A 114,925-nucleotide genomic window follows, 5' to 3' on the forward strand; every position below is an offset into this window, starting at 1 on the left:
CGCGGCGTGTCTGCTTGCGCTTGCCGGCGTATTCGAAATCGGAAAAGCTCATCTGGCTCATAGGCGGCTCGGATCAGGTGGTCAGGCGTATTTCAGCACATTTGAAAACTTGTTCGGAGATTCCCTAAGGCTTATGTGCTGAGCGCCGAGCAAAATGCCCAGTACTTTCAACCCTTAAGAACAACGGAATGAATAATAAAGTGGCACGAAAAAGTAAGGTGGGACCACTTCTAAAGGAAGACTATCTCTCACCATTACCGCTGCCTACAGGTGAGTTGCCTGCGGACTCCTTAAATATTATTTGGCGGAAGAATAATGTATTTATGGATGTTGGGTATTACTGCATTGCCTCCGGCGTAATGGTGATGTGGCCTTCGATGATGCTCTGTCTGTGGATTGCCTATGCCACTAATGATCCAGATGTTCTTCTGTTAGGGGGCGCCATTTTTTCTGTTCCTATCGCGTTAATGCTACGGAGCTTATTCGTCCCGGTACCCTTACCTATTCGGTTTAATCGTCAGCGCAGAGAGGTCTGTGTATCCGTTGCGAAGGGTGAATATTGGGTAGTGCCTTGGGAAACTGTCACAGCAATGGGCACTGAAAGTTCGACGATTAATCAAGCGGGTAAGCAGACTCAGGGTATATTGCTGATAGGGTTTACGAATCCCGACCCGCATGGCAATGCAATGAATAAAAACTTCACGATAGGTTTCAATTGTGGGGGCGGTATTTCTGCGATGAAACTATGGGAATGCATGCGTAGCTACATGGAAATAGGCCCCGACGCAGTCGAAGATCCTCCTGATAATGCGCATCATCCCAAAGGTATATTGGCGACTTACTGGCGCAACCTTGTCAAAGCTGCAGGTCAGAAAGGATGGCCGCTGGCAATCGTGTGGGATGGTTTTTTTGGAATCTTTATTTTTAATGTCTTGTTGGTTATTGCGTTGGAGCGGCTAAAACTTAACCCCCCTCCAGAATTAACCTGGCCGGAGATTGTTGAGTGGTCTAAACCGATACCACCCGAGCAGTGGGCCAAGCGCTCGCCCGAGCTGGAGGCGGCCATTGCGCAGCGCGAAGCGGAGCTGGCATTGCGCGATTAGTCAGTGCCAGAAGTGCCAGTCCGGCTCGCGAAGCAGTCGTACCGCTATCGCGAGCAAGGGGCTGGCCGGATCGATCAGGCCGTTTCGGTCGGGTCGTGGGGTTTGCGCACGGCACGTACCACAGGGCGCAGCAGTTCGGTTGGCGGGGTTTCGCAGCTGATTTTGCGGCCCAGTTTGGTTTCGATGGCGGGCAGCTGATACGAGTCGTCTTCACCGGCAAAGCTGATGGATACGCCGTCCGCACCCGCTCGGCCTGTACGGCCAATGCGGTGTACGTAGTCGTCCGGCACTTCCGGCAGGGTGAAGTTGATCACGTGGCTGATGCCGTCGATGTGAATCCCGCGGCCCGCCACGTCGGTGGCGACCAACACGCGGATTTTGCCTTCGCGGAAGCCTTCCAGGGTTTTGATGCGTTTGTGCTGGGGCACGTCGCCCGACAGTTGCGCGGCGTTGATGCCGTCACGTACCAGGCGTTCTTCGATGCGACGCACTTCGTCCTTGCGGTTGGCAAAGACGATGACGCGTTCCCAGCCGTTGTCATTCACCAGGTTGAACAACAACTTGTACTTGTCGGCCCCGGCGACGGCGTAGACGTGTTGTTCTACGCGGTCGCTGGCCACGTTTTCGGATTCAATCTCCACGATGGCCGGGTCGGTGGTCCATTGCTTGGCGAGGTTCATCACGTCTTCGGTGAAGGTCGCAGAGAACAGCAAGGTCTGGCGTTCGGCTTTGGGCGGGGTCTGGCGGATGATCTGGCGCACCTGCGGGATAAAGCCCATGTCCAGCATGCGGTCGGCTTCATCGAGGACCATCACTTCAACCATGTCCAAATGCACTTCGCCGCGCTGGTTGAAGTCCAGCAGGCGACCCGGAGTGGCCACCAGAATGTCGCAGTGACGGGCTTCCAGTTGCTTGAGTTGCTTGTCGAAGTCCATGCCGCCCACGAACGTCATGACGTTGAGGTCGGTGTATTTGGTCAGGTCGGCCGCGTCTTTGGCAATTTGCACCACCAGCTCGCGGGTCGGCGCGATGATCAAGGCGCGTGGCTCGCCCATGTAGCGTTCTTTGGGCGGTGGCGTTTGGGTCAGCTGGCTGATGATCGAAATCAGGAACGCCGCCGTTTTGCCGGTGCCGGTCTGTGCGCGGCCAATCGCATCGCGGCCTGAGAGGGTGTAACCCAAAACGCCCGCCTGAATCGGCGTGCAATAAGGAAAGCCCAGGTCCTGGATGGCGTGCATCAGCTCGGGCGCAAGCTTGAAGTCGTGAAAGCGGGTTTTGCCTGCTTGCGGCTCGACCACGAAGTCTTCGAGTTTCCAGGGGATAACCGGCGGTTTGGGTGCCGCTTCCCGGCGCGGTTTGGCCGGTTTCGGTTTTTCGTTGCGTGCAGAAGGGGCAACAGGCTGTGCGTCGGGCGTGGTCACCGAGGCAGAAGCGGGAGCAGGCTGGGCGCTTTGTGGCGCGTCGGTTCGCGGGCCGGGGCTGCTGGAAGGTGCTGTGCAAGCTGGCGCGAGCGGCTCAGCCTCGCTTTTACCGAATATTTTTTTGAGTGCTTTGAGCACGGTCATCTCATCAGTTGGTTAAGGAGTGTACGCCGGGCAGTGTAATGCAAGTCGCGTGCTCGGCGTAGTGAACGACAGGATGTTTCGGTTTTAACCCAGGCGTGCCTTGAGCCAGACGCCTATGTCCCGGATTTCCTCAGGTAACACTTCATGGCTAATTGGGTATTCCTGCCAGGTAACGCTCACGCCGCGGCTTTTTAAATGTTCATACGCCGTACGTCCCATGGAGTTTTGGACTACATCGTCGTACTGACCGTGTAGGCACAAGGCTGGAATCCGTTGCTGGCTGGCGGACAGTTCCATCTCATCGCTGAAGGTTGGCGCGTAGGTGGAGAGGGCGATTACGCCACCCAATGCGCCCTGCCATTTCAGGTACGCGGTGTGAAACACCACCGCGCCGCCCTGGGAAAACCCGGCCAGAAAAATACGGCTGGCGTCTACCCCTTGTTCTTTCTGCTTTTCGATCAACGCAATGACGGTACAGGCGGACTCATTGAGCTCGTCTTCACAGATCGACCGGGCCGGGCTCATGGCCTTGATGTCGTACCAACTGGGCATGGCATAGCCGCCATTGATGGTGACTGGCCGGGTCGGTGCCTGCGGCAAAACAAAACGTGTAGTCAGGAGGCTTTCTTGCAGCGCTTCGGCTACCGGCAAGAAGTCATTGCGGTCCGCGCCCAAGCCATGAAGCCAGATAACACAGGCGTCTGCGGGCTTTTTAGGGTCGAGGATAAGAGGCTCGGTCATGGTTGCTCCATCGGTGTGCAGGCGCGCCATCAGGGTGCGCGGCTGAAGTGCGAGTTCGTGTAACGTTTGGCGAAAATGTCTATTGCTTGAACGATTTTTCTGAAAATAAGCGCGTATTTGTTCAGAGCGTATGAGTGGTACGCGCTTTGCTATGAGCTGTGGGCGCCACTGCGTATTTCCGGCGGTAACACTAACAGGCAACGGCCGTCGGGGGGATAGCAAAAAGCCTGAAGGTGAAGCGAGACAGGGAGTTCAGCAGCTCACGTGAGCGCTTCAGTTTGAAGGTTCGTGCGATGCACCCATCGCTCAAGACTTATGCCGCTTGACCTCATTTAAAGCCAACACGGGTCAACAGTGCCTCACAAGGGGGCGGCGGGTCTTGTTCAAACACAATAAAAGCAACACTTGGAGGTTTGAATGAAGCAGTTGAAATCCACTTTGGCCCTGGCCACAGCAGTCGTTGTCCTCGGCATGAGCGGTTTTGCCCAGGCGGGCGCAACGCTGGACAGCGTGAAGAAAAAAGGCTTTGTGCAATGCGGTGTGAGTGATGGGCTGCCCGGTTTTTCGGTGCCGGATGCGTCCGGGAAAATTCTCGGGATTGACGCGGACATTTGCCGCGCCGTGGCCGCTGCTGTGTTTGGCGACGCGACCAAGGTCAAGTTTAGCCAGTTGAATGCCAAAGAGCGGTTTACGGCGCTGCAATCGGGCGAGGTGGATGTACTGTCGCGCAACACCACCTGGACCAGCTCCCGAGACGCGGGCATGGGCATGGTGTTCGCCGGCGTGACGTACTACGACGGCGTGGGTTTTTTGGTGAATAAAAAACTGGGCGTCAACAGTGCCAAGGAACTGGACGGCGCCACCCTTTGCATTCAGGCGGGCACCACCACGGAGCTCAATGTCTCGGATTACTTCCGCGCCAATAACCTCAAGTACACCCCCATCACGTTTGACACTTCTGACGAAAGCGCCAAGTCGCTGGAGAGCGGGCGCTGTGATGTGTTGACCTCCGACAAATCGCAGCTGTACGCACAGCGCAGCAAACTGGCGACGCCGAACGATTACGTAGTGCTGCCGGAAACCATATCCAAGGAGCCCTTGGGGCCAGTGGTGCGCAAAGGCGATGAGGACTGGTTCAGCATCGTCAAATGGACCCTTTACGCCATGCTCAATGCTGAAGAAGCGGGCATCACCTCCCAGAACGTGGTCGCCGAAGCCAAATCGACGAAAAACCCGGATGTCGCGCGGCTGTTGGGTGCCGACGGTGAATACGGCAAAGACTTGAAGCTGCCCAAAGATTGGGTCGTGCAAATTGTCAGTCAGGTCGGCAACTACGGCGAAGTGTTTGAGCGCAACCTCGGCAAAAGCACCCCTCTGGCCATCGACCGCGGGCTCAATGCCTTGTGGAACAACGGTGGCATCCAATACGCACCCCCTGTGCGCTGATAGCGCTGTCACCCGGCCGCCACCTGGCCGGGTGATGTTCTGTCCATTTTTTTCAGGGGTTCAACATGCAGACTAAAGTCGGCGCACTCAAGCCCAGGCTCAGCCTGAGCGATCCACGTGTGCGTGGGTGGGTATTTCAGATCGTCACCGTGGTGCTGGTGGTCTGGCTGGGCGGGTATCTGTTCGACAATACCCAGACCAATTTGCAGCACCGGGGCATTACATCGGGGTTTGATTTTCTGGAGCGCAGTGCAGGGTTCGGCATCGCGCAACATTTGATCGATTACACCGAGTCCGACAGTTATGCCCGTGTATTTGTCATCGGCCTGCTCAATACCTTGCTGGTTTCGGCCATTGGCGTGGTCTTGGCGACGATACTGGGTTTCATCATTGGCATCGCGCGGCTGTCACCCAACTGGATGATCAACAAGCTGGCCACGGTCTATGTCGAGGTGTTTCGCAACATTCCGCCACTGCTGCAAATCCTGTTCTGGTATTTCGCGGTGTTCCTGACCATGCCGCTGCCGCGCAACAGTCACACCATCGCAGACACCTTCTACATGAGCAGCCGCGGGCTGAATATGCCAGCAGCGATTGGCACCGAGGCGTTCTGGCCGTTTGTCATCAGTGTCGTGCTGGCAATCGCGGCGGTGGTGCTGATGGTGCGTTGGGCCAACAAGCGCTTCGAAGACACCGGGGTGCCGTTTCATAAATTCTGGGCGGCCGTGGCGCTGTTGGTGGTGATTCCGGGCATCTGCGTGTGGCTGACCGGCAGTCCGGTGCACTGGGAAATGCCGCAGCTCAAGGGCTTCAATTTCGTCGGTGGCTGGGTGCTGATCCCGGAGTTGCTGGCCCTGACCCTCGCGCTCACGGTGTACACCGCTGCGTTTATCGCTGAAATCGTGCGCTCGGGCATCCAGTCAGTCAGCCACGGCCAGACCGAGGCGGCGCATTCGCTGGGCCTGAAGTCGGGGCCGACGCTGCGCAAGGTGATCATCCCCCAAGCATTGCGGGTGATTATTCCGCCCCTGACCAGCCAATACCTGAACCTGGTGAAAAACTCGTCACTGGCGGCGGGTATCGGTTATCCGGAGATGGTGTCGCTGTTCGCAGGGACGGTGCTCAATCAGACCGGTCAGGCGATCGAGGTCATTGCCATCACCATGAGCGTGTACCTGGCCATCAGCCTCAGCATTTCGCTGCTGATGAACCTGTACAACACGCGCATTGCGCTAATCGAACGGTGAGGGCGCGACCATGACGACGCATGTTTTCAAACCGGACTTGCCTCCACCGGGCACACGCATCGGCCTGCTGGCATGGGCACGGGCCAATCTGTTTTCCAGTGCGTTCAACACCGTGCTGACACTGCTTGCGTGTTATCTGGTGTGGCTGATCGTACCGCCATTGCTGAGCTGGGCGATTGTCGATGCCAACTGGGTGGGCACCACCCGCGAGGACTGCACCAAAGACGGCGCATGTTGGGTGTTTATCCAGCAACGCTTCGGTCAATTCATGTACGGCTACTACCCGCAGGCCTTGCGCTGGCGCGTGGACCTCAGCGTCTGGCTGGCGGTGCTGGGGGCTGCGCCGCTGTTCGTTTCGCGCTTCCGGCACAAGGCTGTCTACGGCGTGGTCTTTTTGGTGGTGTACCCGCTGCTGGCCTACGCCTTGCTGCACGGTGGTTATTGGGGTTTGAGCCCGGTGGCCACCAGCCAGTGGGGCGGCCTGATGCTGACCCTGGTGATTGCCACGGTGGGCATTGCGGGCGCGCTGCCGCTGGGGATTTTGCTGGCGCTGGGGCGCCGCTCCGACATGCCCGCCATCCGCGTGCTGTGCGTGACCTTCATCGAGTTCTGGCGCGGGGTGCCGCTGATCACCGTGTTGTTCATGTCGTCAGTGATGCTGCCGCTGTTTCTGCCCGAAGGCATGAACTTCGACAAGCTGCTGCGGGCGTTGATCGGGGTGATTCTGTTCCAGTCGGCTTACGTGGCTGAAGTGGTGCGCGGCGGGTTGCAAGCGATCCCCAAGGGTCAGTACGAGGCCGCGGCGGCCATGGGCCTGGGTTACTGGCGCAGTACCGGGCTGGTGATTCTGCCGCAAGCCTTGAAGCTGGTGATCCCCGGCATCGTCAACACCTTTATTGCCCTGTTCAAGGACACCAGCCTGGTCATCATCATTGGCCTGTTTGACCTGCTCAACAGCGTCAAGCAAGCGGCTGCGGACCCCAAATGGCTAGGCATGGCGACCGAAGGGTATGTGTTCGCCGCCCTGGTGTTCTGGATTTTCTGTTTCGGCATGTCCCGCTACTCCATGCACCTGGAGCGCAAGCTGGACACCGGCCACAAGCATTAGGAGACGCGCATCATGAGTGAAGCCATCAAACAGACTGCCGAGCCGCAAGGCATCATCCAGATGCTCGGGGTGAACAAATGGTACGGCCAGTTCCATGTGCTTAAAGACATCAACCTCACGGTTCAGCCGGGGGAGCGGATCGTGCTGTGCGGCCCGTCGGGCTCCGGCAAATCCACCACCATCCGTTGCCTTAATCGCCTTGAAGAACACCAACAGGGGCGCATCGTGGTGGATGGCGTCGAGCTGACCAATGACCTCAAACAGATCGAAAGTGTGCGCCGCGAGGTGGGCATGGTGTTTCAGCACTTCAACCTGTTCCCGCACCTGAGCATCCTGCAAAACTGCACGCTGGCCCCGATGTGGGTGCGCAAGATGCCCAAGCGTGAAGCCGAAGAAATAGCCATGCATTATCTGGAGCGGGTGCGCATCCCCGAGCAGGCAAACAAGTACCCAGGGCAATTGTCCGGTGGTCAGCAGCAGCGCGTGGCGATTGCCCGGGCCTTGTGCATGAAGCCCAAGATCATGTTGTTTGACGAGCCGACGTCAGCGCTGGACCCGGAAATGGTCAAGGAGGTGCTCGACACCATGATCGGCCTGGCGCAAGACGGCATGACGATGCTCTGCGTGACCCATGAAATGGGCTTTGCCCGGACCGTGGCGAATCGGGTGATCTTCATGGATAAAGGCGAAATCGTTGAGCAAGCCGCCCCCAATGATTTCTTCGACAACCCGCAAAATGACCGGACCAAGCTGTTCCTGAACCAGATCCTGCACTAAGCCTGTAGCACTACCCGCAGGCTGCGCGCTTTTACCTCTTCAAAAGCGTGCAGCCTCATGCCCCGCACTCCCGGTTTGCCCCCGGCGTCTTCGTCTGGCTAAGATGTCCCGAATCTGTTGAGGTCCGCGCCACGTACCCTTGTGGCGATCTCAATACCGACATCGGCTGCGACCTGTGATTGCCCCTGCGCCTGATGAATGCCGCGCACACGCCTGCGCCCAGCAAGCGGTGTGCCTGCATCGTCAGTGGCCTCAGCAGCCCGTTGCGTCACACAGTGAATATTCACCCGCGCCGCCCGTCGGTGTTCGATCGGCACATCGAACGGCTGGCCGCTGTCAAACAACAAGACCCTCAACGGGCGATGGCACTTAGCCGGACGTTGATCAAAGAACCTTGAACCGGAGCAGGCCATGACGAGCAATCCGCCACACCCTAACGACCGCCTCGAACCCGTACGCCATCTGGAAGATCTGGATCAACTGCTGATTGATGCCGAGGCGGACGACGAGGGGGTCCAGCAAGCACCACCCGTGGTGCTGCGCCCCTGGCTGTTGTTGCTGGGGTTGGTGTTGGTGGCGTTGAACCTGCGCCCGGCGTTGTCGAGCATGGCGCCGCTGTTGGGGGAGGTGTCTGATCAGTTGGGGTTGTCGGCCGCGCAAGCAGGCTTGCTGACCACGTTGCCGGTGTTGTGCCTCGGCATTTTTGCGCCCCTGGCGCCGATCCTGGCGCGGCGATTCGGCACCGAGCGGGTGGTGCTGGGCATCTTGCTGACCCTGAGCGGCGGTATTGTGTTGCGCAGTTGCGTGGGTGAGGTCGGGCTGTTCGCCGGAAGCATTCTGGCCGGTGCCAGCATCGGGGTGATCGGTGTGCTGTTACCGGGCATCATCAAGCGGGACTTCGCCGGGCATGCGGGCACCATGACGGGGGTCTACACCATGGCACTCTGTCTCGGCGCCGCGCTGGCGGCCGGGGCGACGGTCCCCCTGAGTCATTACTTCGGCAACAGCTGGGCGTTGGGACTGGGTTTTTGGGCGCTGCCGGCGGTGCTTGCCGCCGTCTTCTGGCTGCCGCAAGTCGGCAAGCGACAGGGCGCGCACAACGTGGCGTACCGGGTGCGCGGGTTGTTGCGCGACCCGCTGGCGTGGCAGGTCACGCTTTATATGGGCTTGCAATCGTCTTTGTCCTACATCGTGTTTGGCTGGCTGCCGTCGATCCTGATCGGCCGCGGGCTGACGCCGACACAGGCGGGGCTGGTGATGTCCGGTTCGGTGATCGTGCAACTGGCCACCGCCTTGACGGCGCCCTGGCTGGCCACCCGGGGTAAGGATCAACGCCTCGCCATTGTGCTGGTGATGGGCATGACCCTGGCCGGGCTGTTTGGCTGCCTGTACGCCCCCCTGGACGGATTGTGGGGCTGGGCCATCGTGCTGGGCCTGGGGCAGGGCGGCACCTTCAGCCTGGCGCTGACCCTGATCGTGTTGCGTTCGCGAGACGCTCACGTGGCGGCCAACCTGTCGGGCATGGCGCAAGGTATCGGCTATACCGTGGCGTCGATGGGCCCGTTTGCCGTGGGGCTGGTTCACGAATTGACCGGTGGCTGGGAGGCCCTGGGCTGGATTTTCGGCGTTGTGGGCATCGGTGCAATCATTGCCGGGCTGGGGGCAGGGCGTGCGAAATTCGTCAATGTCGTCAGCGAGAAGGTCTGAAGCCATAGTGTTTCTGCTCATGTCGGATTATCGTGCACGAATTCCACCTGCACGGACCCCGACATGAGCCAAACCCACCACGCGTTGATCACGCGCTTTTATCAAGCATTCCAGCAATTGGATGCTGAAACCATGGCGCAGTGTTACACCGAAGACGTGCTGTTCAGCGATCCGGTGTTCGGTGAACTGAGGGGGCAGGATGCGCGCGACATGTGGCGCATGCTCACGTCTCGGGCCAAGGACTTCACCCTCAGCTTCAACACCGTGCAGGCTGACGATCAGCAGGGCAGTGCGCACTGGGTGGCCACCTATGTGTTCAGCCAGACCGGGGCGATTGTGATCAATGACATCCAGGCACGCTTTGTGTTTCGCGACGGCAAAATCTGCGAGCACCATGACCATTTCGACTTGTGGCGGTGGTCGCGTCAGGCGCTGGGCATCAAAGGCACGCTGTTGGGATGGACGCCGCTGGTGAAAAATGCGATCCGTGCCCAGGCGAGAAAGGGCCTCAAGGCTTTTCAGGCACGCGCTCAAGGGCTGTAACCGTGATGGCAATAACGCAATCTTGCGAAGCGACAGCGACGAGCAAGCCCTGGTTTGTGTACTTGGTGCGGGCCGCCAACGGGGCGTTGTATTGCGGTATTAGCGATGACCCGCATAAGCGGTTTGCCAAGCATCAAAGCGGCAAGGGCGCGCGCTTCTTTGCATCCAGCCCGGCGGTGGCACTGGTGTATGTCGAATCCTGGCCCGACAAGGGCGAGGCGCTGCGTCAGGAGCGGCTGATCAAAAAGCTCAGAAAGAGCGCCAAAGAGTGCCTGGTGTCGAGCCAGTGCCGGCCCTGACCACCATGACGCCGATCACGGTTTCAATGCGTCGAGGATCGCCTCGGGCTTGAAGTCACGGATCAGCGTGCCATTCACGTCGAGGATCGGAATCCCGCGTCCGCCCAATGCTTCATAGGCTTTGCGGGCGACGGGGTCCTTGTCGATATCGAATTCGGTGTAGGGGATGCCTTTTTCGTCGAGAAAGCGGCGGGTGGCTTTGCAGTACCCGCACCACTCGGTGGCGTAGAGCACGACCCGGGCGTTGGCCCGGGTCTGCTCGGCCACAACGCCCGAGGGATTGAGCACGCGCTCAATCTTGCCCCAGTTCTGAAAGATCACCACGACCACCAGCACGAACAGGACTTTTTTCAGGATCCCGTTGAACATTATTTGTTGCGCTTGAGCTGGTCGAGCAGTTGGGTCGGCAAGCCCTTGAGGATCAGCGTGCCAGCCTCTTCGTCGAACTCCACCTTGGAGCCCAGCAAGTGCGCTTCAAAACTGATCGACAGGCCCTCGGCGCGGCCAGTGAAGCGGCGGAACTGGTTAAGGGTGCGTTTGTCGGCCGGGATTTCCGGCGAGAGGCCGTAGTCCTTGTTCCGGATGTGGTCGTAAAACGCTTTTGGGCGTTCTTCGTCGATCAGTTCGGAGAGTTCTTCCAGGCCCATCGGTTCACCGATTTTGGCCTGGCTGCTGGCGTAATCGACCAGGGTTTTGGTTTTTTCGCGTGCCGACTCTTCGGGCAGGTCTTCGCTTTCCACGAAATCGCTGAAGGCTTTAAGCAGGGTGCGGGTTTCGCCCGGCCCGTCGACGCCTTCCTGGCAGCCGATGAAGTCGCGGAAATACTCGGACACCTTTTTGCCGTTCTTGCCTTTGATGAACGAGATGTACTGCTTGGACTGTTTGTTGTTCTGCCACTCGGACAGGTTGATCCGCGCCGCCAGGTGCAACTGGCCCAGGTCCAGATGGCGCGACGGGGTCACGTCCAGTTCCGCGTTCACCGCCACACCTTCGCTGTGGTGCAGCAGGGCGATGGCCAGATAGTCGGTCATGCCCTGTTGGTAGTGGGCGAACAACACATGCCCGCCCACCGACAGGTTGGACTCTTCCATCAGTTTTTGCAGGTGCTCGACCGCCACGCGGCTGAAGGCCGTGAAGTCGGTGCCGCCGTCCAGATACTCCTTGAGCCAGCCGCTGAACGGATGCGCGCCGGATTCGGCATGGAAAAAGCCCCAGGCCTTGCCTTGTTTGGCGTTATAGCTTTCGTTGAGGTCCGCCAGCATGTTCTCGATGGCCTGCGACTCGGCCAGTTCGCTGTCGCGGGCGTGGAGAACAGCGGGCGTACCGTCGGGTTTTTTCTCAATCAGATGGACGATGCAATGACGGATCGGCATGGGCTTCTCGGCGAGTTATCAGAAGGCAGGGGGCAGGCCCCGCAAAAGCGGCAAGTGTAACGCACCTGAGGCTTTGGACGGCCTTCGCACCGGGGTTTAGGGGGCTTCTGTCGGCCGGGAGGCGTTTTTTTACGGTTTTAACGCGATAAAGCTGACCAAATGGGCAGGTAGAGGCGGATATTTGGCCGTCTCTGTGCTAGTTTTGCCCCGTCTTGCGCCGGGTAACGGCGCAAAGCGCGGATTCAGCATGTGTCAGGTCGAACCAAACCCCGTTTCAGCACTCTACATCCGCGATTCGTCGTGAAAGCAAACGGGCGTGCCAGACCCTAACTATCTGGCTCGATAGCTGACTTTGCACTCTGCAAACCAAATGAATTTGATAGGGAAGGAACATCTCAATGGCTATTACTAAAGACCAACTGATCGCCGATATCGCTGAAGCTATCGACGCGCCGAAAACTACCGCGCGTAACGCTCTGGACCAACTGGCTCAGATCGTTGCTGATCAATTGGAAAATGGCGGCGAAATCACTCTGCCAGGTATTGGCAAACTGAAAGTGACCGAGCGTCCTGCCCGTACTGGCCGTAACCCTTCGACTGGCGCAGCCATCGAAATCGCTGCCAAGAAAGTGATCAAGCTCGTTGTGGCCAAAGGCCTGACTGACGCTGTAAACAAGTAAGACACTTGTTAAAAAGCCGCGCCCCGGAGTGATCCGGAGCGCGGCTTTTTTGTGCGCGCGGGTTGGGGGGGTTATTTCCAGTTCTTTTCGCGCCACAGTTGCTGCTGTTCTTTGTCGTGGAAGGTCCAGGCCACAAAGCGGCTTTGCTTGTTGCCCTGAGACATGTCCACCACCTGGCTCTCGCGCACACCGGCTTTTTTCAGGGCGGTCTGGATGGCGGGCAGGTTGGACGCCTTGGACACCAGTGTGCTGAACCACAGCACCTGACGGCCCACTTGCACGCTTTCGCGGATCAGCTGCGTGACAAAGCGCTGCTCGCCGCCTTCACACCACAACTCGGCGGCCTGGCCGCCAAAGTTCAGGACCGGCAACTTGCGTTTCGGGTCTGCCTTGCCCAGTGCGCGCCATTTACGTTCGCTGCCGCGCTGTGCTTCGTCCAGTGAGGCGTGGAACGGCGGGTTGCACATGCTCAGGTCAAAGCGTTCGCTGCTTTCCAGCACATCCAGCAGGATCTTCTGCGGGTTGGGCTGCTGGCGCAGGCTGATGGCTTTGTTCAGGCCATTGGATTGCACGATGGCCTTGGCCGCTTTCAGGGCGATGGTGTCAACTTCCGTGCCGAGGAACTGCCAGCGGTAATCGCTATGGCCGATCAACGGGTACACGCAGTTGGCGCCCATGCCGATGTCCAGCACGCGCACGCTCGGGCCACGCGGAATCACGCCGTCATTGAGGGTGGCCAGCAGGTCCGCCAGAAAGTGCACGTAATCGGCGCGCCCCGGGACTGGCGGGCACAGGTAGTCGGCCGGGATGTCCCAGTGGGCAATGCCGTAGAAGGCCTTGAGCAGGGCGCGGTTGAACACGCGCACGGCGTCCGGGTTGGCGAAGTCGATGCTCTCTTTGCCGTACGGGTTGATGATCACGAACTGGCCCAGTTCGGGGCACACCGAGATCAGCTGCGGGAAGTCGTAACGGCCCTGATGGCGATTGCGCGGGTGCAGGCTCGGTTTGACCCGCGGTGCGGCCGGCTTGGCTTCGCCGGGCGCCTTGGGTTTGTGGCGTGTGGCTTTGGAAGTGCGTGGGGTTGTCATGTTCAATTCATTCCACAAAAGCAATCGCGGGCAAGCCCCGAGGCTCCCTCAGGAGCATCAGGCCTTGCCCGCGATCAGGTGCGCAGCGTGTTTACAGGCTGGAAATCCGCGCGTGCTGTTCTGCCAACTTGCTCAAAGCCTGTTCGGCTTCGGCCAATTTGGCGCGTTCCTTGTCGATGACTTCGGCCGGGGCCTTGTCAACGAACGCGGCGTTGGAGAGTTTCCCGCCTACGCGGGCCACTTCGCCGTGCAAACGCTGGATTTCCTTGTCCAGGCGCGCCAGTTCTGCATCTTTGTCGATCAAGCCGGCCATCGGCACCAGCACTTCCATCTCGCCCACCAGAGCGGTGGCTGACAGAGGGGCTTCGGCGCCGTCTTGCAGCACGGTGATCGATTCGAGTTTAGCCAGCTTTTTCAGCAAGGCATCGTTCTCGGCCAGACGGCGCTGGTCTTCGGTGTTGACGTTTTTCACGTACAACTGCAACGGCTTGCCGGGACCGATGTTCATTTCGCCGCGGATGTTACGCACGCCGAGCATCAGGCCTTTGAGCCATTCGATGTCATCTTCGGCCGCCTGATCGATGCGTGCTTCGTTCGCCACCGGCCACGGTTGCAGCATGATGGTCTTGCCTTCAACGCCCGCCAGCGGCGCGATGCGCTGCCAGATTTCTTCGGTGATGAACGGCATGAACGGATGCGCCAGGCGCAACGCGACTTCCAGCACGCGCACCAGTGTGCGACGGGTACCGCGCTGACGTTCTACCGGCGCGTTTTCGTCCCACAGTACCGGCTTGGACAGTTCGAGGTACCAGTCGCAGTACTGGTTCCAGATGAACTCGTACAGGGCTTGTGCCGCGAGGTCGAAACGGAACTGGTCGAGGTGACGGGTCACTTCGGCTTCTGTGCGCTGCAACTGCGAAATGATCCAGCGATCGGCCAGCGACAATTCGTAGGCTTCGCCGTTCTGGCCGCAGTCTTCGCCCTTGTCCAGCACGTAACGGGCGGCGTTCCAGATCTTGTTGCAGAAGTTGCGATAGCCTTCGACGCGACCCATGTCGAACTTGATGTCCCGACCGGTTGAGGCCAGCGAGCAGAAGGTGAAGCGCAGGGCGTCGGTGCCGTAGCTGGCGATGCCGTCCGCGAATTCGTCGCGGGTCTGCTTCTCGATTTTCTTCAGCAGCTTGGGCTGCATCAGGCCCGTGGTGCGTTTGGCCACCAGGTCTTCGAGTTCGATACCGTCGATGATGTCCAGCGGGTCCAGTACGTTGCCTTTGGACTTGGACATCTTCTGGCCCTGGCCGTCACGCACCAGGCCGTGAACGTACACGGTCTTGAACGGCACTTGCGGGGTGCCGTCTTCGTTTTTCACCAAATGCATGGTGAGCATGATCATCCGGGCTACCCAGAAGAAAATGATGTCGAAGCCGGTAACCAGCACGTCGGTCGAGTGGAAGGTTTTCAGCGCGTCGGTTTTTTCTGGCCAGCCAAGGGTGGAGAACGTCCACAGGCCCGAGCTGAACCAAGTGTCGAGCACGTCGTTGTCCTGTTGCAGCGCAACGTCCGGGCCCAGGTTGTTTTTGGCACGGACTTCGGCTTCGTCGCGACCGACATACACCTTGCCCGACTCGTCGTACCAGGCCGGGATCCGGTGGCCCCACCACAGCTGACGGCTGATGCACCAGTCCTGGATGTCACGCATCCACGAGAAGTACATGTTTTCGTATTGCTTGGGCACGAACGCGATGCGACCGTCTTCAACCGCGGCGATGGCCGGTTCGGCCAGCGGTTTGGTGGACACGTACCACTGGTCGGTCAGCCACGGCTCGATGATCGTGCCGGAACGGTCGCCCTTCGGTACTTTCAGGGCGTGGTCGTCAACGCTGACCAGCAGGCCGGCTTCGTCAAAGTCCGCGACGATCTGCTTGCGCGCTTCGAAGCGGTCCAGACCGGCGTATTTGGCCGGCAGGGTGCCGTCAATGGTCTCGTTCAGCGTGCCGTCAAGGTTGAACACTTGAGCGGAAGGCAAGACCTTGGCGTTTTTGTCGAAGATGTTCAGCAGCGGCAGGTTGTGGCGCTTGCCGACTTCGTAGTCGTTGAAATCGTGGGCCGGGGTGATTTTCACGCAGCCGGTGCCGAATTCAGGGTCGCAGTAATCGTCAGCGATGATCGGAATGCGGCGGCCAACCAGCGGCAGTTCGACGAACTTGCCGATCAGGGCCTGGTAGCGCTCATCGTTCGGGTTCACCGCAACGGCGGCGTCACCGAGCATGGTTTCGGGACGCGTGGTCGCCACGATCAGGTAGTCGTTGCCTTCAGCGGTCTTGGCGCCGTCGGCCAGCGGGTACTTGAGGTTCCACAGGAAACCTTTCTCGTCGTGGTTTTCCACTTCAAGGTCGGAAATCGCCGTGTGCAATTTGGTGTCCCAGTTGACCAGGCGCTTGCCACGGTAGATCAGGCCGTCTTCGTGCAGGCGAACGAACGCTTCTTTCACGGCTTCGGACAAGCCGTCGTCCATGGTGAAGCGCTCGCGGCTCCAGTCGACGGACGAGCCCAGGCGACGGATCTGACGGCTGATGTTGCCGCCGGACTGGTCTTTCCATTCCCAGATCTTGTCGAGGAATTTCTCGCGACCCAGGTCGTGGCGGTTCAGGCCCTGGGCTTCGATTTGGCGTTCAACCAGCATTTGCGTCGCGATACCGGCGTGGTCGGTGCCCGGCTGCCACAGGGTGTTACGGCCCTGCATGCGGCGGAAACGGATCAAGGCGTCCATGATCGCGTTATTGAAACCGTGCCCCATGTGCAGGCTGCCGGTAACGTTAGGCGGCGGGATCATGATGGTGTACGGGTCGCCCGCGCCTTGCGGGGCAAAATAGTTTTCTTCTTCCCAGGTTTTGTACCAGGAAGTTTCAATGGCGTGCGGCTGGTAGGTCTTATCCATGCGCGGCGGGACCCTATTGGCATTAATTCAGGAAAGCCGGCAAGTATAGCGGGGCGGGACGCATAGGGCGAGTTGTGCGCGGCGATTACAGGCCATCGGGCGCTCAGGGATCGGGCATCAGTTTTGATGCTGGCTGATCAGGCGCTCCATGTGTGCGTCGAGGCGGCGTTTGATTTCGGATTCGATGTGCGGGGCGTAGTCGTTGATGACGTCTTGCATGATCGCTTGCGCGGCCGTGCGCAGCTCTCTGTCCAGATGGACCAGCAAGGCGTCGGGGGCCTTGTCGGCGGCAGGCGCACTGGCGAGCGGTGGTTGCGCGGCTGGCACGGGCGCGGGTGTGGGTTCAAAGACCTCGTCCAGCAAGGGGATCTGCGTGCCTTGTTCGCCGACCATCTCGGTCAGCAGCGGCGGTTGCAGGCCTTCGTCGTCCAGCAGTTGGCGAATGGACTCAAGATCATCGAGCAGGTGTGCAGCTTTTTTCGGCGAATTGGGGGTGTCCATCGTGTGCTCAGAGTCGTTGTAACTTGTGGTCTTGCAGAGGATAGCCCTGTTCACGGTAGAAACGGAAACTCTCCCGTGCCGCCAGTCGAACGGCGGGGTCTTCGACCACGACTTCCGCCACGCGGGCGAAACGCTTGAAGGATTCGGGGACTTTCAGGTCCAGATTGATCAGCAGGTCCTGATGGCTGGCAGGCGCATCGGCCATGCCCATGACGATCACGCCATCGGGTTCGTCTTCGGCGTGGCTATGGGGCACAAAACTCTCGCCCTTGAAGCGCCACAGGCGTTGATCGAGGTCGTCGCGCTGGGCCGCGTCGCTGCAGTGCAGGTACACCCGATGCCCGAGACGCCAGGCTTTTTCGGTGAGTTTGCAGGCGAAATCCAGCCGCGCTGCCGGGTCTGCGCTGGGCAGGATATAAAAGTCGACTTTGGTTTTTTCAGAGGTCATTGCGGTTCCTGAATCGGGGCTGCGCCGCCCTCAAGCGGCGCAGCCTGCGATCAACAGTGTCAAGCGTTGGCGCGATCGAGCAGGTATTGCGTCAGCAATGGCACGGGACGGCCGCTGGCGCCTTTGTCCTTGCCGCCACTGACCCAGGCCGTGCCCGCGATGTCCAGGTGAGCCCAGTGGTAGGCCTTGGCAAACCGCGACAGGAAGCAGCCCGCGGTGATGGCGCCGGCTTTCGGGCCACCGATGTTGGCCATGTCGGCAAACGGGCTGTCCAGTTGCTCCTGGTATTCGTCGAACAGCGGCAATGGCCATGCGCGGTCATCGGCTTGCTTGCCCGCGTCCAGCAGTTGCTCGATCAGTTCGTCGTTGTTGCCCATCAGGCCGGAGGTGTGCGCCCCGAGTGCGACCATGCAGGCGCCAGTCAGGGTGGCGATGTCGATCACCGCTTGTGGCTTGAAACGTTCGGCGTAGGTCAGGGCATCGCACAGCACCAGACGGCCTTCGGCATCGGTGTTGAGGATTTCAACGGTTTGACCGCTCATGGTGGTCACGATGTCGCCCGGACGGGCCGCGCCGCCACTGGGCATGTTTTCGGCGCAGGCCAGAATGCACACCAGATTGATCGGCAGTTTCAGTTCGAGCACGGCGCGCAGGGTGCCGAAAACGCTGGCAGCACCGCCCATGTCGTACTTCATTTCATCCATGCCCGCGCCCGGCTTGAGGCTGATGCCGCCGGTGTCGAAGGTGATGCCTTTGCCCACCAAGACAAACGGTTTTTCGGATTTCTTGCCGCCCGCATAGTTCATCACGATCAGGCGGGGCGGTTGGTCGCTGCCCTGGCCAACGGCGTAGAACGCGCCCATGCCCAGGTCCTTGATTTTCTTTTCGTCGAGAATCTCGACCTTCAGGCCCTTGAACGTCTTGCCCAAGGTTTTGGCCTGTTCGGCCAGGAACGTCGGGTGGCAGATGTTCGGCGGCAGGTTGCCCAGGTCGCGGGTGAAGGACATGCCAGCAGCAATGGCTTGGGCGTGGGTCACGGCCAGTTGCACTTCAGCCTGCGCGGCCTTGATGGTCAGCAGGGTGATTTTTTTCAGGGCGCGGGGTTCGGCTTTCTGGCTTTTGAATCGGTCGAACGTGTAATCGCCGTCTGCCAGGGTTTCGGCCAGCAGGCGCGTTTTGCCGTAGCTGTCGCGGCCCTTGACCACCAGTTCGTCGAGGGCAAAGACCGCCTCGCTGCCACCCAGGCCTTTAAGGACGCTCAGGGCGCCGCTGATGATTTTCCGGAACGGGCGGTCGCCCAATTCTTCGTCTTTACCCGTGCCCACTAGCAACACGCGCTCGGCTTTGATGTTGGGCAGGGTATGCAGCAACAGGCTTTGGCCGGTCTTGCCGGCGAGGTCGCCGCGCTTGAGGACTGCGCTGATCGCGCCGCCGGTGAGTTCGTCGAGGGCCTTGGCGGTCGGGCCGAGCTTGCGGCCTTCGCCGACGGCGACCACGAGAGTGGCCGTTTTCAACGTTTCTGGGCTAACGCTTTTTACAACCAGTTCCATGTCCGGGTCCCTGAATCAAATGGTCAACGTGCGCACAAACGCGTGGGTTTGAGTGCTTATGGATGAAACGCTTCACCTGTCTAAGCGGGGCTGCGTCTAGTCGGGCAGTTTGAACCCCGTCGGTCGCGGCTGACAACCCTTGCGTGGCCTGCAATGGCTGCTTTGTAACCTTGGGTAAGCAAGCGCAGTGACAGGCGAGGTCATTCACAGGATAATGCGCCATCTTTTTAGTCGGCCCGGCTCATCTATGATGAATGCCTGACCCACTGGTAACGCCGCTTGTTTGGCCGCCTTAGCCTGACGACCCTGGAGTGTCTGGTTTGATCGTCTTCCGTTATTTGTCCCGCGAAGTCCTGCTTACATTGAGCGCTGTCAGCGCTGTGCTGCTGGTCATCATCATGAGCGGTCGCTTCATCAAGTACCTGGCACAGGCTGCCTCTGGCGCTCTGGACCCGGGTTCCCTGTTCCTGATCATGGGCTTCCGTCTGCCGGGCTTCATGCAGCTGATTCTGCCGTTGGGGCTGTTTCTCGGTATTTTGCTGGCCTATGGCCGTCTGTACCTCGAAAGCGAAATGACCGTGCTTTCGGCCACGGGCATGAGCCAGCAGCGCCTGCTGGGCCTGACCATGATTCCGGCGGCGTTCGTGGCCCTGATCGTGGCCTGGCTGAGCCTGAGCCTGGCGCCGCAGGGTGCGAACCAGTTTCAGCTGTTGCTGAACAAGCAAGATGCACTGACCGAGTTCGACACGCTGGTGCCTGGCCGCTTCCAGGCGTTGAGCGACGGTTCGCGCGTGACCTACACCGAAGAGCTGACCAACGACCGGACCAACCTCTCGGGCGTGTTCATCTCGCAAAAAAGCCTGGGTCAGGACGCCAAGGACCGCAGCATCTCGGTGCTGGTGGCCGAAACAGGCCATCAGGAAGTCCGTCCCGATGGCAGTCGCTGGCTGATTCTCAATAACGGCTACCGCTATGACGGTAACCCGGGTCTGGCCGATTACCGCGCGATCAAGTACGACACCTATGGTGTGCTGTTGCCCAAGCCCGATGCCAGCGATGAAGTGACCGATCGCGATGCAATCCCGACCCTCGACCTGATTGGCAACCCCGAGCCGCGGGCAATTGCCGAGCTGCAATGGCGTATTTCATTGCCACTGCTGGTGTTTATCGTGACCCTCATCGCCGTGCCGCTGTCACGCGTCAACCCGCGTCAGGGCCGCTTCCTCAAGCTGTTGCCGGCGATTCTTCTTTATATGGGTTACCTGACCATTCTGATTTCGGCCCGTGGCGCCCTGGAAAAAGGCAAGTTGTCGCCCGCCCTGGGGCTGTGGTGGGTGCATGCGCTGTTCCTGGCCATTGGCCTGTTGTTGCTGTACTGGGAGCCGCTGCGCTTGAAGCTGGCTAGTCGCCGTAGCGTGAAGGAGATGACGCGTGGGTAAGCTCGACCGCTACATCGGTAGCAGCGTCTTTTTGGCGATCCTGGCTGTGCTGGGCATTATTTTGGGGCTGGCGTCGCTGTTCGCGTTCATCGACGAGACGGGCAATATCAGCGACAGCTATACCGTGATGGACGTGCTCAGCTACGTGCTGCTGACGGCACCGCGGCGCATGTATGACATGTTGCCAATGGCGGCGCTGATCGGCTGCCTGATCGGGCTGGGCAGTCTGGCCAGCAACAGCGAGCTGACCATCATGCGTGCGGCAGGTGTGTCCATCGGCCGTATCGTGTGGTCGGTCATGAAACCCATGCTGGTGCTGATGGTGGCGGGCGTGCTGGTGGGCGAATACGTGGCACCTGCCACTGAAACCATGGCGCAGGCCAATCGGGCGCTGGCGCTGGGCAGCGGTGATGCGCAAAGCTCCAAGCACGGTTTGTGGCACCGTCAGGGTGAAGAGTTCATCCACATCAACGCCGTCCAGCCGAACGGCACGCTGTTTGGCGTAACGCGCTACCGCTTTGACGAAGAGCGCCACATGCTGTCGTCAAGCTTCGCCAAAAAGGCAGAGTTCGACCAAGATCACTGGCAGCTCACGGATGTGAGTACCACGCTGTTCCACGACCGCAGCACTGAAGTGGTCAGCGCACCGGTCGAGCGTTGGGACGTGGCCCTGAGCCCGCAGTTGCTCAACACCGTGGTGATGGCCCCTGAGTCGCTGTCAATCAGCGGTCTGTGGAATTACATCCATTACCTGAAAGACCAGGGTTTGAATAACGGTCGTTACTGGCTGGCATTTTGGGTCAAGGTGTTGCAGCCGCTGGTCACTGCCGCGCTGGTGTTGATGGCGATTTCCTTCATTTTCGGCCCGTTGCGCTCGGTGACCCTGGGGCAGCGGGTGTTTACCGGCGTGCTGGTGGGCTTCACGTTCAAGATCGCGCAAGACCTGCTGGGGCCGTCCAGTCTGGTGTTTGGCTTCTCTCCGCTGTTTGCGGTGATATTGCCAGCCCTCATTTGCGCCCTGGCGGGCGTCTGGCTGTTGCGACGGGCGGGTTGATCGACCTGTAAAGCTCGAACCAAAAGCCTCTGTCCCGCGACAGGGGCTTTTTTGTGGGGGAGCATTGGCCTGTAAACGTGACGCTCGTCGCGATCACAGGTACAATTCCCGGCTATTTTTCGGCGGGCAGTCTGCCTGCGACTTTTTTTGAGTGTTGACCCGTGAGTGATTTGAGTCATATCCGCAATTTCTCCATCATCGCCCACATTGACCATGGCAAGTCGACGCTGGCCGATCGTTTCATCCAGATGTGCGGCGGCCTGACTGCCCGTGAAATGGAAGCCCAGGTGCTGGACTCCATGGACCTCGAGCGTGAGCGCGGGATCACCATCAAGGCCCACAGCGTTACTCTGTATTACAAGGCGCAAGACGGTAATACCTACCAGTTGAACTTCATTGATACCCCCGGCCACGTTGACTTCACCTATGAAGTCAGCCGTTCGCTGGCGGCCTGTGAAGGTGCCTTGCTGGTGGTCGATGCGGGGCAGGGCGTAGAGGCCCAGTCCGTCGCCAACTGCTACACCGCTATCGAGCAGGGCCTTGAGGTCATGCCGGTTCTGAACAAGATCGACCTGCCGCAAGCCGATCCTGATCGGGTGAAGGAAGAAATCGAGAAGATCATCGGTATCGATGCCACCGACGCCGTAACGTGCAGCGCCAAGACCGGCCTGGGCGTCGATGAAGTGCTCGAGCGTCTGGTGCACACCATTCCTGCGCCGACCGGCAACATCGAAGATCCGCTGCAAGCGTTGATCATCGACTCCTGGTTCGACAACTACCTGGGCGTTGTGTCCCTGGTTCGCGTGCGCCACGGCCGTGTGAAAAAGGGCGACAAGATTCTGGTCAAGTCCACCGGCAAGATCCATCTGGTGGACAGCGTCGGTGTATTCAACCCCAAGCACACGGCGACCGCCGACCTCAAAGCCGGTGAAGTAGGTTTCATCATCGCGGGTATCAAGGACATTCACGGCGCGCCAGTGGGCGACACCCTGACCTTGAGTTCCACCCCGGATGTGGACGTCCTGCCCGGCTTCAAACGCATTCAGCCGCAGGTGTACGCCGGTCTGTTCCCGGTCAGCTCCGACGACTTCGAAGACTTCCGCGATGCACTGCAAAAGCTCACGCTGAACGACTCGTCGCTGCAATACACCCCGGAAAGCTCCGACGCACTGGGCTTCGGCTTCCGTTGCGGCTTCCTCGGCATGCTGCACATGGAGATCATTCAGGAGCGCCTGGAGCGCGAGTACGACCTGGACCTGATCACCACCGCGCCAACCGTTATTTTCGAGTTGCTGCTCAAGACCGGTGAAACGATTTACGTCGACAACCCGTCCAAGCTGCCGGACCTTTCCATGATTGAAGACATGCGCGAGCCTATCGTGCGTGCCAACATTCTTGTGCCTCAAGAGCACCTGGGCAACGTCATTACCCTGTGCATTGAGAAGCGTGGCGTTCAACACGACATGCTGTTCCTGGGCACACAGGTACAAGTGACCTACGATTTGCCGATGAACGAAGTGGTTCTGGACTTCTTCGACCGTCTCAAATCCACCAGTCGCGGCTATGCTTCGCTCGATTACCACTTTGACCGTTACCAGTCTGCCAACCTGGTGAAGCTCGACGTGCTGATCAACGGTGAGAAGGTCGATGCACTGGCCTTGATCGTTCACCGTGACAACGCTCACTACAAAGGGCGTGCACTGACCGAAAAAATGAAAGAACTGATTCCGCGTCAGATGTTCGATGTCGCCATTCAGGCCGCCATTGGCGGGCAGATTGTGGCGCGAACCACTGTCAAGGCACTCAGAAAGAACGTACTGGCCAAATGCTACGGTGGTGACGTTAGCCGTAAGCGCAAGCTGTTGGAAAAGCAAAAGGCCGGTAAAAAACGCATGAAGCAAGTGGGTAACGTGGAAATTCCACAAGAAGCCTTCCTTGCAGTGCTCAGGTTGGATAGTTAGGTCCTATGTCACTAAATTTCCCGCTGTTGCTGGTCATTGCTGTAGCCGTCTGCGGTTTGCTGGCGCTGCTCGATCTGGTCTTCCTGGCGCCTCGCCGGCGCAAGGCTGTTGCCAACTATCAGGCCAGCGTCCAGCCGGCCGATATGCAGGTGGTCGAGAAGCTCAACAAGGAACCGCTGCTGGTTGAATACGGCAAGTCGTTTTTCCCGGTGTTGTTCATCGTGCTGGTGCTGCGTTCGTTTCTGGTTGAGCCGTTCCAGATTCCGTCCGGCTCGATGAAGCCGACGCTGGACGTGGGCGACTTCATTTTGGTGAACAAGTTTTCTTACGGGATCCGCCTGCCGGTGATCGACAAGAAAGTCATCGAAGTGGGTGATCCGCAGCGGGGCGATGTGATGGTGTTCCGCTACCCGAGCGATCCGACCGTCAACTACATCAAGCGTGTAGTGGGCCTGCCGGGCGACAAAATCCGTTACACCAGCGACAAGAAGCTCTACGTCAACGATCAATTGGTTGCCGAGACGCTGGTGGGGGCCGAGCCCGGCACGCTGGGCAGCGCACAACTGTACAAAGAAAAGCTGGGCGAAGTGGAGCACATGATCCGCAAGGAAATGAGCCGCTACCGCACACCGCCTGATCATGAATGGACGGTTCCGGCCGGGCATTACTTCATGATGGGTGACAACCGCGACAATTCGAACGACAGCCGTTATTGGGATGATCCGAACATTCCCAAAGACGAGCTGGGCATGGTCCCCGACAAGAATATCGTCGGCAAGGCCTTCGCTGTTTGGATGAGCTGGCCCGAACCGAAAATGAGCCATTTGCCGAACTTCTCGCGAGTGGGTCTGATCAAGTAGCCAAAACGGCGCTGTTAATAACAGCGCCGAATGCTTTTCAGGTGGCCGTATAAATCGGCGGCCTGACGGTTCTTACAACCGCCGTGCAGCGTCAGGCACGGCGGCAACAGTATTCAGGATGTGGATTTGAACAAAGCGTTAAGTGCGACGGCGGCGAACAGCCTGTTCCCCGTCCATTTGCTATGCGATAAACGAGCATCACTGATCCCTAATATCGGTCCGGTGGTGACATTCGGCCACGAACTCAGCGTGGGTAAATCGTGAGTTTTTCATTAAGTCGTTTAGAGCAGCAGCTCGGTTACACCTTCAAGGACCAGGAACTGATGGTTCTGGCCCTCACGCACCGCAGCTTCGCGGGGCGCAATAATGAGCGTCTTGAGTTTCTCGGTGATGCGATCCTCAATTTTGTAGCCGGTGAAGCGCTGTTTGATCGCTTTCCGCTGGCTCGCGAAGGCCAGCTGTCGCGTTTACGTGCCCGTCTGGTCAAGGGCGAAACCCTCGCCGTACTGGCCCGTGGTTTCGAGTTGGGCGAGTACCTGCGCCTGGGCTCGGGCGAGCTGAAAAGCGGCGGGTTCCGTCGCGAGTCGATTCTGGCCGATGCCCTTGAAGCGCTGATCGGCGCCATCTACCTGGATGCGGGCATGGAAGTGGCCCGCGACCGCGTACTGGCCTGGCTGGCCAGCGAGTTCGAGACGTTGACCCTGGTCGACACCAACAAAGATCCGAAAACCCGACTGCAAGAGTTCCTGCAGTCGCGTGCCTGTGAGCTGCCGCGTTATGAAGTGGTGGATATCCAGGGCGAACCGCATTGCCGCACCTTCTTTGTAGAGTGCGAAATTGCCTTATTGAATGAAAAAAGCCGGGGTCAGGGTGTGAGCCGTCGCATTGCCGAACAGGTAGCGGCCGCTGCAGCACTGATTGCCCTTGGCGTGGAGAATGGCCATGACTGATTCAACTGCAACACGCTGTGGCTATGTCGCCATTGTTGGCCGACCAAACGTGGGTAAGTCCACGCTGCTGAACCATATCCTCGGTCAAAAGCTGGCGATCACTTCGCGCAAGCCGCAAACCACTCGTCACAACATGCTCGGCATTAAAACCGAAGGCAGTGTGCAGGCGGTTTACGTCGACACCCCGGGCATGCACAAGGGTGGCGAGAAAGCCCTGAACCGCTACATGAACAAAACCGCTTCGGCAGCGTTGAAAGACGTCGACGTGGTGATCTTTGTCGTGGACCGCACCAAGTGGACTGACGAAGACCAGATGGTACTGGAGCGCGTGCAGTACGTGACCGGCCCGCTGATCGTGGCGTTGAACAAGACCGATCGCATCGAAGACAAAGCCGAGATGATGCCGCACCTGAGCTGGCTGCAGGCGCAACTGCCGAACGCGCAGATCATCCCGATCTCGGCTCAGCACGGCCATAACCTGGACGCGCTTGAGCGTGTGATTGCCGATCACCTGCCGGAAAACGAGCATTTCTTCCCAGAAGACCAGATCACCGACCGCAGCAGCCGCTTCCTGGCCGCCGAGCTGGTCCGCGAAAAGATCATGCGCCAGATGGGTGCAGAACTGCCGTACCAGATCACCGTCGAGATCGAAGAGTTCAAGCAGCAGGGCAAAACCCTGCATATCCATGCCTTGATTCTGGTGGAGCGTGACGGCCAGAAAAAAATCATCATTGGCGACAAAGGTGAGCGCATCAAGCGTATTGGCACTGAAGCGCGCAAGGACATGGAGCTGCTGTTCGACTCCAAAATCATGCTTAACCTGTGGGTGAAGGTGAAGGGTGGCTGGTCCGACGACGAGCGCGCCCTGCGTTCGTTGGGCTACGGCGACCTGTAACGGCAGCTTTTCATTCCCCCCGTTCCTGCAGGAACGGGGGGAGCAGCAGTGCTGCGCAGATGTGCTTTTACTTCCAGTCCCTCTTCCTCAATAGGCAAGGTGAGGGCGCTTTTCGTTTTCACAGAGGCGTGCCTGCCATGTCCAGTTCCCCCCCCACCGCGCAACTTGCCTACGTCCTGCACAGCCGCCCCTACCGTGAAACCAGTGCGCTGGTGGATTTCATCACGCCGCAGGGGCGTTTGCGGGCAGTGCTGCGCAGTGCGCGGGGCAAGGCCGGTTCGCTGGCGCGGCCTTTTGTCCCTCTGGAAATCGAGTTTCGCGGGCGCGGCGAGCTGAAAAACGTCGGGCGCATGGAGAGCGCCGGGGTGTCCACCTGGCTCAATGGCGAAGCGTTATTCAGCGGTCTTTATCTCAATGAATTGTTAGTGCGCTTGCTACCGGCTGAAGACCCGCACCCTGCGGTCTTTGATCACTACGCAGCCACCCTCCTGGCGTTGGCCGAAGGTCGACCGCTGGAACCTCTGCTACGGGCCTTCGAATGGCGCTTGCTGGATGATTTGGGGTACGGGTTTTCGCTTTCTCGGGACATTCAGGGTGAGCCGATAGCCAGTGACGGCATGTACCGTTTGCAGGTGGATGCCGGGCTGGAGCGCATTTATCTGGTACAGCCGGGGTTGTTTCACGGCGCTGAGCTACAGGCCATGGCCGAGGCTGACTGGACCACAGCGGGTGCGTTGTCGGCGGCCAAGCGTTTGATGCGCCAGGCATTGGCGGTTCACTTGGCGGGCAAGCCCCTGGCCAGTCGTGAGTTGTTTCGCAAGCCCTGAATAGACCGGTATGCTGTGCGCCGAATCTTCAACTCTTCAGGAGAGCCCTCGTGACCCAAAGCAATCGCATCCTTCTCGGCGTGAATATCGACCACGTAGCCACGCTGCGTCAGGCTCGGGGCACGCGTTACCCTGATCCGGTCAAGGCCGCGCTGGACGCTGAAGAGGCGGGCGCCGATGGCATCACCGTGCACTTGCGTGAAGACCGCCGTCACATTCAAGAGCGCGACGTGTTGTTGCTCAAGGATGTGCTGCAAACCCGCATGAATTTCGAGATGGGCGTGACCGAAGAAATGATGGCGTTTGCCGAGCGCATTCGTCCGGCGCACATCTGTCTGGTGCCTGAAACCCGTCAGGAACTGACCACGGAGGGTGGGTTGGACGTGGCGGGGCAGGAAGCCCGGATTAAAGCAGCGGTTGAGCGCTTGAGCCGGATTGGCTGTGAAGTGTCGCTGTTCATCGATGCCGATGAGCGTCAGATCGAGGCATCGAAGCGAGTCGGTGCGCCGGCGATTGAATTGCACACCGGTCGGTATGCCGATGCGCAAACCCCCGCCGAGGTGGCGCAAGAACTGCAACGGGTAGCGCAAGGCGTGGCCTGTGGTCTGGCTCAAGGGCTGATCGTCAATGCCGGGCATGGCCTGCATTACCACAACGTTGAGGCCGTGGCCGCCATCAAAGGCATCAATGAGCTGAACATCGGTCATGCGTTGGTGGCACATGCCCTGTTCGTAGGCTTCAAGTCGGCCGTCTCGGAAATGAAAGCGTTGATTGTGGCAGCCGCCAGGCACTGAGGGCATTTACGCTTTCAAGCAGCGCAAACTGCGCGGTGCGGGTGCGACAGGCACTTGATCGCCGGATAAGCCGCCTCGAACCGCAGCAGCAATGAAGAGCCGCAGCTACAGCTGGGGTTCTTCTTTGGGCTTGGTCTTGTCGATGCCGGGAATGTGCAGCTTGCTGTCAGCCGCCTGGTCGCCTTCAAGCTGCGGCTGCGTGGCCCATGTCAGGATGTCGTAGTAACGACGGATGTTGGCCACAAAATGCACAGGCTCGCCGCCGCGGGCGTAGCCATAACGGGTTTTGCTGTACCACTGCTTCTGCGCAAGGCGGGGCAGCATCTTTTTGACGTCCAGCCACTTGTTCGGGTTCAGGCCTTCTTTCTTGGCCAGTTTGCGTGCGTCTTCCAGATGCCCGCCGCCGACGTTGTAGGCTGCCAGGGCAAACCAGGTACGATCCGGCTCCTGGATGTCGTCGTCCAGCTCGCTTTTGATCAGCGCCAGGTACTTAGCGCCGCCCTGAATGCTTTGCTTGGCATCCAGCCGATTGGCCACACCCATGGCCTGCGCCGTATTCTGCGTCAGCATCATCAGCCCGCGAACACCGGTTTTTGAGGTGACAGTCGGTTGCCACAGCGATTCCTGGTAGCCCATCGCCGCCAGCAGGCGCCAGTCGATGCCTTCTTTCTTGGCGGCATCCTTGAAGAATTTTTCGTACTTGGGCAAGCGCTGCTGCAAGTGCTGGGCGAAGGTGTAGGCGCCCACATAACCCAGTACGTCCACGTGGCCGTAGTAACGGTCCTTGAGGCGCTGCAGCGTGCCGTTCTTTTCGACCTTGTCCAGATAAGCATTGATCTCGTTCAGCAGGCTGTTGTCTTCGCCTGCCATCACCGCCCAGCGCTGGCTGCGGGCGTCACCCAGATCAAACGCGACGCGCACATTGGGAAAATACACCTGGTTCATGGCCACTTCGTTGGAGTCCACCAGGGTCAGGTCGATTTGCCCCTCATCGACCATGCGCAACAGGTCGACCACTTCCACGGCGTCGGATTCGTCGTATTCAATGCCAGGGTATTGTTTCTTCAGTTCGGCAAGCTGTTCTGCGTGGGAACTGCCTTTAAGGACGGTAATACGTTTGCCTACCAGATCAGCGGCAGAGGTAGGGCGCGACTGCCCATTGCGGTAGATGATCTGGGGCGTGACTTCGAGGTAAGGGTGGGAAAACTTGGCTTGTTTGAGTCGATTCTCGCTGCTGACCAATCCGGCAGCAGCCAGCACAGGGCCGTCAGGCTGGCCCAACTGGGTAAACATGTCATCCAGGTTGTCAGCGGTCTCGATTTTGAGTTCGACACCCAAGTCGTCGGCAAAGCGTTTGACCAGCTCGTATTCGAAGCCGGTTTCGCCGTTGCGGTCTTCAAAGTAAGTGGCCGGGCTGTTACGAGTAATGACCCGCAGTACCCCGTCCTCCTTTACACGCTCCAGAGTGCTGGGTTTTTCAACGCAGGCACCGAGCATCAGGAAGAGTCCGGTTGCGAGGAGCCATTTGGCGCAGCGCGGGCGGATTGCTGATAGAGAAAACATGCGCGCAGTATACGCAAAGCAGGGCGGGTGCCATATCTCGACAATATGTAGCCATTCTGATAACAACCCCCAAAACCGCTCAAACCCTTGTGAAATGGGGGGTTGAGGGGGCTTTAAAGAGCTGAATCGACCAGCCGCACGCGCGCTGATAGCCACAAAGAATAAGGCCCTGATCGATTAACGACGTTTGGCGTGCGCTTGGTGTGCCGTTTCGGGTGCCGAGGCCAACGGTTTACGTTAGAATGCCGGGCCTCAAAGCACACCCCTCCCGAGGCTGTCCCGAAGATGTTGATCCTGCGCGGCGCTCCTGCCCTATCTGCCTTTCGCCACAACAAACTTCTCGCACAACTGAGCCAAAAGGTTCCAGCTGTCAGCGGTTTGTACGCTGAATTCGCCCACTTCGCCGATGTTAAAGGCGAATTGACCAGCGACGAGCAACTGGTACTGGCTCGTCTCCTCAAGTACGGGCCAAGTGTGCCGGTTCAAGAGCCGAGTGGCCGACTGTTCCTGGTGTTGCCGCGGTTTGGCACCATCTCGCCCTGGTCGAGCAAGGCCAGCGACATTGCCCGTAACTGTGGCCTGGCCAAGATCCAGCGCCTGGAACGCGGCATTGCTTTCTATGTGGCCGGTCAATTCAGTGACGCCCAGGCGCAACTGATTGCCGACGCCTTGCATGACCGCATGACGCAAATCGTGTTGGGCAACCTGGAGCAGGCTGCCGGTCTGTTCAGCCATGCCGAACCCAAGCCGCTGACGGCGATTGACGTGCTGGGTGGCGGGCGTGCTGCGCTGGAGAAAGCCAACGTCGAGCTGGGCCTGGCGCTGGCAGAAGACGAAATCGACTATCTGGTCAATGCCTTCAACGGTCTGGGCCGCAACCCGCATGACATCGAACTGATGATGTTTGCCCAGGCCAACTCCGAGCATTGCCGCCACAAGATTTTCAACGCCAGTTGGGACATCGACGGCCAAAATCAGGAAAAAAGCCTGTTTGGCATGATCAAAAACACCTACGTGATGCACAGCGAAGGTGTTCTGTCGGCTTATAAAGACAACGCGTCGGTCATTGTCGGCAGCGTGGCCGGCCGCTTCTTCCCGAACCCTGATACCCGCCAGTACGGTGCGGTGCAGGAGCCGGTGCACATCTTGATGAAAGTCGAGACCCACAACCACCCGACCGCCATTGCACCGTTCCCCGGGGCGGCCACCGGCTCGGGCGGCGAAATTCGCGACGAAGGTGCCACCGGTCGTGGCGCCAAGCCAAAGGCCGGGCTCACCGGTTTCACCGTATCCAACCTGCAAATCCCGGGCTTTGAACAGCCGTGGGAAGTGCCGTACGGCAAGCCGGAGCGCATCGTCAACGCGCTGGACATCATGATTGAAGGCCCATTGGGCGGCGCCGCGTTCAACAACGAATTCGGCCGTCCGGCACTGACCGGCTACTTCCGCACGTTCGAGCAATCGATCAGCACGCCCCATGGCGACGAAGTACGCGGTTATCACAAGCCGATCATGCTGGCGGGCGGCATGGGCAACATCCGCGCCGAACACGTTCAAAAAGGCGAAATCACGGTCGGTTCCAAACTGATCGTGCTGGGCGGCCCGGCCATGCTTATCGGTCTGGGCGGCGGTGCTGCGTCTTCCATGGCCACCGGCGCAAGCTCGGCGGATCTGGATTTCGCATCGGTGCAGCGCGAAAACCCGGAAATGGAACGCCGTTGCCAAGAAGTGATCGACCGCTGCTGGCAGCTGGGTGACAAGAACCCGATCAGTTTCATCCATGACGTGGGTGCGGGCGGCCTGTCCAATGCGTTCCCCGAGCTGGTGAACGATGGCGACCGGGGTGGCCGTTTCGAACTGCGCAACATTCCGAACGACGAGCCGGGCATGGCCCCGCACGAAATCTGGAGCAACGAGTCTCAGGAACGTTACGTACTGGCTGTGGGCGTTGAGGACTTCGAGCGTTTCCAGGCCATCTGTGAACGCGAGCGTTGCCCGTTTGCTGTGGTCGGTGAGGCCACGGCCGAGCCGCAACTGACCGTCACCGACAGCCACTTCGGTAACAACCCGGTGGACATGCCGCTGGAAGTACTGCTCGGCAAGGCACCCCGCATGCACCGTTCTGCCGTGCGCGAGCAGGAACTGGGCGATGATTTCGATCCGGCGACCTTGAGCATTGGCGAGTGCGTCGAGCGCGTTCTGCATCACCCGGCGGTGGCCAGCAAAAGTTTCCTGATCACCATTGGCGACCGCACCATTACCGGTCTGGTCGCGCGCGATCAAATGGTTGGCCCTTGGCAAGTGCCGGTGGCTGACGTGGCCGTCACCGCCACCAGTTTTGACGTCTACACCGGCGAAGCCATGGCCATGGGCGAGCGTACACCGCTGGCCCTGCTGGATGCGCCAGCCTCGGGCCGCATGGCCATCGGCGAGACCCTGACCAACATTGCAGCGTCGCGCATTGGCAAGCTGTCCGACATCAAAATGTCGGCCAACTGGATGTCCGCTGCCGGTCATCCGGGTGAAGACGCCCGTCTGTTCGACACCGTGAAAGCGGTCGGCATGGAGTTGTGCCCTGAGCTGGGGATTACCATCCCGGTCGGCAAAGACTCGATGTCGATGCAAACCCGCTGGAACGAAGAGGGGACCGAGAAGAGCGTGACCTCGCCGCTGTCGCTGGTGGTCACCGGTTTCGCCCCGGTGGTGGATATCCGCCAGACCCTGACCCCCGAATTGCGCATGGACAAAGGCCTGACGGACCTGATCCTGATCGACCTGGGCCGTGGCCAGAACCGCATGGGGGCGTCCATTCTGGCGCAAACCTACGGCAAGCTGGGCAAGCAGGCGCCAGACGTCGACGACGCCGAAGACCTCAAAGCCTTCTTCGCTGTGATCCAGGGCCTCAATGCCGACGGCCATTTGCTGGCTTACCACGACCGTTCCGACGGTGGCCTGATGACCAGCGTGCTGGAAATGGCCTTCGCCGGTCATTGCGGCTTGAACCTGACCCTCGATTGCCTGACGCAAAACGCCAGTGAAATCCCGGCCATCCTGTTCAACGAAGAATTGGGCGCGGTGATTCAGGTGCGTCAGGATGCGACGGCCGAAGTGCTGGCTCAGTTCAGCGTTGCAGGCCTGGGTGAGTGCGTGGCCGTGATCGGCCAGCCGCTGAACAACAGTGAAGTCACCATCAGCCTTAAGGGCGAGACGGTGTTCGAAGGTCAGCGCGGTTCCCTGCAGCGTCAGTGGGCACAAACCAGCTACCAGATCCAGCGCCTGCGTGATAACGCCGAGTGCGCCGATCAGGAATTCGACGTGCTGTTGGAAGAAGACAATCCGGGCCTGACGGTCAAGCTCGGCTTTGACGTCAACCACAACATCAGCGCGCCTTACATCAAGAAGGGCATTCGCCCGCAAGTGGCGGTACTGCGTGAGCAGGGCGTCAACGGCCAGGTTGAAATGGCCGCAGCGTTTGACCGTGCCGGTTTCAACGCCATTGACGTGCACATGAGCGACATTCTGGCCGGCCGTGTCGACCTGAACGAATTCAAAGGCATGGTGGCTTGCGGTGGCTTCTCTTACGGTGACGTACTGGGCGCCGGTGAAGGCTGGGCCAAGTCGGCACTGTTCAACACCCGTGCGCGGGATGCGTTCCAGAGCTTCTTCGAGCGTTCCGACAGCTTCTCGCTGGGCGTGTGCAACGGTTGCCAGATGATGTCCAACCTCAGCGAACTGATCCCGGGCAGCGAGTTGTGGCCGCACTTTGTGCGCAACCGCTCCGAGCAGTTCGAAGCCCGTGTCGCCATGGTGCAGGTGCAGGAGTCGAACTCGATCTTCCTGCAAGGCATGGCCGGATCGCGCATGCCAATCGCCATTGCCCACGGCGAAGGTCATGCTGAATTCGCCAGCGAAGAAGCCATGTTGCAAGCGGACCTGTCTGGTGCCGTGGCACTGCGTTTCGTCGATAACCACGGTAAAGTCACTGAAAGCTACCCGGCCAACCCGAACGGTTCGCCGCGCGGGATTACCGGTCTGACCAGCCGTGACGGTCGTGTGACTATCATGATGCCGCACCCGGAGCGTGTATTCCGCGCCGTACAAAACTCGTGGCGCCCTGAAGAGTGGAACGAAGATGCGCCTTGGTTGCGCATGTTCCGTAACGCTCGCGTCTGGGTGGATTAAGCGCGATGTACAAGCTCAGCTTTTTCGTGCCTCCCAGCCATGTGGATGGGGTCAAGGATGCCGTGTTCGCTGCCGGTGGCGGTCGCATCGGCAACTACGACCACTGCGCCTGGCAGACCATGGGCCAGGGCCAGTTTCGTGCGCTGGACGGCAGTCAGCCGTTCATCGGGCAAACCGGCGCGGTCGAGTATGTCGGGGAATGGAAGGTTGAGCTGGTGGTGGCCGATGATCTGATCCAGGCGGTGGTGGCTGCGCTCAAGCTCAGCCACCCGTACGAAACGCCTGCCTATGAAGTGTGGCGCCTGGCGGACATCTAGCTTGGCACTGCAACAAAAAGCCCGCTGAACCGGTAACGGTCAGCGGGCTTTTTGTTGCGTAGAGCCTGGTGCTTAGGGGCGAATTTCGACCATCGTGCCGTCTTTGGTCAGGTTCCACACTTCACGCATTTCATAGTTCTTCATGGCGATGCAGCCATCGGTCCAGTCCAGCGTATGAAACAGGTTCTCCGGGTTTTCTTCGGTGTCGGGCGTGCCGTGAATCATGATCATTGACCCCGGGCTCACCCCTTCGCGGCGGGCCTGTGCGGCATCGCTGATGTTGGGGTAGGAGATGTGCATGGCGAGGTTGAACTTCTCGCTTTTCTTGCGCCAGTCGACCCAATACAGGCCTTCCGGGGTGCGCTTGTCACCTTCACGGGTTTTCGGCCCCTTGGGTTGCTTGCCCAATGAAATGCGGTACGTGCGAATCGGTTTGCCGTTGCTGATCAACTGCAGCTGGCGAGCCGACTTGAGCACCAGAATTTTTTCCACCGGGGCAGACGCGCGGGCGGGCTGCGACGAACGATGGGGCTGGATCACTTCATTTTTATCGACGGGTTTGCCGTTGATGGTGACGACAACGGCGGCTTGGCACGTAACAGCAAATGACAGGCAGAGTGCGGTAAACAACCAACGCATGGAGCGGTATCCCTAGAGGTGCAGTGGGGGTGACGGGCACTGTATTTATTGTTGAGGTTTGATCAGGCCTGCCAAGGGCGGCACGGCTTCGCTGCGCACCGGATAGACCTGCCCCGGCCGGTCAGCGAAAAAGCATTCTAAGGTACGGCTGACCGTGCGAAAAGCCAGCTCTGACCAAGGGATGTCGGCTTCGTCGAACAGGCGCACTTCAAGGCTCTCTTCACCGGCCGCAAAGTCGCGGTTGAGCAGTTCGGCGCGGTAGAAAATATGCACCTGATTGATGTGCGGTACATCGATCAAGGTATAGATGCTCAGGTTCGCGACTTCGGCACAGGCTTCTTCGCGGGTTTCGCGTTGCGCGGCCTGCTCAACGGTTTCTCCGTTTTCCATAAAACCGGCGGGCAGCGTCCAGAACCCTTTGCGCGGTTCGATTGCGCGCCTGCACAGCAAGACTTGAGTGCCCCACGTCGGAACGCACCCGGCAACGATGTTCGGGTTTTGGTAATGAATGGTCTGGCAGTGATCGCACACGTAGCGCAGGCGCGAATCACCCTGCGGGATGTGTTGGCTGACGGAATGGCCGCACTGGCTGCAAAATTTCATGCTGAGCTCTCTGGTGTGGCGCCTATCTTGGCGGTTCTGGCGGGCCTTGGGCAAGTGCCGCATGGCGTGCTGCGACAGTGTGGGGCTTGGGTGCTTTGGGTGATTTGGTGCATGATGCCCGATAAGTGACGGATCGAGATGACCTATGCTGGACGAGCTGCTTGGCCGCGTGAGCCGCTATACCCCGCGAACGCTGGTGACAGAGCGCAATTTCCCCGAGGCTGCGGTGTTGCTGCCCGTGACCCGCAGTGATGAGCCTGAATTGATTTTGACCCTGCGCGCCAGCGGCCTCTCAACCCATGGTGGCGAGGTGGCATTCCCCGGAGGTCGACGTGACCCCGAGGACCCGGACCTTGTGTTCACGGCCCTGCGCGAAGCTGAAGAAGAAATCGGCCTGCCGCCGGGGCTGGTCGAAGTCATTGGCCCGCTGAGTCCGTTGATCTCCCTGCACGGCATTCGAGTGACGCCCTTCGTCGGGGTTGTGCCGGACTATGTGGAATACCTGGCCAACGATGCGGAAATCGCGGCCGTGTTCAGCGTGCCCCTGGATTTCTTTCGCCAGGACCCGCGCGAACACACGCACCGTATCGACTATCAGGGCCGCAGTTGGTATGTGCCGAGTTACCGCTTCGGTATGTACAAAATCTGGGGGCTGACCGCGATCATGATCGTTGAGTTAATGAACCTGCTCTATGACGACGTGAATATCAACCTGCACACCCCGCCAGAGCGCTTTATCACCTTCTAGAACCCTGCTCACAGGGTCATGCCTGCCTTGAGGACTTTGCCATGAAATACCGTTTGGGCGACGCGTGCGTCGACACTCACCCTGACAGCTGGACCGCGCCCACTGCCACGTTGATCGGTCGCGTCCGGCTCGAAGAGGGCGCCAGCGTGTGGTTCAACGCCGTTTTACGCGGCGATAACGAGCTGATTCTCATCGGCAAGGACAGCAACGTGCAGGACGGCGCCGTGATGCACACCGACATGGGCTACCCGCTGACCCTGGGCACGGGCGTGACCATTGGTCATAACGCCATGCTGCATGGCTGCACGGTCGGCGACTACAGCCTGATCGGGATCAACGCCGTGATCCTCAACGGCGCCAAGATTGGTAAGCACTGCATCATCGGAGCCAATTCCCTGATTGGCGAAGGCAAGGTCATACCCGACGGTTCGCTGGTCATGGGGTCGCCCGGCAAAGTGGTCCGCGACCTCACTGACGAGCAGAAAGCGTTGCTGCAAGCCAGTGCGGCCCATTATGTGAAAAATGGCCAGCGGTACGCCCGCGACCTTGAAGAGCAGTCATCGTGAATGATCCGCAGCGCCCGGTGGCGTCTCCCTGCGTGAACATTTGCGCACTGGACGACGATGACGTGTGCACGGGCTGCCAGCGCACCGTGGCTGAAATCACCCGTTGGAGCCGCATGACCAACGCTGAGCGTCGCGACGTGCTGGTGTTGTGCCATGAGCGGGCCACCTCCTGTGGCGTGATGTGGATGCTGAACGGCCCGGTCTGAGCGGCGTAGTCGCTGCGCCAGCGACTACAAATACAGGCATGACTCAAGTACCCTGTGCGCCTTGCCCACAGGTGTCTCCCGTTACCATGTTGTTTCTCGTCGCTTATATCGCCAGCGTTGTGCTCATCAACTACGCGTTTTCCACGGCGCCGCACCTGGACATCATCTGGTCGGCCTGGGGCGGGCTGGTATTTGTCCTGCGCGACATGGTGCAAACCCGCTTTGGTCATGGCGCCATTGCGGCCATGCTGGCGGCACTGGTGCTGTCGTACGTCACTTCAGACCCTTCCATTGCCCTGGCCAGCGCCACCGCGTTTGCCGTGTCCGAGTGCATTGACTGGCTGGTGTTCAGCCTCACCAGGCGCCCGTTGCACGACCGGCTATGGATCAGCTCCGCGCTGAGTATCCCGATCGATACCTTCATTTTCTTCGGCATGATCGATGCGTTTACCCCCGGCGTGATCCTGACCGCCATGGGCTCCAAGTTCGCGGGCGTGACCTGCGTGTGGCTGGCCATGGCTTGGCGAATGCGCAAAGCAGCGGCCCGATAAGGTCACGCGGCCCGGATCATGTAAAATGCCGGCCTTTCTCCCCCAGCAGGCGCTGGCCTGGCGAGCGCCTTCGATGATTTGTTTCCTTGAGGACCTGAAATGACCCGTATCGGAACTCCACTGTCGCCGACCGCGACCCGCGTATTGCTGTGTGGCTGCGGCGAGCTGGGTAAAGAAGTTGTCATCGAATTGCAGCGTTTGGGTGTCGAAGTGATTGCCGTTGATCGCTACGCCCATGCCCCGGCCATGCAGGTGGCGCATCGCAGTCACGTGGTCAACATGCTCGATGGTGCAGCCTTGCGGGCCGTGATCGAAGCAGAGAAGCCGCACTTCATCGTGCCGGAAATCGAAGCCATCGCGACCGCCACGTTGGTCGAGCTGGAAGCGCAAGGCTTTACCGTCATCCCGACTGCCCGCGCCACGGCGTTGACCATGAACCGTGAAGGCATCCGGCGTCTGGCCGCTGAAGAACTGGACCTGCCGACCTCGCCTTATCACTTTGCAGACACATTTGAAGACTACAGCCGTGCCGTGCAAGACCTCGGCTTCCCGTGTGTGGTCAAGCCGGTCATGAGTTCGTCGGGCAAAGGCCAGAGCCTGCTACGCAGTGCGGATGATGTGCAAAAAGCCTGGGATTACGCGCAGGAAGGCGGCCGCGCGGGGAAAGGTCGGGTCATTATCGAAGGCTTTATCGACTTTGATTACGAAATCACCTTGCTCACCGTGCGCCACGTCGGCGGCACCACATTCTGTGCGCCAGTGGGGCATCGTCAGGAGAACGGCGATTATCAGGAGTCGTGGCAGCCGCAGGCCATGAGCCCGATTGCGCTGGCTGAATCCGAGCGTGTGGCCAAAGCGGTCACAGAGGCGCTGGGCGGACGCGGCTTGTTCGGCGTCGAGCTGTTCATCAAGGGCGATCAGGTCTGGTTCAGCGAAGTGTCGCCGCGCCCGCATGACACAGGGCTGGTCACGCTGATTTCTCAGGACCTGTCGCAGTTTGCGCTGCACGCGCGCGCGATCCTCGGTCTGCCGATTCCACTGATTCGTCAGTTCGGGCCGTCAGCGTCGGCTGTGATTCTGGTGGAAGGGCAATCCACCCAGACGGCTTTTGCCAACCTGGGCGCCGCCCTGAGCGAGCCTGATACCGCGTTGCGCCTGTTCGGCAAGCCAGAAGTCAACGGTCAGCGCCGTATGGGCGTAGCCCTGGCCCGTGACGAATCGATCGAGGCCGCACGCACCAAAGCCACACGTGCCGCCAAGGCCGTGGTCGTCGAGCTGTAAATCGTTGGGGTCGCTGCCGCACCGGGCGGCAGCGACCCCAAGCTCCCAAACCGCTTCACGCGACCTTGTTCAGGTCAGCTTCCCTCGTTTCCTTCAGGCACAGCACGGCGATCAGGCTGAGCAGCGCCGCACCTGATACGTACCCGCCAACCCAGCTCAAACCACCCATGCTGACCAGCTTTTGCGCGAAGAACGGTGCGGCAGACGCGCCGACAATCCCGCCCAGGTTGTACGCGGCCGACGCGCCGGTATAGCGCACGCGGGTCGGGAACAGCTCGGGCAGCAGGGCGCCCATCGGCGCAAAGGTCACGCCCATCAAAAACAGTTCAATACACAAAAATAGCGCCACGCCCCACGTGGTGCCGTGGGTGAGCAATGGCTCCATCAAAAAACCTGACAGCAACGCCAGTACGCCACCGACGATGAGCACCGGTTTGCGTCCCCAGCGGTCGCTGGCCCAGGCAGCGAGCGGCGTGGCGGCCGCCATGAACAGCACGGCAAAGCACAGCAGGCCGAGGAAGGTTTCGCGGGTGTAGCCCAGGGTCGACACCCCGTAACTCAGGGAGAACACCGTCGAGATGTAAAACAGCGCGTAACACACCACCATCGACGCTGCGCCCAACAGCATCGGCGCCCAGTACTGGCTCAAAAGCTCGATGATTGGCATCTTCACCCGTTCGTGTTGCGCCACGGCTTTGGCGAATACGGGGGTTTCTTCAAGTTTGAGGCGCACATACAGCCCCACCATCACCAGCGCCGCGCTCAGCAGGAATGGAATTCGCCAGCCCCAGGCGCGGAACTGCTCATCGCTCAGGGTCATGGCCAGCGTCAAAAACAAACCATTGGCCGCCAGAAAGCCAATTGAGGGGCCCAACTGCGGGAACATGCCGAACCAGGCGCGTTTGCCTTTTGGCGCGTTTTCAGTGGCCAACAAGGCGGCGCCACCCCATTCCCCGCCCAGACCCAGGCCTTGGCCAAAACGTAGCACACACAACAGGATGGGCGCCCAGGCACCGATCGTGGCATAGCCCGGCAGCACGCCAATCAACGTGGTGCACACGCCCATCAGCAGCAGCGAGGCCACCAGTGTCGACTTGCGGCCGATGCGGTCACCGTAATGGCCAAACAGAAATGAACCCAGCGGGCGTGCGAGAAAGGCGATGCCGAAGGTCAGAAAAGCCGAGAGCATTTGTGCGGTGCCGGATGTCTGCGGAAAGAACACCGGCCCGATGACGAGCGCGGCGGCCGTCGCGTACACATAAAAGTCGTAAAACTCGATGGCGGTTCCGATAAAGCTGGCGGTGGCCACGCGGGCGGCTGAGTTGGCCGGTTTTTCGGATGAGGCTTCGCTGTAAGTGGTGCTGGAGGTCATGTGCATATCCCTGACAGTTATGTGCTCATGGCTGGCCTGCGCGGGGAGCGAGGCGAGGCTGAGCGATTGTTATGGTCGTTGGCCCCGAGGGATATCAGGGTGCAAGCGCCGTTCGGGATGGGAACGCACGCAGGTACTGCGAACAACAACCCGCCGGGGACGCGGCGCGCGGGTAGCACGCCTGTTGGCGGGGCTTGGGTAAGCGGGAGTGATTATAGGAAGCCCTGCCGGAATCGAACAAGGCCCGTCGCGGCCATCAGGCCGCGGGCTTGACGCTGTTGTGCCAGATCAGCACGCGGCTGACACGGTTATCTTCGGTGTCGAGGATTTCCAGTCGGTAGCGGCCAATTTTCAGGCATACCGTGGTTTCCGGGATGGTTTCCAGGGCCTCGGTGACCAGTCCGTTCAGGGTTTTGGGCCCGTCGCACGGCAGTTGCCAGCCCAGGCTTTTGTTCAATTCGCGAATCGATGCCGCGCCGTCCACCACGTAACGGCCATCGGGCAGCGGCTCGATGTGCGGGTTATCGACGTTTTGCTCGTTTTCGAATTCGCCCACGATCTCTTCGAGGATGTCCTCAAGAGTCACAATGCCGAGCACTTCGCCGTATTCATCCACCACGATGCCGATACGGCGCTGCTGTTTGTGAAAATTCAGCAGCTGCAAATGCAGCGGGGTGCTTTCAGGGATGAAGTAGGGTTCGTGGCAAACGGCCAGAATCGCCTCTTTGGTCAGGCTGGCGTCCGGCAGCATGTGCTGGATGTGGCGCGTGTTGAGGATCGCTTCAACCTGATTGATGTCGTTATGGAACACCGGCAGGCGCGTGCGTTTGGTCTGGCGTAACTGCTCGATCAGGTCTTCAATCGGGTCGTCGAGGTTAAGGCCTTCGACCTCGCTGCGCGGGATCAGGATGTCATTGACGGTGATGTTATCCAGCGCGTGGATGCCGGCCAGCAAGGGCGGGCGATTATTGGGTTCGTCGTCCTCGTGGGGCAGGGCGCTGTGAGGCGAGTGGGGTTCGGCACGCTGGACCACGGATCGCGACCTGCGCGACAGCAGTCCAATACACAAGCCCAGTCCTGCAAACACCAGGGCCAATAAGGCCAGCAGCGGCCCGGGGGGCAAGCTATCCATAATCATCGCCCGTCAAATATGCAGAATGTATTCACGAACCAGCTTGCTGCCAAAGTAGGCCAGCATCAGCAGGCAGAACCCGGCAAACGTCCAGCGGATGGCTTTGTGGCCGCGCCATCCGAGGTGATGGCGACCCCACAGCAGCACGCTGAACACGATCCAGGCCAGGCACGCCAACAGCGTTTTGTGTACCAGGTGTTGAGCAAACAGATTGCCCAGGAACAGCCAGCCCGAGATCAGCGACAGCGAGAGCAATGTCCAGCCCGCCCACAAGAAACCAAACAGCAGGCTTTCCATGGTCTGCAGCGGCGGGAAGTTTTTGATCAGGCCCTTGGGGTGCTTGTGTTTGAGCTGATGGTTTTGCAATGACAGCAGCAGCGCCTGAAACACCGCAATGGTGAACATGCCGTAAGCCAAAATCGACAGCAGGATATGGGCCAGGATGCCGGGCTGTTCATTAATGACTTGCACTGTGCCGGGCGGGGCAAATTCAGACAGCAGCACGGTCAGGGCGCCCAGCGGGTATAGAAGCAGCAGCAGGTTCTCGACCGGGATGCGGGCGCAGGCGACCAGCGTGACGGCAATCACGGCGACCGCAATCAGACTGGCGGCGCTGAAAAAGTCCAGTTCCAGCCCGGCGGGGGTCATCAAATGGGTAAAAAGGCTCGCGGCGTGGGTGATGACGGCAAGGATGCCGAGCGTCACCAACAGGCGTTTGTTTGCCTTTGCGCCGTGGCGCAAGCAATTGCCTTGATAGAAAGTCGCAGCGGCGTATAGACATGCGGCGGCGAGGCTGGGGAGCAAACTCGGTGACAAGGGGAGCATAAATCCTGTTAGGCAAGCCCGAAAGGGCTGAGTTTGGCATACAACCGCCTGAACACGAAAGCCACATAAGCTGACGGTAAGGTGTCCGCCGCGATCAGTCTTCGCTATAATCCGCGACCTGCCCACGCCGCAGGCTCGCCGAGCATCAGTTTTACACGGGCTGGGCCGCAATAACCCCGGTCTACTTTGGGCCTGAAAGGATCGCGCATGTTTGAAAATTTAACCGACCGTCTCTCGCAGACGCTGCGCCATGTCACCGGCAAGGCCAAGCTGACCGAGGACAATATCAAAGACACCCTGCGCGAAGTGCGCATGGCGTTGCTGGAAGCCGACGTGGCTTTGCCAGTGGTCAAAGACTTCGTCAACGCGGTCAAAGAGCGCGCTGTCGGCACTGAAGTGTCGCGCAGCCTGACGCCGGGCCAGGCGTTTGTGAAGATCGTCCAGGCTGAACTCGAAAGCCTGATGGGCGCGGCGAACGAGGATCTGATCCTCAACGTCACGCCGCCTGCCGTGATCCTGATGGCCGGTTTGCAGGGTGCGGGTAAAACCACCACCGCCGGCAAGCTGGCGCGCTTCCTCAAAGAGCGCAAAAAGAAAACCGTCATGGTCGTGTCCGCTGACGTGTATCGTCCGGCCGCGATCAAGCAGCTGGAAACCCTGGCCGGCGAAGTGGGCGTGACCTTCTTCCCGTCCGACATCAGCCAGAAGCCGGTGGCGATTGCGCAAGCGGCTATTAATGAGGCGCGGCTCAAGTTCATTGATGTCGTGATCGTCGATACCGCCGGTCGCCTGCACATCGACGCCGACATGATGGCCGAGATTCAGGAACTGCACGCGGCGGTCAAGCCGGCAGAAACCCTGTTCGTGGTGGACGCCATGACGGGCCAGGACGCCGCCAACACGGCCAAGGCCTTTGGTGATGCCCTGCCGCTGACCGGCGTGATCCTGACCAAGGTCGATGGTGATGCCCGTGGCGGTGCCGCGTTGTCCGTGCGCGCCATCACGGGTAAACCGATCAAGTTCCTCGGCATGGGCGAGAAGAGCGATGCGCTCGACCCGTTCCACCCCGACCGTATTGCGTCACGTATTTTGGGCATGGGCGATGTGCTCAGCCTTATCGAGCAGGCCGAACAGACCCTCGATAAAGAAAAAGCCGACAAGCTGGCTAAAAAGCTCAAGAAAGGTAAAGGCTTCGACCTCGAAGATTTTCGCGATCAACTGCAACAGATGAAAAACATGGGCGGCCTCGGCGGCCTCATGGACAAGCTGCCGAACATGGGTGGCGTGAATCTGGCGCAAATGGGCAATGCCCAGGGCGCAGCAGAAAAGCAATTCAAGCAAATGGAAGCCATCATCAACTCCATGACCCCGGCCGAGCGTCGTGACCCTGAGCTGATCAGCGGTTCGCGCAAACGTCGTATTGCCATGGGTTCCGGCACGCAAGTGCAGGACATCGGTCGCTTGATCAAGCAACACAAGCAGATGCAAAAGATGATGAAGAAATTCTCTTCCAAAGGCGGCATGGCCAAAATGATGCGCGGCATGGGCTCGATGATGCCCGGCGGCGGCATGCCGAAAATGTAATTTACCTGCGCAAGCGCTCGCGTTTGCGCAGCTCGCAGCCCTGCGAGACCTCCAGCAAACCCGCACTGTGCGGGAGCTGACTTGTCGCCATTCGTGGCGGCCTTATAGCAGATCTGGATGTAACGCCACGTAGGCGCCAGAAAAAGACATTTGCAAAAGTCCGGATATTCCTTAGAATATGCGGCCTTTCGGGCACCTATGCCCGCTGTGCATTTAGATTTGCAGCACCGACTACAGGAAAGATCTACACATGCTAACAATCCGTCTTGCCCTTGGCGGCTCCAAAAAGCGCCCGTTTTACCACTTGACCGTTACCGATAGCCGTAACCCACGTGACGGTTCCCACAAGGAACAAATTGGCTTCTTCAACCCGGTTGCCCGTGGTCAGGAAGTTCGTTTCTCCGTTAAAGAAGACCGCCTCGCTTACTGGTTGAGCGTTGGTGCACAAATGTCTGAGCGCGTTGCTCAGCTTGTGAAAGTCAATGCCAAGGCTGCGGCCTGAGCAATATGAGCGTGACGCCAGAAATTGCTGATGATTTGATCGTTATCGGCAAGATTTTTTCGATTCATGGCGTTCGCGGCGAAGTGAAGGTGTATTCCTTTACGGATCCAATTGACAACCTGCTGGATTACAAGACCGCAACGCTTCGGCGTGGTGGCGATGTACGGCAGGCAGAGCTGGTCAGTGGTCGTTCCCAGAACGGCAAGTTTCTGGTTGTGAAGCTCAAGGGTCTTGATGACCGTGATGAAGCAGGCCTTCTTCGCGAATTCGAAATCTGCGTGCCCCGTAACCTGTTTCCTGAACTGACCGACGGCGAGTACTACTGGTACCAGCTTGAAGGCCTCAAGGTCATCGATACACAAGGGCAACTGCTCGGAAAAATCGATCACCTGCTAGAGACTGGCTCTAACGATGTGATGTACGTCAAACCTTGCCCAGGTAGCCTGGATGACCGTGATCGCTTGTTGCCCTATACAGAGCAATGCGTGTTGAGCGTCGACCTGGCAGCCAGCGAGATGAAGGTGGATTGGGATGCGGACTTCTAAGCGTGGCTAATTTGCGCGTAGAAGTGATCAGTTTGTTTCCCGAAATGTTTTCCGCCATCAGCGACTACGGCATCACGAGTCGCGCGGTGAAACAAGGGCTCTTGCAGCTCACCTGTTGGAATCCGCGAGACTGCACAACGGACCGGCATCACACTGTGGACGATCGCCCATTTGGCGGTGGTCCGGGCATGGTGATGAAGATCAAGCCTCTGGAAGATGCACTGGTTCAGGCCAGAAATGCAGCCGGAGAGGCGGCGAAGGTAATTTACCTGTCGCCCCAAGGCCGCCAGCTGAATCAGTCGGCGGTACGCGAACTGGCGAATGAGGAAGCATTAATCCTCATTGCAGGTCGTTATGAAGGCATTGACGAGCGTTTTATTGACGCTCATGTCGATGAAGAGTGGTCGATTGGCGACTATGTATTGTCTGGCGGCGAGCTGCCGGCAATGGTTCTGATTGATGCGGTTACACGACTGCTGCCTGGAGCTTTAGGGCATGCGGACTCCGCCGAGGAAGATTCCTTTACGGATGGTCTGCTGGATTGCCCGCACTACACCCGACCGGAGGTGTATGCGGATCAGCGTGTTCCCGACGTATTGCTTAGTGGCAATCATGCACACATCCGGCGTTGGCGTTTGCAGCAGTCCCTTGGGCGGACCTACGAACGACGCGCCGATCTTCTGGAAAGCCGCTCGCTTTCTGGAGAAGAGAAGAAGCTGCTCGAGGAATACATCCTCGCGCGGGACGATAGTTAACAACGTATCGATGGTAGATCCGACGATCTACCTTAGGAGCACAGCATGACTAACAAAATCATCCTTGCACTCGAAGCAGAGCAGATGACTAAAGAGATCCCTCCTTTTGCCCCGGGCGACACCATCGTCGTTCAGGTGAAAGTGAAGGAAGGCGATCGTTCGCGTCTGCAAGCTTTCGAAGGTGTAGTGATTGCCAAGCGTAACCGTGGCGTGAACAGTGCTTTCACTGTTCGTAAAATCTCCAACGGTGTTGGCGTAGAGCGTACTTTCCAGACCTACAGCCCGCAAATCGACAGCATGGCTGTGAAGCGTCGCGGTGACGTTCGTAAAGCCAAGCTGTACTACCTGCGTGACCTGTCCGGTAAAGCAGCTCGCATCAAGGAAAAACTGGCTTAAGTCCAGCTTCCCGATGCAGAAAAAAGCAGCCTTCGGGCTGCTTTTTTGTTGCCTGAGATTTATCAGACCTTTGTCCAGTTGTAGGTAGTAAAAAGCATGACACCGCGTGAGCAAGAGATTCAACGCCGTACAGAACTGTCTGTTACCCGCATCACCAAAGCCGTATTCCCTTCGACCACCAATCACCACAACACCCTGTTTGGCGGCACCGCATTGGCCTGGATGGATGAAGTGTCGTTCATCGCCGCGACCCGTTTCTGTCGCCTGCCGCTGGTGACCGTGTCCACTGATCCCATCAACTTCAATCACCCGATAGCGGCGGGCTCAATCGTTGAGCTGGTCGGACGCGTGGTGAAAGTCGGTAACACCAGCCTCAAGGTTGAAGTGCAGGTCTACGTTGAAAGCATGAGCAGCGACGGACGTGAACTCGCGATCCAGGGCTTGTTCAGCTTCGTGGCCATCGACGACGACAAGCGGCCTGTTCCCGTATTGCCAGGGTTTGCCCAGTAACGGCGAGTGCCCCCTCTAAGCGGGCCTGATCAATGCCAGTAACGTCCAGCCTGGCTCGGGGCTCACGTCGCTTTGCGGCGTGATTACGTGTACCCAGCCTGACGTGTCCTTGGCAAACAGCAGGTTCGCTCGCTCCCCGTGGAGCGCCTGATAGTCTTGCCACGTGAACTCATTCGTCAGGTGCGTGCTGTACAACTGCGCGCCCTGATTGAACTCGCCCACCAACTGGCCGTAGGTCAGCGCCGGGTCGCCCAGTGCGCGGCCGCGATGCTCATGGCTGGCCCGGTGTTTATCCGTGCGGCGGCTCTCCTGGCTGTTGGCCAGCGCAAACAGGCGATGCGGCCCGAACTCATGACGAAAACGCATGGCGGCCAGCGCATTGAGTTCGCCTGAGGGGGACAGCCCTAGCAGATGCCCTAAACCAACCAGATCCAGGTGCGATTCGGCATGCTCCGATGCCGGGTTGCCGAAGTAGGTCGGCAGGTTTTCCATGCGGGCCGCGCGAATGTTTTCCCAGCTCGAATCCGTTAGCAGCACCCGGCTGCCCAACTGCTGCAAGGCTGTGCCGATCAGGCGGGCCGGGCCGTTGGCGCCGACAATCAAAAAGCCGCTGGGAGGCGGCTCTGCCACCTTGAGCAAGCGCGCGAGCGGGCGTGCCGTAGCGCTTTGCACCACGACAGTGCCGATGATCACGGCGAAGGTCAGAGGCACCAATAACAGCGCACCCTGGTGACCGGCTTCGTCCAGGCGAATGGCAAAAATGGCCGAAACCGCAGCGGCCACAATGCCACGCGGTGCAATCCAGGCGAGGAGGGTGCGCTCGCGCCAGTTCAGTTTTGAGCCAAATGTCGAGAGCAATACATTCAAGGGGCGTGCAATAAATTGAATGATCAGCAGCAAAACCAGCACCGCCGGGCCCAGCCCGATCATGGCGTCCAGATCAAGGCGCGCGGCGAGCAGAATGAACAGGCCGGAGATCAGGAAAACGCTGAGGTTTTCCTTGAAGTGCAGAATATTGCGCACATCCACGCCTTTCATGTTGGCCATCCACATGCCCATCAGCGTGACAGCCAGCAGGCCGGACTCATGCATGACCTGATTGGAGGCAATGAACACGGCCAGCACTGTCGCCAACGTGCCAAGGCTTTGCAGGTATTCGGGCAGCCATTGCTTGCGCAGCACATGCCCCGAAACCCAGCCGCCCACGATCCCGAACAGGCTGCCGCACACAATCACACCGCCAAAGGTCAGCAAGCTGTGGCTCAAGCCATCGCCCGAAGCACGGGCAATGATGAAGCTGTAGACGACCACGGCGAGCAGGGCGCCAATCGGGTCAATGACGATCCCTTCCCAGCGCAAAATGTTCGCAATCGACGCCTTGGGCCGCACCACGCGCAGCATCGGCACAATGACCGTCGGCCCGGTAACCAGCGTCAAAGTGCCGAACAGCAATGCCAGGAGCCAGTCAAAACCCAGTAGCCAATGCGTGGCCACGGTAATCACGGCCCAGGTCGACAGAGCACCCAGGGTGACGAGGCGGCGCACAACCGTGCCAATTTCTCGCCATTCGGACAGGTGCAGCGTCAGGCTCCCCTCAAACAGGATCAAGGCCACCGCCAACGACACCAGCGGCATCAGCAGCGGGCCAAACAGTGTTTGCGGATTTAGCCAGCCGAGCACCGGGCCGAGCAGGATGCCCGCCAGCAATAAGAACAGGATGGCCGGCAGTTTCAGGCGCCAGGCCAGCCATTGGCAGCCCAGCGCAGCGATTCCGATGCCCCCAAACGCCAGCAGGATCTGTTGTTCATTCATAAGGAGCCCCTTGGGGGTGGGTGATGAGTGCTTTCTATTTATGCGGCGAGCCGGCTATGAAAGACTAGCGGCCACTTTCACGGTTCACTTTTTATTTACGCGCGGCTCAGTGCCTGCGCGTTTCGAGCGCCAATGCCAGCTATCGATGACCCGCTTATTGACCGTTTTCTGGATGCCCTGTGGCTGGAAAAAGGCCTGTCCGACAACACCCGTGATGCCTATCGCAGTGATTTGGCGCTGTTCAATGGCTGGTTACGCGAGCGCGGGATCGAGCTGCCCCATGCGGGCCGAGAGTTGATCCTCGACCATTTGGCCTGGCGTCTCGATCAGCATTACAAGCCGCGATCTACGGCGCGCTTTCTGTCGGGTGCGCGTGGGTTCTATCGTTACTTGCTGCGTGAAAAATTGATTGCCGTTGACCCGACCTTGCAAGTCGACATGCCACAGTTGGGGCGGCCGTTGCCCAAGTCCTTGTCAGAAGCGGACGTTGAGGCGTTGCTGGCTGCCCCTGATTTGAGCGACGCCATCGGCCAGCGCGATCGCGCCATGCTGGAAGTGTTGTATGCATGCGGGTTGCGGGTGACCGAGCTGATCAGCCTGACGCTGGAGCAAGTCAACTTGCGTCAGGGTGTGCTGCGGGTCATGGGCAAGGGCAGCAAGGAGCGCCTGGTGCCGATGGGGGAGGAGGCGATTGTCTGGGTTGAGCGCTACCTGCGCGACGCCCGGCATGAGCTATTGAACGGGCGTCCCAGTGACGTACTGTTCCCCAGCCAGCGCGGGGAGCAAATGACCCGCCAGACTTTTTGGCACCGCATTAAGCATCAGGCCACAGTGGCCGGTATCGACAAGTCGCTGTCGCCGCATACGCTGCGCCACGCTTTCGCCACGCACCTGCTCAACCACGGGGCAGACTTGCGAGTGGTGCAAATGCTGCTGGGACACAGCGACCTTTCGACGACCCAGATCTACACCCATGTGGCGCGTGCGCGTTTGCAAGACCTGCACGCCCGGCACCATCCCCGCGGCTGAGGTGCTTTGTCAGCTGTTGCATCCGCCACAGTCGGCCTTGCGGGCCAACTGTGGTAGGCTTTGCCGGTTCAGAAAACGAGCCACTAAAACCCTTTTTGCCTTGGGGTAGTGAGGTTTGGCCGTTTTGTCCGCCTTCAGGAGTTCTCATGCGCGTGACCCAACTTTTCGCCGCCGCAGCCATTGCGTTGGTCAGTACCTTTTCGTTTGCCGATACCGGCGCCGAGCAAGCCATTCGTAAAAGCCTCGAAACCCTGCAACTGGATGTGCCGGTCGAAAGCATCAGTGCCAGCCCGATGGCAGGCCTGTATGAAGTCAAACTCAAAGGCAGCCGAGTGCTGTATGCCAGTGCCGATGGTCAGTTCATCGTGCAGGGCTATATGTTCCAGCTCAAGGACGGCAAGCCGGTCAACCTGACCGAAAAGGCCGAGCGCGTCAGCGTTGCCAAGCTGATCAACGGGATTCCTGCCGCAGAGACCGTGGTGTACCCGGCCGTTGGCGAAACCAAGTCGCACATCACCGTGTTTACCGACACCACCTGCCCGTACTGCCACAAGCTGCACGAAGAAGTGCCTGAGCTGAACAAAATGGGCATTGAAGTGCGCTATGTAGCGTTCCCGCGTCAGGGCTTGGGCTCGGCCGGTGATCAACAGCTGCAAGCGGTCTGGTGTTCCAAGGACAAGAAAAGCGCCATGGACAAAATGACCAATGGCAAAACGGTCGACGCGCCCAAGTGCGCCAACCCTGTGTCCAAGCAGTTCGCATTGGGCCAATCCATTGGTGTGAACGGCACGCCGGCCATCGTCCTGGCTGACGGTCAAGTGATTCCGGGCTATCAGCCAGCAGCACAGGTTGGCAAGCTGGCACTCAGTGTTAAATAATCCTGCCTCGTCACAGTAAGCCTTTGACGAGCATGCTCGGGCCGTTCAACGGCCCGGGCATTAATAGAGAACCGTGGCAGACCACGGTTGTTTTCCACGGCCGACCTTGCGTCGGCCGTTTTATGGGGAGTTCAGCGTGAATCCGGTCAAAGTAGGCATCTGTGGACTAGGGACCGTCGGTGGCGGCACCTTCAACGTACTTAAGCGTAACGCCGAGGAGATTGCCCGCCGTGCCGGGCGTGGTATCCAGGTTGCGCAAATTGCAATGCGTACGCCAAACCCGCAGTGCGACATTACCGGTACCCCCATTACCAACGATGTATTCGCTGTTGCAACCAACCCTGACATCGACATCGTGATCGAGTTGATCGGCGGTTACACCATCGCCCGGGAACTGGTGCTCAAAGCCATCGAAAACGGCAAGCATGTGGTCACGGCCAACAAGGCCCTGATTGCCGTTCATGGCAACGAAATCTTCGCCAAAGCCCAGGAAAAGGGCGTGATCGTTGCGTTCGAAGCAGCGGTCGCGGGCGGTATTCCGGTCATCAAGGCAATCCGTGAAGGCCTGTCCGCCAACCGCATCAACTGGGTTGCGGGCATCATCAACGGCACGGGCAACTTCATCCTCACCGAGATGCGCGAGAAAGGCCGGACCTTCGAAGACGTTCTGGCAGAAGCGCAAGCGCTGGGGTACGCCGAAGCCGATCCGACCTTCGACGTTGAAGGCATTGACGCCGCCCACAAGCTGACCATTCTGGCGTCTATCGCGTTCGGTATTCCGCTGCAATTCGACAAAGCCTACACCGAGGGCATCACCAAGCTGACCACCGCTGACGTGAACTACGCCGAAGCTTTGGGCTACCGCATCAAGCACCTGGGCGTCGCCCGCAGCACGGCCAGCGGCATTGAGCTGCGGGTTCACCCGACCCTGATCCCGGCCGACCGCCTGATCGCCAACGTCAACGGCGTGATGAACGCCGTGATGGTCAATGGCGACGCCGCCGGTTCGACCTTGTTCTACGGGGCTGGCGCCGGCATGGAGCCCACCGCTTCCTCGGTCGTGGCGGATCTGGTCGACGTGGTCCGCGCCATGACCTCCGACCCCGAAAACCGCGTGCCGCACCTGGCCTTCCAGCCGGACTTGCTGTCTGATCATCCGATCCTGCCGATCGAAGCATGCGAAAGCGCTTACTACTTGCGCATTCAGGCCAAGGACCATCCGGGCGTGCTGGCGCAAGTGGCCAGTATCCTGTCCGAGCGCGGCATCAACATTGAATCGATCATGCAGAAAGAAGTCGAAGAGCATGATGGCCTGGTGCCAATGATTCTGTTGACCCATCGCGTGCTTGAGCAGCACATGAACGACGCCATCACCGCGCTGGAAGCGTTGCAAGGCGTTGTCGGTTCAGTGGTCCGCATCCGCGTGGAACATCTAAATTAATGACCAGCGGTACGCTGTAGGCGTCTGCTCCCCGTTAACGTGCCATCTGGCGTTGACGTGGGGGTCATCGCCACGGCTTGCCGCTCACCTCGAAGGTTCGCCCTAATGCGCTATATCAGTACCCGCGGCCAGGCACCGGCCCTGAATTTTGAAGATGTCCTGTTGGCCGGTCTGGCCAGTGATGGCGGCCTGTATGTGCCGGAAAACCTGCCACGCTTTACCCAGGAAGAAATCGCCTCGTGGGCCGGTCTGCCGTACCACGAGCTGGCATTTCGCGTGATGCGTCCGTTCGTGACGGGCAGCATCCCGGATGCCGACTTCAAAAAGATTCTCGAAGAAACCTACGGCGTGTTCTCCCACGCGGCGGTCGCGCCGCTGCGTCAGCTCAATGGCAATGAATGGGTGTTGGAGCTGTTCCACGGCCCGACCCTGGCCTTCAAGGATTTCGCCCTGCAACTGCTGGGTCGCTTGCTCGACTACGTGCTTGAAAAGCGCGGCGAGCGGGTGGTCATTGTCGGCGCTACCTCGGGAGACACCGGCTCGGCGGCGATTGAAGGCTGCAAGCACTGCGAGAACGTGGACATTTTCATCCTGCACCCCAATAACCGGGTGTCTGAAGTGCAGCGTCGCCAGATGACCACGCTGTTCGGTGACAACATCCACAACCTGGCCATCGAAGGCAACTTCGACGACTGCCAGGAAATGGTCAAGGCCAGCTTCGCGGACCAGGGCTTCCTCAAGGGCACGCGTCTGGTTGCCGTCAACTCGATCAACTGGGCGCGAATCATGGCCCAGATCGTCTACTACTTCCACGCAGCCTTGCAGTTGGGCGGGCCGCACCGTTCCGTGTCGTTCTCGGTGCCCACCGGCAACTTCGGCGACATCTTCGCCGGTTACCTGGCGCGCAACATGGGCCTGCCAATCAATCAATTGATTGTCGCCACCAACCGCAACGACATCCTGCACCGCTTTATGAGCGGCAATCAGTACGCCAAAGAAACCCTGCACGCGACCCTGTCGCCATCGATGGACATCATGGTGTCCTCGAACTTCGAACGCTTGCTGTTCGACCTGCACGGGCGTAACGGGGCGCTGGTTGCCGAGCTGATGGACACGTTCAAGCAAACCGGCCACTTCAGCGTTGAAGACGATCGCTGGACCGAAGCCCGCCGCCTGTTTGACTCGTTGGCCGTCGACGACACCCAGACCTGTGAAACCATTGCCCAGGTGTTCGCAGAAACCGGCGAAGTGCTGGATCCGCATACGGCCATCGGCGTCAAGGCTGCACGTGAGTGCCGTCGTAGCCTGGACACCCCCATGGTGATTCTGGGCACTGCTCACCCGGTCAAGTTCCCCGAGGCGGTTGAGAAGGCAGGCGTAGGAAAGGCATTGCAACTGCCAGCGCATCTTTCTGATTTGTTTGCACGAGAAGAGCGTTACACCGTTCTGGCAAATGACCTGAAAGCGGTTCAAGCCTTTGTGGGCCAGCATGGCAACCGAGGCAAAGCCTTGTAACAGGTCTTGTCCTACAGACATTGAAGCCCGTCGCCTGACGGGCTTTTTTGTTTGTGCGTGGCAAACTTGCGCCGTTCTCGCCCTCCAAGGCTGGCGAGTTGTCAGTCAAGGAAGCTGCAATGTCACGTACTTTTCAGGCATTTGGATCATGGATAAACGCCGTGCTGATTCTCGGTGTGCTGGGCTTTATGCCGTCTGCCGATGCCGCACACGGCTTACCCTTCAAGTTGCCTCCCAGCTTTGCCAGTTTTAAACCCCTGCGTCTGGACAGCGAAGAAAAACGCTGGCTGCAGGAGCGCGGCAAACTACGCGTGGGCATCACCCTCGATGGTTACGAGCCCATCGATATCACCAACGATCGAAACCGTTATCAAGGCATCAGTGCCGATTACCTGAGCATCATTCGTGACACGTTAGGGGTCCAGGTCGAGGTGCTTGGCTTTCGCAAGCGCGATCAGGCCGTAGCCGAGCTGCTGGCGGGCAAGATCGATGTATTGACCAGCGCCAGCGGGTTTGAGCGCGGGATCGAGGGCATCGAGTTCTCGCAGGATTACATGGTGGATCAACCGGTGATTGTCGGACGTGATATTGAGTCTGAATCCATCGATGACTGGTCGGGCAAAAAGATCGGCTTCCTGGACGGTTACATCGACATACCCGCCGCCCATGCGTTTTACCCTGACAGCGAAATCATCATCACCCCCACGATGCACAGCGCCATGGAAGCCCTGATAGAAGGGGACATCGATGCCTTCATCGGCAATGAGGTCATCGTCCAGGCGTTCAATAGCATTCGTCCTTATTCAAGGTTGCGCATCATCGATGACAGCGCCATACCGGTATCGGGCTTCGCCTTTGCGACGCGTCTGGCAGACCGCCAGTTGACGAGCCTGATCAATCAGGTACTCAACAGTGTGGATCAGACGCTCTCAGAACTTATTCTTTCTCGCTGGACCCAAGGCCTTGAGGGCAGCATTGCCCAGCAACACATCGACTTGCTCCCCGCCGAGCGCGAGTGGATCAAGGCTAACCCCGTGGTCACGGTGGTGAGCCAGCAATATCCGCTCTATACCTTTCGCAACGCCAGGGGCGAGTGGGAAGGCTTGAGCATTGACATCCTTGCGCGCATATCACGCATGACCGGGCTGCAATTCGTCCATGAAGAGTCGTTTTCGACCGCCCAAACGTTGGGCCTGCTCAAGAGTGGTCGAGGCCAAATGAACGCCACGCTGTCTATCAGTCCGGAGCGAAAGGAGTTTCTGAACTTCACGTACTCCTACGGCGGTGCGCCCTGGGTTTTCATCGTTCGCACCCACGACTCACGGCTCGGATCATTAGAGCAGTTGTCCGGCAAGGTGTTGGCACTTCCCGCCAGGCATGCTCTTGAAGCCATGATCCGGCGCGACCATCCGGAGATCGAAGTGCACACGGTCGCCAGTTTCGATCAAGCCAGGAGCCTGGTGGAAAAAGGCGAGGCCGACGCGACGATTCAAAGCGAGACACAGGCGTACCTGTATCCGCCGGGTCGTCTCAAGGTGGGCCGCACCGTCGAAGGCCGCTGGTCAGCCGATACGTTTTCGGTGCATGCAAAGCACCCCGAACTCTTGAGCATCCTGAACAAGGCGCTTGAAGCCATGACCATGACCGAAATCCGCACCTTGAGAAGCAAGTGGTTGGGCGGGGTAAGGAAGGCGCCGCTTGTTGAGAGCCCCCTTCATCACTCGCCATGGCTGTATGGACCAATGGCAGCTCTGCTGGTGGTGGGCCTGTTGTTGTTTTTGTGCAATCGGCGCCTGCATAACCAGATTGTGCTGGGGCATGCACGCGAAGCTCAATTACAGGAGGCTATCGAGTTTCAGCGCCGTTACCTGGACGGCATTCCCAGCCCCATTTTTGTAGTCGGTGTCAAAGGTGAAATAGTCACCTGCAACCGCAGTTATGAAGAGCGTTTATCCATCAAGCTGGAGCGCATCCAGGGTTTAAACAGCCTTGAAGCGAATCTTTATCCCCCCACCCTGGCCGAGCAGTTACATCGAGAGTTGCTGGACGTTATCCGCAGCCGAAAGCCGTTTTACATAAAACGTGTCATGGAATTCAAAGCCTGCAGCACAGAGGTGTATCAGTGGACTGTCCCTTTTTATTCATCGACCGGGCAGTTAGAGGGGTTGGTGGGAGGCTGGTTTGACGGGTCGGAAGGGAGGAAGTGGGATATCCCTTGATTGGCCCCTTCGCGTTTCAAAGGTGCTGGCTTTCGTAGGAGTGTTCTTACCGTAATTCAAGATTTGTCTTATGTTCTGTTCAGTTTGAGCCTTCTACAGTGCGCTCCATTCGAGCAATCGTCCCGCAGCTGTAAAGGTTCATGATGCAAAACCTGAAAGTACTGATCCTTGAAGACAACCCTTTTCAGTTGATGACCCTGCATCAAATGTTGAATGCATGCCGCATTTTCGACGTGCTGACCGCTTCAAGCCTGGAGGCGGCACGTCACTCACTTGCGGTACGCGGTGCTATCGATATCGCCATTTGCGACCTTTACCTGGACACCACCTCGGGGCTTGACCTGATCACTGAGCTGGCCCAGCAGCGCCATGCATCGGCGTTGATCATCCAGACCTGCGCCGCGCCGCATGTTGTTGAAAAGGCCGCCAGCCGGGCGCGCCGCGAAGGCCTCAAGGTATTGGGCTCTCTGACCAAACCCGTCAGTGTGAGTCGCTTGAACCAGCTGTTGCAGGCCTACCAGGTGCCATGTTTCAACACGTTGGGCCGCTGAGGCAAATTGATTGCAGGCCTGAGGGAACCTTTTTTCTTACCGGCTTGTCAGATTTTTCATCGACGGGATCAAGCGTTTTGCTCCGATGCCTGACGCCCGTCGAGCGGATCACCTGATCCTGTTAAACCCCGAGTTGACTCCCCACTGCTCGGGGTTTTTTTTGAGCGCAATTTGTCAGCGTGGGCGCTTTGGCGGACTTGCTTGTCCATTCACGTAGTCGTCAGGGTGGCCGGGCTCCTGCCACTGAGCTTCAGCCTCACGCAACGCGTCCGGCTCCAACGTGGCTAATGCCCGGTTAATCCGGCCCAACGCTTCGTGGCCCGCAGGGGTGTCGGAGCACCCGATATAAATCGGCTGATACGTGGGCGCGCCCAAAATCCGGTAGAACAGCAGTGTTTCAAACGGCAAGCCTTGCTGCCGGGCCTTGGACTGAATCTCGGGCCAATACCCCAAAACACCTTCCAGCCGGCCGGCATGCTGCATTTGCAACAGGCTGCCCAAGGCATCATTGCCATGGTGAACAAACAGCTGGCGGTCCTCGCTATGCGCCAGCTGCTCATCGATCCACATGCCATAACTGCGTTTGGCCACCACCCCCAGCCGGACGCCTTGTGCATTGAGCATGCGCTTAAGGTCCACCGACTGATCCGTGACATAAGGCGCGATCTTCGGCTCATCGCTTTGGCGGATCACCAGCCCGTTGCTGTGTAAGCCCATGACCGGCGCCGAGTAGGCAATCGATTGTGCGCGTGAGGGATTCCACACCAGCGCCGGGTCGCACGTCAGCGTCGGGTCCTGCAGCATTTGCATGGCACGGGCCCGATTGACTTTGACCACCACATGTTCGTATTCGGGCAGGCTGGCGATCAGTAAGGGCATGAGCTGATCAATCACCCCCTGACCTTTTTGCGGGCCCTCAAAGACGGTTAGCGGCGGTAAATCGCGCATCAGCCATGTGAGTTTTTCGGCCCCGGAACTCATGCACGCCCAGCCCAGCATCGCCCAAGGAATGAATTGAGCCCAACGGCTTGGCCGCCATGAGCGAATCGTCATGGTGCGGTGTTCCTTCTACAGCGTTTGAAAAGGGGCCGAGCCCCTCTGCTAAATGGCACCGTCGTGTTTCAGTGCCGCAATGGCCGAGGCGTCGTAGCCCAACGCGCCCAGCACTTCATCGTTATGGGCGCCCAGCTCGGGGCCCACCCACTCGGCCGACCCAGGGGTCTCGGAGAGCTTGGGCACAATGCCCGGCATTTTAAAGTCGTTGCCGTCGGGCAATTTGGCACTCAGGAACATCTCCCGCGCCAGAAACTGCGGGTCGCTGAACATGTCTTGCGCCGAGAAAATACGACTGGCCGGCACCTGCGCGGTATTCAGTTGCTCAAGCACCGTGTCCAGCGGCAGCGAGGCCACCCAGCGATCAATCACGCCATACAGTTCATCGCGTCGTGCGTCACGCCCGTCATTGCTGGCCAGCTGCGGGTCGTTTGCCAAGTCGTCACGGCCAATCAGCTGCATGAACCGTTTGAAAATCGCATCGCCGTTGGCGCCAATCTGGACGTGCTTGCCGTCCAGGCTGGTATGGATCGAAGAGGGGGTAATGCCCGGCATGATATTGCCCGTGCGTTCGCGAATAAAACCGAACACATCGAACTCCGGGACCATGCTTTCCATCATCGCGAAAATGGCTTCATACAACGCCACATCCACCACTTGGCCCTGGCCGTCATTCACCTCGCGGTGCCTCAAGGCCATCAATGCACCGATCACGCCCCACAGCGCGGCAATCGAGTCGCCAATGGAAATGCCGGTGCGCACGGGCGGGCGGTCTTCGAAACCGGTGATGTAACGCAGCCCGCCCATCGATTCACCCACGGCCCCGAAGCCCGGCTGATCCTTCATCGGCCCGGTCTGGCCAAAGCCCGACAGGCGGACCATGACCAGTTTGGGGTTCAAGGCATGCAACACGTCCCACCCCAGCCCGAGCTTTTCGAGCACACCGGGGCGAAAGTTCTCGATCAGGATGTCCGCGTCGGCCAACAACGCCTTGAGCACCTGAAGGCCATCGGGGTGCTTGAGGTTCAGCGTCAGGGATTTCTTGTTACGCGCCTGCACGAACCACCACAGCGACGTGCCCTCATACAGCTTGCGCCATTTGCGCAGCGGATCGCCCCCGTCCGGGGATTCAACCTTGATCACCTGAGCCCCGAATTCGGCGCAAATACGCGAAGCAAACGGCCCGGCGATCAGCGTTCCGAGTTCGACGACCTTAAGGCCCGAAAGGGGTTTGGCAGCGAGGGGCATGAGTAATCCTTGTCCGGGAGCGTGCGAGTACAGCCTTTTAACATAGGAGCGGGCGCGCAAGAAGCTGCAGAGTTCGTTGATCCTTGGCGTATCGGGTAGACTTGCCGCCTTTCTCCGTATCAAGAAGCCCGTTCATGGCCCAGCCGTCCACGACTTACAAGTTTGAACTCAACCTCACCGACCTTGATCGCGGTGTGTATGAGAGCGTAAAACAGACCATCGCCCGTCACCCTTCGGAAACCGAAGAGCGCATGACCGTGCGTTTGCTGGCGTATGCCTTCTGGTACAACGAGCAACTGTCCTTTGGACGCGGCCTGTCTGATGTAGACGAACCGGCGCTGTGGGAAAAAAGCCTGGATGACCGTGTTTTGCACTGGATCGAAGTCGGCCAGCCGGACGCAGAGCGCCTGACCTGGTGTTCGCGCCGCACCGAACGCACCAGCTTGCTGGCCTACGGCAGCCTGCGCGTCTGGGAAGGCAAAGTGATTCCGGCGATCAAAAACCTGAAAAACGTCAACGTGGCGGCCGTGCCGCAAGAGGTCCTCGAAACCTTGGCCAAAGACATGCCACGGGTGATCAAGTGGGACGTGATGATCAGCGAAGGCACGATCTTCGTGACCGATGACCGCGGCCAGCACGAAGTGCAATTGCAGTGGTTGACCGGCGAACGCGGTTAATCCTCGGCCTGCTTCAATCTTTCCACCTTCAGACTCAGAGACACATCCCCCGCTTATGCGCATCGAACCTCGTCCATTGCCTGAAATCCTGCCTTTTCTGGGCGAAATGCCGACGTTGCTGACACGGTTGTACGCCGCCCGTGGCGTGCAATCACAGGCTGAACTGGACAAGCGCCTGGCGCGGTTGATCCCGTACCAGCAGCTCAAAGGTATCGAGGCCGCTGTGGATTTGCTGGTGCAGGCGCTGGACCAGCGTCAGCGCATCCTGATCGTCGGTGACTTCGACGCCGATGGCGCGACGGCCAGCACCGTCGGCATGCTGGGCCTGCGGTTACTGGGGGCGGCGCATGTCGATTACCTGGTGCCCAACCGTTTTGAGTACGGCTACGGCCTGACCCCGGAAATCGTCGAAGTCGCCCTGACCCGCGAGCCGCAGTTGCTCATCACGGTCGACAACGGCATCTCCAGCGTCGAAGGGGTCGCCGCGGCGAAAAAGGCCGGGCTCAAGGTGTTGGTCACCGACCACCACTTGCCGGGCACAGAACTGCCCGCCGCCGATGCCATCGTCAACCCCAACCAGCCGGGCTGCGCGTTTCCCAGCAAGGCCTTGGCCGGGGTGGGGGTGATTTTCTATGTGCTGATCGCGCTGCGTGCGCGTTTGAACAGCCTGGGCCGATACGAACACAGCCAGGCGCCCAACATCGCTGAACTGCTGGATCTGGTGGCCTTGGGCAGTGTGGCGGACGTGGTGCCGCTGGACGCCAACAACCGGATTCTGGTGCATCAGGGCCTGGAACGGATTCGCGCCGGTCGCGCCCGGCCGGGGCTCAAGGCCATTCTGGAAGTGGCCAAGCGCGATCATACGCGCATCACCTCGACCGACCTTGGCTTCATCCTCGGCCCGCGGCTCAATGCGGCGGGGCGTCTGGACGACATGAGTCTGGGCATCGAATGCCTGCTCACCGACGACGCCAACGCCGCGCGCGCCATGGCCGCCCAACTGGACGAGATGAACCAGGACCGCAAATCCATCGAGCAAGGCATGCAGCGCGAAGCACTGGCCCAGCTCAAGGAACTCCCGGTCGACTCGATGCCGTTCGGGTTGTGCCTGTTCGACCCGGACTGGCACCAAGGGGTCATCGGGATTTTGGCCTCGCGCCTCAAAGAGCGTTATTTCCGGCCCACCTTTGCGTTTGCCGATGCGGGCGACGGCCTGCTCAAAGGGTCGGGGCGCTCCGTGCCGGGCTTTCACATCCGCGACGCACTGAGCGTGGTCGCAGCGCAACACCCCGACCTGATCGCCAAATACGGCGGCCACGCCATGGCCGCCGGGCTGACCTTGCCGGTGGCGAACTTTGAGCAGTTCAGCCAGGCGTTCGATGCTGAAGTGCGGCGTCAACTGCGTGAAGAAGACCTCACCGGGCGCCTGCTGTCCGATGGCAGCCTGACTGTCGAAGAGTTCCACCTTGAGCTGGCGCGTGCCTTGCGCAACGCCGGCCCCTGGGGGCAACACTTCCCCGAGCCGCTGTTTCATGGGGTATTTGAGCTGGTGGAACAACGGATCGTCGGTGAACGGCACCTCAAAGTGGTGCTCAAAACCCAATGCGGCAGCGTCAAACTCGACGGCATTGCGTTCGGCATCGACCGCGACGTGTGGCCCAACCCGACCATCCGCTGGGTTGAACTGGCCTACAAGCTCGACCTCAACGAGTTCCGGGGCAACGAAACCGTGCAACTGATGATCGCCCACATCGAACCGCGCTGACCCGCCAGCGGATTTGAACCCCACCTCTTTCAGTGTTGTCGACTAATCTCTGGTAAGCGCTTGGTCGGCACACCGACGTCAAGCCGTCTGGCGTTTGCCCACTGACATGAGAGGTGACCCATGAGCCTGCTGCTCGAACCCTATACCCTGCGCCAACTGACCTTCTTGAACCGCATCGCGGTCTCGCCCATGTGCCAGTACTCCAGTGTCGACGGGTTAGCCAACGACTGGCATTTGGTCCACTTGGGCAGCCGCGCCGTGGGCGGCGCCGGGCTGATCTTCACCGAAGCCACCGCCGTCACCGCTGACGGTCGCATCACCGCACAAGACCTTGGGCTGTGGAACGACCAACAGATCGAACCGCTGCAACGCATCACCCGTTTCATACGCGCTCAGGGCGCCGTCGCCGGTATTCAACTGGCCCACGCCGGGCGCAAGGCCAGTACCTGGCGTCCGTGGTTGGGCAAACAAGGCAGCGTCAGAGTAGAAGAGGGCGGCTGGGTGCCGGTCGGGCCATCGCCCATTGCCTTCGACCCGCGCCACACCGTGCCCACGCAACTGGACGAACGCCAGATCCAGGACGTCATCCAGGCCTTTGCCGACGCCGCCAAACGCGCGCTCGAAGCCGGGTTTTCGGTGGTTGAAGTGCATGCGGCACACGGCTACCTGCTGCATCAATTCCTCTCGCCATTGAGCAACCAGCGCCGCGACCAATACGGCGGTTCGTTCGAAAACCGCATTCGGCTGGTGCTGCAAGTGACCGAAGCGGTGCGCGAAGTCTGGCCGCAAGAACTGCCCCTGTTCGTGCGGGTATCGGCCACCGACTGGGTAGAAGACGGCTGGAACCCCGACGAAACCGTCGAATTGGCGCGCCGCCTCAAAGCGTTGGGCGTCGACCTGATCGACGTGTCCTCGGGAGGCACCTCGGCCAATGCTGAAATCCCCGTCGGGCCGGGGTATCAGACGCGTTTTGCAGAAAGCATCCGCAAGGCATCGGGCATCGCCACCGGCACGGTCGGCATGATTACCGAACCGGCCCAGGCCGAGCACATCCTGCGCACCGGCCAGGCCGACCTGATCCTGCTGGCCCGCGAACTGCTGCGCGACCCTTACTGGCCCCTGCATGCCGATGACGACCTGGGCGGCAAACAGGCGACCTGGCCTGCGCAATACCAGCGCGCCACGCATCGCGATCAACCCATCCACGAATCCGACCTGCGCGAATGACCCCGCCCCGGCGTATTCCGCGTGTTTGCGGCGTGCGCCGGGCCACCTTCAGGTTCAATTAAGGTGGGTTTGGCAAGCTCGGTGCAACATCTGGAAGCAAACGAACTGACTGCGTTGCGTGGCCGCGAACTACTCTGTCGGCCTGCTGACTTCCCCCAACCCTGTTGCTAGAGGCTGTGTATGAATACGCGTGGATTGCTCGATCAGTTACTCAAGTCTGGCCAAGAGTTGTTGCAAAACAAAACCGGTGCTGCAAAACCCGGTGCGGGTGCTGACAAAGGCGCACTCGGTGGCTTGCTCAGTGGTTCGGGCGGGTTAGGCAGCCTGCTCTCGGGCGCGGGGGGCGGGGCACTGGCCGCTGGCGCCATGGGCCTGCTGCTGGGCAACAAAAGCGCACGCAAAATTGGCGGCAAAGCCATCACCTACGGCGGTTTGGCGGCGCTGGGCGTTCTGGCCTACAAAGCCTACGGCAACTGGCAGGCCAGCCAGGGCACCGCGCCGCAAACCGAACCGCAAACCATCGACCGCATTGCGCCTGTGCAAGTGGAACAGCACAGCCAGGCCATCCTCAAGGCGCTGGTCGCGGCGGCCAAAGCCGATGGCCACATCGACCACCGTGAGCGGCAATTGATCGAAGGCGAGTTCCACAAAATCAGTGGCGACTCGGGTCTGCAGGACTGGTTAAAAGCCGAGCTGAACAAACCGCTGGACCCGGCCGAAGTGGCACGAGCGGCAAGCACCCCGGAAATGGCGGCCGAAATGTACATCGCCAGCGTGATGCTGGTGGATGAAGAACACTTTATGGAACGTGCCTACCTGGACGAACTGGCCAAACAGCTCAAGCTGGAGCCGGGGCTCAAGGCCGAACTTGAGCGTCAGGTTCACCAGGCGGCCTAGCCGCCGTGTGCTGCACGGGCGTGACGTCGCACTACGATTTGTACGCACGCAATTGCGGGAGGTTTCGTACAGGTTTGCTGAGTGATGAGGCTGTTCGGTCACGCCTATAGTTTGCGCTCGCCCCTCGGGGCGACCGGGTTTGGCGACCTGAACAGGATTTTGGAAGCGTAATGGTTGTTGTATCTGGCGAAGCGTGTATTTTGCATCGCCATCCTTTATGGCTGCTGTGCGCGGGAGATCTTCGGGTCTGCCGGGTTTTCCTAGATTCTGCCGGTTCGCCAACCCGCGTACAGCAGCCACCTTTGATTTCGTTTGGCGACGGGAAGTGGGTGGCCTAATCGCAAGATCTAGGAGTTGTCTCAATGATTAAGTCCCCGTATATCCCGCTAACCGCTAACCGCTAACCGCTAACCGCTAACCGCTAACCGCTAACCGCTAACCGCTAACCGCTAACCGCTAACCGCTATCGACTGCACCATCCCCGCCTTGCTGATTGACCGAAACGCCCCGCTTGATGTGTTGCATGCCAATGCCACGGCCCGTGTGCTGGCGGTTACCCAATTGATGGAAACCTTTTCCAGCCGCGAGGTGCAGGAGGCAGATGCCGTTGACCTCAAGCATCTGGCAGCCACCGCAGCCGTGTTGCTGCGTGATGGATGTGATCTGCTCAATGTGTTGGGGTGGCGATTGCAGCCGAGTGGAGTCTTTGCAGACGGCGTTTTTAAACGCCATCTCCCCGGCCGTTTTGCGGCTACCACTCAAAACCTGAAAACACCCCAAAGGCCCTTTGCTGCTGCCACTCAAATGTGAGAACGCCGCAGAAGCCCCCTTGCTGCTGCCACTCAAACGTGTGAGCACCACAGAAGGTCTGTTACTGCTGCTACTCAACCTTGAGAACACCGCAGAAGGCCTTTTACTGAGGCCACTCAACCCTGAGAACACCCCGCAAAGGCCCCTCACAGAAGGCCGAGCGCAGGGGGTATGACGGGGGTGACGAGGCAGGATGCCGAGACAGCCGTGCTGGGCCATGGATGGCCCGTCACGGCGTGCCCCCGTCATATCGCCGGAGCGAGGGCACCGTCGAGCCTAGGCGAGGCGGCCGTATGGCAGGGCAAGGCCTTTTTGGTTCCTTTTGTGGCTGTTTGACAAAAGGGACTCGCTGTAAGAGCGAAACCTATCGTTCAGTTAGACGCTGATAACGGATATGTACGCTCTGTTCCTGTTGAAACCACGGTGTACATATCCGTTTGATGTGTGAGGGCCTTCTACGGGTTCCGCCCTTACGGCGGCTCACTTTTGGCAAACAGCCCCAAAAGTAAGCAAAAGGTCCTTGCCCTGCCATACGGCCGTCTCGCTCTGGCTCGACGGTGCCTTCACTCCGGCACTGTTGCGGGGGCACGCCGTGACGGGCCATCCATGGCCCAGCACGGCTGGCTCGGCTCCTGCCGACCCACCCCCGCAACAGCACCTGCGTTCAGCCTGCTGTGAGGGGCCTTTGCGGTGTGCCTGCAATCGCGTGGCAGCAGGGAGACTTTTCAAGATCAAGATCAAGATCAAGATCAAGATCAAGTTCACGAGCACGATCAAGATCCCTTAGGTGCTTCGCTCATCCGTTCGGGATGTAACCCTGTGTACGTTTTTTTAACTGATCCATGTGAGATCGGTCTCAAACCCCGTACGAATCCTCCCTTACCCTCGGCTATACTCCCCCTCATTTCAACGGCACCCCGAGGATCGACTGTGAAGAACTGGACGTTACGCCAACGCATCTTGGCGAGCCTTGCCGTAATCATTGCCATCATGCTGTTGATGATCGTCGCGGCGTATTCACGCTTGGTCAAAATCGAAACCAGCGAAGACAAAGTCCGCACCGACTCGATCCCGGGCCTGTACCACAGCTCCATGATCCGCAGCGCGTGGGTCGACAGTTACGTGCAAACCCTGCACCTGATGAATGAAGGCGAGGGCCGTCCCCTGAGCAAGGACGAACAAGCGCTCTACACCTCTTACGAAACCCGCCTGGCCAACGAACTCGCCGGCTATCGCGCCACCATCAGCGGTGACGGGGATGAGACGTTGTATGAAGAGTTTGTCGCGCTGCATAAAAAATACGACCAGTCGCTGAATACGGTTCTCGCGCTGTTTGAAAAGAACGACATGCCCCAGGCCCGCACGGTGTTGAACGCGCAATTGACCCCCGACTGGAGCGCCGGTCGGGTGCAGCTCAATAAGGTGATTCAGGACAACCAGAACGCCGCGATCCGGGCCAGTAACAACATCTCCGATGCGGTGCTGACGGCTAAGGCCAGTATGTTGATTTCGCTGGCCATTGCGGTGCTGGCGGCGGGGCTGTTGGGCTTTTTGTTGCTGCGCTCGATCATGTCGCCAATGCAGCGCATTGTCTCGATCCTTGAGGTCATGCGCTCCGGGGATTTGAGCAAGCGGCTGAACCTTGAGCGTAAAGATGAGTTCGGGGCCGTCGAAACTGGCTTCAACGACATGATGGCCGAGCTGACGGCGCTGGTGTCGCAGGCGCAGCGTTCTTCGGTGCAGGTCACCACCTCGGTGACCGAGATTGCCGCCACGTCCAAGCAGCAACAGGCCACCGCTACCGAAACCGCCGCCACCACCACGGAAATCGGCGCCACGTCCCGCGAAATCGCGGCCACGTCTCGGGATCTGGTGCGCACCATGACGGAGGTCACGTCGGCCGCCGATCAGGCGTCGATTCTGGCCGGTTCCGGCCAACAAGGGCTGGCGCGCATGGAAGACACCATGCACTCGGTCATGGGCGCCGCCGATCTGGTGAACGCCAAGTTGGCGATTCTCAATGAGAAGGCCGGCAATATTAATCAGGTGGTAGTGACCATTGTGAAGGTGGCCGATCAGACCAACCTGCTGTCGCTCAACGCCGCGATTGAGGCCGAGAAGGCCGGTGAATACGGGCGCGGGTTTGCCGTGGTCGCCACCGAGGTTCGTCGTTTGGCGGATCAGACGGCCGTGGCCACGTATGACATCGAGCAGATGGTGCGCGAGATTCAGTCGGCGGTGTCGGCCGGTGTGATGGGCATGGACAAGTTCTCCGAAGAGGTGCGCCGTGGTATGTCCGAGGTGCAGCAGGTGGGCGAGCAGTTGTCGCAGATCATCCATCAGGTGCAGGCGCTGGCGCCGCGGGTGTTGATGGTCAACGAAGGCATGCAGGCCCAGGCCACCGGCGCTGAGCAGATTAACCACGCGTTGGTGCAATTGGGGGATGCCAGTAGCCAGACCGTTGAGTCCCTGCGTCAGGCCAGCTTTGCCATCGATGAATTGAGTCAGGTGGCGGTCGGGCTGCGCAGCGGCGTTTCGCGTTTTAAAGTCTGATGAGCGTGCCTCTCGCGCCGCGCGAAGCCGTCAAGGCGTCGAAGCAATGCCTGTTTCTGGTGTTTTTTATCGGCACCGAACGCTATGCCCTGCAAGCGGTGGACGTGGTGGAAGTGTTGCCGCGTTTGCCGCTCAAGCCCATTGCCCATGCACCGGCGTGGGTGGCCGGGGTGTTTGCTCATCGCGGGCAGATGGTGCCGGTGATTGATGTCAGTGCCATGACCTTCGGCCAGAGCGCCGTGGCCCGCACCAGCACGCGTTTGGTGTTGGTGCGCCATCACGGTCACTTGCTGGGCCTGGTGCTGGAGCAGGCCAGTGAAACCCTGCGTTGTGAGACGGCGGATTTTCAGCCATACGGGCTGGATAACCGCGAGGCGCCGTATTTGGGGCCGGTGCGTAAAGACAAGGATGGCCTGTTGCAGTGGATTCGTGTGGATGACCTGTTGACGCCTGCCGTGCGCGGGTTGTTGTTCCCTGAACAGCACGTTGACCTGACCCGGCAGGCCCGCCCATGAGTGCCGATCAACGGTTTTTCGATTTTCTGAAACGGCGCATCGGGCTGGATGTGGCGTCGGTGGGCCCGGCGATTATTGAGCGGGCGGTGCGTCAGCGCTGCACCGCGCTGAACATGCAGGATCACGATGAGTATTGGCAGCGGCTCAATGCCTCGGCCGACGAGCAGCAGGCGCTGATCGAGTCGGTGATCGTGCCCGAGACCTGGTTTTTCCGTTACCCCGAATCATTTGCCACGCTGGGTCGCCTGGCCCGCGAGCGGCTGGCCGCGCAAACGGCCCCGCGGGTGTTGCGTCTGTTGAGCCTGCCGTGTTCGACCGGCGAAGAGCCGTATTCGATAGCGATGGCGATGTTTGACGCCGGGTTTGCCGCGCACCAGTTCAGGGTCGAGGCGCTGGATATCAGCCCGCTTTCGATTCAGCGCGCCCAGCGTGCGGTGTATGGCAAGAATTCGTTTCGCGGCCAGGACATCGGTTTTCGCGAGCGGCATTTCACCCTCGAAGCCGACGGGTATCACGTGTCGGCGCGGGTGCGTGAGCAGATCGAGTTTAAGGTCGGCAATGTGCTGGACCCGGCCCTGACGGCGAGTCAGCCGCCTTATGATTTTGTGTTTTGCCGCAACTTGTTGATTTATTTCGACCTCAAAACCCAACAGCAGGCGCTCGACGCCCTCAAGCGTATGACGCGCCTTGACGGGGTGCTGTTCATCGGCCCGGCTGAGGGCAGTTTGCTCAACGGGCTGGGCATGCGTTCGATCAACGCCCCGCAATCCTTCGCCTTTTGTCACAGCCATGAACCGCCCGCCGTGTTGCCGAGGCCGGTTGAGCGTACAGCGCCGGTCAAACCCTTGCCGCTGCCGATGGCGCCGGTCAGTCGCCCGTTTGCGGCGCGCCCTCACACACCGCCCCCGCCGCCGGCTCAGGTCGCGCGTGTGCCCGACGAGGCGCCGCGCGGGGTGCTGGAGACCATTGCGCAGTTGGCCAATGAAGGCAAAAGCCGTGAAGCCCGCGCCTTGTGCGAACAGGCGTTGCAGCAGCATGGGCCGCAGGCTCAGGTGTTTTATTGGCTGGGCCTGCTCAGCGATGTCGAAGGCCAGACCGCACAGGCCCAAGGCTTTTATCGCAAGGCGTTGTACCTGCAACCCCAACATGCCGAGGCGCTGGCGCATCTGGCGGCACTGCTGGCCTCGCAGGGCGATGTGGCAGGCGCTCAGCGTTTGCAGGCCCGGGCTGCGCGCAATGAGCGGGCCCTTCACAGTGAGCGCAAATCATGAACGGTCTGTCCGCCCAGAGTTTGATCCACACCGAAGCCCAGACGATTGATGATTGCTGGAACCGCATTGGCGTGTACGGCGATAAATCCTGCCCGCTGCTGCCAGCACACATTCATTGCCGTAATTGTTCGGTGTATGCGGCGGCGGCCACGCGTTTGCTCGATCGCTATGCCTTTGTGCAGGACGAGCAGGACTTTGCTGCGCCGCAGGATCTTGAGCACGCCCACGCGACCCGTTCGCTGGTGGTGTTTCGCATGGGCGGCGAATGGCTGGCCCTGGCGACCCGTTGCCTGGATGAAGTTGCGCCTTTGCAGTCGATTCACTCGCTGCCGCACCAACGCTCCCGGGCCCTGATGGGCGTGGCCAATGTGCGCGGCGCGCTGGTGCCCTGCCTGTCGCTGGTCGAGCTGCTGGGGCTGGACCCGACGGTGAGTGTCACGCCCGCGCAGCGGGTGATGCCGCGCATGCTGATTGTGGCCGCGCCCGGTGGGCCGGTGGTGGTGCCGGTGGACGAGGTCGATGGCATTCACAACATTGAAGAGCGTGTGCTCAATACCGCGTCGTTGTCGGGTGAACACACCAGCGCCGTTTTCACCCGGGGTGTCTTGCACTGGAAAACCCGCAGCCTGCGCTGGCTGGATGAAGAGCAGTTGCTCGGCGCGATTACCCGGAGCCTCACATGACCCCCGAGCAAATGCGCGACGCCTCGTTGCTGGAGTTGTTCAGTCTGGAGGCCGAAGCCCAGACCCAAGTGCTCAATGCCGGTTTGCTGGCGCTGGAGCGTAACCCGACCCAGGCCGATCAGTTGGAAGCCTGCATGCGCGCGGCCCACTCGCTCAAGGGCGCGGCGAGGATTGTCGGGGTCGAGGCCGGGGTCAGCGTTTCCCATGTCATGGAAGATTGCCTGGTCAGCGCGCAGGAAGGGCGCTTGTACCTGCAACCCGAGCACATTGATGCCTTGTTGCAGGGCACTGATTTGCTGATGCGCATTGCGACGCCGGGCAATACGGTCACCTCGGCCGACATCGAGGCCTACGTGGCCTTGATGAACCGGCTGGTCGAGCCTTCTGCCCCGACGGCACGGGTGGCGCCACCGCCGTTTGATGTGTCGCAACTGCTGCTTGCGCCTGAGCCCGTGGTGCCTGAGGCGCCTGCGCCGGTCGAGCTGGCGCCGTTGCCCGAGCCGGCGGCAGAACCGGCGCGTCGCCCGCAACGCCTGACTGAAGGGGGTGAGCGGGTGTTGCGCGTCACCGCCGAGCGCCTTAACAGTCTGCTGGACTTGTCGAGCAAGTCGCTGGTGGAAACCCAGCGGCTCAAGCCTTACCTCGCCACGATGCAGCGCCTCAAACGCATGCAAAACACCAGTTTGCGGGCGTTGGACCATTTGGGCGATCAGCTCAAGATGCTGACGCTCACCCCTGAGGCCGAAGAGGCGCTGGCCGAGGCGCGGCGTTTATTGGCCGAGTCGCAGCACGTGCTCAGTGAGCAGACCGCTCAACTGGACGAGTTTGGCTGGCAGACCAGCCAGCGTGCGCAGTTGCTGTATGACACGGCGCTGGCGTGCCGCATGCGTCCGTTCGCGGATGTGCTGGCCGGGCAAGAGCGCATGGTGCGTGATCTGGGGCGCAGCCTGGGCAAACAGATCCGTCTGGAAATTGAAGGCGAGAAAACCCAGGTGGACCGCGACGTGCTGGAAAAGCTCGAAGCGCCCCTGATGCACCTGTTGCGTAACGCGGTGGACCACGGCATTGAACCCCCTGAGCAGCGTTTGCGCGCTGGCAAGCCGGCCGAAGGGGAGATTCGCTTGCGCGCCTCGCATCAGGCCGGGCTGCTGGTGGTGGAGTTGAGCGATGACGGCGGCGGCGTCGACCTTGAGCGTTTGCGCCGCTCCATCGTGCAGCGCCAACTGTCCACCGAGGCCACGGCCGCGCAGTTGAGTGAAGAAGAACTGCTGACGTTTTTGTTCCTGCCGGGCTTCAGCCTGCGCGACACCGTGACCGAGGTGTCCGGGCGCGGTGTCGGGCTGGATGCGGTGCAGCACATGGTGCGCCTGCTGCGTGGCTCGATTGTGCTGGAGCAGGTCAGCGGGCAGGGCAGTCGTTTCCATCTGGAAGTCCCGCTCACCCTGTCGGTGGTGCGCAGCCTGGTGGTGGAAGTCGGCGGCGAAGCCTATGCCTTTCCGCTGGCGCACATCGAACGCATGCGCGATCTGGCGCCTGACGACATCGTGCAGGTCGAAGGCCGCCAGCACTTCTGGCACGAAGGGCAGCACGTGGGCCTGGTGGCCGCCAGCCAGTTGCTGCAACGTCCGCCCGGCCAGAACGATGACGACACCCTCAAGGTGGTGGTCATTCGTGAGCGCGAGGCGGTCTACGGCGTGGCGGTTGAGCGGTTTATCGGGGAGCGCACTTTAGTGGTATTGCCTCTGGACCCGCGCTTGGGCAAGGTGCAGGACATTTCGGCCGGGGCGCTGCTCGATGATGGCTCGCCGGTGCTGATTGTGGACGTCGAAGACATGCTGCGTTCGGTCGACAAGCTGCTTAACACCGGGCGTCTGGAGCGCATCGACCGGCGTAACCGGCACACCGCCGAGGTGGCGCGTAAACGTATTCTGGTGGTCGACGACTCGCTCACCGTGCGCGAGCTGCAACGCAAGTTGTTGCTCAATCGCGGTTATGAGGTGGCGGTCGCGGTGGACGGCATGGATGGCTGGAACGCGCTGCGCGCCGAGCATTTCGATTTGCTGATTACCGATATCGACATGCCGCGCATGGACGGCATCGAACTGGTCACCCTGTTGCGGCGCGACAACCGGCTGCAATCGATGCCGGTGATGGTGGTGTCCTATAAAGACCGTGAAGAAGACCGTCGGCGCGGCCTGGATGCAGGGGCCGACTATTATTTAGCGAAAGCCAGTTTCCATGACGATGCGCTGCTTGATGCAGTGGTTGAGCTCATTGGAGGAGCCCAGACATGAGAATTGCCATCGTCAACGACATGCCCCTGGCGGTAGAGGCCTTGCGCCGGGCGTTGGCATTCGAGCCCAAGCATCAGTTGGTGTGGGTGGCGGGGAACGGCGAAGAAGCCGTGCGCCTGTGCGCCGAGGACACGCCGGACCTGATCTTGATGGACCTCATCATGCCGGTCATGGATGGCGTGGAGGCCACGCGCCGGATCATGGCGGAAAGCCCGTGTGCGATTGTGATCGTCACGGTCGACCGTCAGCAAAATGTGCACCGCGTGTTCGAAGCCATGGGCTTTGGCGCGCTGGACGTGGTCGATACGCCCGCTTTGGGCGCGGGCGATGCCAAGGAAGCAGCAGCGCCGTTGTTGCGCAAGATCATGAACATTGGCTGGTTGATGGGCCAGCAGCCCCCGAAACGGGTGCATCCCGTCGAGAACCTGCCGCGCAAATCCCTGGAACAGCGCAGGTTAGTGGCCATCGGCTCGTCGGCGGGCGGCCCCGCGGCGCTGGAAACCCTGCTCAAAGGCCTGCCGCGCTCGTTTCAGGCGGCCATTGTGCTGGTGCAGCACGTGGACCAGGTGTTCGCCGCCGGGATGGCCGAATGGCTGAGCAGCTCGTGCGGGGTGAATGTCCGGCTGGCCCGTGATGGCGAAACGCCCCAGGCCGGTACGGTCCTGTTGGCCGGGACCAATCATCACATTCGGTTGTTAAAAAACGGCACGCTGGCTTACACCGCCGAGCCGGTGAACGAAATTTATCGGCCCTCGATTGATGTGTTTTTCGAGAGTGTGGCCCGGTACTGGGACGGTGAGGCCGTGGGCGTATTGTTGACCGGCATGGGTCGCGATGGCGCGCAGGGGCTCAAACTCATGCGCCAGCAGGGGTTTCTGACCATCGCCCAAGACCAGCACAGCAGTTCGGTATACGGCATGCCCAAAGCGGCAGCGGCAATTGATGCGGCTGTTGAAATTCGACCCTTGGACACGATTGCGCCACGCTTGCTGGAGATCTTTCATACATGAATGACACAACCCGGCAGGACTGGCTTGAAGGTGGTAATTCAGGTGAACGCGCATGAATGACTTGCAGATGGACGACGTCAAAACTGACGAAAACGCCGCCATGGTATTGCTGGTGGACGATCAGGCGATGATTGGCGAAGCCGTGCGCCGGGGCTTGGCCCTTGAGCAGAACATCGACTTTCACTTTTGCGCCGACCCGCACGATGCCATTGCCCAGGCCATTCGCATCAAGCCGACGGTGATCTTGCAAGACCTGGTCATGCCGGGGCTCGATGGTTTGACGCTGGTGCGCGAATACCGCAACCACCCGGCCACCAAAGACATCCCGATCATCGTGTTGTCGACCAAAGAAGACCCGTTGATCAAGAGTGCGGCCTTTGCGGCCGGGGCCAACGACTACCTGGTGAAATTGCCGGACAACATTGAGCTGGTGGCCCGCATTCGCTATCACTCGCGCTCCTACATGACCCTGTTGCAGCGCGATGCCGCTTACCGAGCGCTGCGGGTCAGCCAGCAACAACTGTTGGACACCAATCTGGTGTTGCAGCGCCTGATGAACTCTGACGGCCTGACCGGGCTGTCCAACCGCCGCCATTTCGACGAGTACCTGGAGCTGGAATGGCGCCGGGCCCTGCGTGAGCAAACCCAGCTGTCGTTATTGATGATCGACGTGGACTACTTCAAGTCTTACAACGACACCTTTGGTCATCTGGACGGTGACGAAGCCCTGCGCAAAGTGGCGGCCTCGATCCGTGATGCCAGCTGCCGGCCTTCTGACCTGCCAGCGCGTTACGGCGGGGAGGAGTTTGCGATTGTATTGCCCAACACCTCTCAGGGTGGTGCGCGGCTGGTGGCTGAAAAGCTGCGTCAAGCGGTGGCGGCGCTGAAAATCCCGCACATTTCACCGGCCGATGGCAGCAGCCTGACCATCAGCATCGGCCTGTCTACCATGACCCCGCAGCACAGCGGCAACTGCCGCGACTTGATTTCGGCGGCCGACAAAGGCCTGTACCTGGCCAAAAACAACGGGCGTAATCAGGTCGGAATCGAATAAGGCTCCCGCTCTTGCGCGGCGGCTTCACGGGGGTAAGCCCGTTCGCGGTCGCACACGGGCTGTGCAAAGCGTTGATCCGGTCGCGCAGTCGCGTGCCTGTTCAGCGGCTGCACCGTGGGTATGCGTTCAAGGGCTTTTTTTCTTGAGCAGCAGCAGGCCCGTGGAGTACGCCGTTTTGTAGCGGCCCACGCAATAGTGGGCGTAGAGCTTCTGGTAGTAGTCCGTGATGGCCAGTTCGCGGATGGTTTCGTCAAACTGGTTGCGCACCTTCGCGCTCGCGCCCCAGTGCCAGTCCCGGAAGTCATTGAGGTTCTCGAATTCGACGGTTTCTTCAATGCGCTGTGAACGGATGATTTCAAAGTCGCTCAATGTGTCCAGCAGGGCTGGGCGGCTGAGCCGGAAATCATCAAACACCACGGGTTCGCCGATGCACGGGTATTGATGGCGAATCTCCATCAGCGCCCGCTCCTGAATGAAGCGCTCATCGGGTAAGTAATCGAAGTCGAACGCGCAGGATAAAAACACATGACCGCCCGGTTTGACGGCGGCCGACAGTTTGTCGATCGCCGCTTGTTCGTGGGGCATGAAGCCTTGCAGGCAACCGGCACACACCACGGCGTCGAACACCGGCAAGCGGTCAAGGTTGCACGCCAGAAAATCGCTGACGATAAAGCGCACGTTGGGCGCGGCATGCACCAGATTGGCGTAGGCAATCTTGTCTTTGGAGTGATCGATGCCGACGTATTGCTCGATATTGTTGGCGTCCACAAACAACAGGCTGTTGCCTGTGCCGCAGCCGATGTCCAGCACATTGCCCTGCGGCGTGGCGAACGACAGCAGCAGTTCGAGGCTGCGCTTTTTTACATGCCTTGAATTGCGTTGAAAGCCCTGCGGGCTGGGCCTCGGGTTGTTCATGGTCATGCTCCTGGGGGTAGGTCGCAGGATCAGCCCGTGCGGGGGCCAATGGGCAGGCCGTGTGTGTTCGGGGCGGTCATGTTTTAGGTATAGCGAGCCGGGTTTGATGTGCAATGCGCGGGCGTGTAGTCCATTTCCCTTAAATCGGGTAACTATTCCTAAGCAACGTTGCGATGAGGTTTGAACGGGCAGGGGGATTGCAGAGGGCGATAACCCCGGCAGGCTGCGGCAAATGGCCTGCATTCCACCGCTGGGCGGGCTGCTGTAACGGTATATTTTCGGTATACTCTTTGGCTTTGTAAAAATCGCCTACGAGTGCCGCCAGCCATGGAAATCAACCCAATCCTTAACAGCATCAAGGACCTGTCAGAGCGCTCCGAAACCATTCGGGGGTATCTTTGACTACGATCAAAAGCATGAGCGTCTGACCGAAGTCAATCGCGAGCTTGAAGATCCGAGTGTCTGGAACAACCCTTCGTACGCCCAGGAACTGGGGCGCGAGCGCTCCCTGTTGGCGCAAATTGTAGAAACCCTCGACGAGATGCACACGGGCCTGGCCGATGCCAAGGACCTGCTGCTGATGGCCGCCGAGGAAGAAGACCAGGCCGCTGTAGATGACGTGTCGGCTGAAGTCGAACGCCTGCGCGAGTCCCTTGAAAAACTCGAATTCCGCCGCATGTTCAGCGGTGAGATGGACGCCAACAACGCTTACCTGGACATTCAGGCAGGCTCTGGCGGCACCGAAGCGCAAGACTGGGCCAATATCCTGTTGCGGATGTATTTGCGTTGGGCCGACAAGCGCGGCTTCGAGGCCACCATCATGGAATTGTCCGCCGGTGAAGTGGCCGGGATCAAAGGTGCGACCGTGCACATCAAGGGCGAATACGCCTTTGGCTGGCTGCGCACCGAGATCGGCGTCCATCGTCTGGTTCGCAAAAGCCCGTACGACTCGGGCAACCGTCGTCATACCTCGTTCTCGGCCGTGTTCGTTTCGCCGGAAATCGACGACAACATCGAAATCGACATCAACCCCTCGGACCTGCGGATCGACACTTACCGCTCCTCCGGTGCGGGTGGTCAGCACGTAAACACCACTGACTCGGCCGTGCGTATTACCCACGTTCCGACCAACACCGTGGTGAGCTGCCAGAACGAACGTTCCCAGCACGCAAACAAAGACACCGCGATGAAAATGTTGCGGGCGCGTCTTTACGAGCAGGAAATCCAGAAGCGCAACGCCGCTTCCCAGGCGCTGGAAGACACCAAGTCCGACATCGGCTGGGGTCACCAGATCCGCTCGTACGTACTTGACGCGTCGCGCATCAAGGATTTGCGTACCAACATCGAGCGCAGTGACTGCGACAAAGTGCTCGACGGCGACATCGACGAATACCTGGTGGCCAGCCTGAAACAAGGGCTGTAAGTCGCGCAACAAACGTAAAGTGCGCCGCTGACGCGATGCCTTGAGGGCGCGCCGAAGCCCGCTTCCCCCTGCCGCAAGGCGGGGGCAACGAACCTGTGATGGAATTTTTAAAACATGAGCGACCAACAACTCGACCCGCAAGATTTGCAACAGGAAGAAAACGCCCTGATCGCCCTGCGCAAGGAAAAACTTGCTGCCGAGCGCGCCAAAGGCAACGCCTTCCCGAACGATTTCCGTCGTGACAGCTACTGCGCCGACCTGCAGAAGAAGTACGCCGAAGCGACCAAGGAAGAGCTGGCTGAAGCCGCCATCCCGGTCAAGGTTGCGGGTCGCATCATGCTTAACCGTGGTTCGTTCATGGTGATTCAGGACATGACCGGGCGCATCCAGGTCTATGTCAACCGCAAGACCCTGCCGGAAGAAACCCTGGCCGAAGTCAAAACCTGGGACCTGGGCGACATCATCGCCGCCGAAGGCACCCTGGCCCGCTCCGGCAAAGGCGACCTGTACGTTGAAATGACCCACGTGCGCCTGCTGACCAAATCCTTGCGTCCGCTGCCCGACAAGCACCACGGCCTGACCGACACCGAGCAGCGCTATCGCCAGCGTTACGTTGACCTGATCGTCAACGAAGACGTGCGCCACACCTTCCGTGTGCGTTCGCAAGTCATCGCCCACATCCGCAACTTCCTGATGGCGCGCGACTTCCTTGAAGTTGAAACGCCGATGTTGCAGACCATTCCGGGCGGCGCGGCAGCCAAGCCGTTTGAAACCCACCACAACGCGCTGGACATGGAAATGTTCCTGCGTATCGCGCCTGAGCTGTACCTCAAGCGTCTGGTCGTGGGCGGCTTCGAGAAAGTCTTCGAAATCAACCGCAACTTCCGTAACGAAGGGGTTTCGACGCGCCACAACCCTGAATTCACCATGCTTGAGTTCTACCAGGCGTACGCCGACTACGAAGACAACATGGACCTCACCGAAGAGCTGTTCCGCGAGCTGGCGCAGCTGGTTCTGGGCAGCACTGACGTGCCGTACGGCGACAAGGTGTTCCACTTCGGCGAGCCGTTTGTGCGTCTGTCGGTGTTCGACTCGATCCTCAAGTACAACCCTGAGTTGACCGCTGACGACCTGAACGACATCGACAAGGCCCGTGCCATCGCCAAAAAGGCCGGCGCCAAGGTGCTGGGCTTCGAAGGCCTGGGCAAGCTGCAGGTGATGATTTTCGAAGAGCTGGTCGAGCACAAGCTGGAGCAGCCGCACTTCATCACCCAGTACCCGTTCGAAGTGTCGCCGCTGGCCCGTCGCAACGATGAAAACCCGAACGTGACTGACCGTTTCGAGCTGTTCATCGGTGGCCGTGAAATCGCCAACGCCTACTCCGAGTTGAACGACGCGCAAGACCAGGCAGAACGCTTCATGGCACAAGTGGCTGACAAAGACGCCGGTGACGACGAAGCCATGCACTACGACGCCGACTTCGTGCGTGCGCTGGAGTACGGCATGCCGCCAACGGCCGGTGAAGGCATCGGCATCGACCGTCTGGTGATGCTGCTGACCAACTCCCCGTCGATCCGCGACGTGATCCTGTTCCCGCACATGCGCCCGCAAGCGTAACGCTGCTGAATAAAAAGCCGCCGCCAAGGGCGGCTTTTTATTGCCTGTCGAACAGGGGCTTGCCGTAACCACCCGACTTAAGGTCCTCAATATAGGGAAACATGCGTGAACCTGCCCAAGGCTCAAACGGGTGCCGTCGACGTCGCCACGGCGGTGGCCGAGAGTGTTCAATACCAGGGCCGCAAAGCCAGTCGCCATGGCAGTGAACAGCGGCGGCAACTGATTCTGGATGCGGCCATGCGTATCGTGGTGCGCGACGGTGTACGCGGCGTCCGGCATCGGGCAGTCGCCGCCGAAGCCGGGGTGCCGCTTTCGGCCACCACGTATTACTTCAAGGACATCGATGACCTGATCAACGACACCTTTGCGCAGTACGTCGAACGCAGTGCCGCCTTTATGGCCAAGTTATGGCAAAGCACGGAAGGCAAGCTGCGCGAGCTGGTGGCGTACGGAGACGGCAGCCCGCAGTCACGTTCACAACTGGCTGACGAGATTGCCGCCATGACCGCCCACTACGTGGAGCACCAGTTGGTGACCCGTCGCGATCAGTTGCGCGCCGAGCAGGCGTTCCATCAGGCCGCGCTGCTTAACCCGCGGCTGGCGGTGCTGGTGCGCGCCCACGAGCAGATTTTTCTGCAGGGCACGTGTCAGATCTTCCAGGTGCTGGGCTCCAAACAGCCGCAGCACGATGCCAATGTCTTGACGGCGATTATCGGTCGGATGGAATATCAGGCCCTACTTAATGGCGCGCAGCCAGCAGCCGATGCACAACGGCTCGCTCTCCTTACGCGCTACATGCACTTGGTGTTGGCCGCTCTATAGAAGGATGCAGGCATGAAAGGTTGGCGCGTAATGCTGTTGGCGGTGTCGTTTTTACTGTTGAACGGGTGCCTGGTCACGTTCAAGGAAGCGCCGCTGGTGGCTCAAACGGCGCCTCAGGCCTTGCTCGGCAAATGGACCAGCAAGGACGCCTGGGGGCAGGCGCGACGCCTGAGCATCAGCGCCATCGATAAAACCCACTATCAGGCCGAGGTGTACCCCAAGGGCGAACCCAAGGCGCGTCAACGTTATCGGTTCATCGTCGCCAAACACGGCAGCCGCTGGTACGCGTCGGCCGCCATACCGGCTCGGCTGGGCGGTAATTTCACGCTGAACGGGTTTGAATTGACCGACGGCGGCGAGCTGGTGATCTACGAACTGGACCTTGAGCAAATCCGTCAGGCCATCGGTCAGTCGGCGCTGGCCGGCGACACGGTTGAAACCGCCGAAGGCGCAGGCGTTCAGATCGACAGCCCATCGTCTACAGTCTTTGCTTATCTGGATGACCCGGCGAATTCCGACGTCTTTGTCGAAACCGCCCGCTATCAGCGCGCGGCCAAGTAACCGCCTTTTTCAAGGAGCACCGGGTGGACGATTACCAACGCACGATTCGCACATTGTCAGACCGCATCGTGCTGGCCCAGACCCCGATCCGCGTGCTGGATGCGGTGAAGTGGGACGACAGCATCCGTCAGGGCTTTCTCAAGGCCAAGGGTAAACAAATGCCGGCGGTGGATCGGGATTATTACCTGGGGCGGCCGTTGTCCTTCGATTCGGGCGCGGTGAAGCTCGAATTTCAGAACATCGAGCGCGACATCACCCGCCAGTTGGGGCAGTTCAACCCCGTCGGGCAAATCATGCGCCGCATGTGCAAGGAATACCGCATGGTGGTGCGCATGCTCGAAGCGCGCGGCACCGAAGACTTCGGGCTGATCTCGCAAGAGCTGTATGGCGCCGCGTCCGATGCGTTTCATGCGGGCGACCCGACGCTGGCCGACCTGGGGTTGATGATGTCCGATTACCTGGACAACATCGACGACCGTGGCGCGCTCAAGGACGAAGCGAAAACCCTCACCGCCAAAGACGCCGTTCATCTGTTGCAAACGCGGCTGAACAAGGTGTTTGGCGAGGCCGAGGAAACCATCCGGGTGTTTGAGTCCGACGGCATCGTCGCGGACGCGGCGGCGGGTGCCGATTACATCAAGATCCGCACCGATGCGATGTTCAACCACCGCGACGTGCGTGCGCTTGAAGTCCACGAAGGGCTGGTGCATGTGGGCACAACGCTCAACGGCCTGAACCAGCCGATCTGTACGTTTCTGGCCAAAGGCCCGCCATCCTCGACGGTCACCCAGGAAGGGCTGGCCATCCTGATGGAGATCATCACGTTTGCTTCCTACCCCAGCCGCCTGCGCAAACTGACCAATCGCACCCGCGCCATTCATATGGTGGAGGAGGGCGCGGACTTCATGCAGGTGTATGAGTTCTTCCGTGAGCAAGGCTTTGAAATGCCGGAAAGCTATGGCAATGCGAGTCGGGTTTTCCGTGGTTCGGTGCCCAATGGCCTGCCATTTACCAAAGACTTGTCCTACCTCAAGGGCTTCATCATGGTTTACAACTACATTCAGCTGGCCGTACGTAAAGGCAAGCTGGAACAAGTGCCGCTGCTGTTTTGTGGCAAAACCACGCTGGAAGACATGCGCACCTTGCGCCAACTGGTCGATGAAGGCCTGGTGGTCGCGCCCAAGTACCTGCCGGAGCAGTTCCGTGACATGAATGCGCTGGCCGCCTGGATGTGCTTCTCCAACTTCCTCAACCACTTGAGCCTGGACCGGATCGAAGCCGATTACTCCAACATCTTGTAACCCTGTCAGCGGATTCAGGGCCGCTGGGGCCTCGACCGCGACTGCGCCGCGAGGTGCAACCTTTCACACATGGTGGCTTGTTTGATCAAAACCCTGGCTGCATGCTGCCTGCTGCTGGCACTCGGCGGATGCAGCTCCCTGTTGTTTTATCCGGAACCCGGCCAGCCGATCACACCGACGGCGGCGGGTCTGGACTACCGCGATGTGACGCTGACCGCCGCTGACGGTACACGGCTGCACGGCTGGTGGCTGCCCGCCGCGCCGGGCGTACCGCTCAAAGGCACGCTGCTGCACCTGCACGGCAACGGCGGCAACCTCGCTTACCACTTGGGCGCCACGGCCTGGCTGCCCGCGCAGGGCTATCAGGTGCTGATGATCGACTACCGCGGTTACGGATTGTCACAAGGCGCACCCCGGTTGCCTGAGGTGTATCAAGACATCGACGCGGCGTTCGACTGGCTGCAAAAGGAGCCGTCGGTCAAAGGCCTGCCGCTGATTGTGCTGGGGCAGAGCCTGGGCGGCGCGATGGGGGTTCATTACCTGAGTGAGCACCCGCAGCAACGCCAGCGCATCACGGCGATGGTGCTCGACGGGGTGCCCGCCAGCTACCGCGAGGTGGGTCAATTTGCCCTGAGCACGTCCTGGCTGACCTGGCCTTTGCAAGTGCCGCTGTCCTGGCTGGTGCCGGACGCGGACAGCGCCTTGTATGCCATCGCGAACATGGGGCCGGTGCCGCTGTTGATCTTCCACAGCGTGGACGATCCGGTCGTGCCGCTTTCCAATGGCATCCGACTGTATCAAGCTGCGCCGCCGCCCAAGGTGTTGCAATTGACCCGTGGCGGGCATGTGCAGACCTTTGCCGACCCGATCTGGCGCGAGGTCATGCTGCGCTACCTGCAAGACCCGCAACATTTCACGGGCGTGAGGCGCCTGGGGGAAATCCCCAACTACCCCGCCCCCCCGAATTCGAAAAACGTTGAACCAGAGAGCCAACCATGAGTGAAGAACGTAACGCCATCCCGCTGATCATTACCGGTATTTGCACCATCATCGGCACCGTCGGGGCCCTGTGGTACTACGGCTACCTGCATTTCGCCAAGCCGCAAGACGCCTTGCTGCTCAACGACTTCACCATGCTCAAGACCGTCCCCGGCGAAGACTACAAAATTTCCCTGACCCCGGCCAATCAGGTCGCCCAGTGCGTGGACGGTATCATCGTGCTGTTCGACACCGAGCAAAAAGGCCTGACCGGCGTGCTGGTGAACAACAAGAAGCAAGCCGTTCACTGCATGGGCCAGGAAACCCCGAAACTGCAACAGTAACGTCGCAACGCTCCCGAACGCGCAGCAAAAAGCCCCGCCTGATCACTCAGGCGGGGCTTTTGTTTTTACGCGTACAGACTTACTGCATCGACGAACGCGGCGCGACTGGCTGGTTGTCGTTGGAGATGGTCACTTCAACGCGACGGTTCTGGGCGCGGCCAGAGTTGGTGGCGTTGCTGGCCACCGGGTATTCCTTGCCATAACCCTGAGCGACGATGCGCGAAGGATCGACACCGGCACGTACCAGTGCGTTTTTAACCGCATTGGCGCGACGCTCGGACAGGCCCTGGTTGTAAGCCGCCGACCCTTTGCTGTCGGTGTAGCCTTCAACGATCACTTTGCGATCCGGGTTTTTGATCAGGTAGTTGGCCAGCGTGGTGATGCTGTCACGGCTGTTGGCTTTCAGGCTGGCCTGATCGAAATCAAACAGCACGTCGCCGAAGGTGACCAGCGTACCGCGCTCGGTTTGCTTGGCGTTCAGGCCACGCAGTTGCTTGATTTGTGCATCACGGGCATCCAGCAGTGCCTGGGCACGGTCGGAGCCAGCGTTTTTGATCTGGTTTTCAGCGGTGCGCAACGCGATGGTTTGCTTGGCCACTTCAACGCGCTGGTTGGTCAGGTAAGCCAGTTGGTCAACCGTGGACTCGTCTTCTTTGTCCAGGTAAGCCTTCTGGGCTTTGTCCAGCCACTCGCTGGCGTCTTTGGTTTCCAGCGCCGCGACTTTGGTCGCTTCAGGGTTGGTTTGCAGTGCCGAGAAGTTAGTCTTGGCATTTTCCAGGTTTACGTTTGGCTGGTGCGAGCACGCCGCCAGGCCAACGCTTAGAGCCAACAGGGCAGGGATCAGTACGGTATTGCGCATAATATTTAGTCCTTTCAATCGATGAGGAATGCTGTGTCGTCAGCCGCAGTCAAAAGAGGCGACTTACTGCAGCGGGCGCATGCCTTCCTGACGCAGTTGCTGAACGGCTTTCTGAGCATCCTGAGCGGCCTTCTCGGCTTTGGCGGCCTGGGCTTTGCGCTCTGCGACACGAGCGTCCCACTCGGCTTGTTCAGCCAGACGCTTGGCGTCCTTGTAGTTCTTGTCGTGCATGGCCAGTTCGGCTTGCTTGAGCTTGTCTTGCGCGGCCTTCATTTCAACCGGGGCGTATTCAGTGCCGCCAGCGCTCACGGCGTTGTTCACCGCCGATTGAGTCACCGCGTACTGCTCCGTCGGTGGGTTGCCTGCACAACCGGCCAGAACGAAGCTGGTACCGATTGCCAGCGCAGCCAGTTTTAGCCCGCGCAGGCGAGGTGAGGTGGTTTTGACAGTGCGGGTCATCATGGTCTTCAACTCCATTAGGTAACTCCTGAAAAACTTCAAATTCCATCACGTCAGTGGCGTCAAACAGGATTGCCTGTGATGTCACCCGGAGTGTTGATTTCCCTGCCCCGGCAGTGATGGTTACTGGGTGTGACCGAAGCGATTTTTGAATAGTTCAAAAAAAAAGGTGGCAAATTGCCTAAAAACTTGTGACTGCTCAGTCAGTTATTTCTGAGGGGCAGTACCTTGGCCAGAGCCCCGATTTAGAGCGTGCGCGAGCGGGAGCAAGGGTTTGCTCGGCCCAAGGAGCTATTAAAGTGCCATCGCGGCAGTGGTGCTGAAACGCGTCAGCCTACGACTATTTTTATCCGGCTTGCGGCTTGCCACAGATGACGCTTGCGACGCACTCTTGGGGCAGGAGCTGTCCCCGGATACCGCTGGAGAAATTGCTGATGACCGATATTGATGCACGCTTGCGCGATGACGTTCACCTGTTGGGTGAACTGTTGGGGAATACGATCCGTGACCAGTACGGCGAAGCGTTTCTCGCCAAGATCGAACGTATTCGGCAGGGCGCCAAGGACGACCGCCGTGGCACCACGGGCGAAGAGTTGAGCACGATTCTGGGGGACTTGAGCGACGATGAAGTGCTGCCGGTGGCCCGCGCCTTCAACCAGTTCTTGAACCTGGCCAATATTGCTGAACAGTACGAACTCATTCATCGCCGCGAAGAGGGGCAGCCCGAACCCTTTGAAGCCCTGGTCTTGCCCACCTTGCTCGAACGCTTGCTGGCCGAAGGGCACAGCCCTGAATCGCTGGCGCGGCAGGTCAGCACGCTGCACATCGAACTGGTGCTCACGGCGCACCCGACTGAGGTGACGCGCCGCACGCTGATTCAAAAATACGATGCGATCGCTGCGCAACTGGCCGCGCAAGATCATCGCGACCTCACCCGCAGTGAAAAATCCCACATCGAGCAGCGCCTGCAACGGCTGATTGCCGAAGCGTGGCACACCGAAGAAATTCGCCGCACGCGCCCTACGCCGGTTGATGAAGCCAAGTGGGGGTTTGCGGTCATCGAGCATTCGCTGTGGCACGCCGTGCCGAACATGATGCGCAAGGCCGACGAAGCCTTGCACGCGGCCACTGGCCTGCATCTGCCGCTGGAGGCCGCGCCGATCCGTTTTGCCTCGTGGATGGGCGGGGACCGTGATGGCAACCCGAATGTCACGGCCAGTGTGACCCGCGAAGTATTGCTGCTGGCGCGCTGGATGGCCGCTGATTTGTACTTGCGTGACCTCGATAAACTGGCCGCCGACTTGTCGATGCAACAGGCCACCCCCGCCTTGCTGGCCGCAGCGGGGGACAGCGCCGAGCCCTATCGCGCCGTGCTCAAACAACTGCGCGATCGCCTGCGCGTCACCCGTCATTGGGCACACGGGTCGTTGACCGCCAACCAACCGGCGCCTGAGGGCGTGCTCCAAGACAACCACGATCTGCTGGCCCCGTTGCAGCTGTGTTATCAGTCGCTGCACGCGTGCGGCATGGGCGTGATCGCAGACGGCCCGTTACTGGATTTCCTGCGCCGCGCCGTGACGTTCGGGTTGTTTCTGGTGCGCCTTGACGTGCGACAGGATGCGGCCCTGCATGCGTCAGCGATGACTGAAATCACCGATTATCTGGGGCTTGGGCGGTACGAAGACTGGGATGAAGACACGCGCCTGACGTTCCTGATTCGTGAACTGGCCAACCGTCGGCCCTTGTTGCCCAGCTATTTCAAGCCGGGTGCGCAGACCGCCGAAGTGCTGGCCACGTGCAAGGAAGTGGCCGCGGCGCCGGGGGCTTCGCTGGGCTCGTATGTGATCTCGATGGCCGGTGCGGCCTCGGACGTGCTGGCGGTGCAGTTGCTTCTTAAAGAGGCGGGCCTGGAGCGCCCGATGCGGGTGGTGCCGTTGTTCGAAACCCTGGCGGACCTGGACAATGCCGGCCCCGTCATAGAGCGGCTGTTGCTGCTACCCGGCTACCGTTCGCGGCTGCACGGCCCGCAGGAAGTGATGATCGGTTATTCCGACTCGGCCAAGGACGCGGGCACCACGGCAGCGGCCTGGGCGCAGTACCGGGCACAAGAAACACTGGTCAACATTTGCCGCGAGCAACAGGTCGAATTGCTGTTGTTCCATGGCCGTGGCGGCACGGTGGGGCGCGGCGGCGGACCGGCCCACGCGGCGATTCTGTCGCAGCCGCCGGGCTCGGTGGCGGGTCGCTTCCGCACCACGGAGCAGGGCGAGATGATCCGCTTCAAATTTGGCCTGCCCGACATTGCCGAGCAAAACCTCAACCTGTACCTGGCCGCCGTGCTGGAAGCCACTTTGCTGCCGCCACCGTTGCCTGAACCGGGTTGGCGTGTGCTGATGGATGAACTGGCCGCCGACGGGGTGAAGGCTTATCGCGCGGTGGTGCGCGACAACCCGCAGTTCGTTGAATATTTTCGCCAGTCCACCCCGGAACAGGAACTGGGGCGTTTGCCGTTGGGCAGTCGGCCCGCCAAACGGCGTGCGGGCGGCATTGAAAGCCTGCGAGCCATTCCGTGGATTTTCGGCTGGACACAAACGCGCCTGATGCTGCCCGCCTGGCTGGGCTGGGAAACCGCACTCAACCATGCGCTGGCGCGCGGTGAAGGCGAGCAGTTGGCGCAGATGCGCGAGCAGTGGCCGTTCTTCCGCACCCGCATTGACATGCTCGAAATGGTGCTGGCCAAGGCCGACGCCGACATTGCACGGCTATATGACGAGCGTCTGGTGGCGCCTGAGCTGCTGCCGTTGGGTGCGCACTTGCGCGACTTATTGTCGCAGGCGTGTGAGGTGGTATTGGGTTTGACCGGGCAGTCGCAACTCATGGCGCACAGCCCTGAAACCTTGGAATTCATACGCTTGCGTAACACCTACCTCGACCCGCTGCACCTGTTGCAGGCCGAATTGCTGGCGCGTTCGCGACGCCAGGAAGCCACGCAAGATAGCCCTCTGGAACAAGCATTGTTGGTCACTGTGGCCGGAATTGCGGCGGGCTTGCGTAACACCGGCTAGAAAAAAAGCCGGTTCAGTTAGCGTGCCCCGGTGTGTGCGGCAGAGGACCGATCTTCTGCAATGGCCTCCGGGGCGCGACACTTTATTGTGAGGTGGCGACCTGTGACACCCCGTCGCAAGGGCGTATGAGGCTCTGATTATTCCTACTTTTGCTGTCTTGTGTGGGCCGGGCCTGCTGTGTATCTTGGTCAGCCCTTGGCCATTTTGATGGCCATCACCCGATTCTGAGATTGGCCCAAAGAGGCGAGTCTGTTGTCATTTAAATAAAAAATTTGAGGAGCACATCGATGCGCGTCATTCTGCTGGGAGCTCCCGGGGCCGGTAAAGGTACTCAGGCAAAGTTCATCACTGAAAAATTTGGCATCCCGCAAATCTCCACAGGCGACATGTTGCGCGCAGCTGTGAAGGCCGGAACCGAGCTGGGCCTGATCGCCAAGAGCGTCATGGACAGCGGCGGCCTGGTCTCCGACGACCTGATCATCAACCTGGTCAAAGAGCGTATCAGCCAGCAAGACTGCAAAAACGGCTTCCTGTTCGACGGCTTCCCGCGCACCATTCCGCAAGCTGAAGCCCTGGTCAAAGCCGGTGTTGAACTGGACCACGTGCTGGAAATCGCCGTAGAAGACGAAGAAATCGTTCAGCGCATTGCTGGCCGCCGTGTTCACGAAGCGTCGGGCCGTGTGTACCACATCGTCTACAACCCGCCAAAAGTGGAAGGTAAAGACGACGTGACCGGTGAAGACCTGGTTCAGCGTAAAGACGACACCGAAGAAACCGTGCGTCATCGCCTGTCGGTCTACCACTCGCAGACCAAGCCGCTGGTGGAGTTCTATCAGAAGCTGTCCGCTGCCAACGGCAAGCCGAAGTACAGCTACGTTGAAGGTGTGGGTTCGGTTGAAGCCATCACCGCCAAGGTGCTTGCAGCATTGAGCTGATCGTCGATTTGCTCTGATACAACAAGCCCGCTTGCGGGCTGTTGTTGTTTATACTGCGGCACTTTTTTAATTCTGATTCTGACGGGAACACCGATGAGCACCTTGCTGGCCCTGGATACCGCGACTGAAGCTTGCTCTGTTGCCTTGCTGCACGATGGCAAGGTCACGAGCCACTACGAGGTGATCCCGCGCCTGCATGCGCAAAAGCTGTTGCCGATGATCCAGACCTTACTGGCTGATGCGGGGGTTGAACTGTCGGCGGTCGACGCCATTGCGTTCGGTCGCGGGCCGGGTGCGTTCACCGGTGTGCGGATTGCCATTGGTGTGGTCCAGGGGCTGGCCTTCGCACTGGAACGCCCGGTGTTGCCGATTTCCAACCTCGCGGTGCTGGCACAGCGTGCCCACCGTGAGCATGGCGCTACTCAGGTCGCGGCCGCGATCGATGCGCGCATGGACGAGGTGTATTGGGGCTGCTACCGCGAAGACGCGGGTGAGATGCGCCTGGTGGGGGCTGAAGCGGTGCTGGCGCCTGAAGCCGCGCAACTGCCTGAAGACGCCAGCGGTGACTGGTTTGGCGCGGGCACCGGCTGGGGCTATGCCGAGCGCCTGAACCCCACGCCGTACGCCCTGGAGGCGGGCATGTTGCCACACGCGCAAGACCTGCTGACCCTGGCCCGTTTTGCCTGGGCTCGTGGCGAAGCTATCGTTGCCGACGAGGCGCAGCCGGTGTACCTGCGCGACAAAGTCGCGACCCCCAAAGCCCGCCCCTGAACGGTTCGCTCCTTTGCACTGCGAGCGGGTGTACAGCACCCGCCCGGCCCCTCCGATAGGCGCGCAGCCTATGCCCGCCTCGCCAGCATCTACACTGATTGACAGCAGGCTTTAAACCTTTTCAGGGTTTTGCAGTCTAGTGTTCACTTGGGCAATTGCTTAGTTCGGCCGGTGCCGCTAAATTGCCATCATTGCTACCGAGCTTGCAGCCATGCGTATAGACGGCTTTTCCTCACAGTCCTACCCGATCAAGCGCAAGCCGCGTAAAGGCAATGCGCTGGTTGACGAGTCGGTGGAAGACAGTGAAATCGTCTTTGAAAACGCGCCGCAACCTTCCCGTGCCTCGTCCTCGGGCGAACGTGTCAGCCAAGTGCCTGCGCGTCAGCAAGACATGATTTTTCAGCGGGTGATGAACAGAAAAGTCGCCAGCGCCCTGACCAGCTACCTGACCACCGCCGGTTTTGTTGAGTGGGACACCGAAGTGTTGGGGCTGGACCTGTACATTTGAGCCATGACCCACCCTTTACTCCCGTATTACCTCGGTTGCCCGTCCTGGAGTGATCACTCCTGGCGCGAAGGCCTGTACCCGCAGAATGCCCGATCCTCGCAATTTCTCAGCCTGTACGCCCACGTGTTCAATGCGGTCGAAGGCAATACCACGTTCTACGCCAACCCCAAGCCGAGCACTGTCGAGCGCTGGGCGCAGAGCCTGCCCGAACACTTCCGCTTTACCGCCAAGTTGCCACGTGAGATCAGCCACGGCGGTGATTTGCGCACCCAACAACCTGCCGTCGACGCCTTCTTGCAGCTCATGCGGCCCCTGGGGGCGCGTGTCGCCCCTTTGTGGCTCCAATTGCCTGCGAGCTTCGGCCCTGAGCGGCTCGCCGAGCTGGTGGGCTTTATAGATGCGCTGGAGCGGCCACTGGCCGTGGAGGTGCGTCATCCGGCGTTCTTTGACCGGGGCGACGCGGAGCGGGTGCTCAATCGGGTGTTGATGGACCGGGGCGTGGAACGCATCTGTCTTGATTCACGCGCGCTGTTCAGTTGCACCTCCACCGACCCAGCGGTGCTTGACGCGCAATCGAAAAAGCCCCGCGTGCCGCCCCGACCGGCAGCGTTTACCCAATGCCCACAGGTGCGCTTTATTGGTCGGCCTGAGCTGCACGCCAACGATGAGTTTTTAGTGCCGTGGATTGAGAAGGTGGCGGGCTGGATCGAGGAGGGGCGCACGCCCTATGTGTTTCTTCATACGCCGGACAATCACTTGGCGCCTGAACTGGCGCGGCGTTTTCACGCGCAATTAAGCGAACGTTTACCGGGCTTGCCGGCATTGCCCACGCTGTATACCCCGCAAACCACCGAACAGCTGGGGCTGCTTTAAGCCGCCAGGCGCAGGTTGTTAACGATCAGCGGGCGTGCCCACGCCAGATCGAAGTCCATGGCCCGCTGTTGCTCGATCAGCGTCATGGCATCGAACGGTTCGGCGGGCTTGTCCAGCAAGTCCAGTTCGAACTCGGCAATCGGCAGGTGCAACGGACGCGGCGCGGGGGCCGGGCCCGGTTCAGGCAATGGATGACCGGCCGCCATCACGAGTGGGCGCACCCAGTGGCTGTCGAAGTCTTGTTGATGCTGTTGGGCAAACAGCTCATCCGGCGGATAGGGCTTGGCAATGGGCGGCAGCAAATCCAGCTCGAATTCGGCGATCGGCAAGAACAGCGCTTCAGGCGGACGCAATTCGGTGTCTTTCACCTCGCAATGGCGCTGCGTCACGATGTGGCTCAGCAGGTCGCTACCACCGCGCGGCTCGACGTCTTCCTCCACCTCAAGCGGCTCGGTGTCGAGCACCACAAACTCGTCAGTGCCGGACTGCTCGACCAATGCCTGGGCGTAGAAGTCCTTCCACAGGTGATTGACGCTGCCTGTGACTTGCGAATTGTGACGGCCAAAATCGCCAATGGGCGCGATAAAGCCTATCGATGTGGAATGAATGTCTGACATAGCTCTCGGTCGACGCCCGGGTCTGGCAAAATGCCGGATATTTCATTTATCGGCAGCGTTTGCCGATCATTAAATTTTTGAGCGTGTTTTTAAATGAGTGAGCAAACAGCGGGCTGTCGCATCATCGTCGAGGCACTGGACGAGGGGTCTCAAGCCTTGGCCGAGCAGTGGGCCGGGCGCCTTGGCTTGCCGATGGGCCAGGAGCAGGCCGAGTTCGCCCTGCAAGTGTCGGCCCAGGGTTTGCAGTTGCAGCAGTTGGGGCCGGATGCACCCGGCCCGGTGCGGGTTGATTTCGTGGAAGGCGGCGCGGCGCACCGACGCTTGTTTGGCGGCGGCACCGGGCAAATGATCGCCAAGGCGGTGGGCATCCAGCAGGGCGTGCGGCCGCGGGTGCTGGACGCCACGGCAGGGCTGGGCAAGGACGCGTTTGTCCTGGCCAGCCTTGGCTGCGAAATGAGCCTGATCGAGCGCCAGCCCTTGATTGGTGCCTTGCTCGAAGATGGCCTGGCGCGCGGGCTGAATGACCGTGAGGTGGCGCCGATTGTGTCGCGCATGACGCTGCTCAAAGGCAACTCCATTGAGGTGATGCGCAACTGGGAAGGCGAACCGCCGCAGGTGATTTACCTGGATCCCATGTTTCCGCATCGTGAGAAAACGGCATTGGTGAAGAAGGAAATGCGCCTGTTTCGCCCATTGGTGGGTGACGACAACGATGCGCCAGCCCTGCTGGAGGCCGCGTTGGCACTGGCCTCCCACCGTGTCGTGGTCAAGCGCCCGCGTAAGGCGCCCTGCATCGCAGGCCCCAAGCCGAGCCATGCGCTGGACGGCAAGTCGAGCCGTTACGATATTTACCCAAAGAAAGCCCTGAAGCCCTGACGCCGCCAGCGCACTGCTGGCGAGAAGGCGTGCGTGAGGCGCTCAATCCGGGCGGTAAGCTCGCATAAACAGCGCCACCACGTCTTGCACGTGGGCTTCGGCTTCTTCTGGACTCAACGGGTCGCCGCAGCCATAGAGCACGCGAAAGTTCGGCGCGCCCTTGAGCAGGCAAAAAAAGTGCTCGGCCGCCTGATGGGTGTGGTTGAACTGCAACACGCCCAGTTGCTGGATGCGCTCCAACAGGCCTTCCATCTCCCGCACCACGCGGTGCGGTCCGGCCTCAAAGAAAATGTTCGACAGTTTTGGGTCCTGACTGCCCAGCGTCATCATCAAACGGTGCAGGTTCAGTGACGCCTGGCTGTTAATCAGCGTATGAAATCCCCGGCCGATGTTGAGCAGCACCTGCTCGACCGGCACACCCTCAGGCAATGAAAAGAACAGGTCCGGCAGTTGTTCGGAGCAGGTGGCCTTGATCGCGGCCGAGAACAGGTTTTCTTTGTCGGTGAAATGGCTGTAGACCGTCAATTTCGACACGCCGGCGTGGTTGGCGACCGCGTCCATGCTGGTGCTGGCAAATCCTTTGCTCAAAAAAAGACATTTGGCCGCCTCAAGGATCGCATGGCGTTTGGCCATGTCCTTGGGGCGTCCGGCGGCATTGGGCATTAAAGGATGATCAGACATTTCCGTTTATTACTGGACTGGTGAGTTTGGTATTAATAACATGCCGGCCAGTATAAATATTCCAAGCCCCATAAGCGAAAGGTCGTCTCCATGTTGCGTCATGCCTTGCCCCGCGCTGTGCCTGTCTGTCTGGTGTTTTTGTTAGCTGCGTGCGGGCATGAGGAGCCTGTTCAGGTGAGCATCAGCCCCGCCATCGTGGTGCAACCTCAGCCTTCGGCAGTGGCCACCCAGAGTTATCCCGGCGAAGTCCGTGCCCGCTTTGACCCGCAATTGGCCTTTCGTATTGGCGGCAAGGTCACTAAACGGTGGGTGGATGAAGGCGAGCGGGTCAAGGCCAATCAGTCGCTGGCCGAACTGGACCCCCAAGACGTTCGCCTGCAACTGGAAGCCACCCGCGCTCAGGTGGCGGCCGCGCAGGCCAATCTGAGCCTGGTGCGTTCGGAGCGCGACCGCTACAAAACCCTCTTGGAGCGGCAGATGGTCAGCCGCTCGCAGTTCGATAACGCAGAAAACCTCTACCGTGCGGGCGAAGCCAAGCTGCAGCAGCTTAAGGCTGAACAGGATGTGGCCAGCAATCAGGCCAGCTACGCCGTGCTACGCGCCCCGCAAGACGGCGTGATTGCCCAGCGCCAGGTGGAAGTCGGGCAAGTCGTGTCGGCCGGTCAGACCGTTTTTTCGTTGGCTGCCGACGGAGAGCGTGACGTGTTGATCAGCCTGCCTGAGCAGGCGTTCGGCCGTTTCAAGATCGGGCTGCCGGTGTCGGTTGAGCTGTGGTCACAACCCGGTCAGCGTTTCAGCGGGCGGATTCGCGAACTCTCACCCTCGGCTGACCCCAAATCCCGCACCTTTGCCGCGCGCATCGCCTTCACGGCGGGCGAAGTGCCTGCCGAGCTGGGCCAGAGTGCGCGGGTGTTCATTGCGCAGGAGGGGGGGAATGCGTTGTCCGTGCCGCTGTCAGCCTTGAGTGCGGAAAACGGCGCGACGTACGTCTGGCGTGTGGGTCAGGGCAACAAGTTGCAGCAGGTGGCGGTACGGGTCGGCCCGTATGGCCAGAGCAGTGTGCCGGTGCTGGAAGGGCTGACGCCCGCCGATTGGGTGGTGGCGGCTGGCGTGCATGTGCTGCACGACGGGCAAGAGATCCGGCCGATTGATCGCTCCAACCGAACGATCAATACCGCGGCGAAGGAGTAATACCCATGGGCTTTAACCTGTCTGCGTGGGCATTGCGCAATCGCCAGATCGTGCTGTTTTTAATGTTACTGCTGGCCATCGTTGGCGGGCTTTCCTACACCAAATTAGGCCAGAGCGAAGACCCGCCATTCACCTTCAAGGCCATGGTCATTCGTACGCTGTGGCCAGGTGCCACGGCAGAAGAAGTGTCACGTCAGGTCACTGAGCGGATCGAAAAGAAGCTGATGGAAACCGGGGAGTACGAGCGGATCGTGTCGTTCTCGCGCCCCGGTGAGTCGCAAGTGACGTTCATGGCCCGGGACTCCATGCACTCCAACCAAATCCCCGAGCTGTGGTATCAGGTCCGCAAAAAGATCAGCGACATTCATCACAGTTTGCCGCCGGGGATTCAGGGGCCTTTTTTCAACGACGAATTCGGCACCACATTCGGCAATATCTACAGCCTGAGTGGCGAAGGGTACGACTACGCGGTGCTCAAGGACTACGCCGACCGCATCCAGATCCAGCTGCAACGGGTCAACGATGTGGGCAAGGTCGAATTACTTGGCTTGCAGGACGAAAAAATCTGGATCGAACTCTCCAACCTCAAGCTGGCCACCCTGGGGCTGCCGCTGGAGGCGGTACAAAAAGCACTCGAAGAACAAAATGCTGTCTCGACCGCCGGTTTTTTTGAGACACCGACCGAGCGTGTGCAACTGCGGGTCAGCGGTAATTTCAAAACGGTAGAAGAGATCGAGCGTTTCCCCATACGCGTGGGCGAACGCACCTTGCGCATCGAGGACGTGGCGGATGTACGCCGCGGGTTCAATGATCCACCCGCGCCGCGCATGCGCTTCATGGGGCAGGACGCGATTGGTCTGGCCGTGGCGATGAAAGACGGCGGCGACATTCTGGTGCTGGGCAAGGCGCTGGAGACCGAATTTTCCCGCCTCCAGAAAAACCTGCCCGCCGGCCTGCAATTGAGCAAAGTCTCGGATCAGCCGGCAGCGGTGAGCACCAGCGTCGGTGAATTCGTGCAGGTGCTGATCGAGGCGCTGGTGATTGTGTTGCTGGTGAGTTTTTTCTCGCTGGGCGTGCGCACCGGCATGGTGGTGGCGCTGGCCATTCCGCTGGTGCTGGCCATGACGTTTGCCACCATGCATTACTTCGGCATTGGCTTGCACAAGATCTCGCTGGGGGCTCTGGTACTGGCGCTGGGTTTGCTGGTGGACGACGCCATCATCGCAGTGGAAATGATGGCCATCAAAATGGAGCAAGGTTACGACCGGTTCAAGGCGGCGAGCTTTGCCTGGACCAGCACGGCCTTCCCGATGCTCACCGGCACGCTGATTACAGCGGCAGGCTTTCTGCCGATTGCCATGGCGCAGTCCAGCACCGGGGAATACACGCGTTCGATTTTTCAGGTGGTGACCATTGCGTTGCTGGCGTCGTGGATCGCGGCCGTGGTGTTCGTGCCCTACCTGGGCGCGTTGTTGCTCCCGGATCTGGCGAAGCGCCATGCCGCCCGACATGGCACGGGCGAGGGCGCTCCCGACCCGTACGGGACACCGTTTTACCAGCGGATCCGGCGCCTGGTGGAGTGGTGCGTGCGCCGCCGCAAAACCGTGATTGCCCTGACCGTGTTGCTGTTCATCGGCTCGGTGGTGCTGTTCAAGTTTGTGCCGCAGCAGTTCTTCCCGGCCTCCAGCCGTCTGGAGCTGATGGTGGACCTGAAACTGGCCGAAGGCGCGTCGCTGAGCAACACCACCGAACAGGTGCAGCGCCTCGAAGCCTTGCTCAAAGACCATCCCGGCATCGTCAATTACGTGGCTTACGCGGGTACTGGCTCACCGCGCTATTACTTGCCGCTGGATCAGCAATTGCCCGCGGCCAGCTTTGCTCAATTTGTGGTACTGGCAAAGACCATCGAAGACCGCGAGCGCTTGCGCACCTGGCTGATCGATACGCTCAACGAGCAGTTCCCGACCGTGCGCTCGCGGGTCACCCGTCTGGAAAACGGGCCGCCCGTGGGTTACCCGGTGCAGTTTCGCGTGACCGGTGAGCACATTGAAGAGGTGCGGGCGCTGGCGCGTAAAGTGGCGGCCAAGGTGCGTGAAAACCCGCATGTGGTGAACGTGCACCTGGACTGGGAAGAGCCGAGCAAGGTCGTGTACCTGAACGTCGATCAGGACCGCGCACGGGCCTTGGGTGTCAGCACTGCCCACCTGTCGCGGTTTTTGCAAAGCACGCTGTTGGGCTCGACGGTCAGCCAGTACCGCGAAGACAACGAGTTGATTGAAATCCTGTTGCGCGGCACGCCCCATGAGCGCACCGAACTTGCGTTGCTGCCGAGTCTGGCGGTGCCCACCGATAACGGCCAGAGCGTCGCCTTGTCGCAGATTGCAACGCTGGAATATGGCTTCGAGGAAGGCATCATCTGGCACCGCAACCGTCTGCCCAACGTCACCGTGCGCGCCGATATTTATGGCAAGGAACAACCGGCGACCCTGGTGCAGCAGATTCTGCCCACCCTTGAACCGGTGCGGGCTCAATTGCCAGACGGTTACTTGCTGGACGTGGGCGGCACAGTGGAGGACTCCACACGCGGCCAGAACTCGGTGAAGGCCGGGGTGCCCCTGTTTATCGTGGTGGTGCTGACCTTGCTGATGGTGCAGCTGCGCAGTTTTTCGCGCATGGCGATGGTGTTCCTGACCGCGCCGCTGGGCCTGATCGGTGTGACGCTGTTCCTGCTGGTGTTCAATCAGCCGTTCGGGTTCGTGGCGATGCTGGGGACGATTGCGCTCTCGGGGATGATCATGCGCAACTCGGTGATCCTGGTGGACCAGATCGAGCAGGACAAAGCGGCGGGGCTGGATACCTGGCAGGCGATTATCGAGGCGACGGTACGGCGGTTCCGGCCGATTGTGCTGACCGCGCTGGCGGCGGTGCTGGCGATGATTCCGCTGTCACGCAGTGTGTTCTTCGGCCCGATGGCCGTGGCGATCATGGGCGGCCTGATCGTGGCGACTGCGCTGACATTGCTGTTTTTGCCCGCCCTGTATGCGGCGTGGTTCCGGGTGAAGAAAGGCTGACCCGCCTGGCTGTACAAGCCCTGCCGTCAGGTACGGCAGGGCTTGGCGCGGGTTGATCAGTGTGCCACTTGATCGACGCGCAGACGCAGCGGCTGCAGCGTTTTGGCGTTGAGATCCACGCTGTTGCGTTCAGTGTTGATGAACAGCAGTTGGCCGTTGTCTTCAATGCGAGCGCTGATGGCATAAGTATGGCCGGGTTTGACGCTCGCCGGGTCATAGCGCAAGTGAAACGGCAGCGGGACCTGGCCTTTGACCGGGCCGCTTTGTTTGGCCAGCGTGACTGCCGGCGCGTCGGCCAGCGACACGTCCTGCAAGCTCACTTCCAGTGTGGCGGTGGGCGGCAGGGCGATGCGTTGCAGGTAGAACACTTCGCCGTCGAGGGTGGCCTGAGGTGTGGAGTTCATGGAGCTGCAGGCTCCGAGCAGGGCCGTGAGGCTGAGGATCAGGATTTTTTTCATAAAGAGGCTTCCCTTCAGTAAGCATCAAGACGATGCGGTGAATAGGGCAAGCCTGTGTGACGCGCAGGGCATCAGCACAGGCTTAACCGCGTTTTACAGGTGTTTCTCAAGCGAGAGCGGCGGATGCTCCTGCTCATCGGCGTCTTCGGCCCGGTGCAGCGCCACTTGGCGGATCGACAGGCGAATCTCGGCAGGCAGTACGCGTTTGGCGGCGCCTTCGGCCAGCTCCCCGAGCAACGCGTGATAGCTCAACTTGCCATTGGCATCGCGTCGCAACACGTCTTCTTCCAGCAAGGTCTGGATAAAGTGACGGAACAGGCTCTTGTCGAAAAACTCCGGGGCGTTCAGGCCGTGCAGGATCGACAGGCGCTGAGCCATCATCGTGCACAGGTCTTCCAGCTCCTCGGCGCTGAGGGTGTTTTGGCCGCTGTTAAGCAGCAGCGAAATGGCCATGTAAAAACGTTGCAGGGTTTGCGCGATGCTTTTGGACAGCAGCGTCAGCAACACAAAGTGCCGCGAACTGGGCGCCGGGCGCAGGTACACGTCATTCTCGAAGCGCAACAGACCTTGCTCGACAAAGGCCTCAAGCCATTGATCGACCACGCCGTCCAGCTCGTCCAGCGACCAGCGGATAAACAGCTCCGATTGCAGGTACGGGTACAGGGCGCGGGTGTAGCGCAGGATCTGTTCGCGGGTCATACGCGACGCGCTCTGGAAGAAACTGGCCAGCAACGACGGCAAGGCAAAGATGTGCAAGACGTTGTTGCGGTAGTAGGTCATCAGGACGGCATTTTGCTCATCCAGGTACAGGATCTTGCCCAAGGCATCACTTTGTTCGGACAGCAGGTCCATGTCCTTCACGTGTTCAATCAGCGCCCGTCCGTCGCCTTCGGGCAAGGTGGTGTGCGGCGAATACGGCACGCGACGCAGCAACGCGAGGTACAGGTCCAGCACCCGCGCCATGGCGCGATCGTCCAGCGCCAGCTTGCTGGTGGAGAGCAACGCCAGTGCCACCAGATTGACCGGGTTGATCGCGGCCGCTTCATTCAGGTGCTGCGCCACTTTCTCACCCAGACGATGGGTCGTGGCGTTCAACCATTCAGGACGATACGTCGGCCCCAATGCTTGCTGGCGCCAGTCCGGCTGCTCGTGGTCGAGAAACTCGGCCAGTTTGATCGGCTCGCCAAAGTTGACGGCCACTTGGCCAAAACGCTGCTTGAGGGCACCGATGACTTTGAAAATGTCGAAGATTGACTCTTTCTTCTTGCTCGCCCCGCGCAGTTCGCCCAGGTAAGTACGGCCTTCAAGCACACGCTCGTAACCGATGTACACCGGCACGAATACGATGGGCATGCGCGACGAGCGCAGGAAGCTGCGCAGGGTGATGGCCAGCATGCCGGTCTTGGGTTGCAGCATGCGTCCGGTGCGCGAGCGCCCGCCTTCGACGAAGTACTCCACCGGGAAGCCCTTGGTGAACAAGGTGTGCAGGTATTCGTTGAACACCGAGGTGTACAGCGGGTTGCCCTTGAACGTGCGACGCATGAAGAACGCGCCGCCCCGGCGCAACAGGCTGCCGATGACCGGCATGTTGAGGTTGATCCCGGCCGCGATGTGCGGCGGGGTCAGGCCGTTGCGAAACAGCAGGTAGGACAGCAGCAAATAGTCGATATGGCTGCGGTGACAGGGTACGTAGATGATCTCGTGACCTTGCGCGACGTCTTGCACGCCTTCGATGTGGTTGACCTTGATCCCGTCGTAAATCTTGTTCCAGAACCAGCTCAGCACCACTTCCAGAAAGCGGATCGCGGTGTAGGTGTAGTCGGAGGCAATTTCGTTGGCGTAACGCAGCGCCTGGGCCTTGGCTTTGTCGGCCGAAATGTTTTCGCGCTGGGCTTCTTCGAGGATCGCCTGACGCACGGCCGGTTCGTTGATCAGGCCTTTGACCAGGTTGCGTCGGTGCGACAGGTCGGGGCCGATCACGGCGGTTTTCAGGTTGCGAAAGTGAACCCGCAGGATGCGCTGGGCCATGCGCACGGTGCGTTCGTGACCTTTGTTGTGGTCGACCAGCTCGCGCAAGTGAATGGGCGCAGAAAACTGCACGCGGGTCTTGCGCCCCAGAATCAGGATGCGCAGTAAACGGCGCAGACGCCCGGTAACGGCCCAGCTGTCGGCAAACAAGAGTTTCCAGGGGCTCGATTCGCTGTCCGGGGATTGGCCCCAGAACACGCTGACCGGGATGATTTGCGCGTCTTCGCCGGGGTGCTGTGTCAGGCTGTCCACTAGCCGGGTCAGGGTGGGCGGAGCGCCGCGCTTGTCCTGACGGCCCAACCAGTCGGGCTCGGGCGTCAGGTAGAAGAACGCGGCAGGCTCGACCATCTGCCCGACGGCCACCGGCAGCACCGGGCGCGGCAGGCCGGCCTTGGTGCACTCGGCGTCGACCACGGCCAGTTCGGTAACGGAGGGCGTTTGCAGGACGTAGAACACCGGCCGGCTGCGGTCCAGATTCAGGGTGAAGGACGACTGATTAATGGTCTCCGAGCGTACCCACAGGTACAGCAAGCGACGCAGGGCGCCAAACACAAGACGGCGAAACGGGGAACGGGTCATACGGCTTCTGCATGAGTGGATTAAAGCGAGTGATTACTCGGTCGCGTAGTGTGCCGTATCTCTGGAAAATCGGCAAAAAAGCAGCGAACTAATATTGATTGAGTGTTTTTCTCGCTGACTTATACTCGGTGCTCTTTCGCCATGAAGTGTAAGACTTTTCAGCAAACTATAAGTTCGAGCGAAAGTTCTCAACGGGCTGAATGAGCAAGCCCATTAAAAACAATAAGGGGATGCAAGTATGACGACGCGGTTAACCGGCAATGTGAAATGGTTCAACGACGCCAAAGGCTATGGCTTCATTCAGTGCGACGGTGGCGCTGATGTGTTTGTGCACTACCGCGCCATTCGTGGCGAGGGCCATCGCTCGCTGGCTGAAGGGCAGCAGGTTGAATACACCCAGGTCAAGGGTGACAAGGGGCTACAGGCCGAGGATGTGGTGGGCCTGTAATCGCCCCGTGTAGCCGCTGCTTCAGGCCGGGTTCCAGGCCGCAGGACTTGCCCCGCTGGCCTGTCCCGGCCTGCAGCAGCCGCTACGCGTTTGAGTGTTTCAGGAACCGGTTTTCCAGGTGATTTCTTCTTCACCGTCTGCGCTGATGCGAACCCAGCGGTCAGCGTCTGCTTCGCCCTGTTCTTCTGCCCAACTGCCCGGCGCGCACCGCACTTCGATGTTCAGTGCCGCAAACGCGGCCTTGGCGCAGGCGATGTCGTCTTCCCATGGCGTTTGGTCACTGTCCAGATACAGACTGTTCCATTTGCCGACGGCTTTGGGAATCCATGTCACAGGCACGTTGCCCGCCGTGCATTGGTACGTAACGCCTTTCTTCTTCCATTCCGAGCATTCGCCCAGAACGTCTGACAGCCAAGCTTCGACGTCTTTGTAAGTAACGTCGGAATCTTTCAGGTAAATCTCGATATCGGGCTGGCGCATGGATGTCCTCACTGCGTGTCTGAAAAATCCATTCGCGGATTAGTCGGGCCAAGGGGAGCTCCCTTGGCCGTTAAGTCGGTTATTGAAGCACGAAAAAATCGTAGCGCATGGAGACGGTCACGATTAACGGCTCAGGGTGTTCGATGACAGCTGCGCGACGTTCGGCACTGGCGCGCCAGCCGTGGGGCGTCATGGCCAACAAGTTGGCGCGGTCCTGAGGCTCGCTCAAGTGCAGTTCAAACGACAGTGTTTCACTGTGTTGCAACTGCATGCCTTCGGGAATCAGCGCCAGGTGCTTGTCGTCGGCGTAATCGCGCACTTCGTCGTACAGGCGCTCACGCAACTCCATCAAGTGCCCGCGGGTCGGCCCGACACGCATCAAGCCGCCGCCGGGGCTGAGCAGGCGCTTGGCTTCCAGCCAGTCCAGCGGGCTGAAGACGCTGGCCAAAAACTGACAACTGGCGTCCGCCAACGGCACGCGGGCCATGCTGGCGATCAGCCAGGTCAGCTGCGGGTTGCGTTTGCAGGCGCGTTTAACGGCCTCGCGGGAGATATCCAGCGCGTAGCCATCAGCGTGAGGCAAGGCATCAGCGATTTGCGCGGTGTAGTACCCCTCGCCACAGCCGATGTCGAGCCAGCGTTGCGGCGCGCGCTCGGCTGCCAGTTCAGCCAGCCGCTTGGCCACGGGGGCGTAATGCCCCGCGTTAAGAAAGTCGCGACGGGCTTCAACCATGGCCTGATTGTCGCCGGGGTCGCGGCTGTTTTTGTGCTGCACGGGCAGCAGGTTCAGATACCCCTGACGCGCACGGTCAAAACGATGGCCTGCCGGGCAGACCACGCCATTATCGACCGCTGTCAGCGGCTCGGAGCAAATAGGGCAGGCAAGCATCAGGCGAGCAACTTGATCAAGGTTTGGTAGTAGATTTCGGTCAGCACGTCGAGGTCGCTGGCCAGCACGCGTTCGTTGACCTGGTGGATCGTCGCGTTGACCGGCCCCAGCTCAACCACTTGCGTACCGAGGGTGGCGATAAAGCGACCGTCAGAGGTGCCGCCGCTGGTGGAGGCTTGGGTATCGCGGCCGGTCACTTGTTTAATGCTCGACGAGACGGCGTCCAGCAAGGCGCCCGGTTCGGTGAGGAACGGCAAGCCCGACAAGGCCCATTCGATGTGCCAGTCCAGGCCGTGTTTGTCGAGTATGTCAGCGACCCGCTGCTGCAACCCTTCGACCGTGGACTCAGTGGAGAACCGGAAGTTGAACACCGCGACCAGTTCGCCCGGAATCACGTTGGTCGCGCCGGTCCCCGAGTTGAGGTTGGAGATCTGGAAACTGGTCGGCGGGAAGAAGTCGTTGCCGTTGTCCCAGTGTTCGGCGGCCAGTTCGGCCAGTGCCGGCGCGGTCAGGTGAATCGGGTTTTTCGCCAGGTGCGGGTAGGCCACATGGCCTTGTACACCGCGCACCGTGAGCTTGGCGCCCAGAGAGCCGCGGCGACCGTTTTTAACCACGTCGCCGACCAGTGTCGTGCTCGACGGTTCGCCCACGATGCACCAGTCCAGACGCTCCTTGCGCGCAGCAAAACGTTCAACCACGGCTTTAGTTCCGTGGTGGGCCGGGCCTTCTTCGTCGCTGGTGATCAGAAAGGCGACCGAGCCCTTGTGGTCCGGGTAGTCCGCCACGAAGCGTTCGGCGGCCACCAGCATGGCGGCCAGGCTACCTTTCATGTCAGCGGCGCCGCGCCCGCACAGCATGCCGTGCTCGTCGATCAGCGCATCGAACGGGTCGTTTTGCCAGGCTTGCACCGGGCCGGTCGGCACCACGTCGGTGTGACCGGCAAAGCACAGCACCGGGCCGTCATGACGACCGTGGGTGGCCCAGAAGTTGTCCACGTCTTCAATACGCATCGGTTCCAGTGTGAAGCCGGCATCACCCAGGCGCTGCATCATCAGCTTCTGGCAATCGGCGTCGATTGGCGTCACGGAAGGGCGACGGATCAGATCGCAGGCAAGTTGCAGGGTCGGCGAGAGGTCGGCGTGGGCCGTCATGGTGGTGGACTCCGAAGCTGGGCGTGTAAGGGCGCAGGTGTCATCGCGAGCACGCTCGCGCCTGCAGGGCTGGCGCCAAAGGGCGGTTATCTTAAAGCAAAACGGCGGCCAGAGGCCGCCGTTTAGTGGTTGCTGTCAATTTAGGCAGCAGGCAGTTCTTCAGGCGCTTCCACCGGTTTTGGCAGAGAAGACATAAAGGCCATCACCAGCGCCGCCAGATACGGCAACGATTGCACCAGCAGCATCACCACCCAGAAACGCATGTCGTTGCTCGGCAGGCCCTGGACGAAAAAGATCCCGACCGCGGCGCCCCAGAGCAGCAGCATGATGAACACTTCTTCCCGTGCTTCCGAGATGGCGACCCAGAAACCATGGTTATCGGCATTCTTGGGTGTACGGAAAAACGGAATGCTGGTGGTGAAAAATCCGTACAGCACCGCTTTGGCGATGGTGTGCGACAGCGCCAGCCCGGCCAATGCCGCCGCAAACGCATCTTTGAGGTTGACCCCCACGGCGCGGCGGTACAGGAAGATGATTTTGCCGACCTTGAACACAAACAGCGCCAGCGGCGGAATCGCGAAAATCAGCAGCGGCGGGTCGACCCGCGTCGGCACGATAATCATCGCCGCCGACCACAGCAGTGCCCCGACGGTGAAGAAGATGTTCATGCCATCCGCCACCCACGGCAACCAGCCCGCCAGGAAGTGATAACGCTGGCCACGGGTCAACTGAGAACCCTTGCCCCAAAGCAGGCTGGCCGCGTGACGCTTGATAATCTGAATCGCGCCGTAGGCCCAGCGGAATCGCTGTTTCTTGAAGTCGATAAAGGTATCGGGCATCAGCCCTTTGCCGTAGCTGTTGTGGGAATAGGCGGCGGAATAACCCTTTTCGAACACCCGCAAGCCCAGCTCGGCATCTTCGCAAATGCACCAGTCTGCCCAGCCCAGTTCTTCGAGCACCGAGCGGCGGGTCATGGTCATGGTGCCGTGCTGGATGATCGCGTCACGGTCGTTACGGGTCACCATGCCGATGTGGAAGAAACCTTTGTACTCGGAATAGCAGAGTTTTTTGAAGGTGCTTTCAGTCTGGTCGCGATAGTCCTGAGGTGACTGCACGATGGCGATTTTCGGGTCCGCGAAGTGCGGCACCATGTGTTTGAGCCAGTTGCGGTCCACACAGTAATCGGAGTCGATGACCGCAATCACTTCGGCATCCGGCGCGGTATGCGGGATCAGGTAGTTCAACGCGCCACCCTTGAAGCCTGCGAGCGGGGCGACGTGGAAGAACTTGAAACGTGGGCCCAGGGTGGCGCAGTAATCGCGCACCGGCTCCCAGACCGCCGGGTCCTTGGTGTTGTTGTCGATGATCAACACTTCGAAGTCCGGGTAATCGAGGTTGGCCAGCGCGTCCAGGGTCTGTTTGACCATGGCGGGCGGCTCGTTGTAGCACGGCACGTGAATCGAGACTTTTGGTCGGTAGGCGTTGTCGCTATCGACCGGTAAAAACTCCCTGCGCCTCTTGCGAATCCACACGGCTTCCGCCAGTTCGTGGGCCTCGGTCAGCAGGACGATAAACACCCCGAGAGCGCCGAGCCCCAGCAAGAAGCCCACGGTGAGGCTGAACCAGGTGCTGTATTGCTGACTGTAGTCGTAACCGATCCATACCAGCACCGACCCGCACAAAAAGGCCGTGAAGGTCAGGAAGGTGCGACCGCGCTGGCGCAATGCCGAACCATCAATCAGCAGCAATGCCAGCGACAGCAAGCCCATGACGACCGAGCCAATGGCCAGGACGCGCCATTGCGGGATCGCCACGACCGGGCCTTCGAAGTTGAATTTCTGTTGGCGAGCGGCGTTGTACACGCCCCAGTACGCGCCCACAGAGCCTTCGTCACTGGCCTTCCAGGGTTGGTCGAAGGCTTCGATCACAAAATAGTTGTAACCGCGACGGTTCAGGGTGTTGACCAGGTTACGCAAGTAAATCGCCTGATCGGCCGGGCTGGCATCTGCGCCACCGCGCATGCGGCCGTTGCTCGGCCAGCCCACTTCCGACAGCAGCAAAGGCTTTTTCGGGAACAGTTTTTTCAGGTCCCGGGCACGGTCCAGTACAAATTCGCCAGCCTTGTCCACCGGGATAAATTCCCAGTACGGCAGGATGTGCGCGGCAATCAGGTCGACGTGCTTGGCCAGTTGCGGGTATTTCTCCCAGATGTGCCATTGCTCGGACGTGGTCACGGGCACCTTGACGGCCGCGCGCACGCGATCGAGCAGCACGATCAGCTCTTCTGGCGTGATCTCTTCACGGAATAGGGCTTCGTTGCCTACTACCACGCGTACAACGCTGCGCGAATTGTTGGCCAGCTCGATGGCTTTCTGGATTTCGCGCTCATTGCGCGCTTGGTCAGGGCTGATCCAGATACCGATGGTGACGCGCAAGCCGAACTCTTCCGCCAACTTGGGGATGTCACCCAGCGTGCCGTCGACCGAATAGGTACGGATGTTGTCGGTCAGCTTGCTCATGATCTCCAGGTCGCGACGCATTTCATCGTCGGACGGGTATTGATCTTTCTGCGGGTACTGGCCTTGCTGAAACGGCGAGTACGAAAAACCGGAGATTTGCTCGGGCCAGTTGGGCGCGGAGACCGGGCGATTGATGAGCGCCCAGAAGCCGGTGAAGAGGGCGGCAATGGCCAGAACCACCACCAGGTTGAGTCCAAATTTACGCGATGACATAACTGTTTTGGGTTCCAAAGGGAGTGGAACGAAGATCGGTCGGCACGTGCCAAACGGCGCGCATCCTACACTGGCTCTTAACGATGCGTACAGCAGGCGGCACATGGTCGGGCGTTTGGCAGCGATAGTCGACTTAAGTTCTTTCTTTATTACTTGTAGCTCTTATCTTGCTACTTAGTCGGCTATTAAAGCAGGCTTGGTCGGAAGTCTCGCAGGAAATGTACTCAAGCACAGTGAGAGACCCCTATAATGCGCGCCGGTTTTTGGGGTGGTGGTTATGAGTACAGAAGATCCGCGGTTTGCCGGTGTCGCCCGGTTGTATGGTCTGGAAGGCATGGACCGTCTGCGTCGCGCCCATGTGGCAATCGTTGGCGTGGGCGGCGTCGGGTCGTGGGCTGCCGAAGCCATTGCCCGTTGTGGTGTGGGTGAAATTTCGCTGTTCGACCTCGATGACGTGTGCGTCAGCAACACCAACCGCCAACTGCATGCCTTGAGCTCGACCGTGGGTCGGGACAAGGTCGAGGTGATGGCCGAGCGCCTGCGTGAGATCAACCCGGCCTGCACCGTGCATGCTGTGGCAGACTTCGTGACCCGTGAAACCATGGCCGAGTACATCACCCCGGACATCGATTGCGTGATCGACTGCATTGACAGCGTGAATGCAAAAGCGGCACTGATTGCCTGGTGCAAGCGCCGCAAAATCCAGATCATCACCACCGGCGGTGCGGGCGGGCAAATCGACCCTACGTTGATTCAAGTGTGCGACCTGAACCGCACCTTCAACGACCCGCTGGCCTCGAAAGTGCGCTCCACGTTACGTCGCGATTATGGGTTCTCACGCACGGTGACCCGTCACTACAGCGTGCCCTGCGTCTTTTCGACTGAGCAACTGCGCTATCCCAAGCCCGATGGCAGCATTTGCCTGCAGAAAAGTTTTGTCGGGGACGGCGTGAAGCTGGACTGTGCGGGCGGCTTTGGCGCGGTGATGATGGTGACGGCGACCTTCGGCATGGTCGCGGCCACCAAGGCGGTGGACAAAATCGTGGCGGGCGTGCGTCGGCCCTCAGAAAAGCTCAAGCAACCGTCACGTGCTCAGCCAGACCCGCTCCCGTCGAGCGAGGCGGGTGAGTGCGTCAATTCAGATAAGCCGGCCGCCTGACCGTTAACCGAGCGCCAGTTCACGCATCCGCTGCAACACGGCGTTCAGGCCATTGCTGCGGGAGGCAGACAGTTGGCGGCTGAGCCCCAACTGTTCGAACCACGCCGGTAAATCCACCTGCTGGAGTTCTTCGGTCGTTAAACCGTTTACCCGCGCCAGCAGTAAAGCAACCAGCCCGCGAATCAAGCGAGCATCGCTGCTGGCGGCAAACTGCCAGCGACCGTCTTTGAGCTCTGCGACCAGCCACACCAGGCTTTCACAGCCGTGTACCCGATTCGCATCGGTCCTGGCGTGCTCATCCAGCGCCGGCATGCGCTGGCCCCATTGCATCAGCAAGCGGGCGCGCTGCTCCCAGCCTGAGCACTGTTCAAAACTGTCGAGCGCTGCTTGCGCCTCTGTGGGTAAGGTCATCGCAGTAACTCCAACGCCTGGTCGAGCGCGACGAAGAATCTCTCAAGGTCTTCAGAGTCGTTGTACAGCGCCAAGGACACGCGAATGGCGCCTGCCAAGCCCATGCCTTTAAGAAGGGGCATTGCGCAATGATGGCCAGCGCGAACGGCTATGCCTTGTTCTGTGAGCAAATGCGCCAGGTCGGCGTTGTGTACGCCATCGACAACAAAGCTCACCAGGGCCAGTTGCGGCTTGCCCAGCAGGCGAACGCCCTCGCGGTGCTTCAAGCCTTCGACCAGCAGGGCGTGCAAGGCCGCTTCGTGAGCTTCAACGGCCCGCTGATCCAGGCTCGCCAGATAGCTCAAGGTCGCGCCCAGGCCGATCACGCTGGCAATTGGCGGGGTGCCCGCTTCAAAACCCAGGGGCGCCGGGCGGAAGGTTGCGTGGTGGTAGTCGGCGTCTTGCACCATCTCTCCCCCCAATTGCCAGTGCCGCAGGCGGGCCAAGGCTTCATGGCGCCCGAACAGCACGCCCAGCCCGTCCGGGCCATAGAGCTTATGACTGGAGAACACGTAGAAGTCGCACCCCAGCGCCTGCACGTCGTGGCGACCATGAACCACGCCCTGTGCGCCATCGACCACGGTCAGCGCATTCTGTGCCTTGGCCAGGGACAGCAAGGCGGGCAAGGGTTGCCAGACGCCGAGGACGTTCGACAACTGACTCACGGCCAGCAGACGGGTGCGCGGGGTGATGAGTTTGGCGGCGACGTGCAGGTCAATGAGGCCGTCGTCGTCAAGCGGCAGAATCACCAGTTTCAGGTGTTGCCGCTGGGCCAGCTGTTGCCAGGGCAGCAGATTGGCGTGGTGTTCAAGGGCGCTGATGACGATTTCATCGCCCGCCGTAAAGTGGTGCTCCAGCCCATAGGCCAGCAGGTTGAGTGCCGAGGTGGCGCCGTGGGTGAAAACCACGGTGCCGCAGTCGCCGGCGTTGAGCCAGTGAGCGACTTTTGTGCGGCTGTGTTCGAACGCCTGAGTGGCGTGGGCGCCCGGTAAATGTTGGGCCCGGTGCACATTGGCGGCGCCACTGGCGTAGTAATGCGTCAGTGCGTCAAGCAGGGCCTGGGGTTTTTGTGTGGTAGCAGCGTTGTCCAGATAGGTCTGGTCCTGACGTTGCAAAGCGGCGATGGCCGGAAAGTCCGCACGCCAGGGAGAAGGCAAAAGCATGGTGTTCAGGGCTCAGTTGACGAGGCCGGAAGCCGGCCCCGTCAGTGGCAGACAGACGCTTAGTTGTGAGCGTGCAGGGCTTCGTTCAGCTCGATGGCCGACTTGTGGGTTTTGCATTCCACGGCGCCGGTTTCGGAGTTGCGACGGAACAGCAGGTCAGGTTGACCGGCCAGCTCGCGAGCCTTGACCACTTTGACCAGCTGGTTGTTTTCGTCCAGCAGGGCCACTTTGGTGCCAGCGGTCACGTACAGGCCCGACTCCACGGTGTTACGGTCGCCCAGCGGGATGCCGATACCGGCGTTGGCGCCGATCAGGCAGCCTTCGCCCACCTTGATCACGATGTTGCCGCCGCCCGACAGGGTGCCCATGGTCGAGCAGCCGCCGCCCAGGTCAGAGCCCTTGCCGACAAACACGCCCGCCGAGACACGGCCTTCGATCATGCCCGGGCCTTCAGTGCCTGCGTTGAAGTTGACAAAACCTTCGTGCATCACGGTGGTGCCTTCGCCGATGTAAGCACCCAGACGCAGGCGAGCTGCGTCGGCGATGCGCACGCCAGCCGGGACCACGTAGTCGGTCATTTTCGGGAATTTGTCGACCGAGAACACTTCCAGCAGTTCGCCACGCAGGCGGGCTTCGAGTTGACGCTCGGCCAGTTCGCTCAGGTCGATGGCGCCCTGGCTGGTCCAGGCCACGTTTGGCAGCAGCGGGAACACGCCCGCCAGGCTCAGGCCGTGGGGCTTGACCAGACGGTGCGACAACAGGTGCAGCTTGAGGTACGCCTCGGGGGTGGACGTCAGGGCGGCGTCTTCTGCCAGCAATGTGGCAACCAGCGGCTTGTGGCTTTCAGCCAGACGGGTCAGCAGGGCAGCCTGGGCCGCGTCCACAGGTTTGGCGGCTTCGGCCATCTGTGCGGCTTGAGCCGTGGTGAAGGTGATTGCCTGATTGCCGCCGGTGTAACCCAGAATCGGGGCGATGGCTGCGATCAGCTCGGCCGACGGGTTGAGCAGGGGCTGTGCGTAGAACACTTCCAGCCATGCGCCTTGACGGTTTTGGGTGCCAACGCCGAAGGCTGCGCTGAACAGGGTAGTAGACATGCAATTACCTCTTACAAAAATAAATGGGCGGAACCATGGCCTTTAAGCCTTTTGAAGAAGGGCCGCCGCATAAAGATCTGGCTTGAAGCCAATCAGGGTTTTGTCACCGAGATCGAGCACCGGGCGCTTGATCATCGAGGGTTGGGCGAGCATCAGTTCAACGGCTTTGGCTTGGTCGAGATCGGCTTTGTGTTCGTCGTCGAGTTTGCGAAAGGTTGTTCCGGCCCGGTTGAGCACCACTTGCCAGCCGTGTTCGTTGCACCACTGGTTCAGGTGATCGCGGTCGATGCCGCTGCTTTTGTAGTCGTGAAAATCGTAAGGCACCCCATGTTCATCCAGCCAGGTGCGAGCCTTTTTCATGGTGTCGCAGGCTTTAATGCCAAAAAGGTGCAACGTCTTGCTCGAGTCGGTCACGGAAATTGCCCCTCCTTTGGAGATGCTGAAAATGAGCGGTCGCGGATTATGCCACGACCGGCGCGCCGGATGCGCCAGCCGTAGAGGTTGCCACAGTGTTGTGACATGTCATCACGCCATTGCGACTTTTGTTCAGCGGTCAGAGTGAGTGGTTAAAGGCTACTATGGCTCTTGATGGAAAAGTGTTGCTACTTATGTTTAGTTTAAGCCGTTCTGATTAAAGCGGCGTGTCCGGGAACCCATACTGACTATGCAAACCGCCTATACCGTCCTCATCCTGCTGATGCTGGTCGGGGTCTCGCGTCTGTTGGGGCGTTTGATTCCGTTGCCGCTGCCCTTGGTGCAAATCGCCGCGGGCGCCTTGCTGGCCTGGCCTACCCTGGGACTGCACGTGGCGCTGGACACTGAACTGTTCCTGTTTCTGTTCTTGCCACCGTTGCTGTTTTCGGATGGCTGGCGCATCCCCAAGCGAGAATTCTGGCGCCTTAAGGGGCCGATCCTGACGCTGGCCGTCGGTCTGGTGTTATTTACGGTGGTGGGCGCGGGTTATTTCATTCACTGGTTGCTGCCGAGCATTCCTTTACCCGTTGCGTTCGCGCTGGCTGCCGTCCTGTCGCCGACCGACGCCGTGGCGGTCTCAGCCATTGCGCAAAACCGTTTACCGGCGCCCTTGATGCATATGTTGCAAGGGGAAGCGTTGATGAATGACGCGACGGGCCTGGTGACGTTCAAATTCGCGTTGGCGGCAGCGATCACGGGCGTTTTTTCGTTGGCCAATGCCAGCGTCACCTTCCTGTTGGTGGCCTGTGGCGGCTTGGCCATTGGTGTGGCGTTGAGCTGGGTGGTCGGGCGCATGCGCACGTGGATGATCGCTCGCGGTTGGGACGACCCGGCAACGCACGTTGTGTTCATGTTGCTGCTGCCTTTCGCCGCTTACGTACTGGCTGAACGTCTGGGCGCGTCCGGGATTTTGTCGGCCGTGGCGGCGGGGATGATGCAGAGCTGGCTGGACCTGTTGCCGCGTCAAACCAGTACCCGTTTGCTGAACCGCAGCGTCTGGGGCTTATTGGAATTTGCGTTCAACGGGCTGATCTTTTTGCTGTTGGGGCTGCAACTGCCTGACATCATCAAGGCGGTTGTCAGGCTGGAAACCCACCTCTGGCCCACGCTGATGTATCGCATCCTGGATGTGGTGGTGATCTTCCTGGTCTTGATCGCACTGCGCTTTATCTGGGTGCAGAGCATCTGGCGCTTGTCCGGCGTATGGCGGCGCTGGCGCGGCAAGCAAGAACTGACCATGGTGCCGACGGCCCGTTCCTGCTGGATTCTGACCGTGGGCGGTGTTCGTGGGGCAGTGACGCTGGCGGGCGTGATGTCGATTCCCTTGTTGCTCAATGAAGGGCTTGATTTCCCCGAGCGTGAGCTGCTGATCTTTATTGCGGCCGGGGTGATCTTGCTGTCGTTGATCGTGGCTTGTATTGCCTTGCCGTTATTGTTGCGCGGCATCGCCCAAAGCTCGGATGACGCGATGCGCACTGAAGTGCGTGAAGCCTGGCGCCGTACGGCGGAGGCTGCCATCCATGCGCTGGAGACCGAGGAGGTGATTGATCCAGACCATCCGCCGGACGCTGCCCAAGCGGCGTTGGCCGCAGAGCTGAAGGCGCGGATCATGTCTGAATACCGGCATCAACTTGACGTGTTCAATGATTCTGCAGAAGCGCAGGCATTGGCATCGAAGATGGATGAACTGGAAGGCCGCTTGCGCCTCAAAGCGCTCAGGGCACAGCGCCTGGAGCTCTACAGCCTGCGTCGACATCACGAAATTGGCGATGACGTGCTCAGCGAAATCCTGCGCGATCTGGACTTGAGTGAAGCCAATCTGGGGACAGTGAAGTAACGCGGTGCGTGCCGGTGTGCAGGAGCGAGCGTGCTCGCTCCTGCACCTTCAGGGGTTATGTGCGGCGTTCAATAAACGCGCGAATCCGCCCTGCGGCTTCCACGCATTCAGCTAGGGGGGCGACCAGCGCCATGCGCACGCGGCCCGCGCCCGGGTTGAAACCATCGACTTCACGTGACAGGTACGAGCCCGGCACCACAGTCACGTGTTCTTCGGCAAACAGGTCGCGGCAGAAAGCGGCGTCGTCACCTTTCACATTCGGCCATAGATAAAAGCCGCCATCCGGGCGTTGTACATCCATGACCGGGCTCAGAATCTCCAGCACCGCGTCAAACTTCTCGCGGTACAGGTCGCGGTTGGTGCGCACGTGGGCTTCATCGTTCCAGGCGGCAATGCTGGCCAGTTGGGTTTGAACAGGCATGGCGCAGCCGTGGTAGGTGCGGTAGAGCAAGAAGGCCTTGAGGATGTCGGCATCACCGGCAACGAAGCCGGAACGCAGCCCTGGCAGGTTCGAGCGCTTGGACAGGCTGTGGAACACCACGCACCGTTTGAAATCCTCGCGGCCCAAGGCTACGCAGGCGCTGAGCAGGCCGACGGGCGGGGTGGTTTCGTCGAAATAGAGTTCGCTGTAGCACTCATCGGCGGCAATCACGAAGTCGTGTTCGTCGGCCAGCGCAATCAGCTTTTTCAGGGTTTCAAGCGGGATCAGGGCGCCTGTCGGATTGCCCGGCGAGCACAGGAACAGGATCTGGCAGCGCTGCCACGTGTCGGCCGGGACAGCGTCGAAATCGGGGTTGAAGCCGTGTTCAGCCAGGCATGGCAGGTAGTGCGGCGTGGCCCCGGCGAGCAAGGCCGCGCCTTCGTAGATTTGGTAGAACGGGTTCGGGCTGATGACCAGCGCGTCGTCGCCACGGTTGACCACGGTTTGAGTGAAAGCAAACAGCGCTTCACGGGTGCCGTTGACCGGGAGGATGTTACGCGCCGGGTCGAGCCAGCCCGCAGGCACGTTGAAACGGCGCTCGGCCCAGTGGGCAATGGACTCGCGCAGGGCCGGGATGCCCAGCGTGGTCGGGTAGACCGCCATCTGGTCGAGGTTGTCGGCCAGGGCTTTGGCCACGAAATCGGGGGAGCGGTGCTTGGGCTCGCCAATCGACAGCGCAATCGGGCGTTTGTCGGCATTGGGCTGCACGCTGCCCAGCAAAGCGCGCAATTTTTCGAACGGGTAAGGCTGCAACTGGTTCAGAGCGTTGTTCATCGGGTGCGGATCTCACTCGGCGGCGCTTAAATGCTCAGGCGCCACGGTTCTGGGGCGGAATCTTTATTGACCGTTAATTGCTCCACGATTGCTTCCTGCAGGCGTATGCACAGTTGGGGGTCAGACAAGGGTTGGTTGTTTTCATCGGTAATGAAAAAAACGTCTTCGACGCGCTCGCCTAACGTCGCGATCTTGGCGTTTTGCAGCGAAAGATCGAATTCCAGGAAGATCATGCCGATGCGGGCCAGCAGGCCGGGGCGGTCGGGTGCGCTGAGTTCGAGCACCGTTACGGGGCGTTGTGCATCGTTATGGATCGTGACCTGTGGCGCAAAGGCGAAGTGCTTGAGCTGGCGCGGCACGCGGCGCTGGATGATGGTCGGGTAGTCATCCGGGTTGCGCAGGGCTTCGGTCAGGCCCTTGCGGATCTTTTCGATACGCTCGGGGTTGTTGCCAATCGAGTCGCCATCGTTATCGAGCACGATGTAGGTGTCGAGGGTGAACTGGCTGCTGGACGTGATGATGCGCGCGTCGTGGATGTTCAGGTTGAGCTGGTCCATTGCCGCCACTGTCACGGCGAAGAAGTCGTGTTGGTCGGGGGCGTAGATGAAAATCTGCGTGCCGCCTTCGAAGTCGCGCTGGGTGGTTTCCTTGATCAGCACCAGCGGGCCGCCGTCGGCCGGCTGTTGCAGGATGGCCTCGGTGTGCCACGCCACATCGGAGGAGGTGTGGCGCAGAAAGTAGTCATCCCCCAGCTGCGACCAGAGCTGCTCGACATCGTCTTGATCGTTGCCGTTGCGCACCAGCGTGTCGAGGGCCGCGCTTTGGGTCTGGCGGATTTGCTCTTCGCGGTCGACAGGGTTTTCCAGCCCGCGACGCAGGGCGCGCTTGGTCTCGGTATAGAGCTGGCGCAACAGGCTGGCCCGCCACGAATTCCATAGGGTCGGATTGGTCGCGTTGATGTCGGCCACGGTCAGTACATACAGGTAGTCAAGGTGGGTTTCATCGATGACTGTCTGGGCGAAATCGTGGATGACTTGCGGGTCGGACAGGTCTTTGCGTTGGGCGGTGGTCGACATCACCAAGTGGTTTTGGACCAGCCACACGATCAGGCGCGTGTCCCACTGGGGCAGTTGATGACGGATGCAAAACGCTTCGGCATCCACGGCGCCAATCTCGGAATGGTCGCCATGGCGGCCTTTGCCGATGTCGTGGTAAAGGCCTGCCAGGTAAATGAGTTCCGGTTTCGGCAGCTTTGCCATCAATTTGCTGGCCAGCGGAAATTTGTCCGACACCTGGGTGTACTGCAATTTGCGCAGGTGCTTGATCAGGTTCAGCGTGTGGGCGTCGACGGTGTAGATGTGGAACAGATCGTGCTGCATCTGGCCGACGATAAAGCCGAATTCAGGTAAATAGCGCCCGAGAATGCCGTAGCGGTTCATTCGGCGCAGGTTGCGGTGAATGCCGATTTTGCATTTGAACAACTCGATAAACAGGCTGGTGTTACGGATGTCGTTACGGAAATCGTCGTCGATCAGGTAACGATGTTCACGCAGCAGGCGAATCGTATCGGCGCGCACGCCCTTGATTTCCGGGCGCTGTGCCATCAGCAGGAAGATTTCCAGCATGGCGAACGGTGTGCGTTTGAACACGTTGTCGCTGGTGGCTTCGATGTAGCCGTCGTGCAACTGGAAGCGCGAGTTGATCGGGGCGGGTGGCGCTTCGTCTTCGGGGGCGAGGATCACCTCTTCGAAGTGCTGGATGATCAGGTCGCTGAGCTGCGCGATACTCATGACCACCCGGTAATACTGTTGCATGAAGTTTTCGATCAGGTGCTTGGTGTCATCACCGGTGAAGCCCAGCAGTTCAGCGATGCTGCGCTGATGGTCGAACAGCAGACGGTCTTCGGCGCGCCCGGCCAGCATGTGCAGGGCGTAGCGAACCTTCCACAAAAACTCCTGGGAGGAGGCGAGCAGGGCGTGCTCGCTCTCCACCAGAAACCCCTGTCCGGCCAGTGCGCGCAGGCTCAGGGTGCCGTATTGGCGTCGCGCTACCCACAAGATGGTCTGGATATCGCGCAGGCCGCCGGGTGAGCCTTTGACGTTGGGCTCCAGGTTGTATTCGGTGTCGTTGTATTTGTGGTGCCGGGCTTTCTGTTCGGCATGCTTGGCCAGGAAGAAATCCTTGCTGGGCCACATGTGCGCGGTGCTGGTGACATCCAGCATGCGCTGGCGCAGATGTTCAGGGCCCGCCACGGTGCGGCTTTCCATCAGGTTGGTGATGATGGTCAGGTCGCCCCGGGCCTGCTCGGCACACTCGTCCACCGAGCGCACGCTTTGACCGACTTCCAGACCAATGTCCCAAAGTAATGTCAGAAAGCGCTCAATGGAGTCGCGAAAAATTTCGTGATCGGCGTTATCCAGCAGGATAAGCAGGTCAATGTCGGAGTAGGGGTGCAGCTCGCCACGGCCGTAGCCGCCCACGGCCACGAGGGCTATGTCGGCGTCGGTGCTCCAGCTGAACTGGTCCCAGGCCTGATTCAGGATGCAGTCGACGAACCAGGCGCGATCTTCGATCAGGCGACGAATGTCGCGCCCTTTGCGAAAACGGTCGTCGAGCACTTCACGTGCCTGGCGGATCGCCTTTTTGAATGCGGCAATGGGGCTGGCTTTTAAGGCCAGCTCGGCCTGGAACTGGCCACGGTCAAAAAGTTCGGGATCCACCTGCGGCATCGATTGGCTTTCCTATGGCTGGGTTGTGGCTATCTAAAAAGAAGCGACTGCAAACATCAGGCCGAAACGCGGGGGATGGTGTCATCGCTGCGCAGGGTGAAAATCTCGTAGCCCGTCTCGGTAACCAGCAGGGTGTGCTCCCACTGTGCCGACAGCTTGCGGTCCTTGGTGATTGCGGTCCAGCCATCACCCAGTACTTTGGTGTCTGCCTTGCCCTGGTTGATCATCGGCTCGATGGTGAAGGTCATGCCGGCCTTGAGTTCCATGCCGGTGCCGGCGCGGCCGTAGTGCAGGATCTGCGGCTCTTCGTGGAATACCTTGCCGATGCCGTGGCCGCAGAACTCACGCACGACGGAAAACCCGTTCTTTTCGGCGTGCTTCTGGATGACTTCGCCGATGTCACCCAGGCGGCAGCCCGGTTTGACGATTTCGATGGCTTTGTACATGCATTCCTGGGTCACTTGCGACAGGCGCTCGGCCCAGACCGGCACTTTGCCAATGTGGAACATGCGGCTGGTGTCGCCGTGGTAGCCATCCTTGATCACCGTGACGTCGATGTTCAGGGTGTCGCCGTCTTTCAGGGCCTTGTCGCCCGGAATGCCGTGGCAGACAACGTGGTTGACCGAGGTGCAGATCGACTTCGGGAAACCTTTGTAATTGAGCGGGGCCGGGATGGCCTTTTGCACATTGACAATGTAGTCGTGGCAAATGCGGTCGAGCTCTTCGGTGGTGACGCCGGGCTTGACGTGCTCGGCGATCATTTCCAGGACTTCGGCGGCCAGTTTGCCGGCGACGCGCATCTTTGCGATGTCCTCGGGGGTTTTGAGGGTGACGGTCATACAGGCTCTCTTTGCGCGTTAGCGCTCATCAACGGAATTGCAGGTGCGAAGTGACGGCTGGCGTCGCGCACCGCGAAAAAACGCGATTCTAACAGACGGTCGGCGTTAATCATGAGCCTTGCGCCATCGCTTCTCTTAATAGAAAGGGGCATTCTGGCGCTATTGCGCGGCTTGCGCAAAAGCGCGTGGAAGAAAGTCAGAATCCGTGTTTCGTTTTTTGGCCGTCTTGTGTTATAAAATGCGCCGCTTTCCGGGTATAGCCCGGTGAGCACAAACCCACACACGTGTCGACACGATGACCTGGGTGCCTTCAGCTCGAAGCTGCTGGTTGGTCATTGGGATACGTGGAGGCCTAACCCGACTTACTAAGGAACTATCATGTCCCAAGTCACTATGCGCGATATGCTGAAGGCCGGTGTGCACTTCGGTCACCAAACCCGTTACTGGAACCCGAAGATGGGTAAATACATCTTTGGCGCGCGTAACAAGATTCACATCATCAACCTTGAAAAAACCCTGCCAATGTTCAACGAAGCTCTGACTTTCGTAGAGCGTCTGGCCCAGGGCAAAAACAAGATTCTGTTCGTCGGCACCAAGCGTTCCGCTGGCAAGATCGTTGC

General features: G+C 59.9%; 101 protein-coding genes and 3 pseudogenes (1 of these 104 cut by a window edge). 68 read left to right on the forward strand and 36 right to left on the reverse strand.

Annotated elements, in window-relative coordinates:
- Positions 1–188 precede the first annotated feature (188 nt).
- Positions 189–1,103 (forward strand): DUF6708 domain-containing protein, encoded by a 915-nt coding sequence (locus tag TU74_RS11560; RefSeq protein ID WP_048376587.1) that lies wholly within the window; start codon positions 189–191, stop codon positions 1,101–1,103.
- Positions 1,104–1,177: 74 nt separating this feature from the next.
- Here the strand turns inward: TU74_RS11560 and rhlB are convergent, their stop codons facing one another.
- On the reverse strand, positions 1,178–2,668 hold the full coding sequence (rhlB, locus tag TU74_RS11565; protein WP_047278367.1) for an ATP-dependent RNA helicase RhlB: 1,491 nt from the start codon (positions 2,666–2,668) through the stop codon (positions 1,178–1,180).
- Between the two features lie 84 nt (positions 2,669–2,752).
- Positions 2,753–3,409: an alpha/beta hydrolase gene (locus tag TU74_RS11570; protein ID WP_048376588.1), complete on the reverse strand. Its 657-nt coding sequence runs from the start codon at positions 3,407–3,409 to the stop codon at positions 2,753–2,755.
- A gap of 417 nt (positions 3,410–3,826) precedes the next feature.
- Between TU74_RS11570 and TU74_RS11575 the strand changes: the two genes are divergently transcribed.
- From TU74_RS11575 to TU74_RS11610, 8 genes are all read left to right on the forward strand, one after another.
- The gene (locus tag TU74_RS11575; RefSeq protein ID WP_048376590.1) at positions 3,827–4,855 is read left to right on the forward strand and encodes an amino acid ABC transporter substrate-binding protein; all 1,029 of its coding nucleotides are present in this window, start codon (positions 3,827–3,829) and stop codon (positions 4,853–4,855) included.
- Positions 4,856–4,920: 65 nt separating this feature from the next.
- A complete protein-coding gene (locus tag TU74_RS11580; RefSeq protein WP_047278364.1) occupies positions 4,921–6,102 on the forward strand; it encodes an amino acid ABC transporter permease in 1,182 nt (393 codons plus the stop codon).
- A gap of 10 nt (positions 6,103–6,112) precedes the next feature.
- The gene (locus tag TU74_RS11585) at positions 6,113–7,210 is read left to right on the forward strand and encodes an amino acid ABC transporter permease (RefSeq protein ID WP_047295214.1); all 1,098 of its coding nucleotides are present in this window, start codon (positions 6,113–6,115) and stop codon (positions 7,208–7,210) included.
- Between the two features lie 12 nt (positions 7,211–7,222).
- Positions 7,223–7,987: an amino acid ABC transporter ATP-binding protein gene (locus TU74_RS11590; protein ID WP_048376591.1), complete on the forward strand. Its 765-nt coding sequence runs from the start codon at positions 7,223–7,225 to the stop codon at positions 7,985–7,987.
- A 179-nt stretch (positions 7,988–8,166) separates the two neighbouring features.
- Complete coding sequence (locus TU74_RS11595; RefSeq protein ID WP_139145762.1) at positions 8,167–8,385, forward strand: hypothetical protein; 219 nt, start codon at positions 8,167–8,169, stop codon at positions 8,383–8,385.
- Between the two features lie 13 nt (positions 8,386–8,398).
- Positions 8,399–9,694, forward strand: coding sequence for a CynX/NimT family MFS transporter (locus TU74_RS11600; protein WP_048376592.1), 1,296 nt, complete (start codon positions 8,399–8,401; stop codon positions 9,692–9,694).
- Positions 9,695–9,757: 63 nt separating this feature from the next.
- Positions 9,758–10,237, forward strand: a complete 480-nt coding sequence (locus TU74_RS11605) for a nuclear transport factor 2 family protein (protein WP_048376594.1) — start codon at positions 9,758–9,760, stop codon at positions 10,235–10,237.
- Between the two features lie 5 nt (positions 10,238–10,242).
- Positions 10,243–10,536, forward strand: a complete 294-nt coding sequence (locus tag TU74_RS11610) for a GIY-YIG nuclease family protein (protein ID WP_048376596.1) — start codon at positions 10,243–10,245, stop codon at positions 10,534–10,536.
- A 15-nt stretch (positions 10,537–10,551) separates the two neighbouring features.
- Here the strand turns inward: TU74_RS11610 and TU74_RS11615 are convergent, their stop codons facing one another.
- Entirely contained in the window at positions 10,552–10,905 is a 354-nt protein-coding gene (locus TU74_RS11615) for a glutaredoxin family protein (RefSeq protein WP_047278356.1), read from the reverse strand.
- Positions 10,905–11,909, reverse strand: a complete 1,005-nt coding sequence (gene yejK, locus TU74_RS11620; protein ID WP_047277415.1) for a nucleoid-associated protein YejK — start codon at positions 11,907–11,909, stop codon at positions 10,905–10,907. Before yejK ends, TU74_RS11615 begins: the two co-directional genes overlap by 1 nt.
- 398 nt (positions 11,910–12,307) lie before the next feature.
- Here yejK and TU74_RS11625 point away from each other — a divergent pair, with 398 nt between their 5' ends.
- Positions 12,308–12,589: an HU family DNA-binding protein gene (locus TU74_RS11625; RefSeq protein WP_003440137.1), complete on the forward strand. Its 282-nt coding sequence runs from the start codon at positions 12,308–12,310 to the stop codon at positions 12,587–12,589.
- 71 nt (positions 12,590–12,660) lie between these two features.
- On the opposite strand, the gene rlmF is transcribed toward TU74_RS11625, so the two are convergent.
- From rlmF to TU74_RS11650, 5 genes are all read right to left on the reverse strand, one after another.
- Positions 12,661–13,677 (reverse strand): 23S rRNA (adenine(1618)-N(6))-methyltransferase RlmF, encoded by a 1,017-nt coding sequence (gene rlmF, locus TU74_RS11630; protein ID WP_047278355.1) that lies wholly within the window; start codon positions 13,675–13,677, stop codon positions 12,661–12,663.
- Between the two features lie 91 nt (positions 13,678–13,768).
- On the reverse strand, positions 13,769–16,615 hold the full coding sequence (locus TU74_RS11635) for a valine--tRNA ligase (protein ID WP_048376598.1): 2,847 nt from the start codon (positions 16,613–16,615) through the stop codon (positions 13,769–13,771).
- A 117-nt stretch (positions 16,616–16,732) separates the two neighbouring features.
- Positions 16,733–17,116 (reverse strand): hypothetical protein, encoded by a 384-nt coding sequence (locus TU74_RS11640; protein ID WP_047277409.1) that lies wholly within the window; start codon positions 17,114–17,116, stop codon positions 16,733–16,735.
- A gap of 7 nt (positions 17,117–17,123) precedes the next feature.
- On the reverse strand, positions 17,124–17,564 hold the full coding sequence (locus tag TU74_RS11645; protein ID WP_047295208.1) for a DNA polymerase III subunit chi: 441 nt from the start codon (positions 17,562–17,564) through the stop codon (positions 17,124–17,126).
- A 59-nt stretch (positions 17,565–17,623) separates the two neighbouring features.
- Positions 17,624–19,114 carry a leucyl aminopeptidase gene (locus tag TU74_RS11650; RefSeq protein ID WP_047278353.1) on the reverse strand — a complete coding sequence of 497 codons (1,491 nt, stop codon included), beginning with the start codon at positions 19,112–19,114 and terminating at the stop codon, positions 17,624–17,626.
- Between the two features lie 320 nt (positions 19,115–19,434).
- On the opposite strand from TU74_RS11650, the gene lptF (TU74_RS11655) reads away from it, so the two are divergent.
- The 8 genes from lptF (TU74_RS11655) (at position 19,435) to pdxJ (ending at position 27,894) form a co-directional block, all read left to right on the forward strand.
- On the forward strand, positions 19,435–20,553 hold the full coding sequence (gene lptF, locus TU74_RS11655; RefSeq protein WP_048376600.1) for an LPS export ABC transporter permease LptF: 1,119 nt from the start codon (positions 19,435–19,437) through the stop codon (positions 20,551–20,553).
- Positions 20,546–21,607 carry an LPS export ABC transporter permease LptG gene (gene lptG / locus TU74_RS11660; RefSeq protein ID WP_048376602.1) on the forward strand — a complete coding sequence of 354 codons (1,062 nt, stop codon included), beginning with the start codon at positions 20,546–20,548 and terminating at the stop codon, positions 21,605–21,607. Before lptF (TU74_RS11655) ends, lptG begins: the two co-directional genes overlap by 8 nt.
- A 161-nt stretch (positions 21,608–21,768) precedes the next feature.
- Complete coding sequence (gene lepA, locus TU74_RS11665) at positions 21,769–23,568, forward strand: translation elongation factor 4 (protein ID WP_047277399.1); 1,800 nt, start codon at positions 21,769–21,771, stop codon at positions 23,566–23,568.
- Positions 23,569–23,573: 5 nt separating this feature from the next.
- Complete coding sequence (lepB, locus tag TU74_RS11670; RefSeq protein ID WP_047277397.1) at positions 23,574–24,428, forward strand: signal peptidase I; 855 nt, start codon at positions 23,574–23,576, stop codon at positions 24,426–24,428.
- A gap of 260 nt (positions 24,429–24,688) precedes the next feature.
- A complete protein-coding gene (rnc, locus tag TU74_RS11675) occupies positions 24,689–25,378 on the forward strand; it encodes a ribonuclease III (protein ID WP_047278350.1) in 690 nt (229 codons plus the stop codon).
- Positions 25,371–26,273, forward strand: coding sequence for a GTPase Era (gene era, locus TU74_RS11680; RefSeq protein WP_047277393.1), 903 nt, complete (start codon positions 25,371–25,373; stop codon positions 26,271–26,273). Before rnc ends, era begins: the two co-directional genes overlap by 8 nt.
- 137 nt (positions 26,274–26,410) lie before the next feature.
- A complete protein-coding gene (gene recO, locus TU74_RS11685) occupies positions 26,411–27,100 on the forward strand; it encodes a DNA repair protein RecO (protein WP_047295201.1) in 690 nt (229 codons plus the stop codon).
- 50 nt (positions 27,101–27,150) lie between these two features.
- Positions 27,151–27,894: a pyridoxine 5'-phosphate synthase gene (gene pdxJ / locus TU74_RS11690; RefSeq protein WP_047278346.1), complete on the forward strand. Its 744-nt coding sequence runs from the start codon at positions 27,151–27,153 to the stop codon at positions 27,892–27,894.
- A 105-nt stretch (positions 27,895–27,999) separates the two neighbouring features.
- Here pdxJ and mltF read toward each other — a convergent pair whose 3' ends face one another.
- Positions 28,000–29,457 (reverse strand): membrane-bound lytic murein transglycosylase MltF, encoded by a 1,458-nt coding sequence (gene mltF, locus TU74_RS11695; RefSeq protein WP_047277387.1) that lies wholly within the window; start codon positions 29,455–29,457, stop codon positions 28,000–28,002.
- 285 nt (positions 29,458–29,742) lie between these two features.
- Here mltF and purL point away from each other — a divergent pair, with 285 nt between their 5' ends.
- Both purL and TU74_RS11705 read left to right on the forward strand, forming a co-directional pair.
- Complete coding sequence (purL, locus tag TU74_RS11700; RefSeq protein ID WP_047278344.1) at positions 29,743–33,639, forward strand: phosphoribosylformylglycinamidine synthase; 3,897 nt, start codon at positions 29,743–29,745, stop codon at positions 33,637–33,639.
- 5 nt (positions 33,640–33,644) lie between these two features.
- Positions 33,645–33,956, forward strand: a complete 312-nt coding sequence (locus TU74_RS11705; protein WP_047277383.1) for a YqfO family protein — start codon at positions 33,645–33,647, stop codon at positions 33,954–33,956.
- A gap of 72 nt (positions 33,957–34,028) precedes the next feature.
- Here the strand turns inward: TU74_RS11705 and TU74_RS11710 are convergent, their stop codons facing one another.
- Together TU74_RS11710 and TU74_RS11715 are read right to left on the reverse strand one after the other, a co-directional pair.
- Positions 34,029–34,595, reverse strand: coding sequence for a L,D-transpeptidase family protein (locus TU74_RS11710; RefSeq protein WP_047277381.1), 567 nt, complete (start codon positions 34,593–34,595; stop codon positions 34,029–34,031).
- 45 nt (positions 34,596–34,640) lie between these two features.
- Positions 34,641–35,198 (reverse strand): NUDIX hydrolase, encoded by a 558-nt coding sequence (locus tag TU74_RS11715; protein ID WP_047277380.1) that lies wholly within the window; start codon positions 35,196–35,198, stop codon positions 34,641–34,643.
- 145 nt (positions 35,199–35,343) lie between these two features.
- Here TU74_RS11715 and TU74_RS11720 point away from each other — a divergent pair, with 145 nt between their 5' ends.
- The 5 genes from TU74_RS11720 (at position 35,344) to purT (ending at position 38,550) form a co-directional block, all read left to right on the forward strand.
- Complete coding sequence (locus tag TU74_RS11720; RefSeq protein ID WP_048376604.1) at positions 35,344–35,946, forward strand: CoA pyrophosphatase; 603 nt, start codon at positions 35,344–35,346, stop codon at positions 35,944–35,946.
- Between the two features lie 41 nt (positions 35,947–35,987).
- Positions 35,988–36,512 carry a gamma carbonic anhydrase family protein gene (locus TU74_RS11725; RefSeq protein WP_047277376.1) on the forward strand — a complete coding sequence of 175 codons (525 nt, stop codon included), beginning with the start codon at positions 35,988–35,990 and terminating at the stop codon, positions 36,510–36,512.
- Positions 36,509–36,718 (forward strand): DUF1289 domain-containing protein, encoded by a 210-nt coding sequence (locus tag TU74_RS11730; RefSeq protein ID WP_048376607.1) that lies wholly within the window; start codon positions 36,509–36,511, stop codon positions 36,716–36,718. The genes TU74_RS11725 and TU74_RS11730 overlap by 4 nt, the downstream gene beginning before the upstream one ends.
- An 86-nt stretch (positions 36,719–36,804) precedes the next feature.
- A complete protein-coding gene (locus tag TU74_RS11735) occupies positions 36,805–37,269 on the forward strand; it encodes a 7-cyano-7-deazaguanine/7-aminomethyl-7-deazaguanine transporter (RefSeq protein ID WP_047277372.1) in 465 nt (154 codons plus the stop codon).
- Between the two features lie 99 nt (positions 37,270–37,368).
- Positions 37,369–38,550 carry a formate-dependent phosphoribosylglycinamide formyltransferase gene (purT, locus tag TU74_RS11740; RefSeq protein WP_048376608.1) on the forward strand — a complete coding sequence of 394 codons (1,182 nt, stop codon included), beginning with the start codon at positions 37,369–37,371 and terminating at the stop codon, positions 38,548–38,550.
- A gap of 55 nt (positions 38,551–38,605) precedes the next feature.
- Here the strand turns inward: purT and TU74_RS11745 are convergent, their stop codons facing one another.
- The 3 genes and pseudogenes from TU74_RS11745 to TU74_RS11755 form a co-directional block, all read right to left on the reverse strand.
- Positions 38,606–39,922 carry an MFS transporter gene (locus TU74_RS11745; protein WP_047295241.1) on the reverse strand — a complete coding sequence of 439 codons (1,317 nt, stop codon included), beginning with the start codon at positions 39,920–39,922 and terminating at the stop codon, positions 38,606–38,608.
- A 256-nt stretch (positions 39,923–40,178) separates the two neighbouring features.
- Positions 40,179–41,033: pseudogene (locus TU74_RS11750) on the reverse strand (transporter associated domain-containing protein); the annotation flags it as partial.
- A 33-nt stretch (positions 41,034–41,066) separates the two neighbouring features.
- A complete protein-coding gene (locus tag TU74_RS11755; protein WP_047277368.1) occupies positions 41,067–41,879 on the reverse strand; it encodes a cytochrome C assembly family protein in 813 nt (270 codons plus the stop codon).
- A 207-nt stretch (positions 41,880–42,086) separates the two neighbouring features.
- Here TU74_RS11755 and ffh point away from each other — a divergent pair, with 207 nt between their 5' ends.
- From ffh to TU74_RS11785, 6 genes are all read left to right on the forward strand, one after another.
- Entirely contained in the window at positions 42,087–43,463 is a 1,377-nt protein-coding gene (gene ffh / locus TU74_RS11760; RefSeq protein WP_047277366.1) for a signal recognition particle protein, read from the forward strand.
- A gap of 250 nt (positions 43,464–43,713) precedes the next feature.
- The gene (rpsP, locus tag TU74_RS11765) at positions 43,714–43,965 is read left to right on the forward strand and encodes a 30S ribosomal protein S16 (protein WP_047277364.1); all 252 of its coding nucleotides are present in this window, start codon (positions 43,714–43,716) and stop codon (positions 43,963–43,965) included.
- A 5-nt stretch (positions 43,966–43,970) separates the two neighbouring features.
- Positions 43,971–44,510: a ribosome maturation factor RimM gene (rimM, locus tag TU74_RS11770; RefSeq protein WP_047281167.1), complete on the forward strand. Its 540-nt coding sequence runs from the start codon at positions 43,971–43,973 to the stop codon at positions 44,508–44,510.
- Between the two features lie 2 nt (positions 44,511–44,512).
- The gene (trmD, locus tag TU74_RS11775; RefSeq protein WP_048376610.1) at positions 44,513–45,265 is read left to right on the forward strand and encodes a tRNA (guanosine(37)-N1)-methyltransferase TrmD; all 753 of its coding nucleotides are present in this window, start codon (positions 44,513–44,515) and stop codon (positions 45,263–45,265) included.
- Positions 45,266–45,310: 45 nt separating this feature from the next.
- The gene (gene rplS / locus TU74_RS11780; protein ID WP_003440273.1) at positions 45,311–45,661 is read left to right on the forward strand and encodes a 50S ribosomal protein L19; all 351 of its coding nucleotides are present in this window, start codon (positions 45,311–45,313) and stop codon (positions 45,659–45,661) included.
- Positions 45,662–45,757: 96 nt separating this feature from the next.
- Positions 45,758–46,171, forward strand: a complete 414-nt coding sequence (locus TU74_RS11785; protein ID WP_047277358.1) for an acyl-CoA thioesterase — start codon at positions 45,758–45,760, stop codon at positions 46,169–46,171.
- 15 nt (positions 46,172–46,186) lie between these two features.
- Here the strand turns inward: TU74_RS11785 and TU74_RS11790 are convergent, their stop codons facing one another.
- Positions 46,187–47,983, reverse strand: coding sequence for a cation:proton antiporter (locus TU74_RS11790; protein WP_048376612.1), 1,797 nt, complete (start codon positions 47,981–47,983; stop codon positions 46,187–46,189).
- Between the two features lie 132 nt (positions 47,984–48,115).
- On the opposite strand from TU74_RS11790, the gene xerD reads away from it, so the two are divergent.
- From xerD to TU74_RS11820, 6 genes are all read left to right on the forward strand, one after another.
- Positions 48,116–49,012, forward strand: coding sequence for a site-specific tyrosine recombinase XerD (xerD, locus tag TU74_RS11795; RefSeq protein WP_047278332.1), 897 nt, complete (start codon positions 48,116–48,118; stop codon positions 49,010–49,012).
- 146 nt (positions 49,013–49,158) lie between these two features.
- Positions 49,159–49,890, forward strand: coding sequence for a DsbC family protein (locus tag TU74_RS11800; RefSeq protein ID WP_047277353.1), 732 nt, complete (start codon positions 49,159–49,161; stop codon positions 49,888–49,890).
- A 136-nt stretch (positions 49,891–50,026) separates the two neighbouring features.
- Positions 50,027–51,331, forward strand: a complete 1,305-nt coding sequence (locus TU74_RS11805; protein WP_048376614.1) for a homoserine dehydrogenase — start codon at positions 50,027–50,029, stop codon at positions 51,329–51,331.
- Between the two features lie 105 nt (positions 51,332–51,436).
- Positions 51,437–52,846: a threonine synthase gene (gene thrC / locus TU74_RS11810; RefSeq protein ID WP_047281165.1), complete on the forward strand. Its 1,410-nt coding sequence runs from the start codon at positions 51,437–51,439 to the stop codon at positions 52,844–52,846.
- A gap of 119 nt (positions 52,847–52,965) precedes the next feature.
- Positions 52,966–55,065, forward strand: a complete 2,100-nt coding sequence (locus TU74_RS11815; protein WP_052892913.1) for a transporter substrate-binding domain-containing protein — start codon at positions 52,966–52,968, stop codon at positions 55,063–55,065.
- Positions 55,066–55,208: 143 nt separating this feature from the next.
- Positions 55,209–55,616: a response regulator gene (locus tag TU74_RS11820; RefSeq protein ID WP_080960241.1), complete on the forward strand. Its 408-nt coding sequence runs from the start codon at positions 55,209–55,211 to the stop codon at positions 55,614–55,616.
- 174 nt (positions 55,617–55,790) lie between these two features.
- On the opposite strand, the gene TU74_RS11825 is transcribed toward TU74_RS11820, so the two are convergent.
- Positions 55,791–56,669, reverse strand: coding sequence for a TIGR02285 family protein (locus tag TU74_RS11825; RefSeq protein WP_082149871.1), 879 nt, complete (start codon positions 56,667–56,669; stop codon positions 55,791–55,793).
- Positions 56,670–56,717: 48 nt separating this feature from the next.
- On the reverse strand, positions 56,718–57,917 hold the full coding sequence (locus tag TU74_RS11830) for a CaiB/BaiF CoA transferase family protein (RefSeq protein WP_048376616.1): 1,200 nt from the start codon (positions 57,915–57,917) through the stop codon (positions 56,718–56,720).
- A gap of 134 nt (positions 57,918–58,051) precedes the next feature.
- Here TU74_RS11830 and TU74_RS11835 point away from each other — a divergent pair, with 134 nt between their 5' ends.
- The 12 genes and pseudogenes from TU74_RS11835 (at position 58,052) to TU74_RS11890 (ending at position 72,673) form a co-directional block, all read left to right on the forward strand.
- Positions 58,052–58,594, forward strand: a complete 543-nt coding sequence (locus TU74_RS11835; protein WP_047277342.1) for a YaeQ family protein — start codon at positions 58,052–58,054, stop codon at positions 58,592–58,594.
- A gap of 55 nt (positions 58,595–58,649) precedes the next feature.
- Entirely contained in the window at positions 58,650–60,359 is a 1,710-nt protein-coding gene (recJ, locus tag TU74_RS11840; RefSeq protein WP_048376618.1) for a single-stranded-DNA-specific exonuclease RecJ, read from the forward strand.
- A gap of 120 nt (positions 60,360–60,479) precedes the next feature.
- Complete coding sequence (locus TU74_RS11845) at positions 60,480–61,586, forward strand: NADH:flavin oxidoreductase/NADH oxidase (protein WP_047277339.1); 1,107 nt, start codon at positions 60,480–60,482, stop codon at positions 61,584–61,586.
- A 180-nt stretch (positions 61,587–61,766) separates the two neighbouring features.
- On the forward strand, positions 61,767–62,483 hold the full coding sequence (locus TU74_RS11850; protein ID WP_048376620.1) for a tellurite resistance TerB family protein: 717 nt from the start codon (positions 61,767–61,769) through the stop codon (positions 62,481–62,483).
- A 486-nt stretch (positions 62,484–62,969) separates the two neighbouring features.
- Positions 62,970–63,179 (forward strand): annotated as a pseudogene (locus tag TU74_RS11855) (short-chain dehydrogenase); the annotation flags it as partial.
- Between the two features lie 1,044 nt (positions 63,180–64,223).
- Entirely contained in the window at positions 64,224–65,846 is a 1,623-nt protein-coding gene (locus TU74_RS11860) for a methyl-accepting chemotaxis protein (RefSeq protein WP_048376623.1), read from the forward strand.
- A complete protein-coding gene (locus TU74_RS11865; RefSeq protein ID WP_048376625.1) occupies positions 65,846–66,361 on the forward strand; it encodes a chemotaxis protein CheW in 516 nt (171 codons plus the stop codon). The genes TU74_RS11860 and TU74_RS11865 overlap by 1 nt, the downstream gene beginning before the upstream one ends.
- Positions 66,358–67,632: a CheR family methyltransferase gene (locus TU74_RS11870; protein WP_048376627.1), complete on the forward strand. Its 1,275-nt coding sequence runs from the start codon at positions 66,358–66,360 to the stop codon at positions 67,630–67,632. The genes TU74_RS11865 and TU74_RS11870 overlap by 4 nt, the downstream gene beginning before the upstream one ends.
- Positions 67,629–68,315 (forward strand): chemotaxis protein CheW, encoded by a 687-nt coding sequence (locus tag TU74_RS11875; RefSeq protein WP_048376629.1) that lies wholly within the window; start codon positions 67,629–67,631, stop codon positions 68,313–68,315. The genes TU74_RS11870 and TU74_RS11875 overlap by 4 nt, the downstream gene beginning before the upstream one ends.
- The gene (locus TU74_RS11880) at positions 68,312–70,609 is read left to right on the forward strand and encodes a hybrid sensor histidine kinase/response regulator (protein ID WP_048376634.1); all 2,298 of its coding nucleotides are present in this window, start codon (positions 68,312–68,314) and stop codon (positions 70,607–70,609) included. The genes TU74_RS11875 and TU74_RS11880 overlap by 4 nt, the downstream gene beginning before the upstream one ends.
- Entirely contained in the window at positions 70,606–71,619 is a 1,014-nt protein-coding gene (cheB, locus tag TU74_RS11885; RefSeq protein WP_048376635.1) for a chemotaxis response regulator protein-glutamate methylesterase, read from the forward strand. Before TU74_RS11880 ends, cheB begins: the two co-directional genes overlap by 4 nt.
- Positions 71,620–71,671: 52 nt before the next feature.
- Positions 71,672–72,673 (forward strand): response regulator, encoded by a 1,002-nt coding sequence (locus TU74_RS11890; protein ID WP_047277277.1) that lies wholly within the window; start codon positions 71,672–71,674, stop codon positions 72,671–72,673.
- Between the two features lie 126 nt (positions 72,674–72,799).
- On the opposite strand, the gene TU74_RS11895 is transcribed toward TU74_RS11890, so the two are convergent.
- Positions 72,800–73,588, reverse strand: a complete 789-nt coding sequence (locus tag TU74_RS11895) for a class I SAM-dependent methyltransferase (RefSeq protein ID WP_048376638.1) — start codon at positions 73,586–73,588, stop codon at positions 72,800–72,802.
- Positions 73,589–73,915: 327 nt separating this feature from the next.
- Here TU74_RS11895 and prfB point away from each other — a divergent pair.
- The 7 genes from prfB (at position 73,916) to TU74_RS11930 (ending at position 80,634) form a co-directional block, all read left to right on the forward strand.
- Positions 73,916–75,011 (forward strand): peptide chain release factor 2 gene (gene prfB, locus TU74_RS11900; RefSeq protein WP_099421580.1). Its coding sequence is split into 2 segments (ribosomal slippage): positions 73,916–73,987 and positions 73,989–75,011, totalling 1,095 coding nucleotides; the frame shifts between segments, so codons are not numbered across the junction.
- Between the two features lie 114 nt (positions 75,012–75,125).
- Positions 75,126–76,628 (forward strand): lysine--tRNA ligase, encoded by a 1,503-nt coding sequence (gene lysS, locus TU74_RS11905; protein WP_047295159.1) that lies wholly within the window; start codon positions 75,126–75,128, stop codon positions 76,626–76,628.
- A 105-nt stretch (positions 76,629–76,733) separates the two neighbouring features.
- The gene (locus TU74_RS11910) at positions 76,734–77,450 is read left to right on the forward strand and encodes a TetR/AcrR family transcriptional regulator (protein WP_047277271.1); all 717 of its coding nucleotides are present in this window, start codon (positions 76,734–76,736) and stop codon (positions 77,448–77,450) included.
- Positions 77,451–77,462: 12 nt separating this feature from the next.
- Positions 77,463–78,011, forward strand: a complete 549-nt coding sequence (locus TU74_RS11915) for a hypothetical protein (RefSeq protein WP_047277269.1) — start codon at positions 77,463–77,465, stop codon at positions 78,009–78,011.
- A gap of 23 nt (positions 78,012–78,034) precedes the next feature.
- Positions 78,035–79,312 carry a flavohemoglobin expression-modulating QEGLA motif protein gene (locus TU74_RS11920; RefSeq protein ID WP_047295153.1) on the forward strand — a complete coding sequence of 426 codons (1,278 nt, stop codon included), beginning with the start codon at positions 78,035–78,037 and terminating at the stop codon, positions 79,310–79,312.
- Between the two features lie 84 nt (positions 79,313–79,396).
- Positions 79,397–80,311, forward strand: a complete 915-nt coding sequence (locus tag TU74_RS11925; protein ID WP_048376677.1) for an alpha/beta hydrolase — start codon at positions 79,397–79,399, stop codon at positions 80,309–80,311.
- Positions 80,308–80,634 carry a PA3694 family proteiin gene (locus tag TU74_RS11930; RefSeq protein ID WP_047277265.1) on the forward strand — a complete coding sequence of 109 codons (327 nt, stop codon included), beginning with the start codon at positions 80,308–80,310 and terminating at the stop codon, positions 80,632–80,634. Before TU74_RS11925 ends, TU74_RS11930 begins: the two co-directional genes overlap by 4 nt.
- A 79-nt stretch (positions 80,635–80,713) precedes the next feature.
- Here the strand turns inward: TU74_RS11930 and lptF (TU74_RS11935) are convergent, their stop codons facing one another.
- Together lptF (TU74_RS11935) and TU74_RS11940 are read right to left on the reverse strand one after the other, a co-directional pair.
- On the reverse strand, positions 80,714–81,493 hold the full coding sequence (gene lptF, locus TU74_RS11935) for a lipotoxin F family OmpA-related lipoprotein LptF (RefSeq protein ID WP_047277264.1): 780 nt from the start codon (positions 81,491–81,493) through the stop codon (positions 80,714–80,716).
- A 63-nt stretch (positions 81,494–81,556) separates the two neighbouring features.
- Positions 81,557–81,970 carry a DUF4398 domain-containing protein gene (locus tag TU74_RS11940; RefSeq protein ID WP_047277262.1) on the reverse strand — a complete coding sequence of 138 codons (414 nt, stop codon included), beginning with the start codon at positions 81,968–81,970 and terminating at the stop codon, positions 81,557–81,559.
- 416 nt (positions 81,971–82,386) lie between these two features.
- On the opposite strand from TU74_RS11940, the gene ppc reads away from it, so the two are divergent.
- The 5 genes from ppc (at position 82,387) to TU74_RS11965 (ending at position 88,104) form a co-directional block, all read left to right on the forward strand.
- Entirely contained in the window at positions 82,387–85,017 is a 2,631-nt protein-coding gene (gene ppc / locus TU74_RS11945) for a phosphoenolpyruvate carboxylase (RefSeq protein ID WP_047295149.1), read from the forward strand.
- Between the two features lie 287 nt (positions 85,018–85,304).
- The gene (gene adk, locus TU74_RS11950; protein ID WP_048376640.1) at positions 85,305–85,952 is read left to right on the forward strand and encodes an adenylate kinase; all 648 of its coding nucleotides are present in this window, start codon (positions 85,305–85,307) and stop codon (positions 85,950–85,952) included.
- A 93-nt stretch (positions 85,953–86,045) separates the two neighbouring features.
- A complete protein-coding gene (gene tsaB / locus TU74_RS11955) occupies positions 86,046–86,723 on the forward strand; it encodes a tRNA (adenosine(37)-N6)-threonylcarbamoyltransferase complex dimerization subunit type 1 TsaB (protein WP_048376642.1) in 678 nt (225 codons plus the stop codon).
- A gap of 211 nt (positions 86,724–86,934) precedes the next feature.
- Complete coding sequence (locus tag TU74_RS11960) at positions 86,935–87,231, forward strand: hypothetical protein (protein WP_047277254.1); 297 nt, start codon at positions 86,935–86,937, stop codon at positions 87,229–87,231.
- Between the two features lie 3 nt (positions 87,232–87,234).
- Positions 87,235–88,104 (forward strand): DUF72 domain-containing protein, encoded by an 870-nt coding sequence (locus TU74_RS11965; RefSeq protein WP_047281118.1) that lies wholly within the window; start codon positions 87,235–87,237, stop codon positions 88,102–88,104.
- Here TU74_RS11965 and TU74_RS11970 read toward each other — a convergent pair.
- Positions 88,101–88,721, reverse strand: a complete 621-nt coding sequence (locus tag TU74_RS11970) for a hypothetical protein (protein WP_048376644.1) — start codon at positions 88,719–88,721, stop codon at positions 88,101–88,103. The genes TU74_RS11965 and TU74_RS11970 overlap by 4 nt on opposite strands.
- 93 nt (positions 88,722–88,814) lie before the next feature.
- Here TU74_RS11970 and TU74_RS11975 point away from each other — a divergent pair, with 93 nt between their 5' ends.
- Positions 88,815–89,597: a class I SAM-dependent methyltransferase gene (locus tag TU74_RS11975; RefSeq protein ID WP_048376647.1), complete on the forward strand. Its 783-nt coding sequence runs from the start codon at positions 88,815–88,817 to the stop codon at positions 89,595–89,597.
- Positions 89,598–89,639: 42 nt separating this feature from the next.
- Here TU74_RS11975 and TU74_RS11980 read toward each other — a convergent pair whose 3' ends face one another.
- On the reverse strand, positions 89,640–90,278 hold the full coding sequence (locus TU74_RS11980) for a TetR/AcrR family transcriptional regulator (RefSeq protein WP_048376649.1): 639 nt from the start codon (positions 90,276–90,278) through the stop codon (positions 89,640–89,642).
- Between the two features lie 90 nt (positions 90,279–90,368).
- Between TU74_RS11980 and TU74_RS11985 the strand changes: the two genes are divergently transcribed.
- Both TU74_RS11985 and TU74_RS11990 read left to right on the forward strand, forming a co-directional pair.
- Entirely contained in the window at positions 90,369–91,469 is a 1,101-nt protein-coding gene (locus TU74_RS11985; RefSeq protein WP_047278287.1) for an efflux RND transporter periplasmic adaptor subunit, read from the forward strand.
- 5 nt (positions 91,470–91,474) lie between these two features.
- Entirely contained in the window at positions 91,475–94,540 is a 3,066-nt protein-coding gene (locus TU74_RS11990) for an efflux RND transporter permease subunit (protein WP_048376651.1), read from the forward strand.
- A gap of 56 nt (positions 94,541–94,596) precedes the next feature.
- Here TU74_RS11990 and TU74_RS11995 read toward each other — a convergent pair whose 3' ends face one another.
- Both TU74_RS11995 and plsB read right to left on the reverse strand, forming a co-directional pair.
- Positions 94,597–94,998: a YbaY family lipoprotein gene (locus TU74_RS11995; protein ID WP_047277239.1), complete on the reverse strand. Its 402-nt coding sequence runs from the start codon at positions 94,996–94,998 to the stop codon at positions 94,597–94,599.
- Between the two features lie 93 nt (positions 94,999–95,091).
- Positions 95,092–97,605, reverse strand: coding sequence for a glycerol-3-phosphate 1-O-acyltransferase PlsB (gene plsB / locus TU74_RS12000; protein ID WP_048376652.1), 2,514 nt, complete (start codon positions 97,603–97,605; stop codon positions 95,092–95,094).
- Positions 97,606–97,843: 238 nt separating this feature from the next.
- Between plsB and TU74_RS12005 the strand changes: the two genes are divergently transcribed.
- Complete coding sequence (locus tag TU74_RS12005; protein ID WP_047277236.1) at positions 97,844–98,053, forward strand: cold-shock protein; 210 nt, start codon at positions 97,844–97,846, stop codon at positions 98,051–98,053.
- 99 nt (positions 98,054–98,152) lie between these two features.
- Here TU74_RS12005 and TU74_RS12010 read toward each other — a convergent pair whose 3' ends face one another.
- The 4 genes from TU74_RS12010 to TU74_RS12025 form a co-directional block, all read right to left on the reverse strand.
- A complete protein-coding gene (locus tag TU74_RS12010; RefSeq protein ID WP_048376653.1) occupies positions 98,153–98,533 on the reverse strand; it encodes a hypothetical protein in 381 nt (126 codons plus the stop codon).
- Positions 98,534–98,612: 79 nt separating this feature from the next.
- Positions 98,613–99,422 (reverse strand): putative RNA methyltransferase, encoded by an 810-nt coding sequence (locus tag TU74_RS12015; RefSeq protein ID WP_048376655.1) that lies wholly within the window; start codon positions 99,420–99,422, stop codon positions 98,613–98,615.
- The gene (gene dapE, locus TU74_RS12020; protein WP_048376656.1) at positions 99,422–100,573 is read right to left on the reverse strand and encodes a succinyl-diaminopimelate desuccinylase; all 1,152 of its coding nucleotides are present in this window, start codon (positions 100,571–100,573) and stop codon (positions 99,422–99,424) included. The genes TU74_RS12015 and dapE overlap by 1 nt, the downstream gene beginning before the upstream one ends.
- A 140-nt stretch (positions 100,574–100,713) precedes the next feature.
- Complete coding sequence (locus TU74_RS12025; RefSeq protein WP_047277228.1) at positions 100,714–103,305, reverse strand: glycosyltransferase; 2,592 nt, start codon at positions 103,303–103,305, stop codon at positions 100,714–100,716.
- A 277-nt stretch (positions 103,306–103,582) separates the two neighbouring features.
- Between TU74_RS12025 and tcdA the strand changes: the two are divergent.
- Positions 103,583–104,383: pseudogene (gene tcdA / locus TU74_RS12030) on the forward strand (tRNA cyclic N6-threonylcarbamoyladenosine(37) synthase TcdA); the annotation flags it as partial.
- 84 nt (positions 104,384–104,467) lie between these two features.
- Here the strand turns inward: tcdA and TU74_RS12035 are convergent.
- From TU74_RS12035 to TU74_RS12050, 4 genes are read right to left on the reverse strand one after another with little or no spacing between them, the layout of a single operon-like run.
- On the reverse strand, positions 104,468–104,875 hold the full coding sequence (locus TU74_RS12035; RefSeq protein ID WP_047277227.1) for a SufE family protein: 408 nt from the start codon (positions 104,873–104,875) through the stop codon (positions 104,468–104,470).
- The gene (locus tag TU74_RS12040) at positions 104,872–106,077 is read right to left on the reverse strand and encodes an aminotransferase class V-fold PLP-dependent enzyme (protein WP_048376657.1); all 1,206 of its coding nucleotides are present in this window, start codon (positions 106,075–106,077) and stop codon (positions 104,872–104,874) included. The genes TU74_RS12035 and TU74_RS12040 overlap by 4 nt, the downstream gene beginning before the upstream one ends.
- Before the next feature lie 59 nt (positions 106,078–106,136).
- Positions 106,137–107,171: a 2,3,4,5-tetrahydropyridine-2,6-dicarboxylate N-succinyltransferase gene (gene dapD, locus TU74_RS12045; protein ID WP_047277225.1), complete on the reverse strand. Its 1,035-nt coding sequence runs from the start codon at positions 107,169–107,171 to the stop codon at positions 106,137–106,139.
- Between the two features lie 42 nt (positions 107,172–107,213).
- On the reverse strand, positions 107,214–107,585 hold the full coding sequence (locus tag TU74_RS12050; RefSeq protein WP_047278272.1) for an ArsC family reductase: 372 nt from the start codon (positions 107,583–107,585) through the stop codon (positions 107,214–107,216).
- A 250-nt stretch (positions 107,586–107,835) separates the two neighbouring features.
- On the opposite strand from TU74_RS12050, the gene TU74_RS12055 reads away from it, so the two are divergent.
- Positions 107,836–109,482, forward strand: coding sequence for a Na+/H+ antiporter (locus TU74_RS12055; protein ID WP_048376658.1), 1,647 nt, complete (start codon positions 107,836–107,838; stop codon positions 109,480–109,482).
- 55 nt (positions 109,483–109,537) lie between these two features.
- Here the strand turns inward: TU74_RS12055 and dapC are convergent, their stop codons facing one another.
- From dapC to map, 3 genes are read right to left on the reverse strand one after another with little or no spacing between them, the layout of a single operon-like run.
- On the reverse strand, positions 109,538–110,737 hold the full coding sequence (gene dapC, locus TU74_RS12060; protein ID WP_048376659.1) for a succinyldiaminopimelate transaminase: 1,200 nt from the start codon (positions 110,735–110,737) through the stop codon (positions 109,538–109,540).
- Between the two features lie 26 nt (positions 110,738–110,763).
- Positions 110,764–113,466 (reverse strand): [protein-PII] uridylyltransferase, encoded by a 2,703-nt coding sequence (locus TU74_RS12065; RefSeq protein WP_047295121.1) that lies wholly within the window; start codon positions 113,464–113,466, stop codon positions 110,764–110,766.
- 56 nt (positions 113,467–113,522) lie between these two features.
- Positions 113,523–114,305: a type I methionyl aminopeptidase gene (map, locus tag TU74_RS12070; RefSeq protein WP_047278267.1), complete on the reverse strand. Its 783-nt coding sequence runs from the start codon at positions 114,303–114,305 to the stop codon at positions 113,523–113,525.
- Positions 114,306–114,683: 378 nt separating this feature from the next.
- Between map and rpsB the strand changes: the two genes are divergently transcribed.
- Positions 114,684–114,925, forward strand: partial view of a 30S ribosomal protein S2 gene (gene rpsB, locus TU74_RS12075; RefSeq protein ID WP_047277214.1) — the start only. The gene runs 499 nt beyond the window's last position; only the first 242 of its 741 coding nucleotides appear in the window; it begins with the start codon at positions 114,684–114,686; its stop codon lies beyond the right edge, outside the window.

The organism is Pseudomonas lundensis (genome assembly GCF_001042985.1).
Taxonomy (GTDB): domain Bacteria; phylum Pseudomonadota; class Gammaproteobacteria; order Pseudomonadales; family Pseudomonadaceae; genus Aquipseudomonas; species Aquipseudomonas lundensis.

What these genes read in the sequence shown, in the direction of transcription:
- TU74_RS11560 (WP_048376587.1), top strand. Translation starts at nt 189, where the DNA reads ATGAATAATAAAGTGGCACGAAAAAGTAAGGTGGGACCACTTCTAAAG.
- rhlB (WP_047278367.1), bottom strand. Translation starts at nt 2,668, where the DNA reads ATGACCGTGCTCAAAGCACTCAAAAAAATATTCGGTAAAAGCGAGGCT.
- TU74_RS11570 (WP_048376588.1), bottom strand. Translation starts at nt 3,409, where the DNA reads ATGACCGAGCCTCTTATCCTCGACCCTAAAAAGCCCGCAGACGCCTGT.
- TU74_RS11575 (WP_048376590.1), top strand. Translation starts at nt 3,827, where the DNA reads ATGAAGCAGTTGAAATCCACTTTGGCCCTGGCCACAGCAGTCGTTGTC.
- TU74_RS11580 (WP_047278364.1), top strand. Translation starts at nt 4,921, where the DNA reads ATGCAGACTAAAGTCGGCGCACTCAAGCCCAGGCTCAGCCTGAGCGAT.
- TU74_RS11585 (WP_047295214.1), top strand. Translation starts at nt 6,113, where the DNA reads ATGACGACGCATGTTTTCAAACCGGACTTGCCTCCACCGGGCACACGC.
- TU74_RS11590 (WP_048376591.1), top strand. Translation starts at nt 7,223, where the DNA reads ATGAGTGAAGCCATCAAACAGACTGCCGAGCCGCAAGGCATCATCCAG.
- TU74_RS11600 (WP_048376592.1), top strand. Translation starts at nt 8,399, where the DNA reads ATGACGAGCAATCCGCCACACCCTAACGACCGCCTCGAACCCGTACGC.
- TU74_RS11605 (WP_048376594.1), top strand. Translation starts at nt 9,758, where the DNA reads ATGAGCCAAACCCACCACGCGTTGATCACGCGCTTTTATCAAGCATTC.
- TU74_RS11610 (WP_048376596.1), top strand. Translation starts at nt 10,243, where the DNA reads ATGGCAATAACGCAATCTTGCGAAGCGACAGCGACGAGCAAGCCCTGG.
- TU74_RS11615 (WP_047278356.1), bottom strand. Translation starts at nt 10,905, where the DNA reads ATGTTCAACGGGATCCTGAAAAAAGTCCTGTTCGTGCTGGTGGTCGTG.
- yejK (WP_047277415.1), bottom strand. Translation starts at nt 11,909, where the DNA reads ATGCCGATCCGTCATTGCATCGTCCATCTGATTGAGAAAAAACCCGAC.
- TU74_RS11625 (WP_003440137.1), top strand. Translation starts at nt 12,308, where the DNA reads ATGGCTATTACTAAAGACCAACTGATCGCCGATATCGCTGAAGCTATC.
- rlmF (WP_047278355.1), bottom strand. Translation starts at nt 13,677, where the DNA reads ATGACAACCCCACGCACTTCCAAAGCCACACGCCACAAACCCAAGGCG.
- TU74_RS11635 (WP_048376598.1), bottom strand. Translation starts at nt 16,615, where the DNA reads ATGGATAAGACCTACCAGCCGCACGCCATTGAAACTTCCTGGTACAAA.
- TU74_RS11640 (WP_047277409.1), bottom strand. Translation starts at nt 17,116, where the DNA reads ATGGACACCCCCAATTCGCCGAAAAAAGCTGCACACCTGCTCGATGAT.
- TU74_RS11645 (WP_047295208.1), bottom strand. Translation starts at nt 17,564, where the DNA reads ATGACCTCTGAAAAAACCAAAGTCGACTTTTATATCCTGCCCAGCGCA.
- TU74_RS11650 (WP_047278353.1), bottom strand. Translation starts at nt 19,114, where the DNA reads ATGGAACTGGTTGTAAAAAGCGTTAGCCCAGAAACGTTGAAAACGGCC.
- lepB (WP_047277397.1), top strand. Translation starts at nt 23,574, where the DNA reads ATGTCACTAAATTTCCCGCTGTTGCTGGTCATTGCTGTAGCCGTCTGC.
- era (WP_047277393.1), top strand. Translation starts at nt 25,371, where the DNA reads ATGACTGATTCAACTGCAACACGCTGTGGCTATGTCGCCATTGTTGGC.
- recO (WP_047295201.1), top strand. Translation starts at nt 26,411, where the DNA reads ATGTCCAGTTCCCCCCCCACCGCGCAACTTGCCTACGTCCTGCACAGC.
- mltF (WP_047277387.1), bottom strand. Translation starts at nt 29,457, where the DNA reads ATGTTTTCTCTATCAGCAATCCGCCCGCGCTGCGCCAAATGGCTCCTC.
- purL (WP_047278344.1), top strand. Translation starts at nt 29,743, where the DNA reads ATGTTGATCCTGCGCGGCGCTCCTGCCCTATCTGCCTTTCGCCACAAC.
- TU74_RS11705 (WP_047277383.1), top strand. Translation starts at nt 33,645, where the DNA reads ATGTACAAGCTCAGCTTTTTCGTGCCTCCCAGCCATGTGGATGGGGTC.
- TU74_RS11710 (WP_047277381.1), bottom strand. Translation starts at nt 34,595, where the DNA reads ATGCGTTGGTTGTTTACCGCACTCTGCCTGTCATTTGCTGTTACGTGC.
- TU74_RS11715 (WP_047277380.1), bottom strand. Translation starts at nt 35,198, where the DNA reads ATGAAATTTTGCAGCCAGTGCGGCCATTCCGTCAGCCAACACATCCCG.
- TU74_RS11720 (WP_048376604.1), top strand. Translation starts at nt 35,344, where the DNA reads ATGCTGGACGAGCTGCTTGGCCGCGTGAGCCGCTATACCCCGCGAACG.
- TU74_RS11725 (WP_047277376.1), top strand. Translation starts at nt 35,988, where the DNA reads ATGAAATACCGTTTGGGCGACGCGTGCGTCGACACTCACCCTGACAGC.
- TU74_RS11735 (WP_047277372.1), top strand. Translation starts at nt 36,805, where the DNA reads ATGTTGTTTCTCGTCGCTTATATCGCCAGCGTTGTGCTCATCAACTAC.
- purT (WP_048376608.1), top strand. Translation starts at nt 37,369, where the DNA reads ATGACCCGTATCGGAACTCCACTGTCGCCGACCGCGACCCGCGTATTG.
- TU74_RS11745 (WP_047295241.1), bottom strand. Translation starts at nt 39,922, where the DNA reads ATGACCTCCAGCACCACTTACAGCGAAGCCTCATCCGAAAAACCGGCC.
- TU74_RS11755 (WP_047277368.1), bottom strand. Translation starts at nt 41,879, where the DNA reads ATGCTCCCCTTGTCACCGAGTTTGCTCCCCAGCCTCGCCGCCGCATGT.
- ffh (WP_047277366.1), top strand. Translation starts at nt 42,087, where the DNA reads ATGTTTGAAAATTTAACCGACCGTCTCTCGCAGACGCTGCGCCATGTC.
- rpsP (WP_047277364.1), top strand. Translation starts at nt 43,714, where the DNA reads ATGCTAACAATCCGTCTTGCCCTTGGCGGCTCCAAAAAGCGCCCGTTT.
- rimM (WP_047281167.1), top strand. Translation starts at nt 43,971, where the DNA reads ATGAGCGTGACGCCAGAAATTGCTGATGATTTGATCGTTATCGGCAAG.
- rplS (WP_003440273.1), top strand. Translation starts at nt 45,311, where the DNA reads ATGACTAACAAAATCATCCTTGCACTCGAAGCAGAGCAGATGACTAAA.
- TU74_RS11785 (WP_047277358.1), top strand. Translation starts at nt 45,758, where the DNA reads ATGACACCGCGTGAGCAAGAGATTCAACGCCGTACAGAACTGTCTGTT.
- TU74_RS11790 (WP_048376612.1), bottom strand. Translation starts at nt 47,983, where the DNA reads ATGAATGAACAACAGATCCTGCTGGCGTTTGGGGGCATCGGAATCGCT.
- xerD (WP_047278332.1), top strand. Translation starts at nt 48,116, where the DNA reads ATGCCAGCTATCGATGACCCGCTTATTGACCGTTTTCTGGATGCCCTG.
- TU74_RS11800 (WP_047277353.1), top strand. Translation starts at nt 49,159, where the DNA reads ATGCGCGTGACCCAACTTTTCGCCGCCGCAGCCATTGCGTTGGTCAGT.
- thrC (WP_047281165.1), top strand. Translation starts at nt 51,437, where the DNA reads ATGCGCTATATCAGTACCCGCGGCCAGGCACCGGCCCTGAATTTTGAA.
- TU74_RS11815 (WP_052892913.1), top strand. Translation starts at nt 52,966, where the DNA reads ATGTCACGTACTTTTCAGGCATTTGGATCATGGATAAACGCCGTGCTG.
- TU74_RS11820 (WP_080960241.1), top strand. Translation starts at nt 55,209, where the DNA reads ATGCAAAACCTGAAAGTACTGATCCTTGAAGACAACCCTTTTCAGTTG.
- TU74_RS11825 (WP_082149871.1), bottom strand. Translation starts at nt 56,669, where the DNA reads ATGACGATTCGCTCATGGCGGCCAAGCCGTTGGGCTCAATTCATTCCT.
- TU74_RS11830 (WP_048376616.1), bottom strand. Translation starts at nt 57,917, where the DNA reads ATGCCCCTCGCTGCCAAACCCCTTTCGGGCCTTAAGGTCGTCGAACTC.
- TU74_RS11835 (WP_047277342.1), top strand. Translation starts at nt 58,052, where the DNA reads ATGGCCCAGCCGTCCACGACTTACAAGTTTGAACTCAACCTCACCGAC.
- recJ (WP_048376618.1), top strand. Translation starts at nt 58,650, where the DNA reads ATGCGCATCGAACCTCGTCCATTGCCTGAAATCCTGCCTTTTCTGGGC.
- TU74_RS11845 (WP_047277339.1), top strand. Translation starts at nt 60,480, where the DNA reads ATGAGCCTGCTGCTCGAACCCTATACCCTGCGCCAACTGACCTTCTTG.
- TU74_RS11850 (WP_048376620.1), top strand. Translation starts at nt 61,767, where the DNA reads ATGAATACGCGTGGATTGCTCGATCAGTTACTCAAGTCTGGCCAAGAG.
- TU74_RS11865 (WP_048376625.1), top strand. Translation starts at nt 65,846, where the DNA reads ATGAGCGTGCCTCTCGCGCCGCGCGAAGCCGTCAAGGCGTCGAAGCAA.
- TU74_RS11870 (WP_048376627.1), top strand. Translation starts at nt 66,358, where the DNA reads ATGAGTGCCGATCAACGGTTTTTCGATTTTCTGAAACGGCGCATCGGG.
- TU74_RS11875 (WP_048376629.1), top strand. Translation starts at nt 67,629, where the DNA reads ATGAACGGTCTGTCCGCCCAGAGTTTGATCCACACCGAAGCCCAGACG.
- TU74_RS11880 (WP_048376634.1), top strand. Translation starts at nt 68,312, where the DNA reads ATGACCCCCGAGCAAATGCGCGACGCCTCGTTGCTGGAGTTGTTCAGT.
- cheB (WP_048376635.1), top strand. Translation starts at nt 70,606, where the DNA reads ATGAGAATTGCCATCGTCAACGACATGCCCCTGGCGGTAGAGGCCTTG.
- TU74_RS11890 (WP_047277277.1), top strand. Translation starts at nt 71,672, where the DNA reads ATGAATGACTTGCAGATGGACGACGTCAAAACTGACGAAAACGCCGCC.
- TU74_RS11895 (WP_048376638.1), bottom strand. Translation starts at nt 73,588, where the DNA reads ATGAACAACCCGAGGCCCAGCCCGCAGGGCTTTCAACGCAATTCAAGG.
- lysS (WP_047295159.1), top strand. Translation starts at nt 75,126, where the DNA reads ATGAGCGACCAACAACTCGACCCGCAAGATTTGCAACAGGAAGAAAAC.
- TU74_RS11915 (WP_047277269.1), top strand. Translation starts at nt 77,463, where the DNA reads ATGAAAGGTTGGCGCGTAATGCTGTTGGCGGTGTCGTTTTTACTGTTG.
- TU74_RS11930 (WP_047277265.1), top strand. Translation starts at nt 80,308, where the DNA reads ATGAGTGAAGAACGTAACGCCATCCCGCTGATCATTACCGGTATTTGC.
- lptF (WP_047277264.1), bottom strand. Translation starts at nt 81,493, where the DNA reads ATGCGCAATACCGTACTGATCCCTGCCCTGTTGGCTCTAAGCGTTGGC.
- TU74_RS11940 (WP_047277262.1), bottom strand. Translation starts at nt 81,970, where the DNA reads ATGGAGTTGAAGACCATGATGACCCGCACTGTCAAAACCACCTCACCT.
- ppc (WP_047295149.1), top strand. Translation starts at nt 82,387, where the DNA reads ATGACCGATATTGATGCACGCTTGCGCGATGACGTTCACCTGTTGGGT.
- adk (WP_048376640.1), top strand. Translation starts at nt 85,305, where the DNA reads ATGCGCGTCATTCTGCTGGGAGCTCCCGGGGCCGGTAAAGGTACTCAG.
- tsaB (WP_048376642.1), top strand. Translation starts at nt 86,046, where the DNA reads ATGAGCACCTTGCTGGCCCTGGATACCGCGACTGAAGCTTGCTCTGTT.
- TU74_RS11960 (WP_047277254.1), top strand. Translation starts at nt 86,935, where the DNA reads ATGCGTATAGACGGCTTTTCCTCACAGTCCTACCCGATCAAGCGCAAG.
- TU74_RS11965 (WP_047281118.1), top strand. Translation starts at nt 87,235, where the DNA reads ATGACCCACCCTTTACTCCCGTATTACCTCGGTTGCCCGTCCTGGAGT.
- TU74_RS11970 (WP_048376644.1), bottom strand. Translation starts at nt 88,721, where the DNA reads ATGTCAGACATTCATTCCACATCGATAGGCTTTATCGCGCCCATTGGC.
- TU74_RS11975 (WP_048376647.1), top strand. Translation starts at nt 88,815, where the DNA reads ATGAGTGAGCAAACAGCGGGCTGTCGCATCATCGTCGAGGCACTGGAC.
- TU74_RS11980 (WP_048376649.1), bottom strand. Translation starts at nt 90,278, where the DNA reads ATGTCTGATCATCCTTTAATGCCCAATGCCGCCGGACGCCCCAAGGAC.
- TU74_RS11985 (WP_047278287.1), top strand. Translation starts at nt 90,369, where the DNA reads ATGTTGCGTCATGCCTTGCCCCGCGCTGTGCCTGTCTGTCTGGTGTTT.
- TU74_RS11990 (WP_048376651.1), top strand. Translation starts at nt 91,475, where the DNA reads ATGGGCTTTAACCTGTCTGCGTGGGCATTGCGCAATCGCCAGATCGTG.
- TU74_RS11995 (WP_047277239.1), bottom strand. Translation starts at nt 94,998, where the DNA reads ATGAAAAAAATCCTGATCCTCAGCCTCACGGCCCTGCTCGGAGCCTGC.
- plsB (WP_048376652.1), bottom strand. Translation starts at nt 97,605, where the DNA reads ATGACCCGTTCCCCGTTTCGCCGTCTTGTGTTTGGCGCCCTGCGTCGC.
- TU74_RS12005 (WP_047277236.1), top strand. Translation starts at nt 97,844, where the DNA reads ATGACGACGCGGTTAACCGGCAATGTGAAATGGTTCAACGACGCCAAA.
- TU74_RS12010 (WP_048376653.1), bottom strand. Translation starts at nt 98,533, where the DNA reads ATGCGCCAGCCCGATATCGAGATTTACCTGAAAGATTCCGACGTTACT.
- TU74_RS12015 (WP_048376655.1), bottom strand. Translation starts at nt 99,422, where the DNA reads ATGCTTGCCTGCCCTATTTGCTCCGAGCCGCTGACAGCGGTCGATAAT.
- dapE (WP_048376656.1), bottom strand. Translation starts at nt 100,573, where the DNA reads ATGACGGCCCACGCCGACCTCTCGCCGACCCTGCAACTTGCCTGCGAT.
- TU74_RS12025 (WP_047277228.1), bottom strand. Translation starts at nt 103,305, where the DNA reads ATGTCATCGCGTAAATTTGGACTCAACCTGGTGGTGGTTCTGGCCATT.
- TU74_RS12035 (WP_047277227.1), bottom strand. Translation starts at nt 104,875, where the DNA reads ATGACCTTACCCACAGAGGCGCAAGCAGCGCTCGACAGTTTTGAACAG.
- TU74_RS12040 (WP_048376657.1), bottom strand. Translation starts at nt 106,077, where the DNA reads ATGCTTTTGCCTTCTCCCTGGCGTGCGGACTTTCCGGCCATCGCCGCT.
- dapD (WP_047277225.1), bottom strand. Translation starts at nt 107,171, where the DNA reads ATGTCTACTACCCTGTTCAGCGCAGCCTTCGGCGTTGGCACCCAAAAC.
- TU74_RS12055 (WP_048376658.1), top strand. Translation starts at nt 107,836, where the DNA reads ATGCAAACCGCCTATACCGTCCTCATCCTGCTGATGCTGGTCGGGGTC.
- dapC (WP_048376659.1), bottom strand. Translation starts at nt 110,737, where the DNA reads ATGAACAACGCTCTGAACCAGTTGCAGCCTTACCCGTTCGAAAAATTG.
- TU74_RS12065 (WP_047295121.1), bottom strand. Translation starts at nt 113,466, where the DNA reads ATGCCGCAGGTGGATCCCGAACTTTTTGACCGTGGCCAGTTCCAGGCC.
- map (WP_047278267.1), bottom strand. Translation starts at nt 114,305, where the DNA reads ATGACCGTCACCCTCAAAACCCCCGAGGACATCGCAAAGATGCGCGTC.